Annotated in this window: 110 protein-coding genes, 1 pseudogene, 1 riboswitch and 1 other annotated feature (1 of these 113 only partly in view); of the genes and pseudogenes, 87 read left to right on the top strand and 24 right to left on the bottom strand. The window is 40.5% G+C overall.

Translation table 11 applies throughout. The features are described from left to right. Positions 1 to 4: 4 nt before the first annotated feature. From AUF14_RS12835 to AUF14_RS12790, 10 genes are all read left to right on the top strand, one after another. On the top strand, positions 5 to 652 hold the full coding sequence (locus AUF14_RS12835) for a GntR family transcriptional regulator (RefSeq protein ID WP_016179349.1): 648 nt from the start codon (positions 5 to 7) through the stop codon (positions 650 to 652). Between the two features lie 193 nt (positions 653 to 845). Then, positions 846 to 2,186: an FAD-binding oxidoreductase gene (locus AUF14_RS12830; RefSeq protein WP_049219013.1), complete on the top strand. Its 1,341-nt coding sequence runs from the start codon at positions 846 to 848 to the stop codon at positions 2,184 to 2,186. Between the two features lie 179 nt (positions 2,187 to 2,365). Next, entirely contained in the window at positions 2,366 to 3,565 is a 1,200-nt protein-coding gene (locus AUF14_RS12825; protein WP_016179351.1) for a quaternary amine ABC transporter ATP-binding protein, read from the top strand. Continuing rightward, positions 3,558 to 5,282 (top strand): ABC transporter permease/substrate binding protein, encoded by a 1,725-nt coding sequence (locus tag AUF14_RS12820; protein WP_049219011.1) that lies wholly within the window; start codon positions 3,558 to 3,560, stop codon positions 5,280 to 5,282. The genes AUF14_RS12825 and AUF14_RS12820 overlap by 8 nt, the downstream gene beginning before the upstream one ends. Before the next feature lie 568 nt (positions 5,283 to 5,850). Further along, positions 5,851 to 7,794, top strand: a complete 1,944-nt coding sequence (locus AUF14_RS12815; RefSeq protein ID WP_049219009.1) for a BglG family transcription antiterminator — start codon at positions 5,851 to 5,853, stop codon at positions 7,792 to 7,794. Beyond that, positions 7,795 to 8,268, top strand: coding sequence for a PTS sugar transporter subunit IIA (locus AUF14_RS12810; protein ID WP_016179354.1), 474 nt, complete (start codon positions 7,795 to 7,797; stop codon positions 8,266 to 8,268). Between the two features lie 13 nt (positions 8,269 to 8,281). Continuing rightward, positions 8,282 to 8,566: a PTS sugar transporter subunit IIB gene (locus AUF14_RS12805; RefSeq protein ID WP_016179355.1), complete on the top strand. Its 285-nt coding sequence runs from the start codon at positions 8,282 to 8,284 to the stop codon at positions 8,564 to 8,566. Between the two features lie 38 nt (positions 8,567 to 8,604). Continuing rightward, entirely contained in the window at positions 8,605 to 9,975 is a 1,371-nt protein-coding gene (locus tag AUF14_RS12800) for a PTS galactitol transporter subunit IIC (RefSeq protein ID WP_016179356.1), read from the top strand. A 29-nt stretch (positions 9,976 to 10,004) separates the two neighbouring features. Continuing rightward, positions 10,005 to 10,517, top strand: a complete 513-nt coding sequence (locus AUF14_RS12795; protein WP_016179357.1) for a hypothetical protein — start codon at positions 10,005 to 10,007, stop codon at positions 10,515 to 10,517. After that, positions 10,511 to 11,158 carry a class II aldolase/adducin family protein gene (locus tag AUF14_RS12790; protein ID WP_049220427.1) on the top strand — a complete coding sequence of 216 codons (648 nt, stop codon included), beginning with the start codon at positions 10,511 to 10,513 and terminating at the stop codon, positions 11,156 to 11,158. The genes AUF14_RS12795 and AUF14_RS12790 overlap by 7 nt, the downstream gene beginning before the upstream one ends. Before the next feature lie 158 nt (positions 11,159 to 11,316). On the opposite strand, the gene AUF14_RS12785 is transcribed toward AUF14_RS12790, so the two are convergent. Then, complete coding sequence (locus tag AUF14_RS12785; RefSeq protein ID WP_049220425.1) at positions 11,317 to 12,348, bottom strand: zinc-binding dehydrogenase; 1,032 nt, start codon at positions 12,346 to 12,348, stop codon at positions 11,317 to 11,319. 188 nt (positions 12,349 to 12,536) lie between these two features. Here AUF14_RS12785 and AUF14_RS12780 point away from each other — a divergent pair, with 188 nt between their 5' ends. The 11 genes from AUF14_RS12780 (at position 12,537) to lpdA (ending at position 24,218) form a co-directional block, all read left to right on the top strand. Continuing rightward, positions 12,537 to 14,678, top strand: coding sequence for a BglG family transcription antiterminator (locus AUF14_RS12780; protein ID WP_102866074.1), 2,142 nt, complete (start codon positions 12,537 to 12,539; stop codon positions 14,676 to 14,678). Next, the gene (locus tag AUF14_RS12775) at positions 14,671 to 15,135 is read left to right on the top strand and encodes a PTS sugar transporter subunit IIA (protein WP_016179361.1); all 465 of its coding nucleotides are present in this window, start codon (positions 14,671 to 14,673) and stop codon (positions 15,133 to 15,135) included. The genes AUF14_RS12780 and AUF14_RS12775 overlap by 8 nt, the downstream gene beginning before the upstream one ends. A gap of 21 nt (positions 15,136 to 15,156) precedes the next feature. Further along, positions 15,157 to 16,569, top strand: a complete 1,413-nt coding sequence (locus AUF14_RS12770; protein ID WP_049220422.1) for a PTS galactitol transporter subunit IIC — start codon at positions 15,157 to 15,159, stop codon at positions 16,567 to 16,569. Next, entirely contained in the window at positions 16,562 to 16,840 is a 279-nt protein-coding gene (locus AUF14_RS12765; RefSeq protein WP_016179363.1) for a PTS sugar transporter subunit IIB, read from the top strand. Before AUF14_RS12770 ends, AUF14_RS12765 begins: the two co-directional genes overlap by 8 nt. A gap of 97 nt (positions 16,841 to 16,937) precedes the next feature. Beyond that, positions 16,938 to 17,675: an SDR family NAD(P)-dependent oxidoreductase gene (locus AUF14_RS12760; RefSeq protein ID WP_049220420.1), complete on the top strand. Its 738-nt coding sequence runs from the start codon at positions 16,938 to 16,940 to the stop codon at positions 17,673 to 17,675. Positions 17,676 to 17,684: 9 nt separating this feature from the next. Further along, positions 17,685 to 17,957 carry a PTS sugar transporter subunit IIB gene (locus tag AUF14_RS12755; protein ID WP_016179365.1) on the top strand — a complete coding sequence of 91 codons (273 nt, stop codon included), beginning with the start codon at positions 17,685 to 17,687 and terminating at the stop codon, positions 17,955 to 17,957. A gap of 547 nt (positions 17,958 to 18,504) precedes the next feature. Beyond that, a complete protein-coding gene (locus AUF14_RS12750; RefSeq protein WP_016179366.1) occupies positions 18,505 to 19,461 on the top strand; it encodes a sugar-binding transcriptional regulator in 957 nt (318 codons plus the stop codon). Positions 19,462 to 19,476: 15 nt separating this feature from the next. Next, positions 19,477 to 20,481 carry a thiamine pyrophosphate-dependent dehydrogenase E1 component subunit alpha gene (locus AUF14_RS12745; RefSeq protein WP_016179367.1) on the top strand — a complete coding sequence of 335 codons (1,005 nt, stop codon included), beginning with the start codon at positions 19,477 to 19,479 and terminating at the stop codon, positions 20,479 to 20,481. Between the two features lie 126 nt (positions 20,482 to 20,607). Further along, positions 20,608 to 21,585: an alpha-ketoacid dehydrogenase subunit beta gene (locus AUF14_RS12740; RefSeq protein ID WP_016179368.1), complete on the top strand. Its 978-nt coding sequence runs from the start codon at positions 20,608 to 20,610 to the stop codon at positions 21,583 to 21,585. A gap of 11 nt (positions 21,586 to 21,596) precedes the next feature. After that, on the top strand, positions 21,597 to 22,814 hold the full coding sequence (locus tag AUF14_RS12735) for a dihydrolipoamide acetyltransferase family protein (RefSeq protein ID WP_102866073.1): 1,218 nt from the start codon (positions 21,597 to 21,599) through the stop codon (positions 22,812 to 22,814). A 12-nt stretch (positions 22,815 to 22,826) separates the two neighbouring features. Beyond that, on the top strand, positions 22,827 to 24,218 hold the full coding sequence (gene lpdA / locus AUF14_RS12730; protein ID WP_049221921.1) for a dihydrolipoyl dehydrogenase: 1,392 nt from the start codon (positions 22,827 to 22,829) through the stop codon (positions 24,216 to 24,218). Between the two features lie 87 nt (positions 24,219 to 24,305). Here the strand turns inward: lpdA and proC are convergent, their stop codons facing one another. Then, the gene (gene proC, locus AUF14_RS12725) at positions 24,306 to 25,118 is read right to left on the bottom strand and encodes a pyrroline-5-carboxylate reductase (RefSeq protein WP_102866072.1); all 813 of its coding nucleotides are present in this window, start codon (positions 25,116 to 25,118) and stop codon (positions 24,306 to 24,308) included. 166 nt (positions 25,119 to 25,284) lie between these two features. On the opposite strand from proC, the gene AUF14_RS12720 reads away from it, so the two are divergent. The 12 genes from AUF14_RS12720 (at position 25,285) to AUF14_RS12670 (ending at position 34,235) form a co-directional block, all read left to right on the top strand. Then, positions 25,285 to 26,238, top strand: a complete 954-nt coding sequence (locus AUF14_RS12720; RefSeq protein WP_016179372.1) for a helix-turn-helix transcriptional regulator — start codon at positions 25,285 to 25,287, stop codon at positions 26,236 to 26,238. Then, entirely contained in the window at positions 26,238 to 26,546 is a 309-nt protein-coding gene (locus tag AUF14_RS12715; protein WP_049221924.1) for a hypothetical protein, read from the top strand. The genes AUF14_RS12720 and AUF14_RS12715 overlap by 1 nt, the downstream gene beginning before the upstream one ends. Positions 26,547 to 26,608: 62 nt before the next feature. Then, on the top strand, positions 26,609 to 26,959 hold the full coding sequence (locus tag AUF14_RS12710; protein WP_048720041.1) for an iron chaperone: 351 nt from the start codon (positions 26,609 to 26,611) through the stop codon (positions 26,957 to 26,959). Further along, entirely contained in the window at positions 26,952 to 27,317 is a 366-nt protein-coding gene (locus AUF14_RS12705; protein ID WP_049221926.1) for a VOC family protein, read from the top strand. Before AUF14_RS12710 ends, AUF14_RS12705 begins: the two co-directional genes overlap by 8 nt. Before the next feature lie 209 nt (positions 27,318 to 27,526). Then, positions 27,527 to 28,417 carry a sulfite exporter TauE/SafE family protein gene (locus AUF14_RS12700; protein WP_049221929.1) on the top strand — a complete coding sequence of 297 codons (891 nt, stop codon included), beginning with the start codon at positions 27,527 to 27,529 and terminating at the stop codon, positions 28,415 to 28,417. Positions 28,418 to 28,518: 101 nt separating this feature from the next. Next, complete coding sequence (locus tag AUF14_RS12695; RefSeq protein ID WP_049221930.1) at positions 28,519 to 30,075, top strand: sialidase family protein; 1,557 nt, start codon at positions 28,519 to 28,521, stop codon at positions 30,073 to 30,075. A gap of 65 nt (positions 30,076 to 30,140) precedes the next feature. Next, positions 30,141 to 30,551, top strand: a complete 411-nt coding sequence (gene arr, locus AUF14_RS12690) for an NAD(+)--rifampin ADP-ribosyltransferase (RefSeq protein ID WP_049221932.1) — start codon at positions 30,141 to 30,143, stop codon at positions 30,549 to 30,551. A gap of 11 nt (positions 30,552 to 30,562) precedes the next feature. Continuing rightward, positions 30,563 to 30,712: a hypothetical protein gene (locus AUF14_RS22525; RefSeq protein ID WP_167584840.1), complete on the top strand. Its 150-nt coding sequence runs from the start codon at positions 30,563 to 30,565 to the stop codon at positions 30,710 to 30,712. A 117-nt stretch (positions 30,713 to 30,829) separates the two neighbouring features. Further along, a complete protein-coding gene (locus tag AUF14_RS12685) occupies positions 30,830 to 32,740 on the top strand; it encodes a heavy metal translocating P-type ATPase (protein WP_049221934.1) in 1,911 nt (636 codons plus the stop codon). Positions 32,741 to 32,772: 32 nt separating this feature from the next. Then, the gene (locus AUF14_RS12680) at positions 32,773 to 33,003 is read left to right on the top strand and encodes a heavy-metal-associated domain-containing protein (RefSeq protein ID WP_048720065.1); all 231 of its coding nucleotides are present in this window, start codon (positions 32,773 to 32,775) and stop codon (positions 33,001 to 33,003) included. A 1-nt stretch (position 33,004) separates the two neighbouring features. After that, positions 33,005 to 33,541: a ferritin family protein gene (locus tag AUF14_RS12675; RefSeq protein ID WP_049221936.1), complete on the top strand. Its 537-nt coding sequence runs from the start codon at positions 33,005 to 33,007 to the stop codon at positions 33,539 to 33,541. A gap of 34 nt (positions 33,542 to 33,575) precedes the next feature. Further along, complete coding sequence (locus AUF14_RS12670) at positions 33,576 to 34,235, top strand: Crp/Fnr family transcriptional regulator (RefSeq protein WP_049221938.1); 660 nt, start codon at positions 33,576 to 33,578, stop codon at positions 34,233 to 34,235. Positions 34,236 to 34,283: 48 nt separating this feature from the next. On the opposite strand, the gene AUF14_RS12665 is transcribed toward AUF14_RS12670, so the two are convergent. From AUF14_RS12665 to AUF14_RS12640, 6 genes are all read right to left on the bottom strand, one after another. Next, positions 34,284 to 35,249, bottom strand: a complete 966-nt coding sequence (locus AUF14_RS12665) for a siderophore ABC transporter substrate-binding protein (RefSeq protein ID WP_049221941.1) — start codon at positions 35,247 to 35,249, stop codon at positions 34,284 to 34,286. Between the two features lie 61 nt (positions 35,250 to 35,310). After that, positions 35,311 to 36,069: an iron ABC transporter ATP-binding protein gene (locus tag AUF14_RS12660; RefSeq protein ID WP_016179385.1), complete on the bottom strand. Its 759-nt coding sequence runs from the start codon at positions 36,067 to 36,069 to the stop codon at positions 35,311 to 35,313. Further along, positions 36,066 to 37,034, bottom strand: a complete 969-nt coding sequence (locus AUF14_RS12655) for an iron chelate uptake ABC transporter family permease subunit (protein WP_016179386.1) — start codon at positions 37,032 to 37,034, stop codon at positions 36,066 to 36,068. The genes AUF14_RS12660 and AUF14_RS12655 overlap by 4 nt, the downstream gene beginning before the upstream one ends. Further along, entirely contained in the window at positions 37,031 to 37,978 is a 948-nt protein-coding gene (locus AUF14_RS12650; protein ID WP_016179387.1) for an ABC transporter permease, read from the bottom strand. The genes AUF14_RS12655 and AUF14_RS12650 overlap by 4 nt, the downstream gene beginning before the upstream one ends. Positions 37,979 to 38,207: 229 nt before the next feature. After that, a complete protein-coding gene (locus tag AUF14_RS12645) occupies positions 38,208 to 38,408 on the bottom strand; it encodes a DUF4177 domain-containing protein (RefSeq protein ID WP_048721549.1) in 201 nt (66 codons plus the stop codon). A gap of 139 nt (positions 38,409 to 38,547) precedes the next feature. Beyond that, positions 38,548 to 38,910, bottom strand: coding sequence for a MerR family transcriptional regulator (locus tag AUF14_RS12640; RefSeq protein ID WP_065422893.1), 363 nt, complete (start codon positions 38,908 to 38,910; stop codon positions 38,548 to 38,550). 141 nt (positions 38,911 to 39,051) lie between these two features. Here AUF14_RS12640 and AUF14_RS12635 point away from each other — a divergent pair, with 141 nt between their 5' ends. The 3 genes from AUF14_RS12635 (at position 39,052) to AUF14_RS12625 (ending at position 41,499) form a co-directional block, all read left to right on the top strand. Next, positions 39,052 to 39,393 (top strand): carboxymuconolactone decarboxylase family protein, encoded by a 342-nt coding sequence (locus AUF14_RS12635; protein ID WP_227656355.1) that lies wholly within the window; start codon positions 39,052 to 39,054, stop codon positions 39,391 to 39,393. Positions 39,394 to 39,495: 102 nt separating this feature from the next. Next, positions 39,496 to 40,263 (top strand): SDR family NAD(P)-dependent oxidoreductase, encoded by a 768-nt coding sequence (locus AUF14_RS12630; protein WP_049221943.1) that lies wholly within the window; start codon positions 39,496 to 39,498, stop codon positions 40,261 to 40,263. Positions 40,264 to 40,422: 159 nt separating this feature from the next. After that, complete coding sequence (locus tag AUF14_RS12625; protein WP_049221945.1) at positions 40,423 to 41,499, top strand: zinc ribbon domain-containing protein; 1,077 nt, start codon at positions 40,423 to 40,425, stop codon at positions 41,497 to 41,499. Between the two features lie 87 nt (positions 41,500 to 41,586). Here AUF14_RS12625 and AUF14_RS12620 read toward each other — a convergent pair whose 3' ends face one another. Beyond that, positions 41,587 to 42,570, bottom strand: a complete 984-nt coding sequence (locus tag AUF14_RS12620; RefSeq protein ID WP_049221946.1) for a thermonuclease family protein — start codon at positions 42,568 to 42,570, stop codon at positions 41,587 to 41,589. A gap of 444 nt (positions 42,571 to 43,014) precedes the next feature. On the opposite strand from AUF14_RS12620, the gene AUF14_RS12615 reads away from it, so the two are divergent. The 6 genes from AUF14_RS12615 to AUF14_RS12590 all read left to right on the top strand — a co-directional run bounded on the left by AUF14_RS12615 (position 43,015) and on the right by AUF14_RS12590 (position 48,629). Further along, on the top strand, positions 43,015 to 44,079 hold the full coding sequence (locus tag AUF14_RS12615; protein ID WP_049221948.1) for a hypothetical protein: 1,065 nt from the start codon (positions 43,015 to 43,017) through the stop codon (positions 44,077 to 44,079). 731 nt (positions 44,080 to 44,810) lie between these two features. Beyond that, the gene (locus AUF14_RS12610) at positions 44,811 to 45,512 is read left to right on the top strand and encodes a response regulator transcription factor (protein WP_049221950.1); all 702 of its coding nucleotides are present in this window, start codon (positions 44,811 to 44,813) and stop codon (positions 45,510 to 45,512) included. Continuing rightward, positions 45,513 to 46,421: a sensor histidine kinase gene (locus AUF14_RS12605; protein WP_049221952.1), complete on the top strand. Its 909-nt coding sequence runs from the start codon at positions 45,513 to 45,515 to the stop codon at positions 46,419 to 46,421. Between the two features lie 78 nt (positions 46,422 to 46,499). Continuing rightward, positions 46,500 to 47,420, top strand: a complete 921-nt coding sequence (locus tag AUF14_RS12600) for an ABC transporter ATP-binding protein (protein ID WP_049221953.1) — start codon at positions 46,500 to 46,502, stop codon at positions 47,418 to 47,420. Position 47,421: 1 nt separating this feature from the next. Beyond that, positions 47,422 to 48,138, top strand: a complete 717-nt coding sequence (locus tag AUF14_RS12595; protein ID WP_225844368.1) for an ABC transporter permease — start codon at positions 47,422 to 47,424, stop codon at positions 48,136 to 48,138. Positions 48,139 to 48,245: 107 nt separating this feature from the next. Beyond that, on the top strand, positions 48,246 to 48,629 hold the full coding sequence (locus AUF14_RS12590; protein ID WP_167494422.1) for an MmcQ/YjbR family DNA-binding protein: 384 nt from the start codon (positions 48,246 to 48,248) through the stop codon (positions 48,627 to 48,629). Positions 48,630 to 48,645: 16 nt separating this feature from the next. Here the strand turns inward: AUF14_RS12590 and AUF14_RS12585 are convergent, their stop codons facing one another. Beyond that, the gene (locus tag AUF14_RS12585) at positions 48,646 to 48,939 is read right to left on the bottom strand and encodes a hypothetical protein (protein WP_049218795.1); all 294 of its coding nucleotides are present in this window, start codon (positions 48,937 to 48,939) and stop codon (positions 48,646 to 48,648) included. A gap of 183 nt (positions 48,940 to 49,122) precedes the next feature. On the opposite strand from AUF14_RS12585, the gene AUF14_RS12580 reads away from it, so the two are divergent. Both AUF14_RS12580 and AUF14_RS12575 read left to right on the top strand, forming a co-directional pair. Then, positions 49,123 to 49,962, top strand: coding sequence for an aldo/keto reductase (locus AUF14_RS12580; RefSeq protein WP_049218797.1), 840 nt, complete (start codon positions 49,123 to 49,125; stop codon positions 49,960 to 49,962). Between the two features lie 163 nt (positions 49,963 to 50,125). Further along, positions 50,126 to 50,437, top strand: coding sequence for a hypothetical protein (locus tag AUF14_RS12575; protein WP_016179407.1), 312 nt, complete (start codon positions 50,126 to 50,128; stop codon positions 50,435 to 50,437). 61 nt (positions 50,438 to 50,498) lie between these two features. Here the strand turns inward: AUF14_RS12575 and AUF14_RS12570 are convergent, their stop codons facing one another. The 3 genes from AUF14_RS12570 to AUF14_RS12560 are packed head-to-tail and all read right to left on the bottom strand — an operon-like array spanning position 50,499 to position 52,343. Beyond that, positions 50,499 to 51,143: an ABC-2 transporter permease gene (locus AUF14_RS12570; protein WP_049218800.1), complete on the bottom strand. Its 645-nt coding sequence runs from the start codon at positions 51,141 to 51,143 to the stop codon at positions 50,499 to 50,501. Further along, the gene (locus AUF14_RS12565) at positions 51,133 to 51,882 is read right to left on the bottom strand and encodes an ABC transporter ATP-binding protein (RefSeq protein ID WP_204371484.1); all 750 of its coding nucleotides are present in this window, start codon (positions 51,880 to 51,882) and stop codon (positions 51,133 to 51,135) included. The genes AUF14_RS12570 and AUF14_RS12565 overlap by 11 nt, the downstream gene beginning before the upstream one ends. Further along, entirely contained in the window at positions 51,879 to 52,343 is a 465-nt protein-coding gene (locus AUF14_RS12560; protein WP_016179410.1) for a helix-turn-helix domain-containing protein, read from the bottom strand. The genes AUF14_RS12565 and AUF14_RS12560 overlap by 4 nt, the downstream gene beginning before the upstream one ends. A gap of 474 nt (positions 52,344 to 52,817) precedes the next feature. Here AUF14_RS12560 and AUF14_RS12555 point away from each other — a divergent pair. Beyond that, positions 52,818 to 54,022, top strand: a pseudogene (locus tag AUF14_RS12555) (C39 family peptidase). A 47-nt stretch (positions 54,023 to 54,069) separates the two neighbouring features. Here AUF14_RS12555 and AUF14_RS12550 read toward each other — a convergent pair. Continuing rightward, a complete protein-coding gene (locus AUF14_RS12550) occupies positions 54,070 to 54,285 on the bottom strand; it encodes a zinc ribbon domain-containing protein (RefSeq protein ID WP_016179412.1) in 216 nt (71 codons plus the stop codon). 258 nt (positions 54,286 to 54,543) lie between these two features. Here AUF14_RS12550 and AUF14_RS12545 point away from each other — a divergent pair, with 258 nt between their 5' ends. Both AUF14_RS12545 and AUF14_RS12540 read left to right on the top strand, forming a co-directional pair. Continuing rightward, positions 54,544 to 55,839 carry a putative DNA modification/repair radical SAM protein gene (locus AUF14_RS12545; RefSeq protein WP_016179413.1) on the top strand — a complete coding sequence of 432 codons (1,296 nt, stop codon included), beginning with the start codon at positions 54,544 to 54,546 and terminating at the stop codon, positions 55,837 to 55,839. A 5-nt stretch (positions 55,840 to 55,844) separates the two neighbouring features. Beyond that, positions 55,845 to 56,591 carry a TIGR03915 family putative DNA repair protein gene (locus AUF14_RS12540; RefSeq protein ID WP_102866071.1) on the top strand — a complete coding sequence of 249 codons (747 nt, stop codon included), beginning with the start codon at positions 55,845 to 55,847 and terminating at the stop codon, positions 56,589 to 56,591. Here AUF14_RS12540 and AUF14_RS12535 read toward each other — a convergent pair. Beyond that, complete coding sequence (locus tag AUF14_RS12535) at positions 56,581 to 56,952, bottom strand: TIGR02328 family protein (RefSeq protein ID WP_016179415.1); 372 nt, start codon at positions 56,950 to 56,952, stop codon at positions 56,581 to 56,583. The two genes, AUF14_RS12540 and AUF14_RS12535, sit on opposite strands and share 11 nt — an antisense overlap. Before the next feature lie 138 nt (positions 56,953 to 57,090). Between AUF14_RS12535 and AUF14_RS12530 the strand changes: the two genes are divergently transcribed. The 14 genes from AUF14_RS12530 to AUF14_RS12460 all read left to right on the top strand — a co-directional run bounded on the left by AUF14_RS12530 (position 57,091) and on the right by AUF14_RS12460 (position 72,003). Then, positions 57,091 to 58,047: a cation diffusion facilitator family transporter gene (locus tag AUF14_RS12530; protein WP_049218809.1), complete on the top strand. Its 957-nt coding sequence runs from the start codon at positions 57,091 to 57,093 to the stop codon at positions 58,045 to 58,047. A 604-nt stretch (positions 58,048 to 58,651) separates the two neighbouring features. Then, the gene (locus AUF14_RS12520; protein ID WP_049220157.1) at positions 58,652 to 60,451 is read left to right on the top strand and encodes a glycerophosphoryl diester phosphodiesterase membrane domain-containing protein; all 1,800 of its coding nucleotides are present in this window, start codon (positions 58,652 to 58,654) and stop codon (positions 60,449 to 60,451) included. Between the two features lie 109 nt (positions 60,452 to 60,560). Further along, positions 60,561 to 61,067, top strand: a complete 507-nt coding sequence (locus tag AUF14_RS12515; protein WP_049220159.1) for a dCTP deaminase/dUTPase family protein — start codon at positions 60,561 to 60,563, stop codon at positions 61,065 to 61,067. 28 nt (positions 61,068 to 61,095) lie between these two features. Further along, positions 61,096 to 62,469 (top strand): DNA repair protein RadA, encoded by a 1,374-nt coding sequence (gene radA / locus AUF14_RS12510; RefSeq protein WP_048722477.1) that lies wholly within the window; start codon positions 61,096 to 61,098, stop codon positions 62,467 to 62,469. Between the two features lie 90 nt (positions 62,470 to 62,559). Then, entirely contained in the window at positions 62,560 to 63,714 is a 1,155-nt protein-coding gene (locus tag AUF14_RS12505; protein ID WP_048722474.1) for a PIN/TRAM domain-containing protein, read from the top strand. Positions 63,715 to 63,818: 104 nt separating this feature from the next. Continuing rightward, a complete protein-coding gene (gltX, locus tag AUF14_RS12500) occupies positions 63,819 to 65,276 on the top strand; it encodes a glutamate--tRNA ligase (RefSeq protein ID WP_049220166.1) in 1,458 nt (485 codons plus the stop codon). Further along, positions 65,273 to 65,470, top strand: a binding site (T-box leader). Its footprint overlaps the gene before it by 4 nt. Positions 65,471 to 65,724: 254 nt before the next feature. Beyond that, the gene (gene epsC / locus AUF14_RS12495) at positions 65,725 to 66,258 is read left to right on the top strand and encodes a serine O-acetyltransferase EpsC (protein ID WP_016179422.1); all 534 of its coding nucleotides are present in this window, start codon (positions 65,725 to 65,727) and stop codon (positions 66,256 to 66,258) included. Further along, positions 66,251 to 67,660 (top strand): cysteine--tRNA ligase, encoded by a 1,410-nt coding sequence (gene cysS, locus AUF14_RS12490; protein ID WP_048722468.1) that lies wholly within the window; start codon positions 66,251 to 66,253, stop codon positions 67,658 to 67,660. Before epsC ends, cysS begins: the two co-directional genes overlap by 8 nt. After that, on the top strand, positions 67,660 to 68,058 hold the full coding sequence (locus tag AUF14_RS12485) for a Mini-ribonuclease 3 (RefSeq protein WP_049220168.1): 399 nt from the start codon (positions 67,660 to 67,662) through the stop codon (positions 68,056 to 68,058). The genes cysS and AUF14_RS12485 overlap by 1 nt, the downstream gene beginning before the upstream one ends. Beyond that, the gene (rlmB, locus tag AUF14_RS12480; protein ID WP_049220170.1) at positions 68,048 to 68,878 is read left to right on the top strand and encodes a 23S rRNA (guanosine(2251)-2'-O)-methyltransferase RlmB; all 831 of its coding nucleotides are present in this window, start codon (positions 68,048 to 68,050) and stop codon (positions 68,876 to 68,878) included. Before AUF14_RS12485 ends, rlmB begins: the two co-directional genes overlap by 11 nt. Continuing rightward, the gene (locus AUF14_RS12475; protein ID WP_016179426.1) at positions 68,878 to 69,405 is read left to right on the top strand and encodes an NYN domain-containing protein; all 528 of its coding nucleotides are present in this window, start codon (positions 68,878 to 68,880) and stop codon (positions 69,403 to 69,405) included. Before rlmB ends, AUF14_RS12475 begins: the two co-directional genes overlap by 1 nt. Positions 69,406 to 69,733: 328 nt before the next feature. Further along, entirely contained in the window at positions 69,734 to 70,921 is a 1,188-nt protein-coding gene (locus AUF14_RS12470; RefSeq protein WP_002297293.1) for an IS110 family RNA-guided transposase, read from the top strand. A gap of 173 nt (positions 70,922 to 71,094) precedes the next feature. After that, a complete protein-coding gene (locus tag AUF14_RS12465; protein WP_016179427.1) occupies positions 71,095 to 71,652 on the top strand; it encodes a sigma-70 family RNA polymerase sigma factor in 558 nt (185 codons plus the stop codon). 105 nt (positions 71,653 to 71,757) lie between these two features. Next, entirely contained in the window at positions 71,758 to 72,003 is a 246-nt protein-coding gene (locus tag AUF14_RS12460) for a Veg family protein (protein WP_010782106.1), read from the top strand. 28 nt (positions 72,004 to 72,031) lie between these two features. Here the strand turns inward: AUF14_RS12460 and mscL are convergent, their stop codons facing one another. Beyond that, positions 72,032 to 72,478 (bottom strand): large conductance mechanosensitive channel protein MscL, encoded by a 447-nt coding sequence (mscL, locus tag AUF14_RS12455; RefSeq protein WP_016179428.1) that lies wholly within the window; start codon positions 72,476 to 72,478, stop codon positions 72,032 to 72,034. 409 nt (positions 72,479 to 72,887) lie between these two features. On the opposite strand from mscL, the gene yfmF reads away from it, so the two are divergent. From yfmF to rny, 8 genes are all read left to right on the top strand, one after another. Then, complete coding sequence (yfmF, locus tag AUF14_RS12450) at positions 72,888 to 74,150, top strand: EF-P 5-aminopentanol modification-associated protein YfmF (protein ID WP_049220172.1); 1,263 nt, start codon at positions 72,888 to 72,890, stop codon at positions 74,148 to 74,150. Next, positions 74,143 to 75,441 carry an EF-P 5-aminopentanol modification-associated protein YfmH gene (gene yfmH / locus AUF14_RS12445; protein ID WP_049220174.1) on the top strand — a complete coding sequence of 433 codons (1,299 nt, stop codon included), beginning with the start codon at positions 74,143 to 74,145 and terminating at the stop codon, positions 75,439 to 75,441. The genes yfmF and yfmH overlap by 8 nt, the downstream gene beginning before the upstream one ends. Before the next feature lie 28 nt (positions 75,442 to 75,469). Next, on the top strand, positions 75,470 to 76,195 hold the full coding sequence (gene ymfI / locus AUF14_RS12440; RefSeq protein WP_016179431.1) for an elongation factor P 5-aminopentanone reductase: 726 nt from the start codon (positions 75,470 to 75,472) through the stop codon (positions 76,193 to 76,195). A 126-nt stretch (positions 76,196 to 76,321) separates the two neighbouring features. Continuing rightward, a complete protein-coding gene (locus AUF14_RS12435) occupies positions 76,322 to 77,185 on the top strand; it encodes a RodZ domain-containing protein (protein ID WP_049220176.1) in 864 nt (287 codons plus the stop codon). 34 nt (positions 77,186 to 77,219) lie between these two features. Beyond that, a complete protein-coding gene (gene pgsA, locus AUF14_RS12430) occupies positions 77,220 to 77,801 on the top strand; it encodes a CDP-diacylglycerol--glycerol-3-phosphate 3-phosphatidyltransferase (protein ID WP_049220178.1) in 582 nt (193 codons plus the stop codon). A gap of 123 nt (positions 77,802 to 77,924) precedes the next feature. Next, the gene (locus AUF14_RS12425) at positions 77,925 to 79,172 is read left to right on the top strand and encodes a competence/damage-inducible protein A (RefSeq protein WP_048719424.1); all 1,248 of its coding nucleotides are present in this window, start codon (positions 77,925 to 77,927) and stop codon (positions 79,170 to 79,172) included. A 124-nt stretch (positions 79,173 to 79,296) separates the two neighbouring features. Next, positions 79,297 to 80,346, top strand: coding sequence for a recombinase RecA (gene recA, locus AUF14_RS12420; protein WP_016179435.1), 1,050 nt, complete (start codon positions 79,297 to 79,299; stop codon positions 80,344 to 80,346). A gap of 253 nt (positions 80,347 to 80,599) precedes the next feature. Then, on the top strand, positions 80,600 to 82,156 hold the full coding sequence (rny, locus tag AUF14_RS12415) for a ribonuclease Y (RefSeq protein ID WP_016179436.1): 1,557 nt from the start codon (positions 80,600 to 80,602) through the stop codon (positions 82,154 to 82,156). Between the two features lie 129 nt (positions 82,157 to 82,285). Here the strand turns inward: rny and AUF14_RS12410 are convergent, their stop codons facing one another. Further along, a complete protein-coding gene (locus AUF14_RS12410) occupies positions 82,286 to 82,585 on the bottom strand; it encodes a bacteriocin immunity protein (RefSeq protein ID WP_049219220.1) in 300 nt (99 codons plus the stop codon). Positions 82,586 to 82,976: 391 nt separating this feature from the next. Between AUF14_RS12410 and mprF the strand changes: the two genes are divergently transcribed. Next, positions 82,977 to 85,538, top strand: a complete 2,562-nt coding sequence (mprF, locus tag AUF14_RS12405) for a bifunctional lysylphosphatidylglycerol flippase/synthetase MprF (protein WP_049219221.1) — start codon at positions 82,977 to 82,979, stop codon at positions 85,536 to 85,538. Between the two features lie 44 nt (positions 85,539 to 85,582). On the opposite strand, the gene AUF14_RS12400 is transcribed toward mprF, so the two are convergent. Beyond that, positions 85,583 to 85,987, bottom strand: coding sequence for an Hsp20/alpha crystallin family protein (locus AUF14_RS12400; RefSeq protein ID WP_016179439.1), 405 nt, complete (start codon positions 85,985 to 85,987; stop codon positions 85,583 to 85,585). A gap of 177 nt (positions 85,988 to 86,164) precedes the next feature. On the opposite strand from AUF14_RS12400, the gene ispE reads away from it, so the two are divergent. From ispE to AUF14_RS12365, 7 genes are all read left to right on the top strand, one after another. Then, positions 86,165 to 87,016 carry a 4-(cytidine 5'-diphospho)-2-C-methyl-D-erythritol kinase gene (gene ispE / locus AUF14_RS12395; RefSeq protein ID WP_049219223.1) on the top strand — a complete coding sequence of 284 codons (852 nt, stop codon included), beginning with the start codon at positions 86,165 to 86,167 and terminating at the stop codon, positions 87,014 to 87,016. Positions 87,017 to 87,348: 332 nt separating this feature from the next. Then, positions 87,349 to 88,314, top strand: a complete 966-nt coding sequence (locus tag AUF14_RS12390) for a metal ABC transporter substrate-binding protein (RefSeq protein ID WP_102866069.1) — start codon at positions 87,349 to 87,351, stop codon at positions 88,312 to 88,314. A gap of 17 nt (positions 88,315 to 88,331) precedes the next feature. Continuing rightward, the gene (locus AUF14_RS12385; protein ID WP_048720259.1) at positions 88,332 to 89,012 is read left to right on the top strand and encodes a metal ABC transporter ATP-binding protein; all 681 of its coding nucleotides are present in this window, start codon (positions 88,332 to 88,334) and stop codon (positions 89,010 to 89,012) included. After that, positions 88,985 to 89,815 (top strand): metal ABC transporter permease, encoded by an 831-nt coding sequence (locus AUF14_RS12380; protein WP_016179443.1) that lies wholly within the window; start codon positions 88,985 to 88,987, stop codon positions 89,813 to 89,815. The genes AUF14_RS12385 and AUF14_RS12380 overlap by 28 nt, the downstream gene beginning before the upstream one ends. 336 nt (positions 89,816 to 90,151) lie before the next feature. Next, positions 90,152 to 90,970, top strand: coding sequence for a pur operon repressor (purR, locus tag AUF14_RS12375; protein WP_016179444.1), 819 nt, complete (start codon positions 90,152 to 90,154; stop codon positions 90,968 to 90,970). 159 nt (positions 90,971 to 91,129) lie between these two features. Continuing rightward, complete coding sequence (glmU, locus tag AUF14_RS12370) at positions 91,130 to 92,497, top strand: bifunctional UDP-N-acetylglucosamine diphosphorylase/glucosamine-1-phosphate N-acetyltransferase GlmU (protein ID WP_049219225.1); 1,368 nt, start codon at positions 91,130 to 91,132, stop codon at positions 92,495 to 92,497. 97 nt (positions 92,498 to 92,594) lie between these two features. Further along, a complete protein-coding gene (locus AUF14_RS12365) occupies positions 92,595 to 93,566 on the top strand; it encodes a ribose-phosphate diphosphokinase (RefSeq protein ID WP_016179446.1) in 972 nt (323 codons plus the stop codon). A gap of 63 nt (positions 93,567 to 93,629) precedes the next feature. Here the strand turns inward: AUF14_RS12365 and AUF14_RS12360 are convergent, their stop codons facing one another. Further along, positions 93,630 to 94,970, bottom strand: a complete 1,341-nt coding sequence (locus tag AUF14_RS12360) for an ISL3 family transposase (protein ID WP_102866054.1) — start codon at positions 94,968 to 94,970, stop codon at positions 93,630 to 93,632. Positions 94,971 to 95,262: 292 nt separating this feature from the next. Between AUF14_RS12360 and AUF14_RS12355 the strand changes: the two genes are divergently transcribed. Beyond that, positions 95,263 to 97,689, top strand: a complete 2,427-nt coding sequence (locus AUF14_RS12355) for a hypothetical protein (protein WP_049219227.1) — start codon at positions 95,263 to 95,265, stop codon at positions 97,687 to 97,689. 4 nt (positions 97,690 to 97,693) lie between these two features. After that, positions 97,694 to 98,413, top strand: a complete 720-nt coding sequence (locus AUF14_RS12350; RefSeq protein ID WP_016179448.1) for an ABC transporter ATP-binding protein — start codon at positions 97,694 to 97,696, stop codon at positions 98,411 to 98,413. Between the two features lie 1,335 nt (positions 98,414 to 99,748). On the opposite strand, the gene AUF14_RS12345 is transcribed toward AUF14_RS12350, so the two are convergent. After that, complete coding sequence (locus AUF14_RS12345; protein WP_016179449.1) at positions 99,749 to 101,251, bottom strand: helix-turn-helix domain-containing protein; 1,503 nt, start codon at positions 101,249 to 101,251, stop codon at positions 99,749 to 99,751. Positions 101,252 to 101,421: 170 nt separating this feature from the next. On the opposite strand from AUF14_RS12345, the gene AUF14_RS12340 reads away from it, so the two are divergent. Beyond that, the gene (locus AUF14_RS12340; RefSeq protein WP_048717867.1) at positions 101,422 to 102,027 is read left to right on the top strand and encodes a TMEM175 family protein; all 606 of its coding nucleotides are present in this window, start codon (positions 101,422 to 101,424) and stop codon (positions 102,025 to 102,027) included. 17 nt (positions 102,028 to 102,044) lie between these two features. Here AUF14_RS12340 and AUF14_RS12335 read toward each other — a convergent pair whose 3' ends face one another. Together AUF14_RS12335 and AUF14_RS12330 are read right to left on the bottom strand one after the other, a co-directional pair. Next, entirely contained in the window at positions 102,045 to 102,788 is a 744-nt protein-coding gene (locus AUF14_RS12335) for an amino acid ABC transporter ATP-binding protein (RefSeq protein ID WP_016179451.1), read from the bottom strand. Between the two features lie 27 nt (positions 102,789 to 102,815). After that, entirely contained in the window at positions 102,816 to 104,414 is a 1,599-nt protein-coding gene (locus tag AUF14_RS12330; RefSeq protein ID WP_048717818.1) for an ABC transporter permease subunit, read from the bottom strand. Between the two features lie 124 nt (positions 104,415 to 104,538). Next, positions 104,539 to 104,712: riboswitch (Lysine riboswitch) on the bottom strand. Positions 104,713 to 105,068: 356 nt separating this feature from the next. On the opposite strand from AUF14_RS12330, the gene AUF14_RS12320 reads away from it, so the two are divergent. From AUF14_RS12320 to AUF14_RS12310, 3 genes are read left to right on the top strand one after another with little or no spacing between them, the layout of a single operon-like run. Continuing rightward, positions 105,069 to 105,767 carry an NAD-dependent protein deacylase gene (locus AUF14_RS12320; RefSeq protein WP_048717820.1) on the top strand — a complete coding sequence of 233 codons (699 nt, stop codon included), beginning with the start codon at positions 105,069 to 105,071 and terminating at the stop codon, positions 105,765 to 105,767. Between the two features lie 54 nt (positions 105,768 to 105,821). Further along, positions 105,822 to 106,655: a chorismate mutase gene (locus tag AUF14_RS12315; protein ID WP_082158472.1), complete on the top strand. Its 834-nt coding sequence runs from the start codon at positions 105,822 to 105,824 to the stop codon at positions 106,653 to 106,655. A 1-nt stretch (position 106,656) separates the two neighbouring features. Further along, on the top strand, positions 106,657 to 107,184 hold the full coding sequence (locus tag AUF14_RS12310; RefSeq protein WP_016179455.1) for a transcription repressor NadR: 528 nt from the start codon (positions 106,657 to 106,659) through the stop codon (positions 107,182 to 107,184). A gap of 169 nt (positions 107,185 to 107,353) precedes the next feature. Here AUF14_RS12310 and def read toward each other — a convergent pair whose 3' ends face one another. Next, the gene (gene def / locus AUF14_RS12305) at positions 107,354 to 107,917 is read right to left on the bottom strand and encodes a peptide deformylase (protein ID WP_016179456.1); all 564 of its coding nucleotides are present in this window, start codon (positions 107,915 to 107,917) and stop codon (positions 107,354 to 107,356) included. A 268-nt stretch (positions 107,918 to 108,185) separates the two neighbouring features. On the opposite strand from def, the gene rpsO reads away from it, so the two are divergent. The 4 genes from rpsO (at position 108,186) to AUF14_RS12285 (ending at position 114,072) form a co-directional block, all read left to right on the top strand. Next, on the top strand, positions 108,186 to 108,455 hold the full coding sequence (rpsO, locus tag AUF14_RS12300) for a 30S ribosomal protein S15 (RefSeq protein WP_010742732.1): 270 nt from the start codon (positions 108,186 to 108,188) through the stop codon (positions 108,453 to 108,455). A gap of 394 nt (positions 108,456 to 108,849) precedes the next feature. Continuing rightward, positions 108,850 to 110,973: a polyribonucleotide nucleotidyltransferase gene (gene pnp / locus AUF14_RS12295; protein ID WP_016179457.1), complete on the top strand. Its 2,124-nt coding sequence runs from the start codon at positions 108,850 to 108,852 to the stop codon at positions 110,971 to 110,973. A gap of 385 nt (positions 110,974 to 111,358) precedes the next feature. Beyond that, on the top strand, positions 111,359 to 113,362 hold the full coding sequence (locus AUF14_RS12290; protein WP_048717822.1) for a KUP/HAK/KT family potassium transporter: 2,004 nt from the start codon (positions 111,359 to 111,361) through the stop codon (positions 113,360 to 113,362). 176 nt (positions 113,363 to 113,538) lie between these two features. After that, positions 113,539 to 114,072 (top strand): hypothetical protein, encoded by a 534-nt coding sequence (locus AUF14_RS12285; RefSeq protein WP_048717824.1) that lies wholly within the window; start codon positions 113,539 to 113,541, stop codon positions 114,070 to 114,072. 3 nt (positions 114,073 to 114,075) lie between these two features. On the opposite strand, the gene AUF14_RS12280 is transcribed toward AUF14_RS12285, so the two are convergent. Further along, a protein-coding gene (locus tag AUF14_RS12280; RefSeq protein ID WP_016179460.1) for an MATE family efflux transporter crosses the window boundary here: on the bottom strand, positions 114,076 to 115,343 show its 3' portion. Its footprint extends 121 nt past the window's final position; the window shows 1,268 of its 1,389 coding nt (coding positions 122-1,389); its start codon lies beyond the right edge, outside the window — the gene reads right to left on this strand; it ends in the stop codon at positions 114,076 to 114,078.

Here is a 115,343-nt window from a genome sequence, read left to right as displayed (position 1 = left end):
GTAGATGGACGGGGAAAACAAGAAGCGAATCTTGCTGCCACGCTATCAGCAAGTAGCAGTAGAGATTGCTGAACGGATTGCAGACCAGCGGTATCAGGTAGGAGAAAAGATTCACGCACGTTCAACGTTAGCCAGTAATTTTAATGTTTCTCCTGAGACAGCTCGCAAGGCGATCAATGTGCTGGTTGATCTCGGGATTATGGAAGTACGTCACGGCAGCGGCGCATATGTGTTGTCACGGGAAAAAGCCAAAGTTTATTTTGAGAAATATCAGGATGTACAATCAGTCCAAGAAATCAAAAATGAGCTTCAAGAAAGTGTTGAAAAACAGAAAAGAGAATTGGAGCATGTGAGTCAATTGTTGAATCAATTATTAGCTCAAACTAAACGTGTTCATAACGTTGCTCCTTTCGTTCCTTATGAGCTTACCTTGACCAATGAGGCGGTTCATTTGAATAGTACAGTTAACGAGCTAAATATTTGGCATGAGACGGGAGCTACGATCATTGCCATTCAGCAAAAGGATGAGCTGCTATTGTCTCCTGGTCCATATGCTAAAATTTGTGCTGGCGATACTTTGTTTTTCGTTGGAGACGAACTGGTATTGCAACGAATGCAGCACTTGTTTTACCCAGAAAATGGGTCTAAATAAATCGCACATAAAAGAGCCAATACGTTGGTTCTTTTATGTGCGATTTTTTACTATGTTAGCAGCTTTATAGCGACAAAATATTAAGAAATGATAACGCTTACTATATTGTAGAAGCTATCTTTTTACTATTTATTCGTGACATGAGAGACTTGACTAAGTCTACTAATAATTTTAGCGAAATGGAGGATTTACTATGCAGAAAGAATTACCGCAGTCTCTGAAGGACGTTGCAGTGTTTCCAGAAGACCCACGTTATGACAAAGTTCGCTCAAATGATTTTAAAGTAGGACAGCCCAAAATTGTTATTTTAGCCGAGACAGAAGAACAAGTCATAGAAACGATTAACTATACAGCAAGAATCAGGCAGGATCAGAACGAGAAATTTCCATTATCAGTCAGATGCGGCGGGCATGGCTTGGCTGCTACCTCAGTAAATGATCAAGGAGTGATTCTGGATCTTTCGCAAATGAATCAGATAAGTGTTGTTGATAAAGAGAAAGGGCTTGTCAACGTTCAAGCGGGTGCTCTTTGGAATGATGTCGCAGTAAAGCTGCATTCTGATCAATTAGTTATTTCCAGTGGTGACCACGGAGACACTGGTGTGGGTGGATTAGCAGTATCTGGCGGTATGGGAACCATTTTACGCTCCTTTGGACTAACCATTGATAAAGTTATCGAAGCAACGATTATAACGGCAGATGGTAAAAAACACATTGTGGATAAAGAGAACGAACCTGACCTTTTTTGGGGGATTCGTGGGGGCGGTGGGCAGTTTGGTGTAGTGACCGAATTTCTTTTCCAAGCAGATAAGGCAACTGCAGTGAATTCGAAAATTGCCAATCCAATGATTGTACAAACGATTAACTACTCGATAACGGATCTTTTTGAATTTATTCAAGGATGGCACAATTGGTTTAAAACTGCTTCAAATAAATTAACAAGTACGTTATTTTTAAATAAGGGACCCGATCAAACGATTACTGTACAAACACGAAATTTTTGGTATGGAGAAGAAACAAGTGAATCGAAGAATGTATTGGAACAAGCGCTTCGACTAGGTACTGTTTCGGCAACTACTGAAATTTTGATGAACTACTCTGATTTCTTTCCGGATGAGCATGCTCGTATTGAAGGAAAAAATCCGGTATTCGCGAAAAATACATTAGTGACACATATCCCGCAAGAAATCGCGGTAGAAATAGAAAAACTGTTGGAGCTGTCATTTGTTTATGGTGTAGAATTACGAGCGCTTGGCGGCGCAGTCAATGAAAAAACTGCTGATTTTAATGCGTGGCCCTTTAGAGAGGCTGAAATTATGATTGCTTATTTTTTTAATAAGGAATATACCGATCAAGCAATTCAATTATTTCAACCAATCCAAGAATTTGGGCAAGGTGTGTACGGCGCTTATTCAAGTGACACGAGTCAGGAAGAAAATGCGCGAGTTTGGCCAGGTGCAACAGGAAAGAAAATAAAAGAAGTAAAGGAAAAATATGATCCGACGAATCTGTTTGATCAAAATCGTCAATTATAGGTGAATATCTGCTCCTTAGCATTAAGAGGGATCTCAAAGGAATCGTTGAGATTCTTTTTTTTGCAGTGAATTTTGTTGAAATTAATGCTGATTTACTGAAAATTTTCTGCATCTCCTTTGACAAAGTGACCACATGGTGTTAGTGTTGTATGGTCACTTTTTTAAAAGGAGGATATTTTTTGAGTAAAGTTAAGGTAGAACATCTGACTAAAATATTTGGTAAGAAGCAACAACAAGCACTTGCAATGATTCAAGAAAACCGCGATAAGAATGAAATCGTGGCGCAAACAGGTGCAACTGTTGGTGTATATGACGCAAGTTTTGAAGTCGAAGAAGGAGAAATTTTTGTCATTATGGGACTTTCCGGCAGCGGAAAATCTACAATGATTCGTTTATTAAATCGTTTGATTGATCCAACATCTGGTGAAATCTATATCGACGGGAAAAATATTGCCCAAATGGATAAAGAGGCACTGCGGGAAGTGCGTCGCCATAAAATCAATATGGTCTTTCAAAATTTTGGCTTGTTTCCTCATCGAACGATTTTAGAAAATACAGAATACGGCTTGGAAGTGCGAGGTGTTCCCAAAGTCGAACGTCAGGCATTGGCTGAACAAGCATTAGAGAACTCAGGATTATTGACCTTCAAGGATCAATATCCAAATCAATTATCCGGTGGGATGCAGCAGCGGGTCGGCTTAGCGCGGGCTTTAGCTAATGATCCAGAAATTTTATTGATGGACGAAGCCTTTTCAGCATTAGACCCATTGATTCGTCGGGAAATGCAGGATGAATTATTGGATTTGCAATCGAATGTGCAGAAAACGATTATTTTCATTACTCACGATTTGAATGAAGCCTTGCGAATCGGTGATCGGATCGCTTTGATGAAGGATGGACAAATCATGCAGATCGGTACTGGTGAAGAAATTCTGACTCATCCAGCGAACCAATACGTGCGTGACTTCGTGGAAGATGTCGATCGTTCAAAAGTACTAACAGCACAAAACATCATGGTTCCAGCATTAACGACCAATATCGAAGTTGATGGGCCGAATGTCGCGTTGAACCGGATGCGTAAGGAAGAAGTCAGCATGCTTCTAGCGGTTGATCGCAAGCGCAAGCTGAAAGGAAGTTTGACAGCGGAAAAGGCGCGGGAAGCTCGTAAAAATAACCTAACATTGAAGGACGTCATCGATAAAAATGTCCGACGCATACCAAAAGATATGCTGGTTACTGATATTTTCAATCTGATTTTTGATTCGCCAGCACCGTTGGCTGTCGTTGAAGGCGACCGTTTAGTTGGGGTCGTTATCCGCGGGAGTGTCTTAGAAGCGTTGGCAGATACAGAGACTGAAGAGGTGATTGCTCATGTTTAATTTTTTACAACAAGCCTTGCCCGTTGCAGATTGGGTTGAAGGATTTACTGATTGGCTAACAGGCACCTTTGCAGGACTGTTTTCAGCCTTGCAGCATGCTGGTCAATTTTTGATGGATGGGATGACCAATCTATTAACGATGATTCCACCATTATTATTGATTCTTGTTTTGACCATTGCAGCCTTTTTCATCTCCAATAAAAAATGGGGATTGACGAGTTTTACGCTGATTGGTTTGCTCTTTATCTACAATCAAGGACTGTGGATCGATTTAATGAGTACAGTCACGCTAGTTCTTTTATCTAGTGTACTTTCTATCGTCATTGGGGTTCCCTTAGGAATCTTGATGGCAAAAAATGAGACAGCGAAAAAGATCATTACGCCAATTCTGGACTTTATGCAGACGATGCCTGGATTTGTGTATTTGATTCCAGCCGTTGCTTTCTTTGGAATCGGAATGGTTCCCGGCGTATTTGCTTCCGTGATTTTTGCTTTGCCGCCAACCGTCCGTTTTACCAATTTAGGGATTCGTCAAATTCCGAAAGAATTGGTGGAAGCATCCGATTCATTTGGCGGAACCGGCAAACAAAAATTATTTAAATTAGAATTGCCGTTAGCCAAAAGCACGATCTTAGCAGGAATCAATCAAACGACGATGTTGGCTTTATCAATGGTTGTTATTGCTTCAATGATCGGAGCTCCCGGTCTAGGTCGTGGCGTATTGTCCGCACTGCAACGAGCACAGGTCGGAAATGGTTTTGTGAATGGTTTGGCGTTAGTAATTCTGGCGATCATCATTGACCGCTTCACTCAAAACATCAACAAACCAAAACAACAGGCGGCGGAAAAAATGCCCAAAACTAAAAAACGTAAAATCGGGATTGCAGCAGGTGTCGTAGCAGCGATCGTACTGCTTGCTTCTTTTGGCTTTGGCGGATCATCTAATGAAAACAAAGGCACGATCAATCTAACTTATGTGGAATGGGATACCGAAGTTGCTTCTACCCATGTCGTAGGAGAAGTCTTAAAAGAAATGGGCTACAATGTCAAGATGACGCCATTAGATAATGCAATTATGTGGGAATCTGTCGCAAAAGGAGAATCGGACGCGATGGTGGCTGCTTGGCTGCCAAATACTCATAAATCACAATTTGCTCAATATAAGGATCAAGTCGATGATTTAGGCGTCAATTTGAAGGGTGCCAAAGTCGGGATTGTTGTTCCTGATTATATGGATGTTAATTCAATTGAAGATTTGAGCGATCAAGCCAATAAAACGATTACTGGAATCGAACCTGGTGCCGGTGTAGTGAACGCGGCGGAAAATACGTTGAAGGCTTATCCAAACTTAGCGGATTGGAAGGTTGCTACGTCTTCTTCAGGTGCGATGACTGTGGCACTTGGCCAATCAATCAAGAAGAAACAATCAATCATAATCACTGGCTGGTCACCACATTGGATGTTTGCTAAATATGGTTTGAAATATTTAGAAGACCCTAAAGGAGCTATGGGTACGGAAGAAGCGATCCATACTATGGCTCGTAAAGGCTTGAAAGAGGATCATCCTGAGGCTTACAAAGTATTGGACAACTTCCATTGGACCCAAAAAGACATGGAAAGTGTCATGCTGGCAATCAACGAAGGGAAGGACCCTTCACAGGCAGCCAAAGATTGGATTAAGGACCATCAAAAAGAAGTTGATGGGTGGCAAAAATAATCATAATTATAAAATTGCTGGTCGCATTGATCAGCAATTTTTTTGTTAGAATTAAAGTACGGAACCGTTAATAAAAGGATGTAAGAGTAGTTACTCAACCAATTTAAGTAGAGAATCTGTCATGAGAATAAGGTCTTAAGATAACATAATTGTTTTAATGTTGCTTATAAAGATAGTGATTAGAGAAGTCACTGTACAAATAAAAGGTGCAGGATACAAAGTGTGAAATTTCCGAGGTGTAAACAGTTATAATGGAAAATCAGGAGAGCTGTTTCAAATAAATGCTAAGCAGCCTTTTCAGAAATATTTCTTGTTCATTAGTGTTTTCATGATTAATGATGAAAAAAGGATGCCTTTAAAGGATATAGAAAATTGATTAAGATGAATATAAGAAATAGTAAAGAGGTCGGTTCAAGGTTGCTAGTGATGCTTTTCTCAGTGATTTCGACAGGTTTAGCTATTCTTGAAGTTATTCTTTGTATTGAACAAGCAGTTTAGTAGAAGGATAGGACTTCTCAAAAAAGCTGAGAAAAATAAGCTGTCACCAAACAGACAAGGAGGTGAGAAAATGGATAAGAGTATGCGGCGCCGAAATCAATTACTATCTTTACTGCTTTCTGAAAGCGATTACAAAACGACGGATTATTTTAGTGAGAAATTGGAAGTCTCAACTCGGACAATTTTGAATGACGTAAATTTTTTAAATCAGGAGTTAGTCAAAAAAGAGATTGAGATCGTTAAAGTGCCACGGCATGGCATCAAGCTAGTGGGTACCAAGGGAACTGTCAATCAAATTGGAGAGCTGGCAATTGAAAATGACGGGGATGTTTATGATGTATTGGGAAGAAGAGAAGCCATTTTTCGAAAGTTATTTATGCATTCAAAAGGACAGTTGTTAGAAGATCTAGAGAGCACGTTTTTTATTTCGGATTCTACGCTAAAAAAAGACCTAGACTATCTCCAGCGATATCTCCGCCACTTTGAGGTGAAGATTTCTCAGAACCGACGAAAAGTAGCGCTTGCTGGTGCAGAGGCCGACATCCAACAAGCCTATCAGAATTTTTTGATGACTAAGTTTCCTGATGCGCTACTTGTAAATAATGAAGAGCTGCTGCTTCAATTAGAGAATTATTTTTCTCAGACAAAGATTCAGTTAGTCAAAGAAACTTTAGAGAAGTTTTCAGACATGTTTTCCAGCGATATTTCAAATAAATATTTTCCAGCAATTTTTCTTACATTTTTATGTTTACTGACACGAGCAGAACAAGGCTGTCATATGACTATCGAAGAAAAGCAAAAGAGCGAGTTGGAAGATTTGGCACTTTATACGCAAACTTATGAAATTTGTGCCTTTATTTCCGCCAATAGTGCGATCGAATTATGGTACCCAGACATTTATCATTTATCCGAAACGTTGTATGCCATGAACTTGAAGCCATATTATAAATCGACTAAACGTTACAGCGACTGTTATCAAGAAGCAGTTGAAGAACTCATAGCAGATTTAGGGAATTTATTAAATATTGATTTTTCTGGTGATCAAGAGCTGCACGAATCCTTAATGAGTCACATTATCCCAATGATTTATCGTTTGCGACGCAACATTTTGATCAAAAATCCTTTTATGGAGGAAATCAAAAACCGCTATCTACTATTGTATTCCATGATGTGTTATGCCACCAGCAGCTTAGCTCAGCGCTTTTCGATTGAGATTACTGGTGATGAAATTTCTTTTTTGGTCATTTATTTCCAAGTGTCATTAGAACGTAAGTATGGCGTTAGTTTTCGAAATATTTATGTTGTTTTGTCTCGTGGATTGATTACCAGTGATTTGATTTATACAAAAATTCGGCGAATCATTCCCCACACAGATAAAGTAATTCAATTAACTACGAAGGAATTTGAGCAGGTGACGTTGAATTCAAATGACGTTGTTGTGACTACGGATGCCACTGTAAAGGCGAGAAATGTCGTGTACATTTCCCCAATGATTAAAGATGAGGAAATTAGTCGAATCGTTCATACCTATTATAAACGCTACCATGCAACCACAAAGGAGAAATCACAGGTCCGACACCAGTGGATCAATCCTGAACTTGTTTTTCTCCGAGAACAGGTAGAGAACAAAGAGGAATGTTTGAACTTCATGATCGAAAAATATCAGGCATTGGGAATCGCGAAGGAAAAATTTGGTGAATCAGTTTGGGTCAGAGAAAAATTAGGCGATACCAGTTTTTCAGTCAGTGTGGCAATTCCCCACGCCGACCCTAGTGAGGTCAATCAAACATCCATTGGAATTATGACCTTGGATAAAAAAATCAATTGGGGCATCAACAATGTAAATGTCATTCTGTTTTTTGCAATTTCAGATACAGATATCGACGTGGCAAAGAGTAAAATCACAGGTTTGCTTGAATTCATCGAAAAGGAGGAGAACGTGGAGCAGTTAATTCAAGTAACGGATAAAGAGACATTATTGGAATTAGTGATGGGGGAAGGGAGTGCAATCTAAGTGGCTGACTTTTGGGATGAAATGTACTTAGACGAACATTTGGTAGATTTAGAAATAGAGGCATCAGATAATTTTTCAGCGTTGGCAGCATTAGCAGGCTGTCTTGAAAAAAATCAATGTGTGAATGGCGAATTTAGTCGAGCGATTCAAGAAAGGGAAAAAGAATTTTCAACTGGCCTGCCGCTTGAACATGTGGGGGTTGCGATTCCTCATACGGATTCTGAATATGTCTATAAGCAATCGATGGCAATCGGTATTTTAAAGGAACCCGTAATGTTTGAAATGATGGGGTCGCCTGAAGTCTTGGTACCAGTCAAGATCATGTTCATGCTGGCGATTAAGGAGCCGAAGAAACAGTTGGAATTTCTCCAAGCATTGATCGATATGTTCCAAAAAGACGAACAAGTCTTAGCAATTGTTCAAGCAAAAACGGCAGCGGAAGCCGTAAAAAGAATGAAACAGAATCTAAATTAAGGACGTGGGAAAAATGAAAAATATCTTATTGGCATGTGGTTCAGGAATCGCGACATCAACAGCGGTGAACGGAAAAATCTCAAAAATTTTGGATGAAAATGGTTATAAAGGGCAATACAAAATTACCCAATGTAAGATTTCGGAAGCACCAAACAAAGCTTCCAACTATGATTTTTTGATCTCCACAACGGTGATACCAAAGGATTTGGACTGTGAATCTGTTTCAGGTGTGTGCTTTTTGACAGGTGTGAATACGAAACCGACGATTGATCGAATTTTAGCGTTGATGGAAAAGTAAGCGGCAGTAACTATTAGGAGTAATAAGGGGGAAGAATCATGGATGCTATTATTAATGTGTTTCAATTTATTCAGGGCTTAGGAGTATCCGTTGTAATGCCAATTGTGATCTTTATTATTGGCTGTGCATTCAGAACAGGTGTTGGGAAAAGTCTTCGAGCAGGTTTGACGGTAGGTGTTGGTTTTATTGGATTGAATTTAGTCATCAATTCGTTGTTAGGAACAAGTCTGTCGCCAGCTGTTCAAGCGATGGTTGACCGTTTTGGACTCAGCCTTTCAACGATTGATGTTGGGTGGCCAGCAGCGGCGGCGATTGCCATGGGGTCAACAGTAGGGCTGATTATTATCCCACTAGGGTTAGTTGTGAATATTGTAATGCTCTTTACAAATACGACTCAGACAGTTGACGTGGATATTTGGGATTACTGGCATTTTGCCTTTACTGGTGCTTTAGTTGCGATTATTACAGATACGTTGTGGTTAGGGATTCTGGCGGCTGTTGTAAACATGGTGATCATTATGGTTCTAGGCGATGTTACTGCTCCAGAGGTAGAAAAATCATTGGATCTGCCAGGGGTTTCACTACCTCATGGATTCACGACAGCCTATGCGCCAATCGCAATGGTTATCAACAAAATCATTGATATGATTCCCGGTGTACGCGATATCAATATTAATATGGACACTGTCCAACGTCGCTTTGGTGTTTTTGGGGAACCTATCTTAGTTGGAACAGTGATGGGGATCGTTATCGGGGCCATCGCCGGTTACGACATAACAAATGTTTTAACCTTAGGGGTTTCACTAGGTGCCGTATTAGTCTTGATTCCGAAAATGGCCGCTTTATTGATGGAAGGTTTGATTCCGATTAGTGATGCTGCCAGTGATTTTATTCAAGAAAGATTCCAAAATCGCGGGAAAATTTATATCGGATTGGATTCAGCAATTGGTGTCGGACACCCAGTGACATTGGCGATTTCCTTTATCTTAGTACCGTTATTGATTTTCTTGGCCGTTGTTTTACCTGGGAACACAGTATTGCCATTTGCCGATTTGGCTGTTATCCCATGGATGTTCGTTTTGATTACACCAATTGTAAAAGAAAATGGATTTAGAGGTTTGATTGTCGGGCTGGTCGTATTAGTATTCGGGCTATGGATCGCAACTGATTTGGCACCGATGATTACGACGGCAGCTAAAAATGTGAATTTCGAAATGCCAGAAGGGGCATCACAAATTTCTTCTATCTGTGATGGGGCTAACCCATTGACTTGGGTGCTGGTTCGATTGAACGGTCTGGGCTATATCGGGACTGGAATTGGCGCTGTCGTAGCATTAGCGATGGCTGTCTGGAATCGTAACCGGATCAAAAAAGAAGCTGCACAATTACATGACGGAGGAGCTGCCTAAGTATTTCCTATGAAAAGGAGGAGGAACGAATGAAGCGATTTGAATACGATAAAACATTGTATTTTATAGATGTTCTTCTTACAGGAGTAGTCTCATTGATCGTTTTCCTTATTGCGATCGCCTTAATTGTCACGAATCGAATGCCTGCCTTGATGTTTTTAGTAGGGATTGTCGCTTTTTATAGCTTTTGGAATGCGCTGGTGGCCAGAGTAACGCCAAAAGAAGTGGATGTAACTGGCGATACGCTAATGCTTCGTTCTTTCAATCGGACGGATGACTATCATTTGTCGCAGCTTAAAAGCTTTAAAATCCGCGAATTTCCAACTGCAGGAAAAATGTACTTGCGAATGGATGGAGGCGGGCTGCTGAAGGGTCGCTATTGGTTGAATACGAAAAATTATAACGACGGACAGGAGCTATTTCGATTACTGCTAGATATGGAGTATGAAAAACATCCTGAATCGTTGAAGGCGCGTGCTAGAAGGGTCAATACTGAATACAATACTAAAGTCAAAAAGAAAAAAGAGGCAAGCGGATGTTAGAAAAAGAAAAAGCAGAAATTATTGCTGCAGGCGTAAAATTGGATCGCTATGGTCTGATCTCTTTATCCGGCGGAAATGTCAGTATGCGAATCGATGAAGAAACGCTACTGGTGACTCCTAGCGGGATGATGTATGAAGAGATGGTCCCAGAAGATGTCTTGGTGATGGCACTTGATGGAACGATCATCGAAGGTACACGTCGTCCAAGTGTTGATACAATCGCGATCCGCTACATTTTCCAAAAGATGCCTGCGGTTAATGCGGTGATCCATACGCATCAGCCCTATGCGACTGGGATCGGTTTAGTAGTGGATCGCATCGATTGCGATGTTACAACACTTGCCAATACAGCAAAGGGGCATGTCAATGTGGCACCATATAGCTCAGCTGCCAGTATTGATATGGGTTATGCGGTAGTGGATCATATTGGTGATCAATTAGCTGTCGTGTTGAAAAATCATGGTGTGGTAACCATCGGCCAGAGCTTAAAAGAGGCGTTGTATGCGGCCGTCTACTTAGAAGAAGCCGCGAAAACATTGTATGTCGCTCATTCCTATGGCGGGAAAGTCGCCAAACTGAATGAGGAACAGATCCAAACGGCAGTTGAAGTCTTTAAAGATTATGGACAGGTGAAGGGCTAAAGAATCAGCTGTTATCATGAGAATTTGGATTTTATGTTGAAGGGACGATTGGAAGACATTTTATTGTGAACTGTCTGCCGAAACTCGGCAGGCAGTTTTTGTGTCTTCTTCTTTTCATTTAACCAACTTGTCGATTAATCAGGAAAAACTTATTGGGCTCACTCAGGTTTCAGCAGAACCTTTAGTTCTTCTCCGTTCATCGCCAACTCAAAGGCTCTCTCCCACTGACTCAATGGCAGAATTTTGGTGATCATTGGCGTGAGATCGACATTTGAGGTCTCTAGCCATTCAAGCGACTTGTACCAAGAGCTTGGTTTTTGAGTTCGTGATCCGATTAATTGAATCTCTTTGTTCAATAGTAAACCCATATCGATGGGAACAGGATTTTTTGCGAAGAGCCCTTCTTGGATAACTGTTCCCTTTTTCTTAACAAGCTCCAATGCCTGTTGAAGTGCTTGCGGACTGCCAGAGCATTCAAACACTTGATCAAAGCCTAAATCGTTAGTCGCTTCTTTAATGAGCGTTTTTAGTTCTGTTGTTTGACTATCAATAACGTGCTCAATACCGAGTTCTTGAGCTTTTGCCAAACGACTGACATCTTTCGTAATTCCGATCAAAGTGACTTCCGAACCTAAAGATTTTACGACTAAGGCGAGTAAAACTCCGATGGGACCAGGGCCAAAGACCGCGATCTTTTCACCTGCTTTAATGGTGGTTTTTTCCATTGCGGCATGGATGCAGCAAGCTAGTGGCTCCAATAGTGCAGTGACTTCATTCGGCAGTGAGTCCGGCAGGTGATGACAGCGGTTGGCTTTTGCTGAAACAAACGTTGCGAAGCTTCCATCGACTTGTGTCCCCAGCCCTTTTCGGTGACTGCAGAGATTGAATTCTTTCTTCAAACAGTAGGGGCAAATTTCACAAACTTCATAGGTTGTCTCACTAACTATCCGATCACCAATAGAAAAATTTGTTACTTTATCTCCTTTTTTATAGACTATACCACTAAACTCATGTCCGAGAGTTAATGGTATTTTTTTGTTATATTCTCCCTTTAATGCATGGATGTCTGAGCCGCAGATACCACTATAAATTACTTTGATTATAATTTCATCATCTTTAATTGAGGGTGCTTCTACATCGCATAATTCTACATTCCCAAAGCCAGCTGATAATTTCCTCAATGCCTTCAATTTAATATCCTCCTTGATTGTTTATTAGTTAGAAGTTGTTATTAAAAAAGTTTTTGTTCTCTGTATGCCAAGCCTATCATAGATGTTTAGTAGCCATCTATCACAATTCTTTTGAGAAACGAACAAAAAGGATTGGTCTTGTGAAATAATAGGAGGCAGATACAATTAAAAGTGTAGAGGTGATAGTAATGAACAGAAGGATCAATAAAATTTTATTGGATATTTTGCACGAAAAGGAAGATTCATTGGTGAACTATGCCAAATTGTTTGATGTCTCTGAGCAGACGATTCGCAACGATATTAAAGAGATCAACTTTCAACTGGAAAGTAATAATGGAAACAAAGCAATCTATTTGGAGGATGGTTTTTTACAAATACCGAAGGAGGTTAATCTAAAGGAATTATTCAAAACCTACGCGTCTTTCCAACACTATCATTTAACCCTCGATGAAAGACGAACGATTCTCGCGTTGCTTCTGGTCACAAGTCATGATTATGTGACAACTTACTATCTTTCTGAATACCTCTTAGTTAGTCGTAATACACTTGTTAGTGATATAGAAGCATTGAAAAAATGGTTTGTTAAGAATAATTTGGTTTTGCTTTCCCATATCGGAAAGGGCTATAAAGTGGTGGGTGATGAGCTTGATATTCGCTCGGCAATGACCAAGCTAGTGATTTTTAATGGACTATTCGATTATGGCTATGATTACGCTATGGGATGGGAAAATAATATTTTCCAAAACCTTCTGTTAGAAATCATTGATCCTGATACGCGTTATCAGGACGTCAGTCAACTGTTAATGGAAGCAGAAAAAGAAGAGCAGCTCCAATTATCTGATTTTTCTTATCAAGAAGTGATTTGCTATTTAATTATCATGATCGAGCGCATTAAATTTGAGCGATTTATTGAGGCATCTGACATGCTGGAGGAAATTCGGGAGAGCTCAAAATCCAGTTTTGCTCAAACGATTCTGAAAAAAATTGAAGAACGCTTTGCTATCACAACAACGACTGGAGAACTGGATTACTTGATTTCGGTGCTGCGCAGAAAAAGCTACATTAAAAACAATGGACGTAAGATTGATTCGATTGAGATTCAAATTTTGATCAATGAGTTTATTTTCAACTTGGCCAGAGAAATGGATATCAAATATTACTTGAATAGTGATCTATTTGATCTATTGGAAAATCATTTGAAGCTTCTGATCAACCGTCTTTCATTAAATGATAGCGTTACCAATGTTTTGTTTGATGAAATCTATCAATCATATCCCGAGATGTTTGAAATCGTTAAACGTAATTTGCATAAGATCGAGGAGTATTTAGAGGTTGAGATTCAGCAAAATGAACTCTCTTTTATCGTTATGTATGTGATGGCAATTGTAGAAAACAGCAACCATACGCAATCAAAAGGACAGATTCGGCTACGCATTGTATGCAACTCTGGCAGCGGCACCGCTCAATTGATCAAAGTGAAATTATTATCAGCGTTTCCCCAGATTGACGTTATTTCAGTCGATTCGTCTCATGTACTGCAAAAGATTCAACCTGAAGATCAGGATTTGATCGTAACTACTGTTCCGCTGCAATTTGATCAATCACCGGTTGTCCTCGTAAATCCAATTCTGACAGAGCAGGATATCATTCGCATTCAAAAAGTTTTATACAAAATCAAACCGCGTCATTTTATTGATCAAGAATATTTACTTACCAAGGAAGAAGCAATGATCGAAGACTTCTTGCCGATCATTCAGAAATATCTTGATGCCGGAGAATATCAAAGTTTTCTAGGTGATCTTGAGTCCTTTAATCAACTAAATGAACGCCTGTCAACGGAAACGCAAGAAATCAATCGATTAACCGCGATTTTAACAATTGATCGGATCGCACTGGATCAGCAGTGCGACTCCTGGCAGGCAGCAGTAGAAAAGGCAGGCAATCTGCTCCTGCAGGATAAGCTGATCACCCAAGAATACATTGATGCGATGATCCAAATGGTCGTAGAGTTCGATTCTTATATTGTCATTTCACCGGGAGTGGCGATTCCTCATGCCGAATTTTCCCATGGGGCCAAAAAAATCGGCGCTAGTTTTATTCGGTTAGCAGAACCTGTTTCCTTCAATCATCAGAAAAATGATCCGGTAAAATATGTGATTGCTTTTTCTTTACCGGAGGGTGTCTCAATCGGAACGTGTTTGTATTATTTTACGGAAATATTAGCAACGGAAGATTTCATATCCGTGATGGATCAGTGTCAATCGGAAGAAGCGATCATGAACCAGTTAAGAAAATTAGAAGATAAAGTGATGGGATTTCCTTATGAATAAACTACTGAGAAAAGAAAACCAAAAGTTTTTATATTATTCATTCGATGAGGATGATAAAGAGACGCTGCTCGCTAAAATGAGTGAGGTGTTGATTGATGCGGAGTTCGTTCATCCAAGCTATCAACAAGCCGTTATTGAACGGGAACGTATCTTTCCCACCGGTCTACCGACAAAGGGAATCAATGTCGCAATCCCTCATACAGATTCGATTCATGTTAAAAAAGAGGGCTTTTTAGTGGGAGTATTAGAAAAGCCGGTGACCTTTGAAATGATGGCCAGTAAGGATGTTTTTTTAGAGGTGGAGCTTATTTTTATGCTGGCAATTAAACAGCCGGAAGACCAATTAGTCATGCTGCAAAAGTTGATGCTGTTATGTCAGGACGAGCAAAATCTACAGTTACTTAAGGCAAAAGAGAAGGTTGTTGAGGTGGAGCAATTATTGAAGACCATTCAGTGATAAGTACAAGGAGGAGAAAAAATGTTAGATATGCTTAAAGCAGGAGTGAATTATATCTTAGACCTTGGGGCGGCAGCGATGTTGCCGATCATCCTGACTATTTTTGGTGTGATCTTAGGGCAAAAGCTAAGCAAGTCGTTTCGAGCAGGTTTAACGGTTGGGATTGGTTTTACCGGATTAAATCTAGTGATTGGCTTACTATCAGATTCCATCGGAAAATCCTCTCAGGCGATGATTGAACGTTTAGGATTGCAATTAGATATTTTAGATGTTGGCTGGCCGATCGGTGCGGCAATCACCTTCGCGACACCGATTGCAGTCATTTTAATTCCTGTTATCTTTATTTTTAATATTATATTGCTGCGTTTTAACCAGACTAAAACAATGGATGTGGATTTATGGAATTATTGGCATTTGATTTTTCCAGGGGCGATGATTTATTACGCGACAGATTCGATTTGGATTGCCATTGTTTGTTCTTTAGTAAATACCTTCATTATTTTCAAACTAGCCGATTGGACAGCACCAGCGGTAGAACATTTCTTTGGATTACCGGGAATTTCGCTACCCCATGGAGAGACGGTCAACTTTGCGCCGCTGACTTATGCGTTGAACCGACTATGGGATAAAATTCCAGGCATCAACAAAATCGATATCAATGCAAAAAATCTAAAAGAACGTTTGGGTATTTTTGGCGAACCGATGATGATCGGGTTGGTCCTAGGTGTTGGTATGGGTTTACTGGCAGGATATGATTCACAGGCGATTATCCAGTTAGGCGTGCAAACATCTGCGGTAATGATCTTGATGCCGAGAATGGTTGCTCTATTAATGGAGGGTCTAGCACCGATTGCTGAAGGTGCGAAAACCTTTATTCAAAAGCGTTTCCCAGGAAAAGAGGTTTATATCGGGTTAGATGCGGCGGTTGTAACAGCGCATCCAGCGATTATTACCGTAGCACTGTTAATGGTACCGATCACGATTTTATTGGCGGCGGTATTGCCATTTAACCGACTGTTGCCATTTGCTGATTTGGCGGTGTTGCCGTTTACTGTGATTTGGTCTGTGGCGGCTTCAAAGGGAAATATTTTCAGAGGATTGCTGAATTCGATCGCTTCGATTTGTATCGTTTTATTCATCGCGACGAATTTAGGTGCATTGACTACAACAATGGCCCATGCGGTAGGCTTTGCCTTTCCTGAAGGTGCAACGATGATCTCAGGGATCGATATGAGCTCCCACATTACTTTATGGATCATGCTGAAATTGATCGATCCATCGAATCTGCCGGCCTTTATGGCAGGAGCTATCGCCTTAGTAATGTATGGCGCATTATGGTTCTGGACCCGCAATGATATCAAAAAGCAATATGGAATCCCAACAGGAAAAGATGATCCTGAAAATACAGTTAAAGGAGCCGAGATGAATGAATAAAAAACATATCCTAATCGCTTGTGGAACGGGTGTTGCCACATCAACGGTCGTATGTATGCGAGTAAAAGAGGAATTGGAAAAAAATAATATACCCGCAACTGTTGAACAATGCAAAGTAGCTGAATTGCCGTCAAAAATTCATGGGGCTGACTTAGTTGTTACTACTACAGCTTATGAAAGTGATGATATTCCTGTGATTCGCGCATTATCCTTTTTAACAGGTGTAGGAATCGAAGCAGATGTGCAAAAAATCGTGGATATTTTAAGCTAGGAAGTCAATGATTTTTGTACAGAAGCGTGTCTAGCTTAACGATCAGCTGGATAGTTTTGTACGGAAAAAATTTTAAAAACGAAAAAGGAGCAGACCTATGAAAGGGAAAGTTGCGGTAGTCACGGGGGCTGCGAAAGGAATCGGAAAAGCCATTGCAAAAAAATTTGCAGAGGCTGGAGCATTTACAGTGATTTTGGACTTCGACCAAACGAGCGGGGAACAAACCGCGGCGGAATTCTCGCAAGCCTTCGCTGAATCGCTCTTCATTAAGACAGATGTCTCAGATCCCGATTCATTGAAGGCTGCCAGTGAGCAGGTGGTGGCGTATTTTCACCGTCTTGATATTTTAGTGATTAACGCTGGGATCAGTTATCTGCATTCGATAAAAGAAATTACGATCGCGGAGTGGCAGCGTGTACTACGAATTAATTTGGATGGCTCCTTCTATACACTGAAGGCATTCTATGAGCATTTTTCCGACAATGAAGGGAAGATCATCTTCATTACCTCCGGTTCAGCCATCACAGGAACTGGCGGTGGGATGCATTATGCCTCCTCAAAAGCCGGACAGCATGGATTAATGCGAGCAGCTTCGAAAGAGTTTGGACCGAGAGGAATTAATGTCAATGCCATTGCTCCACGAGTGATTCAGACGGATATTTTAGATACACTTTATCCTGATGAGACAAGCCGACAAGAGTTGTTGAAAAAGATTCCGATTCAACGTATCGGACAACCAGAAGATATTGCCAATCTGGCATTGTTTTTGGCAAGCCCGGAAAGTTCCTATATTCATGGACAGATTATTTTAGCAGACGGTGGACGAACCTATTAAGGAGAACATATGAAAAATATTTTAGTTGTTACAGGTACCTCAGAGAATAAACGCAATTTTGCAGTCAATTACATTGAGTCTTTTATGAAAGACAAAGGGCTGACTGTTAGCGTGGAAGGAAAAAGTATTTACGATGTAACGGAAGTAGCAGACGGAATCTCAGCGATCGTAGCAATCGGTCAGCCGCAATTTACGACGGATGTTCCAATTATCGATGGCACAGCCTTTATCACAAAATTTAATATGGATACCTGTTGTCAGCAACTGCTGGAGAAAATTTAAGCGGTGCAATTTTTGATTTCACAACAAAAAAGCAGCTATGATTCTTTCATCCTTTCATGATTAATGATGAAAAAAGGTTGTCTTTAATCAGGAACAGGCATCCATTATGATAAGGATGAGAAGGAGAACTAGGACTTACTGAAGAAGTAAGGGCGTTATGCTTGGTGGGATTAACTGCCTAAAGTTTAAATGCTAATACCTAGATGTCATTAGGTTCTTATCGTGTATTAGAAATAAGTCATAGTGAAAATCCTCCTTATTGGTCTGGTTTCATCCAATAATTTATGGTTTTCACTATGAATTTTTTTATCTGCTCTTAGATAAATGCCGAAATAAAGAAGTTTGTGAAGGTACGTGACATTTGTTACGGAAATCGCGTCGTTGGAACATTTTGTAAAGATGAGCTTGTGAATAAAAACATTTGTTGAAAGCGTTGACTCTCGGAGTAAAGCCTCTTATGATGGCATTGTAACATATGTTAGATATAGGAACATATGGTAATAGTTGGACGTAATTAAGAAAGATTCGCCTTAGGAGGGAATAAAAGATGAGTTATTCCGACGACGCACGATTACTGACGGAGATTGCTTCAATGTATTACGAAGAAGGAGCCAAACAATCGGAGGTTGCAAAAAAGTTCAATATTAGCCGGTCGCTGGTCTCTAAGTATTTAGCAAAGGCGCGTTCCCTAGGATTGGTAGAAATAATTATTCATGATGATCTGGTCCACCCCTATCGCTTGCTAGAGGAGAAGCTGGTAGAAAAATTTGGTTTGACTGAGGTGATTTGTATTGCGCCGGCAGCGGCTGAAATGCTGAATAAACGGATCGGCATCGCGGCTGGAAAATACTTGTCGCGAATCTTAAAAGGTGATGAAACTATCGGCGTTTCTGCCGGGATGGTCGTTCATGAGGCGGCTCAAAATTTCCTGCCGAAAAATCAAATGGAAAACATTCGTTTTATTCCATTGGTTGGCGGGTTAGGTCAGGAGCATACAGCGTTACAGGCCAATGTGGTTTGTGAGATATTTGCCCGCAAAAGTGGCGGAGCGGTGCTAGAGCTCCATGCACCAATTACGGTAGATTCAGCTGAAGCGAAAAAGGTATTCATGGCACAATCCTTTATCAAAAACGTGTTTGATAAAGGCAAAAAAGCAGATATCGCATTAGTCGGAATCGGCGGGTTACCAGCCTATTCCACTATGACCAAAGCATATTTGCCGAATGAAGAGGTGCCATTAAGAAAGGAATTATCTGCTGGGAATGTCTCGGGAGATATTTGCTACAACTTTATTGATGAGGAGGGAAAACTTGCGGATTGTACGTGGAATGATCGAGTGTTAGCGATCAGTTTGGCGGAATTGAAGAAGATTCCAAAACGTATCGGTGTGTCTGGCGGCAAAGAAAAGGTTAGCGGAATTCGTGCAGCGTTAAAAGGCAATTTAGTCAATGTGTTGATCACCGATGAAGAGACAGCGAAAACGTTACTAGACGAAGATAAATAAAATGGAGGCGCATAAATGATGACAGCAACGAAAAACATCTCGATTCCAAATCGAGCAGGTTTGACGGATGAAAACTTAGTAGAGCTTTATCGCACAATGTGGGAAATCCGTTTCTTTGATGAGAAAGTCGATCAGCTCTTTGCAAAAGGCTTGATCCATGGGACGACTCACTTAGCGGTGGGTCAAGAAGCAACAGCAGCAGGTAGCGGAGCGGTTTTGAGAAAAACGGACTGGATCACCGCCACTCACCGCGGACATGGTCAAACGATCGCAAAAGGAACGAATATCAATGAAATGATGGCAGAACTATTCGGCCGTACCACTGGAACCAACAATGGGAAAGGCGGTTCGATGCACATCGCTGATTTGGATACTGGAAATCTAGGCGCAAACGGAATCGTTGGCGGCGGCTTTCCAATCGCGACCGGTGCCGCATTAACGTCAAAACTGAAAAAGAATGACACGGTTGCTTTGGCGTATGCTGGCGACGGTTCAACCAATGAAGGAAGCTTCCATGAATCATTGAACTTAGCTTCGATTTGGTCATTACCAGTAGTCTTCTTCATTGAGAATAATCAATACGGAATGAGCGGACCATTTAAAACTATGATGAATGTTGATCGTTTGTCAGAACGGGCGAAAGCCTATGGCATTGAGGGCATTACGATAGAAGGAAATGATGTCATTGAAGTCATCAATACTACCTATGACGCGGTTGAAAAAGCCCGTCGCGGAGAGGGACCGACCTTGATAGAGGCCATGACCTATCGCTGGAAGGGCCATTCGAAATCTGACGCGAAGAAATACCGTACGAAGGAAGAGGAAGAGGATTGGCGCAAAAATCGCGATCCAATTAAACTGGCTCGTGAAAAATTTGTAGCGGCGGGAATCTTTACTGAAGAAGAAGCGGAAGAAATTCGTCTAGCTGCAAAGCAAGCGATTGAAGATGCAGTGACTTTTGCAGAAGAAAGCCCAATGCCGGCGATCGAAAGCATGTACGAAGACGTTTATTCAGACTAGAGGAAATAGGATGCCAGTTTTACTTATTGCTTTAGCAAGTTAGTAAAATGGTATGCGTGGTGAGAATCAAACTTATTTTTCTTTTAGAAAAATAAATACGTTAATACGAAATAGGAGGAGCAGAAGATGAGAGAAATCACTTACGCGGAGGCTGTCAGAGAAGCAATGTCTGAGGCGATGCGGGAAGATCAAGATATTTTCATGTTAGGCGAAGACATAGGCGTTTATGGTGGCGCTTTCGGTGTGAGCCGCGGAATGGTGGAAGAATTTGGTGAAGAACGAGTACGCTCAACTCCGATCTCTGAGTCAGTGATCGCTGGAGCAGCAGTTGGTTCGGCTATGACTGGAATGCGTCCGATTTTTGAGATACAATTTTCAGATTTTATTACGATTGCCTTGGATCAGATTGTCAATCAGGCGGCAAAAATTCGTTATATGTACGGTGGGAAAGCGAAGATTCCATTGGTAATGCGGACGCCTGGCGGTTCAGGAACAGGAGCAGCGGCGCAGCACTCGCAAAGTTTGGAAAACTGGACAGCTCATGTTCCTGGGCTAAAAGTCATTCAGCCAGCGACTGCATATGACGCGAAAGGTCTCCTACATGCGGCGATTGAAGACAATAATCCTGTGATGTTTTATGAACATAAGCTTTGCTACCGAACGAGTTCTGATGTACCGGAAGGCAAATACACGATTCCTATCGGTGTAGCGGATATCAAACGCGAAGGTTCTGATATTTCCGTTGTAGCAACTGGAATCATGGTGCATAAAGCGTTGGAAGCTGCAGATATTTTAGCAGAGGAAGGGATTCAAATTGAAGTCGTTGATCCACGGACCTTGGTGCCGTTAGATAAGCAAACGATTATTGACTCAGTGGTTAAAACCGGGAAAGCGGTCGTTGTGACGGAAGCCGTGAAGCGCAGCGGGTTTAGTGCGGAATTAGCCAGTGTGATCGCTGAAGAAGAGTGCTTTGATTTCTTAGACGCGCCCATCATTCGTTTAGCCGGAAAAGAAATTCCAATGCCGTATCATCCAGAGCTTGAGAAAAAAGCTGTACCGCAAGTAGAAGACATTGTTGAAGCTTGTCGCGGATTGATGGCATAGGGGGGATAAAAATGGCGAATGAAGTATTGATGCCGAAGTTAAGTTCCACGATGGATGTTGGAACGATCACGACGTGGCTGAAAAATGAAGGCGATTCTGTGGAGATCGGGGAAGCAATTTTTGAAGTGATGACCGATAAAATCGCGATCGAAGTGGAAGCCTATGATGAAGGAATTTTACTCAAAAAATATATTGGCGATGGGGAGAGCGCTCCAGTAAATTCTGTAATCGCCTACATCGGTGAAGCTGGGGAAGACGTTCCTGCGGAAATGCCGAGTGGTGAAGCTGAGGCGGCAGTTGAAGAAGAGCTTGAAAAGGCTGCCGAAGCGGTAGCGGAGCCAACGCAGGAAACAGCCGCTGCAACGACTAAAGTTCGGGCAACACCAGCAGCGCGGCGGATTGCCAGAGAAAAGGGAATCGATTTGAAAAAGGTTCAGGGGTCTGGCCCGAAAGGTCGAATCCAAGCAATGGACGTGAAGGAATATCAAGAACCAGCCACAGCTGCTGCATCAAAAGCGGCAGCGACAGAAGGCGAGCTGATTCCTTGGAGCGGCATGCGTAAAGCTATTGCAGACAAGATGTCAGAGAGCAAACAGACGATTCCGCATGTCACCATGAATGCTGAAGTTGATTTAACTAAAGTAATCGAACTGCGGAAGCAATTATTGCCAATGGTAGAGGAACGTACCGATCAACGATTATCCTTCCTAGAGATCATCGCAAAAGCAGCAATGGTGGCATTAAAGGCATATCCTGAATTTAACGCACATGCGTATAAAGAAGGAATTAAGCAATTTGATCAGGTCAATCTTGGTGTTGCGGTGGCCGTGGACGCAGGATTAGTGGTGCCAGTCGTAGAGCAAGCCAGTCAAATGGGCTTAAGCGATCTGACAGCAGCGGTCAAGGCTATGACAAAGAAAGCTCGTGAGGGTCAATTGATGCCAGCGGAAATGAGCGGCGGCACCTTCACTATCAGCTCGTTAGGCCGCAGCAAGGTGCAAACCTTTAACCCAATCATCAACTTGCCAGAAGTGGCGATTTTAGGTGTTGGTGGAAGCTATGAGAAGCTTGTCGTTGAAGATACGCCAGAAGGACCACAAGTAGCGACAATTACCGCGTTGAATCTTTGCCTGTCCTTTGACCATCGAGTGGCTGATGGCGCACCAGCCGCAGCGTTCTTAAGTATGATCGTTGACCTGCTGGAAAATCCAATGAGTTTGTTGCTGTAGAGGAGGCTGACCATGACGAAAAAGACAGATACAGTCGTAATTGGCGCCGGACCTGGCGGTTATGTCGCAGCCATTCGCGCAGCGCAATTAGGACAAAAGGTAACTGTAGTAGAAGCAGAGCATATTGGCGGTGTGTGCTTGAATGTCGGATGTATTCCTTCGAAGGCCTTAATCACTGCAGGTCATCGCTATCAAGAAGCACAGCATTCTGACTTTCTAGGCTTGAGTGTCAAGGAAGCACAGCTGGACTTTACGAAGACGCAGCAGTGGAAGGATCAGCAGGTCGTAAAAACACTGACTTCCGGCGTTGGTATGCTCTTAAAGAAAAACGGTGCAGAAGTTATTATGGGGCGGGCCACATTTACAGGTCCGCAGAGCATGACGATCACAACGAAAAATGGTGAAGAAAAATTAGAATTCAAACACGCAATCGTGGCAACCGGCAGCCGCCCGATCGAAATTCCCGGCTTTGCGTTTGCCGGTCGGGTGCTGGATTCCACTGGCGGATTGAACCTAAAAGAGATTCCGAAGAAGCTGATCATTATCGGCGGCGGGATCGTCGGATCGGAGCTCGGCGGTGCCTATCGTAATCTAGGATCGGAAGTCACGATCATTGAAGGCAGTCCGAATATTGTACCGAATTTTGAAAGTGATATTTCTGAGTTAGTGGCGAAACGTTTCAAGCAAAATGGCGTAGAAGTCTTTACGAATGCGAAAGCCAAAAAAGCTGTTGAAACGACAAATGGTGTGGCAGTAGAGTTTGAAGTTAAAGGTAAAACGCAAATGATCGAAGCAGACTACGTGATGGTAACAGTCGGGCGAAGACCGAATACCGAGAACTTGGGCTTGGAAAAGGCTGGAGTCAAACTGACGGAGAGAAATCTAGTCAAGGTAGATGAACAATACCGAACGTCTCAAAAAAATATTTTTGCTATTGGTGATATTGTTGAGGGCTTAGCACTTGCTCATAAAGCAAGCTATGAAGCGAAGGTCGCGGCAGAAGTCATCGGCGGGAAAAATGTCGCTAAAGATTATCGCGCAATCCCAGCAATCTGTTTTACCGATCCAGAAGTAGCAACAGTCGGTTATACGTTGGCAGAAGCCAAAGCGGAAGGGATCAAAGCTAAGACGGCGAATTTTCCGATGCAAGCAAATGGCCGCGCGTTATCCTTAAATGCGACTGAAGGATTTGTCCGCTTAGTGTTTGAAGCGGAGACGGAGCTAATTTTAGGTGCCCAAATCGTCGGTGTCAACGCCAGTGATCTAGTGGCTGAGATCACTCTGGCGATCGAATCTTATCTGACGTTAGAAGATATTTCGCTGACGATCCATGGGCATCCTACATTATCCGAGATGGTGATGGATGCTTGTGAAGTTGGGTTAGGCTTGCCGATTCATATGTAAAAAAGGTTATGCCGGAAAAAGTTGCTTCTTAGGGAATATATAAAACAGGTGTCTTTCTCAGTTTTGAGAGAGACACCTGTTTTTAGTCTATTTCTTTCCTAATTCTTCATCTTTACGAATCGTAGCATCGATTCCCTTAATCACTGTTGAGATAAAGGCGTTGTCTTCTAGTTCAACGATTCCAGCGACGGTTGTTCCGCCGGGTGAGCTTACGCGGTCGATTAGCTCCCATGGATTTTCTTTACTGTAGGCTAAGGTCTCGGCACTGCCTAGAACTGCTTGGGTTGCCATTTCTAGCGCGATATTTTTTGGCAAGCCATTTTTCACCGCTGCACGAGCAATCGAATCAATAAATAGGAAGGTGTAAGCAGGTGAACTGCCAGCGATCGCTGTGAAGATGGAGAAATATTTTTCTTCTAGCGGCCAGGCTTTGCCGACTGCATTAAATAGATCAATGATCGTTGCGACGTCTTCTTTTGTGGCACTTGGATTTCCGCAAACAGCCGCTGCACCTTCACCGACCATCGCATTCATATTCGGCATGACACGTACAATTCGAATCGGTTGATCCGTTTCAAATACCTCATAAATAGCCTCGGTGCTTGTTCCAGCAGCAATAGAGACGATCAATGGATCATTTTGCAGGATTGCGTCTTTTGCCTCTAATAAGACTCCCTTAATAACATTTGGTTTGACCGCTAAAATTAAGGTGTCGACTGTTTTAATAACTTCTTGCGGATCACTAAGTGCATGAGCACCGATTTTTTCGGCGAATGCTTGGACTTTCTTTGTTGCGATATCATATAAGTAAATGTTTTCTGGTTTGCTAAAGCCTTTTTGAACCATTCCTTCAACAATTGCAGATGCCATATTGCCGGCACCAATAAAACCAATTTTCATTGTACATCCTCCTTGTTTTTAATCCGTTTAACTGCGGAAAGTGTTTGAATCAAATGTTTAAAATGCCTAAATATGGTACAATCAATAAAGAAATTATATGCTTATTGAGCCTTATTTAAAATAGTGTAGACAAAGAAGAAAGTGTTTGATTCTAAGGTGGGATAAAATGGAGGTAACAAAAGCGCAGTACACCAGCTTCTATCAATTTCTAAAAACATTGGATTGCTACTTAGTTGGGGATGGTCAGATGAGTGATGAGGTTCAACGCTTTGCTGATAATCCGCAGCGGGAAATCGCGGCTTTTGTAACAAAGGAGACAAGGGATCGGATCGAGGTTCCTACTGGTTTCATACGTATATTGTACGTGATGAAAGGAGCTGTGTCTGTCAGGATTGATGGTTCAGAAAAGGCGTTGAGGACTGGAGGATTGATCATTGCTAATGAGGGCACGATTCTTTCCTATCAGGGCAACTTAGAAACGGAAATCATTGCTTTTTATTTTAAAGCAGGCTACTTTACGGAATCGCTTTTAGGACAGTTTTTTGAAGAGCCGCTGCTTTATCGTTTTTTTGTTGAAGCTTTGAGTGTTGAATTGAGCGATGTTCCACGTTTTTTGATTTATGACTTTGCGGAGGTAACGGATGTGCATTTTTACGCGCTGTTACTGCTGAAGCAAGTGGTTAAGATGGAATACTTTAACAATAAAGTGACCAAATCTGCATTTGTTCTTTTGATCGTGGAAATTAGTCAAGCAGCACCCGAACGGCTGATCGCAAAGGACAACTTTGTATCGAATGGACAATTAACAGAGGAGATTTTAACCTATGTCGATGCTCGGTTAGAACAAGTGACCTTAGAGGAGGTTGCTCAAAAATTTCATTTTCATCCGAATTATTTGTCAAGTCTGTTAAAGGAAAAGACGGGGCACACATTTACTGAGCTTGTTTTGTTTAGAAGAATCGAACGCTGTAAAAGCTATTTGGAGCAAACAGATCTAACCATTCAAACAATCATAGAGCGCTTGGGGTACAAGGATAAAGCCTTTTTTTATAAACGCTTTAAGCAGCTTGTAGGAGTTACACCGCGCCAATACCGAAAAATGCGAGAGGAAGAAAACTAATGTATGAAGACCTTTTTGACGACGTTCATTTGACTGTTGTTGAGCAGCCGATTGACTGGGTAGGGGAATTGCCGCTTTATCGTGGGCACATTAAGGAGTTGCCGTTTATCACAGGAGAAGGACCTTCGAAAAAAGCGATGTATCGCCAGTTAGCGGAGCAATACCAGGAATATGCAGCCTTGAATCAGGTGGAGGATAAAGAGGAAGATATGACCTCTTCATTATTAACACCGGAGCAGTTACTGAAATATTATGATGGTGAGACCTTCGACGGTTTTTCTTTAGGTGATTTATTAAAGGACGAGTAAAGCAAGTTTGTATACCTTTTCAATGATTTCCGCTAGACTAAAAAGAAAAAGGGCGTGAAGTGATGTCACCGATTGAAGAATACATCAATGATGCTGAAAAGGACCAACAACCAATGCTTAAGGAAATCTATCAACTTATTAAAGAAATGCTCCCAGTCGAAACCACTGAAAAACTCTCTTATGGTATGCCAACCTTCTATTTAACGGAAAATTTGGTTCACTTTGGCGCGATGAAAAAACACCTAGGTTTCTATCCGACACCAAGTGCGATGTCGGCATTTGAGAAACAACTGAAGGATTATAAAACATCAAAAGGCGCTTTACAAATTCCATATACGAAAGAGTTGCCGAGAGAATTGATTACAAAGATGGTCCGTTTTCGTCTAAAGGAAGTGGTGGAGAAAAATGCTTAAGGGAATAGAGATTATGCTATATGTCGATGATGTCGCGGGAGCCGCAGCTTTTTGGCAGGAAGGATTAGACGGGAAAATTGCTTCGCAGCAAACCATGCCGGATGACTCTTTACAGGTGACGGTAGAATTATTTGAAGCGGTTCAGCTGGTTCTATTTGATCGCCGCTTTATTGAAGAGGTGTCACCGGAGGTAGTTGATAACTTTCCTTCGTTGCTATTAAAGGTAACTGATTTAGACAACTATCATGAGCGACTAAAAAAACTTAGTCCGAATGTAAATCCTATGATGGAGCAAGGCGGAAAGCGTCTATTCAATTTCGCCGATCCTGAAAATAATTATTTTGTGTTGAGTGAATGACCTTCAAGTAATTGAGGGTTATTTTTTTTGAAAGCATAATGCAGCTATGAAATAGCAATCCGTTATTAAAACTCATTGAAACCTAGCTGCTTTATTTGACGAATATCATCAAACTATTACTTGATTTAAGTCAAAATTCTTGTGAATTGTTGTATTATCTTAAGAGGAAAAAGAGCTTTCATTGATTATTTTATTTAAAGGAGAGTATTATGGTACAAATTTTGTTGGGACTGTTAGGCGTCCTATTGGTTTATTATCTTTTTTATTTTGTTCGCGATTTGATTGCTGAACGTGGAAACTGGGGCGGGGGGAACTTCTTGGTTTCTGGTGTGATTGGTTTTATTACTGACGCGATGGATACGCTGGGAATCGGAAGCTTCGCGCCAACGACGATGCTGCTGGAAACGACGAAGCAATTAGACAATGACCGTCAATTGCCGGGAACATTGAACGTTTCTCACACAGTTCCAGTTATTATTGAAGCATTTATTTTTATTACAGTTGTCAAAGTAGCACCGCTAACCTTATTTTCATTAGTTCTCGCAGCAATCGTAGGTTCATATGTTGGTTCAAAAACCGTCAGCAAGCTGCCTGAGAAAAAAGTGCAGTTTTATATGGGGATCGCGTTGATTATCACTGCGGCCTTGATGGCGTTGAAGCAGTTAGGCCTACTTGATTTATTAGGAACAGGCAATCATTTGACCAGCTTGACGGGGATAAAATTGATTGTCGGTATTGTCGGAAACTTTATTTTAGGCGCATTAATGACGATCGGTGTGGGTCTATACGCACCATGTATGGCAATGGTATACATGCTAGGCTTGAGTCCATTAGTCGCTTTTCCTATCATGATGGCTTCTTGTGCCGGATTGATGCCGGTTGCAGGAACAAACTTTATTAAATCAGGTGATTATTCTCGTAAGGTCAGCCTTGGAATTACGATCGGCGGAATCATTGGAGTGATCATCGCGACGCGTTTTGTCACTGGTTTAAATATGAACGTATTGACTTGGGTTGTGATTGCGGTAGTTCTTTATTCAGGTTTTACTTACATCCGTAAGGGAATGCAGGTGGTTACAGGGAGTTTGAAGAAGTCTTAGAGAGAAATCTCTAGGGCTTTTTTTAAATTCAGTGAAAGAAGCTATTCATGCATTGATTTTTGACGGATAATAAATGAAAGAAATTACTGATAGGAGACATTATGGATCAGGAGTTATTGATTATTGAATTGCTTTCTGCGGCGGAGCCGATATACAAGCGAGCAAGAAAGAATCGCCAAAAAAATCTGGTGTCTGCCTTTTTATTTTTAATAATCGCAAGTGTGCTCTTTTTTGGAATCGGCAGTTTTGTCTATCAGCAGTTAGAAATGCGTGTACGCTCGATCGACAGCGGCTATTGGTTACGGGGATTTTATCATTTTTCTCTCGTGCTGGGACTGCTTAGTGTGCTCGCAGTGGTGCTCTTTTTCATTGTAAACGTGATTCAAGGAATCGAGCTGCGCCGTTCGTTCCAACGATTTTTGGAACGACAGGTGAAAAAAGCTGCGAAATACCCGGTCGTCTATCAAGATCAGGAGGCCTATTATTTAGCGGAAGAAAAGCGAAAGCCCGTGATTCGTCTATTAAAAATAGAATGTATTGAATTAACGACGACCTTCGACGGCGCGACGATCTATTTAGGCAATTATCAAGAGTTTTGGGGCTTTTCTACCGTTCAATTATTTGTGGTCAATGAAGACCCCGAGCGATTACCAATGACCTTTCCAAAAGCACAGGAAGTAAATCAGAAATGGGTGCTTCTGATGATCAGCCTGCTTTTTCTAGGAGCAGCCGGGGTATTTACGTATGATGGACTGAATCGTCATCAAAATCTTTATGGTGGTCATTCAGAACCAGCGAAGTCCATAGCATCAAGCGAAGCTGCACCACTTTCGAGCGATGATTTGATAGTCCAGCAGGGAACGGCACCAGAAAAACGGACGAATCAGGCCAATCAATTGGATTTGAATAATGAAACCCATGAGCTATATATGACGACCGATAGCGGAAGTACTTGGTCATTTGTACCATTGAAACCAGAATGGATGCGCTCTGGCAGCTATTTGTTAACTAGCGGCGAGATTCCGCTGGGCTATTGGATGGATAAAACCTATAATATTGCGCCAGATTTTTCTTGGTTTATTTATTCGGATAACGAAAAAGAGTTGTCTTTCTTATTTTCCCACGATCAAGGGAAGACATGGCAAAAATCCCTCGTCTCAGAGAATGCTCAGAGGATTCGTTATCGCAAGGCGCAGTTTTTCGCTGATGGCAGCGGTGTACTGGTTTATTCTAATGCTTCACCAGAGGTATCTTCGGAAGGATTAGAAATCTTCCAAACGAATGATTTTGGTAAAACGTGGTCTAGAAGCAATGGGACAACCATTAATCAGCCGGTTCAAAATGTTAGCTTTGTCAATCCGACGCTGGGCTTCGTTTCTACTCGGGAGAACCTATACTACACTAATAATAGCGGCAGTTCCTTCAAAGAAGCGGTCGTGACAATTCCCGCGGATTATCAGACCGGTGGATTGGATCTTTTCCAAACGCCCAACGAGGTGACACAGGTCAGTACCAATCAACTAGAAACGAAATTCTATTTATTGAAAATGGCGGGGATTGATCAGGGGAAAATGTTTGCTTGCCTGTATCGTTCTTCTGATAATGGCGAGACGTGGCAATTTGCCGAACAGCTATCGGAAGTAAAGCCGACTGAATAAGTTTACACTCTAGCCTTTTCTTGCTATACTGCTCGGTTACAGAAAAAAGATGATGGAGTGATTCGATGGAAGCTAGATTGGATAAAGGCCCATTTTATCATGGAACAAAAGCTGATTTACAAGTTGGAGACTTACTAGAGGCTGGAAAAAATTCAAACTATGGCAAACAAGCTAAAGCGAATTTTGTTTATTTTTCGGCGACGATGGATGCGGCAATCTGGGGTGCTGAACTGGCGTTAGGAGATTCCCCACAACGGATTTATCAAGTGGAACCGACGGGAGTTTTTGAGGACGATCCTAATGTTACGAATAAAAAATTTCCCGGAAATCCCACTCGCTCGTATCGCACGCGTCAGCCTATAAAGGTTGTTGGTGAGGTAAGAGAATGGACCGGACACTCTGATGAGCAGCTGCAAACAATGTTGGCTCATGTCGAAAAAATGAAGCGGCAGGGTATCGAAGCCATTAATGAATAATCGACTTGCCATTGTCAGTGTTTTTATCTGACAATACGCAGCCAGAGCGCAGCTTCCAACTGGATAAATTGTACTTTAAAACAACCGTTATCCCAAATATCGATGAAACGACAACCCAAGCTTTGGAAGAAATGGTTCCGTTGTATATTAGCTTAATTTAATTTTACAGGATCGATCGTAGGTTATTGCGGTCGATTTTTTTGTTTTCTTGATAGTTGTCAATTATTTCTCCTTAGGATCTTTGTAAACTAATAGTGAAAAGAAGAGGAGTGAGAAAAATGATGTATCAGAAGGAAATAATCGCACACAAAAAAGCCATCACCTTCGTCAGCGGCTGCTTTATTGTCGTAGCGATTGCCGCCAAAGTCCTATTCCATCAAATGACAGTCTACGATAGTGGGATGGCACTGGCATCGATTTTTGGTGCGGCACCAATTGCGATTCAAGCATATCAAGCAGCGAAGGTGAAGGTCATCAGTATTGATTTGTTAGTCACCATTGCGGTGGTTGGTGCGTTCATTATTGGCGAATACAATGAATCAGCGATCGTGACCTTCCTGTTTTTACTAGGCCATTTACTTGAGCAAAAAACATTGGAGCGTACCCGCTCAGCAATACAAAAACTAGTAAAGCTGGCACCTGCAACGGCTTGGAGACTGATAGGAAATGCCGCAGAAGAAATCGATATTGATGAAGTCGCAATGGGTGATCGTTTATTAGTTAAAACAGGAGCACAGGTTCCTGTGGACGGGTATGTGATCAAAGGGACCGGCTATCTCAATGAAGCAAATGTTACCGGCGAATCAAATCCGGTATTTAAGGAAAAGAACGATCAGGTATTTGCTGGAACGTTCTTGGAAAATGGCACGCTAAAAATCGAAGCGCAACGAGTTGGTGAAGAAACAACTTTTGGAAAAATTATCGAGTTAGTGGAAGAGGCGCAAGACAGCAAGTCATTGGCAGAACGCTTTATTGATCGCTTTGCCAAGTATTACACTCCGCTTATTTTAGTTTTAGCCGCGCTTGTTGGGATAATGACACGAGATGTTCGCTTAGCAATCACGATTCTGGTACTTGGATGTCCGGGGGCGCTGATTATCGGGGTGCCTGTGTCGAATGTTGCGGGAATCGGAAATGGTGCGAAGAACGGCATCTTGATTAAGGGTAGCGAAGTAATGAATACCTTTAGCCGTGTGAATACGATGGTTTTTGATAAGACGGGGACGTTGACTAACGGAAAACCTAGTGTAGCGTTCGCAAAAGCTTATGGAAATCAAGCGCGTGACTATTTACGTTTAGCAGCAGCCATCGAAAGTGAATCTGATCATCCGCTAGGTCGGGCGATTGTTGATTATGTAGAGGACAAGGCAAAAACAGCAGAGATCAAAGTGACGGATACAGTGGTTGAAAAGGGCAAGGGAATGGTCGCAACAGCTGACGGTGTTCAATTAGCGATCGGAAACAAAGCATTGATGCAGGAGCAGAGTATTTCACTTCCGGTTGTCGTGAAGACTGATGTCGAGCAATTACAGTTGCAAGGTCATTCAATCGTCTTCGTAGCAGCAGAAAATCAAGTGGTGCAGGTGATCGGAATCAAAGATCAACTTCGTCCAGAAGCAGCGGAGACGCTCGATAAGCTAAAGAAAAATGGCATTAAGCGCTTGATCATGTTATCCGGTGATAATCAAACAACAGCTGAAATCATTGGGAAAGAATTAGGCTTATCTGAAATTTATGGTGAACTGCTGCCTGAAGAAAAGTCAGCCTTTATCCATCAATTACAGGAGGCTGGTGAGGTTGTTGCCTTTGTTGGAGATGGGATCAATGACAGTCCTTCGATTGCATTAGCTGATATCGGCATTGCCATGGGCGGCGGAACAGACGTGGCGGTGGAAACCTCAGATATTGTATTGATTCAGTCAAAACTAGAAAAGCTGGTCCATGCGTATCGTCTAACAAAAAAAACAGTATTGAACATGAAGGAGAACATCGCGATTGCGATTGGAACTGTTCTATTTTTACTGATTGGTTTGATTTTTGGTTATGTCTATATGGCTAGTGGAATGTTCTTCCATGAATTAAGTATCCTAGTGGTGGTCATTAATGGGATGCGTTTGCTTTCTTATCACATAAAAAATTCAAAACTTGATAGAAATCAATTTGTTATGGAACAGGACTCAGTAGAATAGGAGTATCAAGAGAAATGGGGGGGAAAATAACCATGAAAAGAGTCATTATTCAATTAGGCACCTTAACGTGTCCATCATGTATGCAAAAAATCGAGAACGCGGTGGGTCAGCAAAAGGGTGTTGATAAGGTAAAAATTCTATTTAACGCTAGTAAAGTCAAAGCGGATCTTCGTTCGGATGAAACGAGCCCGGATGCTTTAAAAAAGGTTATTGAAGATTTAGGATACGAAGTAGAAGCAATGAAAGTAAAGGAGTTGGCATAAAATGAACGCAGAGGAAACGTATCAAGCAGAACGAATAAAAAGCGAAGCGGATCATCACACACCGACAGCTGCTGCGATGATCAGCCATATTTTAGCCAATTTATTTATCCATCGTGTGAAATTACGCCAAGCGGAGTATTATTTAAAAGGCAGCGTGCGAGGTTTTGCTGAGCCTAGATTAAGAACGATGATTGTCGAAGAGGATCAGTTGTTTGACGAATTGAGTCGCTTGGTATTAGATGAAGGGGAGCTCATTCCTACAACACTAGAGGAATTTACGAGCTATGCGATGATCAAAGAAAGCGGTCAGCTGAAATATGAAGCAGCTGATTATATTCTTAATGAGCTCGTCACTGATCTATCTACTCAGAATTTATTTATCACTCGTGGAATTGCATTAGCAGAAAAGGAAGAAAAGTTCGGCTTAGCTGAATACCTGAAAAAGCTTTATACATGGATCAAACACCAAGTATTGCTTTGGCAGCGCTATTTAGGAAATGATGTGCACGAGGAATTTGAAGAGGATGATGACGAATAGCTGAGGATCATCATACAAACTAAGGAGGGTCTCCATGCATCAAGAATATCTATGTGTTTCTTTAGTTCCATTATTTAACCATCTTGAGCTTGCGGATCAAAAAAAGATTCACGTGTTAATCAAGCATCGGATTGTTGATAAAGGGGAACAGGTCTTTACACCAGACGGAGAAGAACAGCTGGTCATTGTGGCTCGTGGAAATATAAAAGTGTATCAGCTTTCGTCAAATGGCAAGGAGCAACTTCTGCGTGTGGTAGCGCCTGGTGGTTACGAAGGTGAAAATCAATTGTTTGGTGTGCGGAATGAGGTATTGTTTGGTGAAGCATTGGAGCCTACGGAAGTTTGTATTCTGAAGAAACAAGATTTTTCTAAATTGTTACTAGACTATCCGCAATTAAGTCTGAAGCTATTGGAGATTAATGCGGCAAAAATGGTCAAGACTGAGCAGCAGACGCAGTTTTTGATGATGGAAAAAGTAGAAGAACGTTTAGCGACTTATCTGCTGGATTTGGCAAAGGTTGCTGAAGCGAATACCTTCGTTTTACCAATGAAAATGAAGGAGTTGGCTTTGTTCTTAGGAACGACACCAGAAACACTGTCTAGAAAATTTAAACGATTAGAAAAGCTGAAGCTGATTAGCCGGGAGAGGCGGCAAATTGTTTTATTAGATAAGGATGGATTGGAGGATCTATAAAGAGGAGGGTGTGACAAGTACTTTTGCCACACCCTCCTCTTTTCCTGATTATTCAAATGCTTGGTTGACGTCTTCAAGCATCATTTTAACGGATTCCAATCCGCCACCGCTTAGGTACCAAACATCCGGCTGTAATGAAATGACTTTTTTGTCTTTGCCGGCAGTTGTTTGAGCGACTAATTCATTGTCAGCGACATTATTATTACTGTCATCGCCACCGATTGCTTTCGTCCGATCAACGACAAACAATACATCTGGATTTTTATCTAGGACATATTCATATGAAACGCTTTGACCATGTGTAGAGGCTTTGATGGCATCATCTGCTTCTGCAAAGCCGAAGGTATCGTAAACAATTCCAAAGCGTGAATCTTTCCCATAGGTAGACAATTGACCTTCGTTAACAAGCACAGTCAATGCTTTGTCTTTACTTTCAACAGCTTTTTCTTTGGTTTCTTTGATGCTGGTTTCAAGCGCTGCTAATTGTTTTTTGGCAGCTTTTTCCTTGCCAAAGATTTTTCCTAAGGTTTCAACATTTTGTTTGATAGAATTCCAGGTATCGGAAGTGTCCACCGCTAGATACATGGTTGGAGCGATTTCTTTTAATTGCTCTAAAAAGTCACTTTGCCGACCAGAGATAATGATCAAATCGGGTTTCATTTGATTGATTTTTTCTAAATCTGGTTCCTTAATCCCGCCAGCTGAATCGACCTTCTTATAGTCATCTAAGTAAGCAGGCAAATTATCCGTTGCCGCACCCACGACTTTATCACCTACTCCTAGTGCATCCAAGGTATCTAAAGACCCGTTATCGAAAACGACCACCTTTTTAGGATTCTTTGGTACAGTTACTTTTCCGTTGGAGTCATTCACTTCAAGCGTCTCTTCTTTGGCTGTGCTGCTTGTCGCGGCTTTCCCCGTCGAATCGCTGCTTCCTTCATTATTTGTCGAACCGCAGCCGACCAATCCTAAACTAAGCAACACCATCGATAAGCCAACAATATATTTTTTCATTTCTGTTTCCTCCTAATTTATTATTAAATTCCTCACTGTTAAATGAGGCTAAATACCATGTTTAATTGAAATACATACAAAAGCGTTTGCCGTCTAGTTCACAGATTTTTATATCCATTTCGTATAATGCGTTCAATATTTGCGGTTGGATTATTTCTTCCATTGATCCATGAGCAAAAATTCCGCCATTCTTCATGGCAACGATCTCATCAGCATAAGTCGCCGCGAAGTTAATATCGTGAATGACTAGCAAGATTGTTTTGTGTTCTTCTTCTACCAAGCGTCGCAGCGTCTTCATTAGCTGGACGGAGTGGTTCATGTCGAGATTATTCAAAGGTTCGTCCAGAAGAATATATTCGGTATCCTGTGCTAAGATCATGGCAATATAGGCACGTTGCAGTTGACCTCCAGATAACGTATCAATTCTATCTTCTGCCATTTCGACTAATCCGAGTTTTTCTAAGGCATAGTCAATCAATTCTTTATCTTCGCTAGTTAGTCGGCCTTTTGAATAGGGGAAGCGGCCAAAGCTAACGAGTTCACGAACAGTGATGCGCAGATTCACACCGTTGCTTTGTTTTAGGATTGATAATTTTTTCGACAATTCATTGGAGCGCCAAGCCTTGACCTCATTGTGATCGAGATAAATTTGTCCGGCATCGATAGAGATCAACCGACTGATCATCGACAGTAAGGTACTCTTACCAGCGCCGTTTGGGCCGATAAAGGCCGTCAGTTTTTCTTCTTCGATTGGCAAGCATACCTCGGTGACCACCTTTTTTTCACCGTAATTCTTTGACACTTCTTTAAGATCAATCATCGTTGTCGTCTCCTCTCATAAATGATTTTGCCTATAAAGTACAAACCGCCGACGAATTGTGTGACGACACTGACAGTTGTTTTTAATTGGAAAACTTGTTCGACTAAAAATTGACTGCCGACTAAAAAGATGATTCCTAGTAAAACCGCGGTAGGAAACAAATAACTATGACGGTAAGTCGGCATCAGCTGATAACTAATATTCGCGACAATAAATCCTAAAAAAGTGATTGGTCCGACTAAAGCAGTCGCTGTTCCAGTTAAGAGACTGACTAGAAATAAAATCAAAATCTGAAACTTTTTTAGTGGAATCCCGAGATTCGTTGCTTGATCGTCTCCTAAATGCAGGACATCTAAATAGCGATTAGCAGCCAATAAAACCAAAGAGCCCAACAGGATAATTCCGGCGGCCAACCCTAAATGAGTCGTATTGATATTGCTGAAGCTGGCAAATAGTCGTCCCTGCAACAAATCATATTCATTTGGGTCCATGATGACCTGCAGAAAATTACTCGTGCTGCTGAATAAGGTACCGAGGATCATTCCTAACATCAATAGGATAAATAGATTATTTTGCTGCTGTTTTAGCAGGACGTTAGCTAAGAGCAAACTCAATAAGGCCATCAAAAAAATGCTGATTAAGAAAGTAGAGGTTTGTTCTTGTGAGAGCATGTTGACACCACCCACGAAAAAGAACAATAGTGTCTGGATCAATACATATAAGGAATCCAAACCTAGAATATTCGGCGTCAAAAACTGGTTTTGAGTCAGTGTTTGAAAACTGACAGTTGCTATTCCAGTCGCTAATGCAACAAGTAAAAAGGCCGCCACCTTTTTTCCTCGCAGCATCCAAGCAAATTGAAAATTGCCATAGGTATTATAGGTTAAGTAAAGTCCGCATAAGAGTAGGGCAAGGACAGTGAGTCCAGCTAAAAGCAATTCTTTTTTTGGCAGAGAAAATTTCATGCACGTTTCCTCCCAACCAATAAGTAAATAAAGATTAAGCTGCCTAAAATACCGACCGTCAAGCTGACTGGTATCTCATATGGTGCGATGACGATGCGGGAGAGAATGTCACAGACCATTAAAAATAGACTGCCGCTCACTGCGGTAATCCATAGATTCTGCTTTACATGATCTCCATAAATAAGCGAAACGATATTCGGCACGATCACACCTAAAAAAGGAACGGTCCCCACCATGATTAAAACCAGTCCGCTGGCTGCTGCAACGAGACCAATCCCAAGCGTTTGGATCAAGCGATAATTCACGCCTAAATTAATGGCAACATCTTCGCCTAAGCCAACAATTGTGAAATAATAGGCAAATAAGTAGATAACCAAAAACAGTGGAATCGTTAGATAAAGCAATTCATAGCTGCCTTTAGCCACTAGTGAAAAATTCCCCTGCAACCACGAAGACATGTTTTGAATCAGCTGAAACTGATAAGCAAAAAAGGTAGCGACTGATCCGACAATATTACCGAACATTACCCCTAATAAGGGTAAAAAAATCGGCTCCTTTGTTGGGAGCAACCGACTTAACCCCAGAAAAACCATCGTACCAAGAAAGGCAAAAATAAATGCGGCCAAAGTCCGAACAGTCGTAGAAGCATTAGGCAAAAAGAGCATGACCAATAAAATTCCTAAACGGGCACTATCCATCGTGCCAGCAGTTGTTGGTGAAACGAATTTATTTTGTGTGAGCTGCTGCATAATCAGACCGCAGATACTCATCGTTGCGCCTGCTAAAATCAAGCTGACGGTACGCGGTACACGTGTAGTAGCAAGAATCAGCCACTGTTGTGAATCTCCTTGAAATAAAGCCTGCAGCACCAAATCTTTTACTCCGATAAAAATAGAGAGAGCGCTTAACAAAAATAAAACCAAAAGAATCCCTATTTTTCTCAATAACTCATCTCCTTATATAGTTGATAATGATTCTCATTCTCTCTGGTTATAAAGTTTAGGTGAAAAACCAAACAAATGCAAGTGATTTTTAATGATATTTTTTTAAGTGAGTTGTTATGAATATAGGAGGTATTTTGAAGAGAACAAAGGGGAGGGGGAGACTCTAGCTGAAATGAGGCTTCCAAACAAAAAAGACTGAGGAATGATTCTCAGCCTTTAGATAAAAGTATTATTTCTCTTTTCTGAATGTGACCAATATCGCACTTCTAGTGGCGATAACATTTGGCATGTATGAGTGGGTCACGAACTCCCAACCTTCGTTAGCCCGACTATTAATCAAATCGTCTAACCGCTCTAAATCTTCTATATTGGCGCTATCTTTAAACCATTTCACTGACGTTTCTAACACTTCACTTCTGTATGTCCACATATTTCATTCCTCCTACTATCATTATATATGGAGAAAAGCAAGAAGGCTCTAAACAGAAATGATTGTTTCGAAAAGTCCGTAAAGTACGAGGATATTGATAGTAAGCTGGTTATTTAGAAACTATAGTTTCCAGCTTTTTTTAGTCTCTGTCAGTCAGCATTTGTTTATATATGGCTTGTTTATTTTCCAAAAAGGCTAGGTGTTCGTCGATTTTTCGTCTGTCAGACAATAGACGATTTCTTTGAGTTGCTAAAAGCTTCATGCGCTTTTCAATCGTTTGGTCTCCTTGACTACGTAGCTCTGAGTATTTTTGGATCGATTCCAGAGGCATACCGGTTTGCTTTAATCGGTGAATGAAACGTAACCATTCAATATCGGCTTCGCTATATTCACGATAACCGTTTTTATTCTTTGCAGGAGCACTGATTCCTAGCTCTTCATAATATCGTAGGGTAGGGATACTAAAACCAGTTATTTTGGCGACCTCACTAATTTTGTACATCAAAATTCTCCTTTTTCATAGTGATTAAAAAAATCCTTGCTGTAAAGCCTACTTGATAGTTTATAGTACTTTACCATAAAGGAGGCAGGAACTGCTATGACTGATAAAAGATTGGAACAAGGAATTAAAAATTTGTAGGAGATTGATGGGGAAGCCGGAGAACGAGTGATTGAGAGTCTCGAAACGATCGCGCCGGATGTCGGGCGCTATATTTTAGAATTTGCTTTTGGAGATATTTATAATAAGGATACCTTGTCCTTCCGCGAACGGGAGATTGTTACAATCACCAGCTTATTGACCCAAGGAGATACGAAAAACCAATTAATGGTTCATATTAATGGGTCATTGAATGTTGGTATTACAGAAGAAGAGATTATCGAGATTTTTACTCATTGCATCCCTTATGTGGGGTTTCCGCGAGTATTGAATGCAATCACAAGCGCCAAAGAAGTTTTTGCGTCTAGAAACAGCACTTTAGCATGATTGTGACCATCATTTTTTCACAAGCTATTGACATTCCCCTATCAACTTAGGTACCGTTAGAATAGTACGAATGAATGCGTTATCAAAAAGGAGGAATAAGTTATGTTTGATTTGAGTGGAAAAGTAGCTGTGGTAACTGGTGCCAGCAGCGGATTAGGTCGTGATGCGGCGATTGCGTATGCCGAAGCTGGAGCAGATGTGGTTTTATTAGCTAGACGTTTGGAACGTTTAGAGGCATTGGCAGAAGAGATCAAGAAGATGGGCCGCGATGTTTTGGCGATCAAAATGGATGTGACAGATGAAGAAAATGTCAAAGCGGGTATCCAGCAGGCATACGATCATTTTGGTCATTTAGATATTCTGCTAAATAATGCGGGAATCGCAGTGCGAGGCGGGGTAGACTCTTTGACTGTCGAAGATTTCGATAAATCAATGGATGTAAATGTTAAAGGAATCTTCTTAGTTAGTAAATATGTTGTCCAACACATGATCGAAAATAAGTATGGCAAGATTGTCAACGTAGCCTCAATCAATGCGGTAATGGCGGACAAAGCCGAGGTTTTTATTCGCCACTCATACAATGCTAGTAAAGCAGCAGTCGTTGGTTTAACCAAAGGAATGGCTGCCAGCTACGGAAAACATAACATTACCACCAATGCAGTTGGCCCAGGGCTGTTCGAATCAGAAATGACAGAAGATACTTTATTCAAATCAGATGATTTCTTGACCATGTACAATACGATGAACCCGATGAGTCGTCCGGGAAGACGTGGAGAATTGAATGGGACAATTCTGTATTTCTCAAGTGAAGCATCCAGCTATACCAACGGTCAATTTATTATTATTGATGGCGGAACGTCCATCGTTTAAGTCAATTAATGGGGCACTTTCTCAAAACGGGAAAGTGCTTTTTTAATGTTCGATCCAGAGTTTTAACCAGATTGAGCCTCTTTCGTCACTATTTTTGCTACAATTAACAGGTACATCCATAATTGAGTGGTTGATTAGGAAGAAATAGGGAGGATATCCATGAAAAATTGCCCCAATTGCGATCATGAAAATCTGGACGATGCACGCTTTTGCGAAGAATGCGGACAACCTTTTACGATAGATATAGCTGAAAATAACTACCAAGACCTTCACTTTTGTTCCAATTGTGGGGAAGCAATCCAAGCGAAGGAAGTCTTTTGTTCCAATTGCGGCCAGCAGCTAAAATTAACCGACAGCCCAACGGCTAGGGTGAAAAAGGAACTGTCGAGGAGACAAAAATTGGGTCTGCTTAGCCTACTTGCGGTAGTGCTGTTACTTATAAGCGGCTTCTTATTTGGTCGCTATTATTATAGCTACCCGCAGCAATTGAATCGCTTAGCCCAAACCTTCAAAACACAAGACCCAAAGAAAATCTCGGAGGTCGTTATTTCAGAAGATCCTAATTATAAAGTCTCCGCAACGGAGTTGAAAAAATTTATTAGTTATTATCAGGAGGACAATCATAAAGCCGATTTTGCTGAATTTCTACTCGATTTGAAAAATGATCCGGGCCAATTAGCGGATTTTTCGCTTCATCAAAGGGGACGGTACTTCGGGATATTCCCACGCTATCAATTAGTGATTCAACCTGTTTATTTGACGGTTACAGCAGATCAGGCGAAGATCCAGCTATCACTCGACGATAAGAAATTGGCGACATCAAAAAGCAGTAACTTTCAGACAACTTGGGGTCCCCTTACACCGGGCAGCTATCAAGTTGCAGGAAAATCAGGCGATGTGCAGTCCGCATCCACCCAAAGACTGATCCGCTATCGTAATCCTGATTTTGAGACCGATAGCCATGTTACCGTCAGCCTTCATAAGATTTCCTTCAAAGTTGCCTCAAATAGGGAGGATGCAAAAGTTCTGTTAAATGATCAAGCCGTCGCGACGATCAAAAATGGACAGGCGGAGATAAAGGATGTGGTCTGGCATCAGGGAATGACGGTTCAGTTAAGCTTTAAGGACAACAAGGATGATTTGAAAAGCGAGACCTATCAAATTGCTGCCGGAAAATATTTAGCGACAGAATATGATGCGAATCGACCTGCATCAGAAATCCAGCTAGATTTTTAATCAGACGCGATGAAGCAGTTTGGTAGTAGTGTAGATGGATAATACAGTAAAGAGGAGAGCCAAACACTGGGCTCTCCTCTTCTTGAATCAATAGCATTTGGCGCAGGCTGTTAACCCGCGGGCTTGGGCTTCTTCTAAGGTAGCAGGTGAGTAGGTACCATTGCCGCATTTATGCGTATGGTATTTACTGCCGGTGGGTGTAACGTAAACCGTTTGTCCTTGAGCAGGTTCCGCTGCCTGCTGAGCACGAGCAGCCTCCTCGGCTTGAGCTTGCGCTGCTGCTTCTTGAGCGATGCGCTGTTCCTCAGCTTTTTTCGCAGCCGCAGCTTCCTCAGCGATTCGTTTTTCTTCGGCTTTTCTAGCAGCCTCTGCTTGTTCAGCAGCTCGTTTTTCCTCTGCTTCTTTGGCTGCTTGTTCTTTTTGCAGCCGTTCTTCTTCCGCTGCTTGGGCTGCTACCTCTTCTTCAAGTGCTTTTAAATGAGCTGTAACAGCGGCTTGATTGTATCCTTTATCCGCTTGTGCGTAGTTTTCGATACTCCAAATATTCTGTTTTCGGTCTTTGGCCTGTTGCTCGGCTTTTTTTATCTTCTCTTGATATTTTGTGTTTTTACTTTTAGTACTGCGTACCATTCCCAAGCCTTCGCCGGCAAGGGTTTCTTGTACGAGTTTGCCATCCGCCCAAACATAAACTAGCTCTCTTTTTTTATTATCCCGCTCCTTGCCTTTGTCGTATTCGATCTGGATTTTTTTCGCATTTTTAAGTAATTCTTTCGTCCGAGTTATCGCTTCTTTTGCGTAAGGGCTTTCCTTTTTTAGGTCGGGGGTGTCAATCAGTAAATATTTAGCTGTAACGTTTTTACCATTTTTTAATTTGAAACGTGTTGTATCACCGTCAATATATTTTTTGACTTTGACCGTGACTTTCTTGTTGGCAACACGTTTAATCTTTGCCTTCTCCTCAGTCTTTGCTTTCGCAGCCTCTACTTGATACTGTAGTGTCGGCGTAGAAAACAGAAAACTAAATAATAGTGCAAATGTAACTCCCAGTTTAACCCCAATCTGCTTTTTCATTTATGATCCCCCTTTGTTAAATGTTTGAAAATAATTATTTAACGATATGTGTGTATTTAAATGATACTATATTTATTTATAAAATTGATATAAAGATGGAAAATAAACTTTATCATTGATTTTCAATCGGACGGAAAATCGATAAATACAGATTTTCAAAAAGGTAGATAACTTAAATAATTATTTTCTCGGGGTGAATCTTTCAAGCTTTAATAGTCCAAGAGCAACAAAAAAATGATTTAAAAAATAACTCGAAATTTTGAGGTATTTTTTTTGCGAGCGAAAAAACCTTGGTATTACTGAGAAGCCTTCTTTGCTCTTCATTTTTGTTATTAATAATTAAAAAGTAGGGTTGTGTAAGGAAGTAATTAAACTGTTATTGCGGTATTATTTAAGAATAAGGATTACTAAATAATACATATTTTTGTTAGGGAGGAAAAACGGATGTCAACACAACCATGGGCACTATCTCAGCTACAACTTTTTGTAACGAAACGGGAAAGATTAGAAAAAGCGATAATGAAAGCGTACACGGACTCACATGATGCGGATACGGTTATTCAATACGTCGTCGCCGTACTTGTACGTAATTCTCTATGCATTTCTGATTTTTCACTGATTTGTAAAGATCTAATCAGGGAAATTCTTTTATTTGCTGAGCCATCGGATGTGTTACGGAACTTTGCCCCGTTATTCCATGATTTCTTTGATAGTGAAAAAGAATGGGAGCAAGTGATCAGACGTTTGTATAAGAAGACAAAAGAATATCACCGCTACAATAATCGTGTGAGCGGTTGCAAAAAATATTTATTTGCCAAAACAACATCGATCGAAGAATTAGAGGGTCAGCAGTATAAAGTCTACTCAACCTTTCAAGATGCTGTTGGTAAGATTCATGCTTGGAGTTTGCGCGATGCAGACAAGAATGCTTCAGCGATGAAAATCGATGCTGTGTTAGAATTGCTGAGCTCCTTAACAATTTTCGAAAAGGATGGCGTTCGCCGTTTTGTGAAGCTGGAAAACTCTGAGATTGTAAATTGTACACGCCACATCAAAATTCGAAAAGGTGAGATTGTGGAGGAGTCTGCCCCAGTTTCAGCAAGTCAGACTGAATCAGTGAAACCTGCTTTTGATTTCAGTACGATGAGTGAAGAAGAAAGGCTACAATTAGTAGAAATGTTACTACCTGAAGGCATTGTATTAGCTGATACACGTAGTGAAGGGCAGAAAGAAAATCCTGACAATGAAGAGATAAGTCTGCCCGAAAAGTCCATTGCTACGTCGCAAGAACCGGAGTCCACTAGCGGGGCAGTAACTTCTATAGTTGAGGAAACACCTGAGCCCGTTAAGGAAAACAAGAATCCAAAGAATCCGCAATCAATCTATAAAAAGCCCAAAAGCGAGAAGCAAATAGCGATAGAAGAAAAAACTGATTTAATGAAAAGGAAAAATAAAGGCCAAAGTAATCCAAAAAAATCAAAAGATCGTAAGCGTAGACGAAGAAAATAAGGTGGTAAATTTTTTTGGCTTAATCAAAAAAAAAGTGTGCTGTTTTGCACCTTTATTTGTTATGGGCAAATATCTTTAGAGTTAATTTGAATAACTTCACATTGCTGGCCATCTGTCGATCGTTGAAGATCGGAAATTCCTGTAGTTACGACAGCAGCGGAAAAGTGTTGAGATGACAAGGTTTTTGAGTGAAATGATTGTTATGATTGCTTAGTAATGAGTGTCTAAAGTAGGGATCGACAGAAATAGGTTACTAAGGCCTAGTGGTAACAGGTATAATTTAAGATGGGTAAATCTAAAATAGTGGAATGTAAATAAAGGTAAAAATATCGGTAACAGCCAGGTCCTCCCTATCTAAATCTAAAATAGTGGAATGTAAATAAAGGTAAAAATATCGGTAACAGCCAAGTCCTCCCGTTCAAATCTAAAATAATGGAGTATAAATACTGTAGTATAGATTCCTGTTTACTGGCAAACATCAATCCAAATCCAAAAAGGATTAAAAGACCAGTTGATGACACTTACTATTTGAAAACCAAACAAATTAAAGAATCAAACCCTTGTCCGCCGCCCTTCCCCCGAAATTTTCCCAAAACACTTTCCAACATCGGAAGGTGTTTTTCTTTTCCCGTTCTTCTTTTATTCCTAAACTCTGCAACTTTCGTCCGAAAGGTTCAAGTTATTTGCTAGAATTAATAATAGAATAATTATTTTTCATGAGGAGAAGACTTATGCAGGAGAAAACTAAGGTATTGGTCATTGATGATGATCAGGAGCTTTGTTCGATTATAGATCGCTATTTAAAAAATGCTGGTTACGAGACGCAACTTGTTCATACGGGGGCTGGTGGTCTGCAATTGGCACTGTCGGGGGATTATCATTTGATTGTCTTGGATATCATGCTGCCGCAAATTGATGGTATGAGTATTTTAGCGGAGATCCGCAGGCAAAGTGTGGTACCGATCTTGATGTTGACAGCTAAAAATGAAGAGGCGGATAAGATTCGGGGACTGCAATTGGGGGCGGATGATTATTTGACGAAGCCTTTTAGCATGGCGGAACTGATGGCGCGGGTTGAGTCATTGGTTCGACGCTATACGAAATTTAGTCGAGTAGCTGTTAATGAAACGGCGTTAGTGTTGAAGCATTTAACCCTTGATAGACAAACACGGATTGTTTTATTGGAGGGGAAATCGTTGGAGCTGACAGGAAAAGAGTTTGAGCTGTTATATTTTCTGGCATCTCACAAGGGGCAGATTTTTACGAAGCGACAAATATATCAACAAGTCTGGGGCGCGGAGTATGCCTTTGATGATAACAACATTATGTCCTTCATCAGCAAGCTGCGGAAGAAGATCGAGCCAGATGTAGCGCAGCCGTTTTTTATTCAAACCGTTCGAGGTGTGGGCTATCGGTTTAATCAGGAGGGATAAATGATGTTGGTGTTGAGTATAATTTGCTTATTGCTGGCGGTAGTATGTTTGTTGCTGATTGTGAGGCTGCGGCAAAATAGACGTCAGATTGCACAAGCAATGGTTGTATTAGAGGATATCGGAGAAGGCAATCTCGATCGAAAAATAGTTGTGGATGAAAACTCTGATATAGCGGCACTTTGTTTTCGGTTAAATGAGATTGTTTCAGAAATCAAACAACAGCTTAGCCGCTTACGGGTTTCGGAGAATGAATATCGCAAGCTGATCACTAGCTTATCCCATGATGTTCGAACACCATTGGCTTCATTGATTGGTTATTTAGAGGCGATTACTGACGGTTTGGTTACAGAAGCGGAGCAGCAGGAATATTTGCGGGCAGCTCAGGCGAAAGCTTTTGAATTAGAAACCTATATCGACACACTTTTTGAATGGGTCAAGCTCGAATCTGGTGAACGGCATTATCACTTTGAAGCAACCGATATCAGTGAGCTGTTAAGAGAGATTGTCAGTGAGTGGATTCCTCGAATGGAAATGCGGTTTAGCTATGACATCCAGATTCCTGAAAAGGAACTTCGTTGTACGATTGATGCAGCCGCATTTCGCCGAATCATTGATAATTTATTGGAAAATTGCTTGAAGCACAGTCGGGGAAACAGAGTGACGATTAGATTATTTGAGCAGGATCAGCAAGTACGACTGGAAATTTCCGACAATGGACGAGGAATCTCAGAACAACATTTACCAAGGATTTTTGACCGTTTATATAAAGGCGATGAAGCGCGCCGCTCAAAGGGAAATGGCTTGGGTTTGGCGATCATCCAGGAATTAGTCACAGCCCATCATGGAGAAATCAACGTTTGCAGTAAATTAGGTGAGGGAACAAAATTTTACGTGACGTTACCTAAATAAACCAGAGAAAAATAAGGATTCGGCAAGGTTAGGACAAGGTAGCGTTGCTAAGCTAAAGGTATAGAAAGGATGGTCGCTATGGAAAAATTTATTGTAAAGACCGCCGCGCTGTCGAAGCGCTACAGCGATCAGATCGTTGTCAAAGATGTATCTATGTCAATTCCTAAAGGGAAAATCTATGGACTTTTAGGTCGGAATGGTGCAGGGAAAACGACGATCATGAAAATACTGTTAGGTTTAGCAAGTGCAAGCTCTGGGGAGGTACGATTGTTTAACCAATCGCCAAAGAAGCATCCTGAAGTGTATTCACGGATCGGAAACATGATTGAAACGCCAAGTTTTTACCCTTATTTATCAGGTCCAGAAAATTTAAATGTTTTTTCTAAGCTGAAAGGTCAGATTCAAAAAAGCAGTGTAGAAAAGGCACTGAAGTTGGTAGATTTATCTCGAGCAGGTCACAAACGCTTTGCCAATTATTCATTAGGTATGAAGCAGCGTCTGGGGATCGCCAATGCCTTGATGAATGATCCGGAATTGTTGATTTTGGATGAACCAACAAATGGTTTGGACCCGATCGGAATCGCTGAAATTCGTAAACTATTGAAAGAATTAGTGGAGGTTCACGGGAAAACGATTTTAATCTCTAGCCATCAATTGTCGGAGATTGAGCAAATCGCTGATGTTATTGGTATTTTACATGATGGTGCGTTGTTAGAAGAATGTGACATGAGCCAGATTGCGCAGCATAATCAACGCTTCATCCATATTACCGTATCAGATGTACATCAAGCGACTCGTTTATTAGAAGAGGAAATGCAGCTAACTAATTATTCGGTCGCTGAAAACAATACGATCAAAATTTTCGAATTCACTTACGAGCCGCAAGAGATCAATCACTTATTTGGGAAAAATGGAATTAAGGTTTCAAGTTTATTTATCGGTTCGGGAAATTTGGAAGAGCATTTCCGGGAGATTACGGGAGGTGTTGGCATTGCTTAATGTGATTTCTGCTGAATGGCTGAAGCTTAGGAGCAACAGAATCTTTACCGTATGTTCTCTGCTCACATTACTCACCTCAGCCTTCATGGTATTTAGGGATTTGGTCATTGTTGATAATCCACCTGAAAGTTACCAAATGTGGCTGCCTAGTATCTATATAGTTGTAGGGATGGTTTTATCCATTATGAGCGGCTTCATTATTACCTTCTTGATGCAGCGCGAGTATGAAGATCGAACCATCAACAATGTATTGACCGCACCAACCTCTAGAGGGCGATATCTTTTTGGAAAATTGGTGATTTGGTTTATCTGGTATCTTGGGACGTTGATCGGTGTGGTTACCATTTATACGATTGGCGGCTGGCTGATCTATCCGGATACTTTTGGTTTAACTGGAACAAAAATACTGGTTTCGACCTTGCTAAAATACTGTTTGCTTGGATTTGTTGCGGCTATCCCTTTGTTAACGATTAGCGTTGTGCAACGGAAATTATTTTATCCAACGATCATGGTTGCGCTTGTTTTTACCGGAATCCAGACGTTTGCGTTGAATATACCCTTCAAATTTGCGCGAATCATTCCATGGTCAGCGGTGGTTGTTCAAAGCTTGATGGAACTGACTTTAAAAGATGATCTATTAACGTTGGGGAGTATTTTTCTGACAGGTATCGTGGGTTTATTGGCGGCTTATTGGTTATTTAAGAAACAGGATTTGTAAAAAAAGGTTTCTTTTGTAGGCAGCGCACACCTGAAAACGCTATACTAGGTGTATCAGAAGAATGAATAAGATAGTGAATCATTCTAACGTACGATCAAGGAGGAACTATGGAGAATAAGGTGTTGCAGCAGCGGATTGAAACCTTTAAAGTGTTCGGTGAGACGTTAAAGGGTGCGAAAGTCTATTTTCGCGAAGATTGGGGAGTACTTTATTTTGATTTGCAGGGGAAGATGTTTGGCATGATGAGCAACCAAGCAAGTGAGGATGCCATCATAACGCTGAAAAATCTACCTGAAAAAAATGAAGAGCTGCGAGAAATTTATGTTGGTATAGTGATTCCAGGGTATTACACGAATAAGAATCACTGGAATTCGATCAAATTGACGAGTGAAGAATTAACGGATGATGTCATCAAGCAATTGATCGAGGTTTCTTATCAACTGGTTTATCAGAAGCTGACAAAGAAACAAAAGGCGGAAATTGAAGGATAAAAAATGGCGCTGCGAATTATGCAGCGTCATTTTCATTTGTTTTTTCTGACCAATGTAAAGCCAAGTAGTAGCCGGTAATCCCCATCCCAATTAAAAAGCAGGCAGCGTCGAAGCTATTGACATCTGGCTTGAAGAGCGCATAAAGGATCACGACGACCAGCCAATTTGCAATTCCCCACAATACATTTGTAGAAGCGGAAGCAGGCTTTTTCCATGGAACATCCCATTTTTCTGCAGTGATCCCCTTAACAAAATGAGGAACGCCATTGGCAAACAACATGCCTAGAACTATACAAATAATCGAATCCATCGCAATGATCTCCTTCTAACGTGTTCATCCTGTAGTATACCTCTTTCACTCTAATTTTTCTCCCTATTCTTAAAAAAACTTATAGGCGGCTGAGCAGAGAATTTAACAGCAGAGAGAAATTGATGTTATGGTGGAAATGGTTAGAAAGAATTAAATTTAAAAAATATAAGGAGGAATTCACTGATGAAAGCACCATTGATTACTATGAATGATGGACACCAAATACCGGCAGTTGGCTTGGGTACGTATCAGATTCGCGGAGGGGAAGGTTTGGATCAAATCTTGACGGCGATTCAGGATGGCTATCGTCTGTTAGACACCTCCACCAATTACGATAGCGAAGGAATCGTTGGTGAGGCAATTCGCCGCTCAGGAATTCCACGTTCTGAATTTTTTGTGACGACAAAATTGCCAGGTAAATATCATCACTATGAGGATGCATTGACGATGATTCAGGAATCATTATTCCGAATGGGCTTGGATTATTTTGATTTGTATCTGATCCACTGGCCACTCCCAAAACGTGGCTTGTACGTGGAAGCATGGAAGGCTATGGTGACGGCGCAGAAACTAGGCTTGATCCGTTCTATCGGAGTATCGAACTTTGAACCAGAGCATTTAGATAAAATTATTGATGAGACGGGTGTGACTCCAGCAATCAACCAAATTGAGATCCATCCTTATTGGGTTCAAGAACGAATGGTAAAGGCCAATCAGGAACGTGGAATTCTAACTGAAGCTTGGAGTCCTCTAGGGCGCGGCAGCGATGCACTGAAGGAAGCAGTGATTACGGAATTGGCTGAAAAATATGGGAAAACTACCGCACAAGTCATTTTACGCTGGCATGCGCAACGGGGAATTATTCCCATTCCTAAATCACGGAATTTACAGCACCAACGAGAGAATCTGGCTATTTTTGATTTTGAATTGACGCAAACAGAAATTGAACGCATCAATCTATTGGAAAAAGCCGACGGACGAATCGAAGGACAAGATCCAAATGAATACGAAGAGTTTGACTAAGCGACATCGCTACTTTTTTGTATTATCTTTAATAAGAAGTTAACGCCAATGCTGCCTATTCTTATCTGGACAAAGTTTATTCTACGAACAATTAATTTTTCATTCAAAAACGTTTTCAATTGTGGCATACTGAAAAGTAAGAGGAAGCTGCAAGGAGGACACAATGAAAAAAGTAGTGGCATTGATGGGTGTGTTGGCGGCGATATTACTATTTTTTTGGTTCAATCAAAAAGGTGAAGTGAAGGAGCAAACGACAGCGGATTTTTCGCAACCGGAACAAGTCGAACCGAGCGAAGACTTTTTTACCAATCGTGATTTGAATGAGTTGGAAATGGTGACCTATTCACGCCATCAAGAGATGATGGATGATTTGACTGGAGAGGGAAAGTTAGTCAGAAAGTCGACGCATAAGGAATTTGTTGGAGCAAAAGCGAACGGCGAGGGCCTTTCTTGGACAGCCTATTTCGAAAAATAAAAAACGTTTTGATCAATTTTTTGATCAAAACGTTTTTTTGTTCTGCAAGAATTAGGTGAAGCTACAAATTCACCTGAGTAAATCGCTGAACAGAAATTTTATAGGCTGCCCACATCGCAACGATATAAATCAGGATTCCTGCGGCTAAGATTGGAAGTTGCTGCATTTGCCCATTAAAAGTGACTGAATCCAACCATTTAAAAGCAGGAAAGTGGACGATTACTTCCAAGATTATTGCTAATAAGGTCGCTGGAAATAATCCCTTTAGAAAAGAAGCGCCTACCTTATAACCAGTTTTAAAGTAAGTCGTTAGAAAAATCAAATTGAAGCAGGCGAAGATCATCAACCCAAACCCATAGAAGGCAGTATTTGCTTCAATCCCCACTGGATTAGGTTGTGAAAACAGCTGCAGGCGTAGAAAGGCAAACGGAATTGAAATCAAGATTGTCAGCAGCTGCGAAACAAGTAATACCAGCCATTTTCCCAAGACGACTTCCGCCTTTTTCAACGGCAGCAGGGTGGAATAATAGATATCATTGGTTTCACGGGTGTACATCAAATTTACAAAGTTCCCAATCAGACTAAAGAGAAAGACCATCGTATAGGGATAACCGGGAATTAACACCAGCGGTCCCATTAAGGTGAAGACAAATAAATTTGGGTGAGCCGCTAAGCGAATCTCCTTATATAGTAAGTTAGAAATCATAATGTTTTCCCTCCATTCGTACCATGATGTCTTCTAGACTCAGTGCTTCCATTTCATCAGGCTGCTTCAAATACTGAAAATAATCGATAAATTCTTTTTTAGGCGCATCCTTGATCAGCTCACCTTTTTTGATATAAATGATTGCATCTGCACATTTCTCTAAATCCGATGTAATATGCGTAGAGAAAAGAATGCTTTTATCCCCATTTTTAACGATCTGTTGAAAAATTTCGAGCAGTTCATCTCGCGAAACCGGATCAAGACCACTAGTGGGCTCATCAAAAATAAATAGTTGTGCTTGATGCGAAAGAGCCAAGGCAATCAAATATTTGACTTTCATCCCAGCAGAAAGTTCTTTGACTTTTTTGTTCGGTTCCAAAGAGAAGAGCTTCAAATATTTTTGATAAGCGGTTTCATCCCAATCTGTGTAAAATCGTTTCGTAACTTTAGTAATATCTTTGATTTTCTTCTCCTTATAAAAATCGATGCCGCCTAAAACAACGCCGGTTTTTTGTTTGCAGGAAAGCTCATTCTCTAAAAAAAGCGTTTCAAACATCCTGACATGTCCATGATCTAAAGGAATCAAGTTTAACAGTGCTTTTAAGATAGTCGTTTTACCTGCGCCATTGACTCCGATCAGACCGACAATTTTGCCTTTTGGTATTTGAAAGCTGACATTTTTCAATGAAAACATCGGATAATTTTTAGTAAGTTCTGTTACTTCAAGTAAATGCATCATGATTCCTCCTTTTGATCAAAAATATTCTCCATCATGTTTCCGGTCATCCGCATAAAGGCCTCACTATCAATCAAGGCAATTCCTGTAGAGGCAGGGTTCGTGTCCCCAAGAACAATCAATGTATCTCCTGTTTCGATATTGAGAAGGTCGCGGGCCTTTTTAGGCAGGACAATCTGTCCACGAGCTCCTACTGGAACGATTCCAAAGATGTGTTTGCCAGCCGGGCCAATCGGGATGCCTTCAGTTTCTTCATTATGACGAATCAAATCGGTTAATGTAACATCGTACAGACTAGCTAACGCATCGCACTTCATTACGTCAGGTAAAGAATCCCCATTCTCCCATTTAGCAACGGCCTGCCGAGATACCTCTAGACGTTCTGCCACATATTCCAAAGACCAATTATTTCGATTTCTTAATGATCGCAAGTTGTTTGCGATCGGATTATTCTGATTATTCATACTTTTCATCCTCCTTGATTACACTTTATCGTACTTAAATAGAAAAAAGAACCAACTGTTTATAACGAATTTGGTTATGCTTGGTTGCATTGATATCAAAGCTTTGAATAGGCAAGGTTCAGATAGGAGTGAGAAGGCGTAGTTATCATAAATTCAACTCCCTTGTGAAAAAAATACCTAGTCTTCTTGAAAGAGTCTATGCAAACTTCAAAATAAGACTACTTTAAAAAAAGAGCGCTGAAAAATGCGGCAGCTGACAACTCGGATAAGATTTTAAGAAGCGAGCAGTAGAGTGTTTTGAATTAATAGATGTATTCGATAGGTTCTGCTTACATATAAATGAACAAGCTGATTAAAAGACGAAATAATAGGGAAAACGTAAAATATAACAGTAATAAGAAAAAGAGTGTTAATTATTAATTCATTATCTTTGGTAACTTATTGTTTTCGTCAAATTAAGGAAGGAAAGTCTAAATGAAAAAGAACGTTTTATTAATCAGCTTAACGATACTCTCTGTGTTCAGTGCCTCTACTGCTATCAAAGCAGAAGAAGCAACCCAAGAACAAAGCCCCATCGAATCTGGAGATAGTTCAACTTCAGCTAGTGAAAATAACAATACTATTTTTTCATCAAATTCAAGTGAACCTAATGGTCAAAATATAGAAAACTCTATTGAAAAACAAACGGCAGTGGTGAATGGTGAAGTGGTAGAATTGGAGCCTCCGGTTAAAGAAGGTCAGGCCGAAGCCAATGCGACCGAAGCGCCCAAAGAAGATTTAGTCCAAGGAAACGCGCGATCATTTAGGGCTGCTGCCTCATCCATTCCGATGTATCGTTTATATAATCCTAATAGCGGGGAACATTTTTACACGAAGACGGTGATCACCACTATACGTTACTTGCGAGCGAGCGCGATCATCTGAAGAAGGTCGGTTGGCGCGATGAAGGGATCTCTTGGTACTCGCCAAATTCAGGGATACCCCTATATCGCTTATATAATCCAAATGCCAAAGCAGGGTCCCATCACTACACACCGATTACTTCTGAACGAGATAATTTAAAAAAGGCTGGCTGGCGTTATGAAGGGATTGCCTGGTATGCGGTTGGCAATGGAGAACAGAGTCATGAGGATTATCGTTTGTTAGGTGTGCGAAATTATAATCAGTATGCATTAGGCGCACCAAGTGGCTGTGAAGGCGCATCACTACTACAAGCATTACAATACAAAGGCAAATTAAGCGGCTGGAGTTTGCGCTCGTTTTTAAATACCATTCCGAAGTCATCAAATGGAAATCCCAATAATGGGTTTGTTGGTTCACCATTTGTTGAAAATGCGTATACTTATTCTGCTATCTATCCAGCACCGCTTACAACTTGGGGCCAAAAATATGGGAATGTTCAAAATATATCTGGTAGTTCAATGAATACCTTGATAAATGAAGTAAAAAATGGGAATCCTGTTGTGGCGTGGGTGACAATTAATTTTCAGCCAATTCGTTGGGGAAATTGGAGTTTTGGGGTTGCTGCAAATAATAACCATGCAGTCACTTTAGATGGGTTTAATAAGGCAGGAAATCAAGTACATGTGTCTGATCCGATCAGTGGCTCTTATTGGTTGAGTCGTACGACTTTTGAAGCGATTTATAATGCAAGAAAATTTGCGGTAGTTGTGAGATAGACTTATCCCTCAAGCTAAACAAAAAAACGGCCTACGCCGTTTTTTGTTTAGCTTCCACCCATTAGGAAGTCTAGAATGTTCCAGCCATCAGAAGTCTCACTGCGGTAAAGTTCGGTATAGCCGCATTGTTTACAACTGATAGTGGTAAATTTTTTGTTTTGAACATCGAAAATTTTGGCGAAGTTTCCGCCAGTTGCTTGGAACTGGTCAGAAGTATAATGTTGACACCCACATTTATCACAAACAAATTGTTTCCTTTCCATCTCTTTTCCACTCCTTTTTCATTTTCAATCCGTATACAATCTAGCTATGTGTTTCAATCATTGATAGTCACACGTTTGCTATCTGCAATTTTATAAACTGCGACAATCTAGGCTTGTATCCTCTTTGATAGTTAAAATTATAACAAATTTAGCGCTTTGTTCCTCCGTCTTTAGGAGTATCTATTGAAATCTTTTTTGACAAATCATCGTTTGTTTGGTTAAATAAGAACATACGTTCGGTTAAGGAGTTGGTTTTAGATGGAGCTGGAAAGAAAAATAGAAATTTTAGCGGAATCTGCAAAATATGATGTTTCTTGTTCTAGCAGTGGTGTGGAGAATAATACACGACAAGGAACGGTAGGCAGCACCGCAGTTTCAGGAATCTGTCATTCCTTCACGCCGGATGGTCGCTGTGTCTCGCTATTGAAACTATTATTTACCAATGCTTGTATTTTTGATTGTCACTATTGTATTAATCGAAAATCAAACGCGATTCCACGAGCGACCTTTACACCGCAAGAGGTAGCGGACTTAACAATGGATTTCTACATGCGTAATTATATCGAGGGGCTGTTCCTGAGTTCTGCGATTATCAAAAATCCGGACTATACATGCGAGCTTTTGATTAAGACCTTGAAAATTTTGCGTGAAGAAAAAGGTTTTCGCGGGTATATTCACGTCAAGGCGATTCCCGGCGCGGATGAAAAGTTAATTGAGGAGTTAGGCTTTTTAGCGGACCGCATGAGCGTCAATGTCGAACTGCCTTCCCGCGAAAGTTTGAAATTACTGGCTCCGGATAAAGATCCGTTTGACCTATATAAACCCATGAAGCAGATCACGACGGTAAAAAAGGAACAGGAATTTTTACCAGCGGTTCGGCGCGGTCCTAGTTTTGTACCAGCGGGGCAGTCCACCCAGATGATTATCGGAGCCAGTCCGGAGAGTGATCGTTCTATTGTCAAGATTTCAGAGAATTTGTATCAAAAATACCAGTTGAAGCGTGTTTATTATTCAGCCTATATTCCGGTTAATCAGGATAATTTATTGCCGGCAGTCACGACCGAACCGCCATTATTGCGGGAGCATCGCTTGTATCAAGCAGATTGGCTGTTACGCTTTTATAAATTCACGGCTGATGAGATATTGTCTGAGGATAGACCCAATTTCAATCTTTATCTTGATCCCAAAGCCAATTGGGCAGTTCAGAATTATCAACGCTTCCCCGTTGACGTGCAGACTGCGTCTTATGACCAGTTGCTGCGAGTTCCTGGTATTGGACCTAAAAGTGCACAAAATATCGTAAAGGCACGAAAATACTACCGACTGCATTTAACAGATTTAAAGAAACTAGGGATCGTGATTAAGCGGGCGCAATATTTTATTGCCTGTAATCATGAAACGCCAGCAGGTTTGATTAAGGACCCTGAATGGATCATCACGTCATTAATTTCTTCGAAGCAATACGAGGTGTTGAAAAAACACAATACCCAATCGACCAGCGAACAATTGACGCTCTTTGATGTAGAACGGTTTGAACATGCAAAAAGTAGGTGAGAGCATTGCGAGAATCAACAGAGTATTGGGAATATGATGGGAGTTTTCTAGGTTTTATGACGGTTGTTGATCGTAGTTTTCGTGAAAAGCAATTTCCAGTCATGATTTTAACCCCAGAGACAGCCGTAGAAAGTCTGTTTTTTGCAGAATGGATTGAAACAAATCCCGAACGTGGGGAAAAAATCTATCGTCGTTTACGTCAACGACTAAGGCCGGAAAATTTTCTTTTTATTCAAAATGGGTTTTATGCCACTCTTGAAGGAAAAGAACGCTATTTATTGGATGCCATCGAGATCGCTTTGCAGACGAAAGATTTATTAGAAAATCATTTAGGATATCCTTCCATCTTAGCTTTACGGAAAAGCATTCGAACGATGTTAGGAGAGAACCATCTACTGACAGGATTCGTTCGTTTTGAATACGTTGGTGACGTGCTATTCAGTAAAATTAACCCGAAACACTATGTGATGCCCTATCTTTGCCCGCATTTTGCGGAGCGTTATCCGCAGGAAAAAATCATGATTTATGACGAGACTCATGAGTTGTTAGGCATCATTGATCGCGGTGATATCCATTTGATGGAACATACCAGCTGTCCTGAATTTGCTGAAGCGAGTAATGAACAGGCAATTCGTCAGCAGTGGAAAACCTTTTTGCGTTCAGTCACGATTAATGAACGGGCCAACTATGTGGCGCAGCGAAATCATTTGCCTTTGCGTTTTCGCAACAACATGACAGAGTTTAAGTCCTAGGAAGAAGAATGCCTTTTTGTTCTAGATTAAGTAAACATTCTGCTAAATAGGAGTCGTTATGTTCAGGATAGATAGGGTGCGTAAGTGGTACTGGAGCAACAGTATCTGTCCTAGGCAGATTTTTCCCGCGGTATAATGGGTCATACCACAAAGGATCAGGCGTATAGCTGCGTTTTTCCATTTCAGCTAGAACCAAAAGATGAAATTGAAACAATTTGTAGTAAGAGTGGGTAAAGACATAATCTACTGTAGCGTGTTTCTTACCCCAGCCTTTTCCTCGCAAGGCAGCCACTTCTCGATGTTGGCCAAGTAGCTGCTGTCTAGGAAGCAGCGGAATTAACGTTTCATGCCAAAGCCGCATTTTTTCTCCTCCGTTCTTAGTTAACTGAATTTTTTCATATATTGTTGGGATTTACGAATGATTTGCTCTAGGTGCTTTGCTTTTATGATTTATCCATTCTGCTTTATAATAGGAAACATTAGGAAGCGAGTGAATCACATGGAAGAGAAAAAAATGCATGGATCAATGGCGGTCTTAGCAGCATTACTGGCGAATGTGCTGGTAGCTGTCAGTAAGTTTGTCGGCTACATGCTTAGCGGCAGTGCCGCAATGATGAATGAAAGTATTCACAGTGTGGTGGATTGCAGTAACCAAATCTTACTGTTATTCGGCGATCGGCGAGCCGCTCGTGGTCAGAGTGAGCTTCATCAATTTGGCGAAGGACGAGCGAAGTATTTTTTTAGTACGATTGTAGCGACGATGCTGTTTTTCGGAGGTGGCGCCCTGGGTATTTGGGAGGCGGTGGAAAAATTATTCCATCCCAGTCATGAAGTTACGAATCCATTGATCGTATTAGGCATCTTGGTTTTCGGTATTTTAGTTGAGGGCAGTTCTTTAAAAATAGCAATCAAAGAAATTCATGAATTAAATACAGAGAAGCTGCCGCTGTTCAAATTTTTACACGAAAGTCGCCATAGTGAGATATTGATTATTTTTACAGAAGATTTTTGTGCAGTGATCGGCTTAGTTTTGGCGATCATTGGCACGTTATTGACAATGCTTACTGGAAATCCAACGTTTGACGCTTTAAGCGGGTTATTGATCGGGATGATGCTGATGTTTGCCTCGATCTTTTTAGCTCGGGAATTTTACAGCTTGATTATTGGAGAAAGCGTGTCTAAAAATGATTTAGTAAAAATTCAAAATGCTTTCAAACGTGATGAAGTCAAAAAGTTGATCGATATCAAAACGGTCCATTTAGGTCCCACAGAAGTGATGATTGCTGCGAAGATTGACATCGCAGATTCTTATGAAGGGATCAGCTATGATGTGGTAAACCAGATCGAGCGAGTAATTCGCAAGGCTTTGCCAGATAAAAAAGCATATATCTATATCGAGACCGATGAGTTTGATCCAGACTATGATCGGAAACGCCAAACCCAATCGGACACATAACCCCTGTGTCCGATTTTTGCCAGTTATGCTTTTCGCAGGTTATTATGTTTGGCTTACAATTTTACAGTTACAACAAAATTGTAGGCAAGCAGTTTAGCATAATGGTATGCGAAACGAAAAACGGCCTCATTTTTCACGTTTTTGGAAAAATGAAAACCTTAAAAAGAGATAGCTGCCAGTTATGCTTTTCGCAGGTTATTATGTTTGGCTTACAATTTCACAGTCACAACAAAATTGTAGGCAAGCAGTTTAGCATAATGGTATGCGAAACGAAAATCGGCCTCATTTTTCACGTTTTTGGAAAAATGAAAACCTTAAAAAGAGATAGCTGCCAGTTATGCTTTTCGCAGGTTATTATGTTTGACTTACAATTTCACAGTCATAACAAAATTGTAGGCAAGCAGTTTAGCATAATGGTATGCGAAACGAAAAACGGCCTCATTTTTCATGTTTTTTGAAAAATGAAAACCTTAGAACGAGTAGCTGTTAGTTATGTATTTCGCTGTCTACGATGTTCGAAATCCATTTTTTCGTAAGAGCATCAACATAATGAGCCATTTATAAACAATTGACACAAATTGTTGGATAAAAGGAGGGAGATTAAATGTCTTCGTTGCGCTTCTTTTTTACTTATTCACGAGAGTTTCTTCGTCATTGGGGAAGCTATATTCTTCTGATTGTTGGAACAAATATTGCGTTAGAAATGCTAGTCATTCCATTAGTTCAATTTTTGATTGCTTTCATTTTGAAGCAAGGAAATATTCCTTATGTTTCAAATACGAATCTATTAACGATATTAACAAGACATCCCGCGGTGTTGGGAGCATTGTTGCTGCTTTTAGCATTTGTTCTAGCGTTGGTTTTTCTCCAGTTCACTTTTCAGCTATTCGGTATCAAGAGTATTCAAACAAAAGAGAATCAGTCTCTTTGGGATTTGTTTAAAAAGTCGCTTTATCACATGCGACACTTGCGACCAGAGACATTCTTTTTCTTTCTTTTCTATTTTTTACTGATTCTGCCCTTCGCAAATGCTATTTTTCGAACACCATTACTAAGCAAAGTGACGATTCCGGTTTTTATTTTAGAAGCCTTGAGTGAAAATTTTTTGTTTCTCTTATTGCTGATAGTTGCTTCGATTGTTGTCTCTTATATTGGAATTCGTTTGCTGTTTGTATTGCCGCTAATGATTTTTTCGGATGCAGCACCGAAAGCTGCCATTGAAAAAAGTTTAAAGCTGACTCATCATCGGTACTGGCATTATGCATGGCGAATCTTCTTTTTAACAGGTATTTTGACCTTGGTTTCTTATGTTGGATATGGGATAAGCTATGGGCTTCAGGTAGGCTTTGATTTACTTCCGAAGCCCTTTCCAGCAATTGGTGCTATGCTTACCTTATCGAGTATCCAATTGTTTAGTCAATTAATGCTGGCATGGGCAACGGTTTTGTATTTTAGTGTGTTGGTTCAAAAATTCTATCCATTAGTAATTAGTGGCGAACGTCCTTTGCGATTAGTTCGGCCAAGTTTGTGGACACGGATCGCCGCAGTGATACTATTCATTTTTTTAGGCGGAACGACCTTACTCAGCAATGTTCTTTATCTAACCGGACTTGAGGATTCGATTCCCTTAACCATCTCACATCGAGGAGTCGATAATGGAAACGGCGTACAAAATACAATTCCAGCAATGGCGGCTACTATCAAAGAAAAACCTGATTATATTGAGATGGATATCCAAGAAACGAAGGATCGTCAGTTTGTCGTGTTCCACGATAAAAATTTAAAAAGATTGACAGGACGAGACAAGACTACTCATGAACTGACATTAAGTGAAATTCAAGAGCTGCAAGCAGTTGAGAATGGGCACGTGGCACCTATCGCGAGTTTTGATGACTACTTAGCTTTTGCTAATGAGCACCATCAAAAATTACTGATTGAGATCAAAACAACTGCTGATGATTCTAAAGAGATGATGGATAGATTCATCGAAAAGTATCAAGCAACGATTCTTTCTAATCACCATCGGATTCATTCCTTGGATTATCATGTGGTAGCTGAGTTAAAGGAGAAGGCACCAAAGTTGTATGTCAGTTATGTCTTGCCTTATAATTTAGTATTCCCGCAAACGCCTGCGAATGCATATACTATGGAGGAAACAACATTAACCAGCGATTTTGTTCGTCGTGCCCATGAAGAAGACAAAGATGTCTATGCTTGGACCGTTAATGATGCCGATTCGATGGATCGAATGGTCTCCTTGAATGTTAACGGAATCGTAACGGACGACCTTCAAACATTGCAAGAACAGATTAAAACATATGAAGAAAATCCATCTTATGCCAAGCGAATTGAGATGTATATCAATCGTTTGCCAGCGTTGGATGAGCGGATCAGCGAGAATTAGAGTAAAGAGAAAAAAATTCATTAAATTTCCATAGAGTTTTCGTAAAAGATTTTCGAACAGCCGCCTGCTCTATGGTAGAATAGCTATATATTTCACAAAGGAGTTCAACATGAAAAAAAGAGGTTTTGAAGTTACGACAGCTTATCAAGATAAAAACATCAATTTGCCGAAACGAGCAACGAAAAATGCGGCAGGATATGATTTTGAAGCTGCAGAGGATATCGTGATTCCAGCGGTTTGGAAACAGATCATCCATCATTTTACTAAAAAATCTGAGGTATCTGAAAAGATTGTCAAACCAGTTTTAGTACCTACAGGGATCAAGGCGTACATGGAGCATGATGAATATTTACAATTAGCGAATCGTTCAAGCAATCCACTGAAACGTTTCTTAACGTTAAGTAACGGTGTTGGTGTGATCGATAGTGATTATTATAATAACCCGGACAATGAAGGGCATATTATGTTCCAATTTTCAAATTTTGGTTTAACCGATGTTCATATAAAAAAAGGCGAACGGATCGGGCAAGGAATTTTCTTGCCATTTCTTAAAGCTGATAATGATAAAGAAGGTGCTGAAAGAACTGGTGGATTTGGTTCTTCAGACAAACAATAAATTTTAAACAACGAGTGAGGCGAAGGGTTTGGCGAAAAAATCCAAGACACAATTTATCTGCCAAGAATGCGGCTATGTTTCGCCGAAGTATCTAGGTCGTTGTCCTAACTGCGGAAACTGGAACACGATGGTAGAAGAAATTGAGCAAAATCACCCTGAAGATCGCCGCAATCGGGTGAGTCTGACAGGGGAACGCGCACAACCGACGAAGCTAAAAGATGTTGTCTTTAAAAAGGAAACGCGCATTCAAACGGAATTAGCAGAATTGAATCGGGTTTTAGGCGGCGGTGTAGTTCCAGGTTCATTGGTTTTAATTGGTGGAGACCCCGGCATCGGGAAGTCTACATTACTTTTACAGGTTTCGCACCAATTAGCAGCAACTGGCGGAAATGTATTATATGTTTCTGGGGAAGAAAGTGCTCAGCAGATAAAATTGCGAGCAGAGCGGCTAGGTTCGAGTGAGACAGACTTTTATCTGTATGCTGAAACAGATATGGGCGAGATTAGTCGGACGATTGAAAATCTGAAACCAGATTATGTCATCATTGATTCGATCCAGACTATGACGCAGCCTGACATTACCAGTGTAGCTGGGTCAGTCAGTCAGGTTCGTGAAACGACGGCAGAATTATTGAAGCTGGCGAAAACCAACGGTATCGCGATCTTCATCGTCGGGCATGTGACAAAAGAAGGAAACATCGCAGGGCCTCGAATGTTGGAGCATATGGTGGATACTGTGCTGTACTTTGAAGGCGAAAAACATCACAGTTTTCGGATTTTAAGGGCCGTAAAAAATCGTTTTGGTTCTACTAATGAGATTGGAATTTTTGAGATGCGAGAAAGCGGCTTAGTGGAAGTGGCTAATCCTTCTCAGGTCTTTTTAGAAGAACGTTTAGAAGGTGCGACCGGTTCAGCGATTGTGGTGGCAATGGAGGGTAGCCGACCGATTTTAGTTGAGGTCCAGGCGTTAGTAACACCAACAGTCTTCGGAAATGCGAAACGTACGACAACTGGATTAGACTTTAATCGCGTATCCTTGATCATGGCGGTCTTAGAAAAACGCGCCGGCTTGCTTTTACAGAATCAAGACGCCTACTTAAAGGCTGCGGGCGGTGTGAAATTAAATGAGCCCGCAATTGATTTGGCGGTAGCCGTGGCGATCGCTTCTAGCTACAAAGAAAATGGCACGGAAGCAACTGAATGTTTTATCGGTGAGATTGGTTTGACTGGTGAGATTCGTCGGGTCAGCAGTATCGAGCAGCGCGTCAAAGAAGCCAGTAAGTTAGGTTTCAAAAGAATCTATCTCCCTAAGAACAACATGGGAGATTGGACGCCGCCAAAGGGGATCGAATTGATTCCGGTGGCGACACTAGGTGAAACATTAAGAAAAGTATTCCGTTAATGAGCGGTTGTGCCAGAAATACTTTGGCACAACTGTTATTCTAAGATTTTTGCATAAAAAAATAGATTAATAGAACTTAGGAGGGATGGCATGCAGAAACGTGTGTTAACAGTAATTATCCTGATTGTTGGGATTAGTTTAGGAGTCACTTTCCTACCAACAGCCTGGACAGCAATTGGCAATGCAGACAACATGTGGTTGAATAATTCACTTACGAATGGCCTGATTGGTGCAATTATTTTTTATATTATTTCTTTGGCTATCGTAGAACCAATCACAATTGGGGTAAAAAGAATTGAGAAACAATTAAATGAGCTTAGCTTGACTTATATTTTATTTGGAGTGATCGGTGCGATCTTAGGATTGACCTTGGGATTGATCGGAACGACCCCGTTGTACCAGATTCCGATTCCCTTCATTAATAGCGCATTGCCGATTTTGATTATGCTGCTATTGGGTTATTTAGGCTTCCGAATGGGAACGACTAGAATTGATGAATTGAAAAAATTCTTTAGCGGCCGCAATAAAAAGGCTGAGACAAATGAAGGTGAAGTCCTTGAGCGCAAAGCGGATGATCATTTTCATAAGTATAAAATCTTAGATACTAGCGTTATTATTGATGGACGTATTTATGATATTGCGAAAACAGGCTTTTTGGAAGGCGTCCTAATGATTCCGAACTTTGTCTTGTATGAATTGCAATATATCGCTGATTCTGGCGATAGTTTGAAACGTGTCCGAGGACGTCGCGGCTTGGATATCCTGAATGCTTTGCAAAAAGAAGAAGGTATCGCCGTTGAAATGTACGATGGCGATTTTGAAGATATCAGCGAAGTCGATAGTAAATTGATTAAGCTGGCTAAATTATTAGATGGTGTGATTGTGACAAATGACTATAACTTGAATAAGGTTTCAGAGTTCCAAAATGTCGCTGTTTTGAACATCAATGCTTTAGCGAATGCGGTGAAACCAGTTGTAATCCCAGGCGAAAACATGAACGTCCTAGTTGTAAAAGCCGGAACAGAGCGACAACAAGGAGTCGCTTATTTGGATGATGGCACAATGGTAGTGGTGGAAGATGGACAACATTATATGAATGAACACATCGAAGTTGTCGTAACAAGTGCCCTGCAAACGGCTGCCGGACGAATGATTTTTGCTAAACCGGCTCATTCTAGCCGCAACATTAAAGATGATTCACCTGAAAAGAAGTTAGACTACACAAATGAGAAAGCAGCAAAATAACAGTGTAGCTTTACTAAACAATGGATTGATTGTACAATTTGTGTTGAGTAGCAAATTGTACAATCAATCCATTTGCTAAATAAGCGGGAAAGAGGAACTATTATATGTCGAAAATTCGTGTGCGCTACGCACCAAGTCCAACAGGACACTTACACATCGGAAATGCCCGAACAGCCTTGTTCAATTATCTATTTGCTCGCCATAATGATGGAGAATTCATCATTCGGATCGAGGACACTGACTTAAAAAGAAATATCGAAGGCGGCGAAAAAAGCCAATTAGAAAACTTGGCTTGGTTAGGGATTGATTGGGATGAATCCCCTGAAAATCCTGGGAAATATGGTCCTTACCGTCAATCAGAACGACGCGACGTTTATCAGCCGTTAATTGATCAATTATTGATGAGCAATTTGGCATACAAATGCTACTGTACTTCTGAAGAGCTGGAGGCTGAGCGTGAAGCGCAACGTGCACGCGGCGAAATGCCTCATTATTCAGGCAAGTGTGCCAATCTAACACCTGAGGAACAAGCAGAAAAAGAAGCACAAGGCCTAGAACCAGTTATTCGCTTCCGTGTCCCTCGCAATACCAGCTTTACGTTTGATGATATGGTTAAAGGCGAGATCAGCTTTGAATCGGATAATGTCGGCGGCGACTTTATCATCCAAAAGCGTGATGGTATGCCAACATATAACTTTGCAGTAGCAGTAGATGATCATTTAATGAAAATCACGCATGTACTGCGTGGTGATGATCATATTGCCAATACACCAAAACAATTAATGATCTACGATGCCTTTGGTTGGCCGCGTCCAACATTTGGTCATATGACCTTGATTATCAATACTGAAACCGGCAAAAAACTAAGTAAACGTGATGAAAGCATTTTGCAATTTATCGAACAATATCGCGAATTAGGCTATTTGCCAGAAGCAATGTTCAACTTCATTGCTTTACTTGGCTGGTCGCCAGTTGGTGAAGACGAGATCTTCCCGCAAGATGAATTGATCAAGATTTTTGATACTGATCGTTTAAGTAAATCACCAGCAGCATTTGATCAGAAAAAATTAGAATGGGTCAATAACCATTACATCAAAGCGATGGATTTGGATAAATTAACTGAATTATGCTTGCCATATTTAATCAAGGCTGGTAAAGTCGAAGAAAATCCAACGCCTGAACGTAAGGATTGGGTGAAACGTGTAGTCAGCTTATATCAACCACAAATGAGCTACGCTGCGGAAATCACTGAAGTATCAAGTTTGTTCTTCCAAGATCATCTTGAACTAGACGATGCCGCAAAAGAAGTGTTAGCTGGCGAAGGCGTCCCAACTGTCTTAGCTGCCTTCAAAGCTCAGCTAGAAAGCTTAGAAACAGTTGACGCTGCTAACGTTTTGGCTTCAATTAAGGCTGTTCAAAAAGAAACAGGAATAAAAGGGAAAAACCTTTGGATGCCGATTCGTGTAGCTGTCAGTGGTGTGACACACGGACCAGAATTGCCAGAAACAGTTGAAATCTTAGGCAGAGAAAAAGCCCTAGCACATTTAGATCAAGTAATGTAAACACAAAGAAGAGAAGAAGTAGTAGGTGACGATTTTTCAGAGAGACTGCGGGTGGTGGAAGCAGTCAAATCAGCACTTATGAAATGCACCTCCGAGTGGTCTTAGCGATATGTAGCTAAGGACGTTTCACAGACGTTACCTGTTTGAGGCAGATACTGCAAACAAAAGTGGGACCACGTTAAAGCGTCTTTTGAGGAAACTCAAAAGACGCTTTTTTGCGAGTTACGCTTTTTGCAGTTTTGTGTTGTGCAAGGGTCAAATAAGGATTTTTAACTAAACTAACAGATGCGTAGTTTAGCGGAATCGTATGCGAAACGACTATAAGATCATTTTTCTGATTTTTGGAAAAATGAGTTCTTTAATTGGAGATAGCCTAATAGCAGGGAATTGGAAATGTGTTGAATGTTTTATGGATAAAAGTCTAAAAATAAAAAAGGAGTTGAGGTAAATGGGATGGTGGCAAGAAGCGATTGCAGCAGCGAAGAAAAATGATCCGGCAGTTAGGACTGGCTTAGAGGTTGTGCTTACATATCCAGGTGTTCACGCGTTGTTTTTTCATAAGTTTTCACATTTTCTCTATCGGCATCAGTGGTTTTTGTTGGCTCGAATCCATTCGCAATTTTGGCGTTTTTTAACGGGGATTGAGATTCATCCTGGTGCTAAGATCGCTCCTGGTGTTTTTATTGATCACGGAATGGGTGTGGTGATTGGTGAAACGGCAGAGGTTGAGCGAGATGTTGTGTTGTTTCATGGCGTAACATTAGGCGGGACAGGAAAAGATACTGGCAAGCGGCATCCCACTGTACGTCAAGGTGCTTTTATTTCGGCGAATGCTCAAATCTTAGGACCAATCGAAATCGGGGCAGGAAGTAAAATCGGTGCGGGGGCTGTTGTCTTAGAAGATATACCAGCGGATGCGACTGCAGTAGGTGTACCAGCAAAAGTAGCAAGATTACATGGAAAGAAGGTACAACATGATTAAAATACACAATACGTTGACACGTGAAAAGGAAATTTTTAAACCAATCGAGGAAAATAAAGTCCGAATGTATGTCTGCGGACCAACTGTTTATAACTATATTCATATCGGGAATGCCCGTAGTACGATTGCATTTGATGTCATTCGTCGTTACTTTGAATATCGCGGCTATGAGGTGAATTTTGTATCGAACTTTACCGACGTTGATGACAAAATTATCAAAGCTGCGAAGGAGTTATCGATTACTGCACCAGAAGTAGCCGATCGTTTTATTGCAGCCTTTGAAGAGGATACTGCAGCGCTGAATGTAAAGCCAGCGACATTGCATCCGCGTGTAATCAATCATATTCCTGATATTTTAGCATTTATCGAGACCCTGATTGAAAAGGGCTACGCTTACGAAGCACACGGGGACGTCTATTACCGTACTCGGAAATTCGAACATTATGGCGAATTGAGTGATCAATCGATTGATGAATTAGAGGTTGGCGCGAGCCAACGGACTGGTGCGGAGCAAGCAATTAAAGAGGATCCATTGGATTTTGCCTTATGGAAAAGTGCGAAGCCGGATGAAATTTCTTGGGAGTCTCCTTGGGGTGAAGGACGACCAGGCTGGCACATCGAATGTTCAGTGATGGCGACAAAACACTTGGGAGACACGATTGATATTCATGGCGGTGGACAAGACTTGGAATTTCCTCATCATGAGAACGAAATTGCCCAAAGTGAAGCCAAAACAGGGCAACGTTTTGCGAACTATTGGATGCACAATGGCTATGTAACCATTGGAGAAGACGATGCGAAAATGAGCAAGTCGCTAGGAAACTTTGTAACTGTTCACGACTTAGTCAAAGAAATCGATCCTCAGGTTTTACGCTTCTTTATGGCAACGACACAATATCGTCGCCCGATTCGCTATAGTGAAGCAACCATGAAGGATGCTCAGGCCAATCTGCAAAAATTACGTACTGCCTTTGAAAATGCGGCCTTCCGTCAAGATACAGCGGAAGCAGCGTTGGCTGATGACCAAGAAAAAACGAGTGAGCTACAAGTGCTGAAGGATCGGTTTGTTGAAGAGATGGACGATGACTTCAATGCGGCCAATGGGATCACGGTTGTATATGAATTAGCAAAATGGCTGAACAATTACAGCGACCAAGAAAAAGTTTCAGCGGCGATTTTAACTGCGGCATTAGAAGAATTTACAAACATGCTGAATGTTTTTGGGATCGAATTCCAAACAGCTGGCTTATTAGATGAAGAGATTGATCAATTGATTGAAGAACGTAATCAAGCCCGTAAAGATAAAAACTTTGCTCGCAGTGATGAAATCCGCGATCAATTAAAAGAACAAGGAATTATTTTAGAAGACACCCCTCAAGGCGTCCGTTGGAGACGAGCATAATGACAGACTATAAACAATTAAACGCACTGGCACTAGCGTATGTTGGTGACGCCATTTATGAAACTTACGTGCGGGATTTTCTAGTCCGAGAAGGCCAGACACGCCCAAATAAGCTGCATCATATGGCGACTCATTTTGTTTCCGCTAAAGCTCAAGCAACGTTGATTCAAAAAATGCTCGATGATGGTATGCTGACAGAAGAAGAGCAAGGCATTTATCGGCGTGGTCGAAATGCCAAAAGTTACACATCAGCAAAAAATACCGACATCATGACCTATCGTATGTCTACGGGTTTTGAAGCATTAATGGGTTATCTACACTTATTGGAACGAAAAGAGCGATTAGAAGAATTGATCGTATGGTGTTTAGAGAAAGCGGGCGAAACAAATGAAGGATAAGAAGCAGCGTCGAGGAAATGATCGACGGAATCAGCGGAAAAATGATCGGTCTAAAGATCGCCGCAAAGAGACGGAAACAGTTGAAACAGAAGAGAATAATTTTGTTTTTGGTCATCACGCCAGTGTGGAGGCACTTCAAGCTGGTCGAGGCAATAAATTATTTATGCAAGAGGATGCGCGTGGAGACAAGATTGAACAGCTGAAAGCTTTAGCGAAGGAACAAGCGGTTCCGGTGAAGTGGGTACCTAAACAAAAACTGGATACATTAAGCGACGGCGGTGTTCATCAGGGAATCGTTTTAGGAATTACTCCTTATGAATATTTGTCCTTGGAGGACTTGTTAGCAAAAAATACTTCAGAAGCGGCGCCCTTCCTGTTGATTTTGGATAGTTTGGAAGACCCACATAATTTTGGCTCGATTTTGCGGACGGCCGATGCCAGTGGCGTGTCAGGCGTAATTATTCCAAAACATCGCTCAGTAGGTATTACGCCAGTTGTGACGAAGGCTTCGACCGGTGCAGTAGAATACGTGCCGATTGCTCGAGTAACGAATTTGGCCCAAAGTATTAAGCAGTTAAAAGATGCAGGATATTGGATTTTCGGAACAGACATGGAAGGAACGGACTATCGTCAATGGAAGGTGGAAGGACCGATCGCTTTAATCATCGGTAATGAGGGCAAAGGGATGAGTGCTGGACTGAAAAAGGAAGTTGATGAGATGTTAACGATCCCTATGACAGGACATGTGCAGAGCTTAAACGCAGGAGTTGCTGCGGGTCTATTGATGTATGAAGTTTTCCGAAAGCGAAGTGAATTGTAATGAAAAGGCAATTGTTGATCGTTGACGGGTACAATATGATTGGTGCATGGCCTGAGTTGACCGCATTAAAAAACCAAGAGCGTTTAGAAGAAGCACGCGAAGCATTGCTATTTCGTTTGTCTAACTATGCTAAGTACCAAGGATTGGAAACAATTGTTGTTTTCGATGCGCAATTTGTTCCAGGAATTACCCAAAGCTACCAAAAGTATCAGCTGACTGTTGTTTTCACAAAAGAGGATGAGACCGCCGATAGTTATATTGAACGAATTGCTGGGGAATTGAATGATCGCTTGACTCAAGTAACGGTAGCAACGAGTGATCTTGCTGAACAATGGACCATTTTCTCGCAGGGGGCATTGCGAACTTCTGCGCGTGAGTTGTACAAGTCTGTCCAGCAAACCGAGGCTGTGATTACCGGGGATACAAAAGATACGCATTTTAAAAATTTTCGACGTAATTCCCCGTGGAATAATGAACAATTGCAAAAATTGTCACAAAAACTGGACGAATTAAGCAAAAAAAAATAAATTGATTGTCGACACCCCTTGTATATTAGAGTTAGGGTTTTAACCTTCCGGTTTTGATTGGATAACCCTATGAACCATCGTTATTTTAATTTGGTATTAACTCATTTCTTTTGAGATAATATATTTATTGGATTGAGAGGCTAAGCCGTTCCCCCCTTGGGTCATTGAACCCGCACTCGAGAGACTGGCTCCTCTCTCTGATAAGTGGATTGCGTATGAGTTAGATGTTGAAAGTCCTTACTTTACTCCGTATCTCGTACAAGGTAGTGACGCTTTTCAGTTGAGTGGATTTCAATCCAAAATTCTTTTTTTGAAAGGTCAGATATACATGTACTTTTTAGGCATTGATATCGGTAAACGCACTCACGTTGCTTCTATCATGAACGAGGAAGGAAAGGTATTACTAAAAGGTTTTTCATTTCCTAACACCACTGAAGGAGCAGAGTCATTAATTGAGCGAATGGTCGACTATTCCGGAGCACCCAGTGACTTTGTTATAGGGATGGAAGCCACGGGGCACTATTGGCTGTCCATCTTTTCATACCTTCACGAATCAGATTATTTGATTCACGTTGTGAATCCCCTTCAAACAGACGGATGGCGTAAAGGTACAGAAATACGGAAACGAAAAAACGATATTATTGATTCTGTTTTGATTGCTGACTTAATGCGCTATGGCTCATTTGTCGAAACGGTCTTATCCGATGAAAATGTTTTTTCTTTGAAACAACTTTCTCGTTACCGAACTTATTTAGTAGGTACAGCGAGCGACTTCAAAAGAAAAATTATAGCCGTATTGGATCAAGTCTTTCCAGAATACGCGACGATTTTTACCAAGCAGGGCGTTTTCGGAAAAGCTTCTAAAGAGTTATTGCTGGCGTTTAGTGCCCCGATCGACTTAGAAAACATTTCCTCAGAAACTTTGGCCCAATACTTAGCTGAGTTAAGCAGGAACCGAATCAAGGCAGAAAAAGCGGACCAATTGAAGCAAGCAGCTTCTAACTCCTTTGGAGTAAAATTTGCTCAAGAAGCGTTCACCTTCCAACTACGTTCAATGATTGAACAATTAAAATTCATTGAAAGCCAAATAAAGGAAACGGAAAGAGAAATCAAGCACATAATGGACACTTTAAATTCTGTTATTCTCACAATTCCTGGAATTGGTCCTATAAACGGTGCGACTATTCTTGGTGAGATCGGAGATATTCAAAAATTTTCTAACCCGAAAAAACTCGTTGCTTACGCTGGGATAGACGCTTCCGTGACACAATCAGGGCAATATGAGGCAACGCATAATGTTATGAGTAAACGAGGGTCTCCATATTTGCGAAAAGCCTTGTTTTCGGCGGCTTTAGTAGCTTCTCAATGTGATCCTGTTTTTAGTGCGTTTTACCAGAAAAAAGTTTCCGAAGGAAAACATCATCTAACTGCCTTAGGTGCGGTTTCTCGTAAGCTTTGTTACGTGATTCATGCTATTTTGACTAAAAACGAGCCTTATATAATTGTTTCTGATTAGCTATTGAACATTCAAAAAAACTAATGGTAAGAAGCTTATTTGTTGTACCCTTTTTTCGGAATTATCTGTTATAAAATATTTTTTGATTTGGCTAATTTTTACTTGACTCTATATAGTTAGTCTCTCTGACTTATAAAGCGTGTATGCTTTTATTTGTTGAGAGGGGTGTAAAAATGAAAGAATCAACGCGTTATGAAAAAATTGATGGTGCCGCTTTTGAAGAAATGTTTAGTCAATATTTACCGATTGTCTATAGTATGCAATCCCGTTATTCGATTCGTGATTTTGATTTTGATGACTGGCTGCAGGAGGGACGAATCGCACTGAATGATGCCCTGCAGAGCTACTGTAAGGGTCGTGGAACAACGTTTGGCTTATACTACAAGATGATATTTGAAAATCGAATTCGTTCTCTCTTGCGTCGTCAGCAAGCTCAAAAACGATTTGCCCAACAACAGGCTGTATCAATGGATAAAGCTGATATGGAGGCTTTTGATGAACACTTTCAATATCATGAGTACATGGAAGAAAATCTATTTATTAGTGAGATGTTACTAGCTGGAGAAGTTCCACTGTCTTCATTAGAAAATCGGTCCTTGTATTACTATCTCAAGGGTGAGGAGCCCTCGACGATCGCTCAGCTTCTAAATGAATCAGAAAAGGCGATCCGTAACGCGTTGAATCGGGCAAAGAACAAATTAAAGAAAAAACTATATGATTTAGATGAATAAGGGCTGCATTCAGCTTAATAAGGTATAAAGTTGCATATTTTTTTATCTTATGATAACATTGAAAAGTTTTAGATTTGTGCTATAATGTATTTTGAGGTGAACTGTATGCCAACAACTTTAGCGTCTATCAAGAAAAACTTGGAAGACCGTATTGGTGCTCCGATTATGCTTGTTGCTCAGACGGGACGCAAGCGTCAAACGCAACGCAAGGGAATCTTAACTGAGACATATCCTTCCGTATTTGTGGTTGATTTGGACCCAGAAGAAAATTCTTTCGAACGTGTTTCATACAGCTATTCCGATGTATTGACTCGCACAGTAGAGATCGAATTTTTAACAGAAGCAATTTAAAAACCATGGAGCGTATGCTCCATGGTTTTTATTTGTCTTCGACGTTCTTTTGTGTTTCTTTAGCTGCTTTATTTTGTTCAACTAAAAGATCACGAATATCTGCTAAATATTCTTCAGCTGTCGGTACTGGTACCTCTTCTTCTTTTTCTTCTTTAGAAATACTACTTTTTGCTTTGTTTGCAGCTTTAACAATCAGGAATAAAACAAAACCAGTAATAATAAAGGTGATCAATGCACTAATTACATCACCAAACGCAAAGGTCACGCCTTTAACTGGTTTCCAATCCAAAACGGACATCGCCTCGTTCAAATCTTTTCCTTTCGTAAACAATGACACGATCAGCCCAACCAACGGTGTAATTAATCCATTAACAATATTTGTCACAATTGCAGTAAATGCAGTACCGATTACAACACCAACAGCAAGATCAATGACATTGCCTCTCATCAAGAAATCTTTAAATTCTTTAATCATAGGGTCTTCCTCCTTATTTGCAAATTGTATACCATCCAACGTTTTACTATCTTCTTATCAGATAAGCTTTTCCAAATATACTTTCCTTTTTACGATAGACATCACTTCGTATAATCAAAAAACAGAAATGGAGCCAGCGAAGTTGGATGAGAATTTTTCCTTAATTTTTAGTATAGCGAAAGAAGAAAAAAATTTGAAATAAAACAGACTATCGGTCAGCGCAGATTTCGAATCTTGGAGCTCGCCTGTGCTATAATTAGCTTTAGTGATAAAGACAAAGGAAGACCCTTTTTTCGTTTTTTTAGAAGTATTGGGGAGGGTTCCTTTTAGCGGAGAATATCTAGCTTGAAAATCAAGCCTATTTTTCTTTGAAAAAAATAATTGATTAGCATAAAAAAGGAGCTTTGTAATGATCGAACTTAAGAAGGGCGTGCGGCTGCACGTTATTGCGACAAAGAAATACAAAACAATTCAAATCTACGGGCGCTTTACCACCCGTTTAACCAAAGAAATCATGACTAAGCGAGCCCTTTTGGCGAACTTGTTGGAGACCAATTCTTTGCGCTATCCAGATCAAACCAAATTGAGCGGACAATTAGCCGAGCTTTACGGTGCCAGTTTCGGGTTGAATGTTGGACGCAAAGGGAATCTGCATTGGTTAGACATTGGTTTAGGCATTGTCAATGGAAAATACGTTGATGATCCAAAGCTATTACCAGCCGCAATGGATTTTTTGAAGGAAATTTTGTTTTACCCTAATATCCAGGATGGAAAATTCGATGAGCAAACCTTTCAGTTAGAAAAAGAAAATTTGCAAAGCTATATCGAGACATTGCAGGAAGACAAGCAGACAATGGCTTCCTTAAAGATCAAAGAGACCTATTTTACGGATGAGGCGCAAAAATTACCAAGCTTTGGTACAGTAGATGATTTAGAGAGTGAGACAAACGAAGGTCTTGCGGCATATTATCAGGAGATGATTACACAAGATCAAGTAGATTTATTTGTGATTGGTGATGTAGAGGAAGCGGAAATGGCCGAGCTTTTCAAAGAGCTGCCTTTTGCCCAGCGAAAAGAAAGCTTCCCGGCTATTTATTATTATCAAGCCAGTGATAATGTGATTCGCGAACAGCAAGTTCAAGAAACGGTGACACAAGGGAAATTGAATCTGGCGTATTCAACCGATGTTTATTACGAAGATACTGACCGTTTTGCACTGCTGGTCTTTAATGGCTTGTTCGGCGGGTTTCCTCATTCAAAATTGTTTATGAATGTCAGAGAAAAGGCAAGCTTAGCTTATTATGCCTCAAGCTCTTTTGATACATTTCGTGGTTATTTGCAGGTGCAAACGGGAATCAATAGCGACAACCGTCAGAAAGTTTTACGTTTGATTGAGGAACAGCTACTCGAATTACAAGCTGGTAATTTCACTGATTTGGCTTTCCAGCAAACGAAAGCGATGTTGAAAAATCATTACTTACTAGGCTTAGATAGTATGCAAAATGCGATCGAGACGACTTACTTGGCGCAGTGGCTGCCGCAAAGTAAATTAACAGACGAAGAATGGCTGAGACGTTTAGCTGCTGTGACACCAAAAGATGTACAGAAAGTCGCGAAAAAAATTCGTCTGCAGGCGATCTTCTTTTTAGATGGAGGACAACAGAATGGATAAAGTAGCCTATCAAAAAATCAATGAAATCTTATACAAGGAAATTTTGCCAAATGGCTTAACGGTCTATTTGTTGCCAAAGGCTGGATATCACAAGACGTACGGCCTATTTAGCACCAATTACGGTTCGATCGACAATGAGTTTATCCCACGTGGCGGAACAGAGTACATCAAAGTTCCTGATGGGATCGCTCACTTTTTAGAACACAAGATGTTTGAAAAGGAAGATGGCGATGTGTTTCAAAAGTTTGGTGAGCAAGGGGCATCGGCAAACGCCTTTACCAGCTTTACTCGCACAAGCTATCTATTTTCGACGACTGATCAATTGGAATTGAATTTAGGAACTTTGCTAGATTTTGTGCAAGCTCCGTATTTTACGGAAGAGTCTGTGCAAAAAGAGCAAGGAATCATTGGGCAAGAAATTCAAATGTATCAAGATGATCCGGGGTGGCAGCAGTTTTTCGCTATTTTAAAAAATATGTATCCGAAGCATCCTCTGCATATTGATATTGCAGGAACGATTGATTCGATTGCAGAAATTACAGCCGAAGATCTATACACGTGCTACAATACGTTTTATCATCCCAGCAATATGACGCTATTTGTCGTGGGAAATCTGGAGCCGGAAGCCTTAATGGCCTTCATTCGGGAAAACCAAGCAAAGAAAACTTTTGAAGCGCCAGAACCGATCCAACGCCGGTTTCCACAGGAATCACCTGATGAAATCATTAAACGCAGTGAAGAAAAGATGCCAATTACAATACCGAAAGCAATTGTCGGGATCAAAGGTTTGGCAGAATTACCAAAAGACAATAAGGAACGTCTGATCTTCAAAATTTCGATGGACCTTTTATTCCAAATGCTATTAGGGACGACTTCACAGAACTATTTACGCTTATATAATGAGGGGTTACTAGACGACAGCTTTGGCTACGAATTTTCATTAGACCGCAGCTTCCATTTTGCGGATTTTGGCGGCGATAGTGAAAATCCGCAAATGCTAGCAGATCGCTTGACGGAGATTTTACTGCATTTTGACAGCGATCCAGAAGTTAATGAGAAAAATCTGACGCTTTTGAAGAAAAAAATGTTAGGAAAATATTTCCAATCTTTGAACTCATTAGAGTATGTTGCCAATCAATTTACCCAGTCATTGTATGGTGAATGGACGCTGTTTGATATGCCCGAAATCATTCAAGAAATAGAATTGACAGATGTTTTGGCTGCGGGTGAATTATTCATCAAAGAAGAAGCCTTCACGCGATTTTATATGGAGAAGAATATTCCTAGTTAAAAAAGTATTAGTATAAAGGAGGGATAGAATGCCTTATGCGTTAGTAATGGGGGCGAGCGGGGATATCGGTCAAGCTGTTTGCGAAAAACTAGCGGGGCAAGGCTGGTCCCTCTATTGCCACTATAATCAACAAAAAGAAAAAGTTTTAAATTTCGTTTCAGACTTACAGAAACGTTATCCTCAGCAAGATTTTTTTATGGTATCCTTAGACATGTTGAAGGAAACAGAAGTTCCGAGCTTTCTTGAACACTTATTTCAAGTGGATGGGATTGTTTTTGCCTCAGGCTTTACTTTTTACGAGTTGCTGCCAGAGACAAAAGCAGATCAAATGGATGCGTTATGGCAAGTTCATTTGAAAACACCGCTACTTTTGTTACAGAGTTTGCAGGAGAAATTGGCAAAAAATGGAAACGGCCGTGTCGTATTTATCGGATCAGTTTATGGACATCGTGGAAGCAGCATGGAGACTGTCTATAGTGCTGTAAAGGGCGCGCAAGAAGCGTTTGTAAAAGCTTACGCCAAAGAGGTCGCAACTTTAGGAATCACTGTTAATGTCGTGGCACCTGGTGCTGTCCAAACGAAAATGAATGATAATTGGGAGCCGCAAGAGCTGACAGAGTTGATTTCGGAAATTCCTTTAGGACGATTGGCTGACCCCAAAGAAATCGCCGCAGCCTGCAATTACTTATTTTCAAAAGAAGCTAGCTATACCACAGGCATTGTATTGCCTGTTACGGGCGGCTGGTTGGAATAGGAACGAAGATATCAATTCTTTGCCTAACTTTAAATAGGAAAAAAAGTATGATAGACGTGATGAAAAACTAAGATTATTTTCTTAATAAGATAATCTCACTAATATGAATTAGGAGTAGAGAACCAAGTGGCTAGTATTAATATTGGAGAAACACTACGTAAAGCCCGGATCGATAAAAAAATCAGTTTAGATGAGCTGCAGCAACGCACAAAAATCCAAAAACGTTATTTGCTGGCAATAGAAGAAAATGACTTCCATGAATTGCCTAGTGATTATTATTTGCGGACATTTATTCGTCAATATGCAGATGAGGTCAAACTTGACGGTAATTATTTGATTGATGTTCTGGATGGTAAGGATCGTCCGATGCCGACTTATCCTGAATTAGAAACCGTTGATGGACTGAGAAAAAATAAGCATGTTGAAAGTCCGACGCGGGCTCGTTTTAAAGCGACCTTGCCGATGATTCTGTTGGGATTGGTGGCACTAGCGATTATTTCGGTGGTCGGTTATATGACTTGGCTGGATCATCAAGAAACCGCAATTATTCCAGAAAATAGTTCCGTTCAAGTTGAACGCTCAGATGTCTCATTATCCGTGGCAGAAAAAGTTTCATCTTCACAACCGAAACCAGTGGAATCCTCAAAAGAGCCAGAAAAACCAAAAATGGCCTTCACGATGGAAAATAATACGACGAACGCGGCGACGATGAAAGTGGAGCATGCGGAAAAACCGTTAAAAATTAGTTTCACTGGAACAGAACGCGTATGGGTCGGTGTCCAAGTCAATGGCGCGTTGACGTATCAGAAGACCTTGGAGAAAGGTGAATCTGAAACAACTGAGCTTCCTGCTGATACGGCTCAAGCAGTGATCACTGTTGGCATGGCAAAATACGCAGAAGTAAAAATCAACGATCAAGCCCTTGATTTCCAACCTGGGAACTCGTTGTTGCAAAAGAATATTACGTTGAATATTGCCTACGCATCTTAGGGCTGTGTTTAAATTGAATTAGGAGGAATTCATAATGAATTTACCAAATAAACTGACTGTCATTCGGATTTTCATGATTCCAATCTTTATGATCGTCGTCTTAGCTCCGTGGGATTGGGGCACATTGCAGGTTGGTAATACTGATTTAGCAGTGACTCAACTGGTGGGTGCGATTATTTTCGCGATAGCCAGCTATACCGACCATCTTGATGGGAAAATTGCTCGTCGCGATGGCTTGGTCACCAACTTCGGAAAATTCGCAGATCCTTTGGCAGATAAGATGCTGGTGATGACGGCGTTTATTATTTTAGTCGAACAAGGAAAAGCCCCTTCTTGGGTAATTGCTATTATTGTTTGTCGCGAGTTGGCGGTAACGGGGTTACGTTTATTGATTGTTGAACAAGGCGGCGGTGTTATGGCAGCTGCAATGCCAGGGAAAATTAAGACTGCGACACAAATGGTCGGAATCGTATTGCTTTATTTAAACAATGTGCCATTTAACTTTATTGGCATCTCAATGGATCAAATTATGTTGTATATCTGCTTATTCTTTACCGTTTATTCAGGTTATGACTACTTTGCTAAAAACACAGCGATATTTAAAGGTTCAATGTAAAAAATCAAAATTACGGTCAGTAGGATAGGAAAATCTATCTTACTGGTCGTTTTTTCTGTTTTTTCTGTTGTACTTTCTGTTATAGTGGAGAAAAATTGCGTATCTTAGAAAGAAGAGGAATAAATGAAAGCAGAAATTATTGCCGTGGGCACAGAGCTCTTATTAGGACAAGTCGTGAATACCAATGCAACATTCTTGTCAGAAAAGCTAGCGGATATGGGAATTGAGGTTTATTATCACACCGTTGTAGGGGATAATCCGCAGCGTTTAGAAGAGTTACTGCAATTAGCAGATACACGTAGTGAATTGATTATCTTGTGCGGCGGCTTAGGACCAACGGATGACGATTTAACGAAAAATGTTTTGGCCGAGCACGTCGGAGTGCCATTAGTACAAAATCAAGCAGGATTAGAAGCCCTTAACAGCTTCTTTATCCAACGACAAAGTACGATGACGCCGAATAATTTACGTCAGATCGAAACATTGCAAGATGGGATTCCGTTACCGAACCGTACTGGCTTAGCCATTGGTTGTTTATATAAAGGCAAGAAAAACAATTATATCTTATTGCCAGGACCACCAAGCGAATTAAAGCCAATGTTCTTGGAACAAGCCCGACCATTGTTAGAAAAAGAATTTCCAACAACGGAAAAGCTTACTTCTCGGGTACTGCGTTTCTTCGGAATCGGAGAATCGAAATTAGTGACCGACTTAGCGGAGATGATTACACACCAGTCTAATCCCACAATCGCACCTTACGCAAAGCCAAATGAGGTGACTTTGCGGATCACAGCGAAAACAGAGGATGAGATCTCAGCAAATGCTTTATTAAATCAAACAGAAGCCGAGATCATGGCAAAAGTCGGCGAGTTCTTTTATGGTTATGGAGAAGAGAACAGCTTAGTCGAAGTTGTGGTGAACTTACTGAAAGAAAAACAGCTGAGTATCACAGCAGCAGAAAGCTTAACTGCTGGTGAATTTCAAGCGACGTTAGGTACGATTCCTGGCGTCTCTGAGGTCTTTCCAGGGGGATTTGTCACATATTCCGAGACAACTAAAGCAAGCTTTCTAGGTATCAATCCGATGCTACTAGAAAGTGTCGGCGTGGTGAGTGAAGAATGTGCGAAGGAAATGGCAGAAGCAGCTTTGCGTTTAGCAGAAACAGATTTTGCTCTGTCCTTTACCGGAGTGGCGGGTCCTGACGAGCTGGAAGGAAAACCTAAGGGAACGGTTTATATTGCGTTGGCTCAAAAAGATGGTGAGACGTTGATTAGTGAAAATCATTTTACTCGGGATCGTTCGTATGTCCGCCATAGCTCCGTCATGAAGGGCTTAGACATGGTACGGCGAGCAATTCTAAACAAAAGTTAAAAAAGCGAATGTTTGTTCGTTTTTTGCTTGCTTTTTTGATTTCAAACCGATAAACTAGGGATATTGAAAAAGCAATAATGATGTGTAAAGCATATTGATTATAAGAAATAGGGAGGATCAGCTATTGGCAAATGATCGCAAGGCAGCCTTAGATGCTGCAATGAAGAAGATTGAAAAGAATTATGGTAAAGGTTCGATCATGAAATTAGGAGAAAAGGTCGATCAGCAAATCTCAACAATTCCAAGCGGTTCTTTGGCATTGGACGTTGCGTTAGGTGTTGGTGGATACCCTCGTGGACGAATCATCGAAGTATATGGTCCAGAAAGTTCTGGTAAAACAACGGTTGCACTGCATGCGATTGCAGAAGTTCAAAAACATGGCGGGACGGCAGCTTTTATTGATGCCGAGCACGCATTGGATCCTCAATACGCACAACGTCTAGGTGTAAACATTGATGAATTGCTGCTATCACAACCAGATACTGGGGAACAAGGCTTAGAAATTGCAGATGCTTTAGTTTCAAGTGGCGCAGTCGATATTATCGTTATTGACTCGGTGGCCGCGCTAGTCCCCCGTGCTGAAATCGATGGCGAGATGGGTGATGCGCACGTTGGTCTGCAGGCTCGTTTGATGTCACAAGCATTGCGCAAGCTGTCAGGCTCTATCAACAAAACAAAGACTATTGCCGTCTTCATTAACCAAATTCGTGAAAAAGTCGGTGTTATGTTTGGTAATCCTGAAACAACGCCTGGTGGACGTGCATTGAAGTTCTACGCAACCGTTCGCTTAGAAGTACGTCGTGCGGAGCAATTGAAAAATGGAACGGATATCGTTGGTAATCGTACCAAGATCAAAGTCGTTAAGAATAAAGTAGCGCCACCATTCAAGGTAGCTGAAGTTGATATTATGTATGGCTTCGGAATCTCGCAAGAAGGCGAATTGTTAGATATGGCTGTGGAACAAGACATCGTCGACAAGAGCGGTGCTTGGTATGGCTATAAAGAAGATCGGATTGGACAAGGACGCGAAAACGCTAAGAAGTATTTGGCGGATCATCCAGAAATGATGGCAGAAGTTGCGACACGTGTACGTGCAGCTTATGGTATCGGTGAAGAAGGCGATGTGACGGAAGCTGAAGAAGCGGGTCAGGAAGAATTGCCTTTAGATGAATAAAAAACAAATCAACACTAATGATGAGGCATATTTGTCCGGTCATTAGTGTTTTTTTGCGGACTATTTTACAGCGGATCAAAGCGCTTTATTGTTGAATCTGGCAAAAGAGAAATAAAGTTGACACGCTATCAGACAAACATTAGAATAAAGTTGTGTGACTCTCACACATATGCAAGTAGGCATATTGATAATTTGACATTCGTTTATCAAAAAACTACAGATAGGTAAATAAGATAGTACGGAGGTGGATTTAATGTTAGTTCCTATTCTCCTCGCTATCATCGGTTTAATTGTCGGTCTTGGTTTGGGTTTCATGGTCGCAAAAGCACGCCATGAAAAAGAAATTGATGGGGCACAAAACACAGCTAGAGGGATCATTACGCATGCAAATAAAGAAGCGGAAACCTTGAAGAAAGAAGCTTTGTTGGAAGCCAAGGAAGAAAACCAGCAGTATCGCGCACAAGTTGAAAGTGAGTTGAAAGAAAGCAGACAAGAATTAAAATCACAAGAAAATCGCTTGCTTCAAAGAGAACAGACTTTAGATCGTAAAGATGATTCTCTAGAGAAGCGTGAGCACTCACTGGAAGAAAAAGAAACAAAGATCAGTGCTAGACAGCAATTAATTGACGAGCGAGAAAAAGATGTAGAACAACTGATTAATGAACAACAAACAAAATTGGAACAGGTTGCTTCTTTAACGAAGGATGAAGCGAAAGAAGTAATTATGAAGAGAACCGAAGAGGAATTGAACCATGAGTTAACCGTTATGGTCAAGGAATCTGAGCAACGTGCCAAGGAAGAAGCTGATCGCAAGGCGAAGAATCTTTTAGCGATGGCGATTCAACGCTGTGGTGCTGATGCTGTTTCTGAAACGACTGTTTCGGTGGTTACATTGCCAAATGATGAGATGAAAGGTCGCATCATTGGACGTGAAGGCCGTAATATTCGAACATTAGAAACATTGACGGGGATCGATTTAATTATTGATGATACACCAGAAGCGGTTGTTTTATCCGGCTTTGATCCAATCAGACGGGAAATTGCTCGGATGACGTTAGAGAAATTGATTCAAGATGGCCGGATTCATCCGGCACGGATCGAAGAAATGGTTGAAAAATCTCGCAAAGAAATGGATGAACGTATTCGCGAATACGGGGAACAAGCGGCCTTTGAAGTTGGTGCGCATACCCTGCATCCAGATTTGATCAAGATTTTAGGTCGTTTGCATTTCCGTACCAGCTATGGTCAAAACGTGTTGAATCACTCAATTGAAGTAGCGAAATTAACCGGTGTGTTAGCTGCAGAACTTGGTGAAAATGTTCAATTAGCGCAACGCGCAGGATTGCTTCATGATATTGGTAAAGCACTAGACCACGAGATTGAAGGGTCTCACGTTGAAATTGGCGCTGAATTAGCCGCGAAATATCGTGAAAATCCGGTCGTGATTAATGCAATTGCCTCTCACCATGGAGATACAGAAGCAACTTCAGTGATATCTGTTTTAGTAGCCGCTGCCGATGCAGTGTCAGCTGCTCGACCAGGTGCGCGGAGTGAATCTTTAGAAAACTATATCCGTCGTTTAGAAAACTTAGAAAACATTTCAAATAGTTTTGATGGAGTTGATTCTAGCTTCGCAGTTCAAGCCGGACGTGAAGTACGTGTTATGGTCAAACCAGAAGAAATTTCTGATTTGGATTCTGTTCGTTTGGTTCGCGATATCCGTCGCAGAATTGAAGACGAATTGGATTACCCCGGACATATTAAAGTAGTGGTTATTCGTGAGACACGAGCAACCGACTATGCAAAATAGTCAACAGACTTAGTAACCAAATAAGAGTTCAATCGCCTATGGGAAAGATTGAGCTCTTATTTCTTTTTCGTTCTAGACGTTTCAGCTTGGATAACTCAGCGACTGATAACCAAGCAAAAAAAATCTCTATTAATAGCCATAACGAATGTATGATAAGGTAAGTAGCTGCTTTAATTTCTTTGCTTGCGTAGTGGATAAGGAAATAGCCTTTTTGTTTAAGATGTTGGAAATCTCTACATTCATTTGACTCAGCATAAATGGAATAGGGCGTTCTTCTTTTCTTAATTCATTTTGATAGTTAGCTAATACTTTTTGTAGTGCTTGACTATTTTGATCTGTGTCTAATTCTCTTAGGATTTCTGTAATGAGTGCGAGAACTTGATCGCTGCGTTCTTTTCCACCTGAGAACCAGTTTAGTTTTGACATCATGTTTCACTCCTTAATTATTTACTCAAGGAGGAGACTGTAGATTACTCTTTGGTCTGCTGGCTTTGCCTAAATTCTTGAGTAAGGATATAATCACAAGATACGCTAACTCCTCATTATTTGCCACTGTTAGCCTATTCAATATTTTAGGAGAAAGCTTCAACTCAAATATCTTGAACGTCAGAAAATTATTCTAAAATAAAAAGTACTGTCATTATGCTAATAAATAACCGCTGTATTAGTGTGATGTTGCTTATAGCAGCAAAGAAACATGGGCTTTTAGAAAAAATAGACACTGCTATTTAAAAAACGCTTCATTTATTTAAAAGGATAGCTTCAAAGCAAGAATTCATTTAAAATAGAGTACAAGAAAAGAAAGAATGGGAGTAAAAGGATGACGACAATCAGTCGCTGGTTCAAACGGCATGCTACATTATTAAAAATCATCTTCTTTGGGATTGTTTTATTTTTCGTGGCGAATCAAGTGAAAAATATCGCTCATGGAATGAGTTGGCAAACCGTTTGGCAAACGATCAAGCAACAGGATCAAGTAGCATTATTAAGTATGTTTGGGATCGGCCTTTGTGGTGTTCTGCCCATGCTTTTATATGATCACGTGGCAATCACGACACTCGAAGCGACGGGACGTCCGCGAATGAACTTTAAAGAATGGCTAGTTTCTGCCTGGACCACTAATACAATCAATAATTTGGCCGGATTCGGCGGTGTGGTCGGAGTGAGTCTGCGCTCTAGTTTTTACGGTAAGGGGATGGAGAAGAAAAAAGTACTGGCTGTGATCTCCAAGATTGCTATTTTCATGCTAGCGGGGCTTTCCATCATGGCCTTCATTACGTCTTTAGATTTGATTATTTTTCGAACACAAAATCCCTTTGTGCGTTATCGTTTTTGGTTATTAGCAGGTGGTGCTTTTGCGCCGCTTTTATTCATTTTTGTTTATAGTCGACGCCGTACGATTTTTAAAGAGTTTCGGCTGAAACAAATTTTTGAATTGTATCTAGCATCATTGGGCCAATGGTTAGGTGCGCTGATAGTCTTCTTATCGGTTGGCTATTTGATGGGTGTGAAATTGAATATCGGTGATATTTATCCAATGTTTGTGATTGCGACTGGTCTAGGGATGCTGACGATGGTGCCAGGTGGCGCAGGAACATTTGATGTGATGATGATTTTGGGTTTGGGGCATCTCGGGTTGAATCAAAGTACAGCGGTCGTTTGGATCTTGTTTTATCGAATATTTTATTACCTAGTTCCTTTTATAACGGGTATCGTCATTTTTTTGACTAATACCAGTGTCAAAATGAATCGTTATTTTGATAATCTGCCGCGTGTGCTTTCACAAAAGTTTGCTCATGTCATTATGGTCAGTGCTGTCTATTTTGCCGGGATTATGATGATTCTATTATCTACATTAACAAACTTATCTAATATCAGCCGCCTATTTCAAGTACTACTGCCGTTCTCCTTTGATTTTCTGGATCAGACATTGAACTTATTGATTGGTTTCTTGCTTCTGGGATTTGCTAGAGGAATCTCGCAAAAAGTAAAGCGGGCATTTTGGCCAACAATCTTATTATTGATTTTTGGGATTATTAATACGGTAGCGCGGACAGCATCGGTTCGTTTGATTGTTGTTTATGTGGTGATTTTATTGATCGTCTGGATGTCACGAAGGGAATTTTACCGAGAACGGTTTGTGTATTCTTGGGGGGCGTTGGTTTTTGATGGGATTCTATTCGGATTATTGTTTATCTTTTATGCGGTAGCAGGCTATCACAGTGGTCAGATCTGGAGTACGGAACGGTTATCGGCGAAATATTTCGCCTTCCCGTCAGAAGAAATTTGGTTCTCCGGTTTAGTCGGATTGATTTTATCAATTTTATGTTTAGCGATCCTCTATCAATATTTAACGCAAAGTGAGACAAAACTGGGAGCTGCTTGGGATGAGAAACGCTTCAACTATTTAATCAATCGCTATGGCGGCACGCCTGCTAGTCATTATTTACGTGTATCGGGCTATCAGTATTTTTATTATCAAGAAAACGGCAACGATCAAATCGTTTTTGGTTTTCAGACGCGAGCAAATAAGTGTTTTGTTCTGGGCGATCCTGTGGGCAATCCTGAAAAATGGCAGGCGGCTACTTTTGCCTTTATGGAACATGCAGATAAGTTGGGCTATCAGCTGGCCTTTTATAAAATATCAGAAGAGTATGTTCTACTCCTACATGATTTAGGCTTTCATTTTGATAAGATCGGTGAGACGGGGGTTACGGATTTCACTCGTCATAAACATGATGTTTTTTCTGATCGCTTTGAATTTAAACGCTTGACAAACGAGGGGTATCAATTTATTTATTTTGAAAATCTGCCAGAGGAAGTTTTTGAGGAGCTAGAGGAAATTTCAGATGAATGGTTGAATGGTGAAAAGGAAAAATGTTTCTCAGTAGGCCGCTTCGATCGTGGGTACATTGAAACAAGTAATGTCGGAATTGCACGTGATCCGCAAAATCGGATTGTCGGATTTATCACTGAACAGCCAATCAATAAGGAGAAGGCGTCCTTTGATCTTTTACGTTTCCGAAACGATGTACCGAATGAGCTGCCGACTTTTCTAAAGCTGCATTTGATGGATGAGTTGAAACGACAAGGATATTGTGAAGTATATCAAGGCATGGCGCCTTTAGCCAAAGTTGGCGAGACTTCTTTTGCTTTTTTAGGAGAGCGGATCATGAATTTGATCTATAAATATGGTCATTCGATTTATGCTTTTCAACAAGTTACAGAGGAAAAAACGGTTTATGTGGATCGATGGCGACCAAGATATTTCGCTTATATGAAGGATAGCAGCTTTTTATTCTCAGCCTTACAATTACTTTATTTAATTGGTCGAGGAAAGAACAAAGGTGTCACGATTTCAGAAGAAATGATCGAAGTATAAAAAGACGAGCCCGTTACGGCTCGTCTTTTTCATTCATGCGTACTTCAATCAATCGTGATAGATGTACCTTTCTTTTCTTCGTAATCCGTTCGGGGGAGTATCAACGTGAGCACACCATTTTCAAATTTTGCGCTAATTTTTTCTTCATCAATGCTTTTCACTACAAATTGACGGTGGTATGCACTGCTGGAGCGTTCTCGGCGGACAAAACGACCATCATCTTTAACTTCATTTTCGCTCGTGTGTTCGGCATCAATCGAAAGTATCTCATTCGTATAGTTCACGGAAATTTCTGATTTTTCAAATCCTGGCAGATCCGCTTTGACTTCATAGTGATCATCCATATCGCGAATATCGACACTCATTTTTCGGTCATCCCAAAACGTGTTCATCAGCTTGCCTACTAATTCTTCTCCATCTAACCAATTATTTTTCGGCAGTAGATTCATCTGGTATTCCTCCTATTTTATATTATCCCGGCGTGCAACATTGTTCTTTCTTTCATGGTAAAGCCTCAGGTGGAATTATTCAACTAATTTAGGGCGCCTATGCTAGAATGAATTATCTATACATTTATTATGGGCTATGATAGAATCGTCTAGTGAAAAATTTGAACGGGTGAGAAAATGGAAATTATGGAGAAAGCCCCAGCGAAAATCAATTTGGGCCTCGATATTTTAGGCAAACGACCAGATGGCTTGCATGAATTGGCGATGGTCATGGCCAGCATCGACCTAGCAGATCGTTTGTATTTGGAAGAAATTCCGGAAAACAAAATCATCATTGAGACCAATAAGGCTTTTTTACCCACCGATAAAAAGAATCATGTTTATGAAGCGCTAGAACTGGTTAAGGAGCGCTTTGAGATAAAACAGGGCTTACGGGTCAAAATTCATAAAGAAATTCCTGTAGCGGCCGGTTTAGGCGGCGGCTCAACGGATTCAGCGGCGGCTTTACGAGCGGTAAATCGTTTATGGAATTTGGGATTATCAGTTAAGGAATTGGCTAGCTTAGGTGCTGAGGTTGGTTCAGATGTTCCCTATTGTGTATATGGACAAACCTCGTTAGTCGAGGGCTTTGGTGAGAAAGTGACCCCGATTGCTCCAATGCCGCAGTGTTGGGTAGTGGTGGTTAAGCCGCGGATGAGTGTATCGACACGCACGATTTTTGCTAAGATTGTAATGGAGGATTTATATCATCCGGATATTCAAGCGCTGGTCTCAGCTATTGAAGAAAATGATTACCAGAAGATGAACCAAAACTTAGGGAATTCGATGGAAGTCGTAACAATTAAAAAGCATCCGATCATCCAGCAGCTAAAAGATCGTATGCTGAAATATGGCGCAGATGCTGCGATGATGAGCGGCAGTGGTCCTACGGTGTATGCGCTGTGTCATAAGTATTCCCGCGCGAAGCATGTGTTCAATGCGCTGAAAGGTTTTTGTGATGAAGTATATCTAGTGCGGACATTAAAGTAAAAAATCTGCGACTAAAGCATTTTTCCAACTTTTGGAAAGGTGCTTTTTCATTTTAACAGTTTTGAAACAAAGTGGCTTTTAAACAAAAAAAGTAGACGGCTATCTTCTATGATGTGTTAGATAAAGTTTCATTTAATGGATAAAATAACGTTCGGAGAAAAGAAAAACGAATACAGGTTTGATCCTTCATATGAATGAAATATCATTTATATTACGGTTTATCAGCCTTATTCGTATTCAAATCGTAATTTTTACGTTTTGTGTTGACGGATAGAAAAACATCTGTTAAATTAATCTTTGTCTTAAAACGAGAAGAGAAGGTGTTTAGATAGATGAAGATGCAAAAAGGCCTACTTTTACTAGGAACTGTGGTACTATCTGTTTTGCTGACTGCTTGCGGTGGACAAGAGAAAAAAGAGGCCTCATCCAATGAAAAAATTCAGGTGATGACGACGTTTTACCCAATGTACGAATTCACCAAACAGGTGGTAGGAGATAAAGGCGATATAGAATTGCTGATTCCTGCAGGTACCGAACCCCATGATTTTGAACCATCAGCCAAAGATTTGGCAAAAATTTCAGATTCTGATGTCTTTGTCTATAATAGTCCAGAGCTAGAAACGTGGACAGATAATTTGACGGATACGATTGATACGAAACAAACGGAAATCATTCAAGCTTCTAAAGATATCAAATTGATGGAAGGCACAGAGCATGAACACGAAGAAGCACATGATCATGACACTCAGGAACATGAAGAACACGGACATTCACATGAATTAGATCCCCATGTTTGGTTGGATCCTGCTTTGGCAATCAAGGAAGTCGAAACAATCCGTGATCAGCTAAGTAAAAAATATCCAGATGACAAAGCAGCATTTGAAAAAAATGCGGCAAGCTATATTGATGAATTAAAGAAATTAGATGAAGAGTTTCAAACAGCATTTAAGGACGCGAAGAATAAAACCTTTGTGACGCAGCATGCGGCATTTGGCTATTTAGCTAACCAGTATGGGTTAACCCAAGAAGCGATTGCCGGCATTTCCCCCGATCAAGAACCGTCACCAAGTCGTCTGAGCGAGTTGAAACATTATGTGGATGACAACCAAGTGAAGGTCATTTATTTTGAAGAGAATGCTTCTTCAAAAGTTGCCGAGACTTTGTCTAAAGAAACTGGCGTGAAATTGGAAGTCTTGAATCCATTAGAGAGTTTGACAGATAAGCAAATCAAAGATGGTGAAGACTATCTTTCTGTTATGCGAGAGAATTTGGCCGCATTGAAGGAAAGTGTTCATTAGTAAAAGGAGCGAAAAGAATGTCGTATATCGAGGTAGAAGACCTCTCATTCTATTATGACAACGAACCTGTATTAGAAAATGTGTCCTATCATGTGGACCCTGGCGAATTTGTCATTTTAACGGGAGAAAATGGTGCCGCAAAATCGACATTGATCAAAGCGACATTAGGGCTATTAAAGCCGAGTAGCGGAAAAGTTATGATTGCAAAGAAGAATGCCGAAGGGAAAAAATTGAGTATCGGCTATATTCCACAACAAGTAGCATCGTTCAATGCCGGTTTTCCTAGTACCGTTTTAGAATTGGTGGAATCTGGCCGCTATCCACAAGGAAAATGGTTCAAAAAGTTATCTGAACGCGACCATGAACATGTACAAAAGGCGTTGGAGTCAGTAGATATGTGGAATATGCGTCACAAGAAGGTAGGAGAATTATCTGGTGGACAAAAACAGCGAATCAGTTTGGCACGGTTATTTGCTAAAGATCCGGATTTATTTATTCTAGATGAGCCGACAACGGGAATGGATGAAAAATCCCGCAATGATTTTTATAATTTACTGCGCCACAGTGCTCATGTGCACGGTAAAAGTATCTTAATGATTACCCACGATCATGAGGACACCAAAAAATATATTGATCGCCACATTCGATTGGTGCGAAAGGAGAATTCAAAATGGCGTTGCTTTCATATGAATTCATGAGACGTGCCTTCCTGGCAGCGATTTTTATCGCCGGAATCGCTCCAATGCTGGGAGTCTTTCTAGTGATTCGACGACAGTCGTTAATGGCGGATACTCTATCCCACGTTTCGCTGGCAGGAGTAGCATTAGGCTTCTTCTTGAATTTGAATCCGACGGGAACAACGTTGTTAGTAGTGGTTGTTGCCGCAATCATCATGGAATATTTACAGAATATGTATAGCTCTTATTCGGAAATTTCCATTGCGATCTTAATGGCAGCCGGCCTAGCCATCGCATTGGTATTAATGAGTCTGGCTCCGGGAAGCTCGGCAGTCAGCATCCAATCGTATCTATTTGGTTCGATCGTGACGATTACTTGGCAACAGGTTATCTTTTTAGGAATTCTCTTTGTTTTAGTCGGTATTTTATTCCTGCTATTCAAGCGACCTATGTATGTATTGACCTTTGATGAAGACATCGCGGCTGTTGATGGTCTGCCTGTTCGTATGATGTCGATGATTTTCAATGTTGTGACGGGAGTAGCTATTGCAATTATGATTCCAATCGCAGGAGCCTTGTTAATCTCAGCTATCATGGTATTGCCAGCAGCAATCGGTATGCGAGTAGGAAAAAGTTTTAACATTGTGATCTTCGTCAGCGTGCTTGTTGGCTTTATTGGAATGATTGGTGGTCTGACTGGTTCATATTATTTAGATACACCGCCGGGTGCGACGATCACACTTGGTTTTATCTTATTGTTTTTAGTAATCAATGGAATCCGTCAGTTGCGGATCTTGGTTCAGCGAAAACAGATGCAAAATTAGAGGAAAGCGAAAGCTTTTCCTCTTTTTTTGCAAAATAATTAATAAATTCCGAACTTTTAAACTTTAAAACAAGAAAATGCTCGAATTTTATCAGCTAAACCCTTATAATGGGAAACGATAAATCAGAATAGGCGATCATCTGCTTTTTCTTTATAAGAGTTAAGCGATGATAGGCATTGAGCATCAACCTTTTTTCATCAAGAAAAAATACACTAATACGAAATAGGATGCCAGTTCCACTTTGAACTTTAGTTCATTAGTGGAATGGTATTCGTTTTGAGCATCAACCTTTTTCACCAAGAAAAAATACATTAATACGAAATAGGAGTGAATTACGTGAAAGTGCGTCGAAGTGAACGATTAATCGACATGACACAATATTTGTTGGATCATCCACATGACTTGATCCCATTGACTTTTTTTGCGGCTCGATACGGTTCAGCCAAATCTTCTATCAGTGAAGACTTAGCAATTGTAAAGAAAACCTTCAAGGAACGAGGAACAGGCTTTCTAGAAACGATTCCTGGTGCTGCCGGCGGTGTTGTCTTTACACCAAGTATTACGGATGCAGAAGCACAGGAATATATCGAATCTTTGGCTGAGCGTTTGTCTGAAGAGGATCGTTTATTGCCAGGCGGATATGTATATCTATCTGATATGTTGGGTCAGCCTGACTTATTACGTAAAGTTGGACGAATCATTGCGGCGCAATATTTAGATAAAAAAGTTGATGCAGTCATGACGGTTGCTACTAAAGGCGTACCAATCGCGCAAGCAGTCTCTTATTATTTGAATGCCCCATTCGTAATCGTTCGTCGCGACTCGAAAATTACAGAAGGTTCGACAGTTAGTGTGAACTATGTTTCTGGCTCATCAGAACGGATCGAAAAAATGGAGCTGTCAAAGCGCAGCTTAAAACGTGGTTCAAAGGTTTTGATTGTGGATGATTTCATGAAGGGCGGAGGTACCGTCAATGGAATGAAGAGCCTGATTGAAGAATTTGAAGCAGAACTTGTAGGAATTACTGTCTTTGCTGAGTCTAAGTTTAAAGGCGAGCGGGCTATTGACGACTATAATTCGTTGCTATTTGTTCAAGACGTTGATACTAGTACGAAAACTATCAGTGTTGTACCTGGTAATTGCTTCAATAAATAGACAATAAGAATGCTAGGTTTTTAAGACTCTCTCTAGTTTTTTTCTTTGAGAGAGTCTAATGAGCTAGCCTTTTTTGCGTGTGGCTAGTAAAATGGACTACGGATTTCAAATATCAATCGTAAATTTAAAATGAATAGAATGAAATAGGAGTGACTTCTTTTGGAAAACCGTTATGCGATTATTTTAGCAGCGGGTAAGGGAACCCGCATGAAATCAAAATTATACAAAGTCTTGCATCCAGTTGCAGGAAAGCCAATGGTGGAACACATTATTGAACGGGTGGTTGAGACACAGCCAACAGACATCGTAACGATTGTTGGTCACGGCGCGGAAATGGTTAAGGAACAATTGGGTGATCGCAGCCGATATGCGTTACAGGCAGAACAACTTGGAACAGGCCATGCGGTGATGCAAGCGGCAGAATTTTTAAAGGGCAAACAAGGGACAACTTTAGTCATTAGCGGAGATACACCATTACTTACCACGCAAACATTGAATAATCTATTTGATTATCATCAAGGCAAAAAGGCTAGTGCGACGATTCTGACTGCTCATGCAGAAGATCCAACAGGCTACGGACGCATTTTACGCGACCATGTCGGCATCGTGGAAAAAATTGTTGAACAAAAAGATGCGACTCCAGAAGAAGCGCGAACTCAAGAAATCAATACAGGAACCTATTGCTTTGATAATGAACAGTTATTTGCGGCATTAGAAAAAATAGGCACCAATAATGCACAAGGTGAATACTACTTAACCGATATTGTTGAAATTTTAAAAAATGACGGTCAAACGGTTGCAGCTTATAAAACGGATGATTTTGAAGAATCGCTGGGTGTCAACGATCGAATCGCTTTAGCGAATGCGAATGAATTGATGCGTCGCCGTATTAATAAGCAGCACATGGTTAATGGCGTGACATTCATTGATCCTGCGACGACATATATTGATGCTGGTATCAATATCGGTTCTGATACCATTATCGAGCCAGGAGTGCAAATCCAAGGAAATACAGTGATTGGCTCTGACTGTATTATTGGTGCTCACTCGAAAATTGTTGATAGCACAATTGAAGACAAGGTGGAAATCAAATCTTCTGTCATCGAAGAAGCAATTGTGAGAAAAAATGCGGACGTTGGTCCACACGCACACTTGCGTCCAAAAGCAGATATTGGTGAAAATGCTCATATCGGGAATTACGTAGAGATCAAAAAAGCCACGATTGGTGAAAATACCAAAGTAGGCCATTTAACTTATGTTGGGGATGCAACTCTTGGAAAAGATATCAATGTCGGCTGCGGTGTTGTTTTTGTTAATTACGATGGAAAGAACAAACATCACACCAACGTAGGAGATCACGTCTTTATTGGTTCGGGAACCAATATTATTGCGCCAGTTACTATTGCTGAGAATAGTGTGACAGCAGCAGGTTCAACGATTACTGACGATATTGCTGAAGGCGACATGGCAATTGCTCGTGCTCGCCAAGTAAACAAAGAAGGTTATGCGAGTCGATTGCCATTTTAAGGGAATTCTCTTGATTTCTTAAAAGGAAATGACTAGTATTTTATTTGAAATGGTATATAATCGGTAGCGTATGCTTAAAAAGAAAGTGGAGGTCCCCATGTCGAAACATTATTTTGATCCAAGATTGAAAATTTTTGCTTTGAATTCAAATCGTCCCTTAGCTGAGAAAATTGCTGAAGAAGTTGGTGTTGAACTAGGAAAAAGTTCTGTTACCCAATTTAGCGATGGTGAAATTCAAGTAAACATTGAAGAAAGTATTCGTGGCTGTCATGTTTATGTTGTTCAGTCTACAAGTAGTCCGGTAAATGATAATCTGATGGAACTTTTGATTATGATTGATGCCTTGAAACGTGCGAGTGCCAAAACAATCAACGTCGTAATGCCTTATTATGGTTATGCCCGTCAGGATCGTAAAGCACGTGCGCGGGAACCAATTACTGCTAAGCTTGTTGCAAACATGATCGAAAAAGCTGGTGCGACACGTTTATTGACTTTAGATCTCCATGCTTCGCAAATCCAAGGGTTCTTTGATATCCCTGTGGATCATTTAATGGGTGCACCATTGATTGCGGATTACTTCTTAGAAAAAGGTATTTGCGGCGACGATGTCGTGGTTGTTTCACCTGACCATGGCGGGGTTACACGTGCACGCAAATTAGCAGAATTCTTAAAAGCACCAATTGCCATCATCGACAAACGCCGTCCGAAAGCGAACGTTGCGGAAGTGATGAACATTATTGGTAAAGTAGACGGCAAAACCTGTGTCATTATCGATGACATGATTGATACTGCAGGAACGATTACTCTTGCTGCCAATGCGTTGAAAGAAGCTGGCGCAAAACAGGTCTACGCTTCATGTACTCATCCGGTGTTATCAGGTCCAGCAATGCAAAGAATCCAAGATTCTGCGATCGAGCATTTAGTCGTAACAGATTCAATCTACTTATCTGACGAACGTAAAATCGATAAGATCGATGAAATCAGTGTGGGTGAATTAATGGGAGATGCAATCAAACGTATCCACGAGAACAAACCAGTTAGCCCACTATTTGAAACACATAAAAAATAAATGGCTCTTCGTCAATGAGTGTTGGTGAAGAAATTCAATAGAATAATCGAGATACTCACACGGCTAGACAGCTATCTTGTCTAGCCGTGTTGTTGTTCTGGCTTTAGTCAGTTGGGTAGTATTCTTAGTTTTCTTAAAATATTTTCCTCGATATAAAAAGATTCGTTCTCGGTAGTTTTGAAAGTTTCTAAAGCCATAGGCAATTCGTTTTAGTACTTTGATATGGTTATTCAAACATTCTATAGGGCCGTTGGAATAGGGAACGCGCAACGCTCGTTTGATTTCTGTTTGGTATTTCTTGAAGGTCGTGAACACTGGTTGGTAGTGCTCTGGCAACTCCTTGTAGTCTTCTTTTAGGAGCGCGACGAATTCAGGAACATCTTGTCTTCTGATAACGGAAAGAAAATCCTGGTAGACTTCATAGCCTCGCTTTAAGGAATCATCATAAGATAATAGCCGATCGACTATCTCTGCTTCTGTCAGATGATCTCGAAATGACGGACGCCAGTAGCGATGCTGACCTTTCAATTCCCACGCATTCTTTTGAAGTAGTCTCCAGTATTTCTTTAAGTGCTTCGACCGACGATCCCCTTTTTTAAAGGTCTTCATTACTTGAATTCGGTGGTTGGTAAAAGCCCGACCAATGTGTTGGCTAATATGAAAGCGATCGGCGACGATTCGGGCATTCGGAAAACACTCTTTCACCAATGTGCGATAGGGTGTATAGAAATCTGAAACCACTAGACGCACTTGTTCACGGACTTTTATAGGGTAGCGCAAGAAATAGTCGCGTAAAGGATCAAGTTGCCGATTTTCCACAATATCAATCAGTTGATGGGTTTTGCCGTCCATCATGACAAAGCTCATGGCTCCCGAGACGTTTTTCACCGATTTGAATTCATCGAAACACACCACTTCTGGTAACGGCTGGTTCAAAGAAACGGTTTTAGGCCGAAGGCTGCGAAGTATTCGAATGACAGTGGTCGGAGAAATGTGCTTCATACGTGCAATCAAAGACATAGAAATAGGCTCACTTAATAGCTCAAGAATGGCTTGTTTGACTCTGCGGGCAATGGAGCAGCGACGATCACTAACTGAATCTTCTGCTAAAAAAGTCTTTCCACAGTGTTTACATTTGAAGCGCTGTTTGTTAATCCGCACAATGGTCTTGTAGTTACTGACATCATTCAATAAGATGGATACTTTTTTCCAGCCCCATTTAATGATCGTTTGCTTATTTTGATAGTGGCAATGGAAGCATTCCTCTGGTTGATAGGTCAATGTGCCATCAAAAACAAAACATGTTTCGTCATTAATGCGCTCTTTGCGAAAGGCATCTTCATGAAAGGTAAGATTTAGGTCTAGAATATCTAGTAACTCTTTGGTAAACTCTGAATAGGACATCTTGAAACACTCCTTTGAATGGTTTTCGTCGACTTTATTCTAAAGGATTTCAAGGTGTCTGTTTGCGTTTATTAGAAAAAAGAAAAAGTATTGGCAACAGAAGGCGTCACCAACACTAGATATTATAGAGCCAAATAAATCTATTGTATGAGGTACTCCAGCTGGGGTGCCTCTTTTTGTGTCTAAACTATTTTTGAAAATTTTGTTGATCAAAGAAATTTGATTAAACGCTTTCTCACTTGATTTCTTCTGATATGATAATAAGTAGAAGAAGGAAACTGGGGAGGACAACATGCAAAAAAGAATGGATCGGATTTCTATGGCTGCGGGCTATGGAATGCTAATAATCGCTGTATTTCTTAAAATAATCGGTGGTGTGAATCAGCGATTTAGCTTGGTTGAGGTCTGGATTCGCAGCTTGATTAGCGGAAATTTTCTGCATTTTTGGCAAACGGAGTTTTCTTCAGGCATCGGTGTATTAGTTGGCACGGGTGCGTTTCTGTTATTACTGCTAGTCTACGTCTTTGACAGCTTATTGATAACCTGCCATCGAAAAATCGTCCTCTTGCAATCTGCTAAAGTTGCCTGGCTCTATTTCACAATGTTCTTCTATTTTATTTTCATTCAATTCTATTCAAGCAGCATTTGGTTGGTTCTGCTTCTTATAATCGGAGCGTTAGAATTTCTTTTAAATCGCTATTTGGATGATAAAATCGAGCGAGATCGAAAATATGCTGAGTCGCAGAAAATCGAAAAACAGCGCAACGAAGATCGTAAGCGACGTTTGGCTTTTCCAGGAAAATATCCACCAGCATTCCATCAGATTATTCGAAAAAATTTCCGTTTCTATCGTAAAAACTATTTTTTACTGATTTTTGCGAATACCTTAGTTTTCTTTGCATTAGTAATTCTTTTTTTCGCCTATCAGAAATTTAGCGGCAGTCACACCCAAGATACAGTTTTCAATAAAACGGGACTCCTACGTATTTTAATCGAATCCGGCGGTGTTCTTCTAATCTTGTTATTATTGTTCTTATCATTTATGGACGGCTTATATATTGATTTTAAGGCAAAGCACATGGAATTATTCATTCAGCTGGGAATCCGCAAAAAAACGTTTCTAATTATGCTGATTGAAGAATTTAGTCTTTGTGCTTTAGCGGGAGTGTTGATTGGAGGAAGTCTTGGCTTACTGATTACTAGAGAATTTACTAGTATCGGTTGGGCCTTATTGTTATACACAGGGTTAATTATCTTGGCGATGGCCTTCCATCAGGAAAAAATCTTGCGTTTGATTCAATTTAGGCCGCGGGAGCAAACAAAACCAGACCGGCCGAATTACCGTTGGACACCACTATTTCTGTTAATTGGCCTGCTGGCACTAATCATTACTTTCTGGTGGTTCCATCGACGGAAATCTGCTGAAACCTTGTTAGTTATTAGTACGCTAATCATTGCTTTGTGGGGGCTTTTTCTTGGTATTGGCGGTTTTTATGTAAAACGTAGACGGGAAAAAATCACCCTCATGCTTTCTCGCAATGATTTATTCTATCGTTTTCACAAAAGTATCAATGTTCTCATGTTAGTGTCCCTTTTACAAGTTTTGATAACGGGGATCTTTCTGCCTCGCGTGGTCACTTTTCAACAAACTGCTGTCGACAATTTATTTCCATATGATGTGGTAGCGAAAGTCAAATCAACAGAATTTCAACAAGTTGAAACATCGTTGAATCAGGAAAAGGCCCTGTGGAAAAGCTATCCTTTCTTTCCAGTAACGTCTGTGGACGGTGATCCGGAATGGGAAGTTTTTGGTACGGTGCGGCCGGTGATGTTTATTCAAGGACAGCATATTGGAGTGTCTGAAACAACTTATCAACAACTACGACAGGCAAATGATTTGGAGAAACAACCTTTACATTTAAAAAAAGGGCAGTGGCATGTCGTTTATCAACAGGCAATTAGTATCCGTGGACAACCGATCGATTGGGACCCGCAAAGCGTTCGACCGCGGTTACGAATTGGGACACCATTAGAGAGCTACAACACAGCCAATGTCGATGTGATTTTCCCGATGCGTACAATCAAAAGCCAAGAACGCTTGATACTAACTGGAATGTTTCAACGTGGATTACAGGAAAATATTCTAGTTGTTGCAGATGAAGAATTTGCGACTTTATCTAAAAAAGATCAACCAAATCAGTTGTTTTTGATTCACGGAGATAAAAAAATTGCTCATGCATTAAATTTTTTAAATCAAAAATATGTAGACGACAAGCGTTGGGATGATACGATCGAACCTGTATATGAAAAGACGCAACGGAAAAGTAATGTTGTCTCTGAAAATTATCTACAAGTCTTGCTTTTAATCTTTACTATAGTCATCTGCATCTTCATGAGTGTGGGATTGATAGTAGCCAAATTTGAAAGCGAAGAAACTCGTTTGATCGAACGCAGACGACTGTTGGATCAATTAGGTATGAGACAGAAAGAACAGCGAAGTGTTTTGAAACGTCAGGTTGGATTTTTCACAGTCTTGCCATTAGCTGTTGGTTTTCTGCTCAGTCTGGGTTTTATCGGAATCATGGGAAGACTGCGCTTCTTCTCGATGTCAGAATGGCTGCAGTTCGGAGGTATCTTTTTATTGGATTTTGGGATTTACTTATTCGTATGGGGAACTATCGCAAGTTTGATCTACCGCAGAATTGAAAAGTGGAGGTAAGCAAATGACGCCAATTATCAAAGCCGCAAATATTACTAAAAATTATGGACAGCAAGAAGTCTTAAAGGGAATCGATTTGCTGATCGCCCCTGGCGATTTTACTTGTATCATGGGGCGTTCTGGTTGTGGGAAAACCACATTATTGAAAATATTGGGGCTGATGCATCCACCAACCACTGGAGATGTCTTTTTTGAGGAAAGACTAACTCATGAACTTTTTCCAGATGAAATTTCTGACATTCGCAGAAGAAAGATTGGCTTCGTTTTTCAGGATTTCAATTTGATGGAAAGTATCACTGTGCGGGAAAATATTCTTTTACCCGCAATTTTGGATAAGCAAGACGTTACAAAATCGGAAGAACGAATGCAGCCATTCTTTCAAGTGCTGCGAATTGAACATCTATTGGGAAAACTTCCTCACGAGTTGTCAGTAGGAGAAAAACAACGAGCTGCGATTTGCCGAGCATTGATAAATCAGCCGCAAATTATTTTAGCGGATGAGCCAACTGGGAATTTAGACAGCAATGCGGGAGCCGAAGTAATCAACATTTTTCAGCGTATTAATCAAGAATTAGGCATCACCATTGTCATGATCACTCATGACAGCAAAGTTGCTCAAGCGGCTAGAGAGGTCATCTTTTTAAAGGACGGTCAAATCTATGATCGACTAATCAATACTGCTGGAAGCGAAGCTCAAATCGCAGAGAAAATGTTGGAAGTTTAATTGAAAGATAAAAACAAGAGAGTGCCCTGAATATCAGGCGCTCTCTTGTTTTTATTACTACTACTGGCAACCTGTCAAAAAGACAAAAAAAGGGCTCATCGGTGGGTGGCCGATGAGCAAAGGAGTTAAAAAATGAAAAAGTGTTAGGGTTGTTTGTTGGTATGTTTATATAATAGCAACGATATGTGAATTATTTATGAATGAAGCTTGGCAGAAGATTAAAAAAAATAGGTCGAAATAAAGTTCAGCAGACATTGAGCAGTAAACAGTGAAATAAATGAGGTTTCTCCGTAGTATACGTGGATCGTTTAGTTAGCCTTGTTGATCATTTGAAGGAGCAAACAAAAAAAGGGCTCATCGGTGGGTGGCCGATGAGCAAAGGAGTTAAAAAAATGAAAAAGTGTTAGGGTTGTTTGTTGGTATGCTTATATAATAGCAACGATATGTGAATTATTTATGAACGAAGCTTGGTAGAAGATTTAAAAAAATAGGTCGAAATAAAGTTGAGTTATTCATTAATAGTTAGATCAAAAAAAATAATTAAATCCCCTTATATAGTTATTTCATTCATATGTTGAAGCTTTATTTCATTGTGCAGCTAAACTTCTAAAGGAATCATAGAACAAATCTAAACAAAAAAAGAGCTCATCGGTGGGTGGCCGATGAGCAAAGGAGTTAAAAAATGAAAAAGTGTTAGGGTTGTTTGTTGGTATACTTATATAATAGCAACGATATGTGAAAAAAGTGTGAACGATGATTGTTTGAAAATTAAAAATTTTATAAAAAAATTGAATATTAATTAACTCGACAAAAATATTATAATTTATTTTCAAAAAAAGAGCTCATCGGTGGGTAGCCGACGAGCAAAGGAGTTAAAAAATGAAAAAGTGTTAGGGTTGTTTGTTGGTATGCTTATATAATAGCAACTACTTATGAATAAAATATGATGAAAGACTAGCGAAACCATTAATTTATAAAAAATAAAATACAGAAAAACTTATAGGGTTTCACACCATTATTTTAGAATTTTATAAATTATCCAATTATATTAACTAAAAGGAGTTGTTATAATTCTTTATCCCAATAATTTTATGAAATGAAAAATAAAAGGTAAAGAGGTTGTGACTGAAGTGGTCAGCTTCAAAAAGGAGTTTCCAAAAATACAATGACGTAGGAAGGGATGTTGAATGGTACCTACTCGTTGCTTTTCGAGTTTATGTGAGATTTTGGCTTATTTTTCTAAATAGCTACTTCTGGAACATCAAGAACATCGTTTATTCAGAAAAAAGAGCTATGACAAGACTTTTGTCATGGCTCTCTCGTTTTTAATAGCAATTATTCATAAACACGGTTTTTCTTGTCGTAAATATTACGCAATTCTAAATATAATGGAACAAGCTCGTTTTTTGTATAAGGAAAATCCAGTTGGAATAACGGAATATTTGGTTTTTCCTTTCTTAATAGTGAGGAAGAGCTGATAATCAAATCATAATCATCCTTCAGTGATACATCGTATGGCTCAGCATCAATGAAGCGCAGATCCTCAAGGAAACGATACAAATCACGAACGAAAATCGCATTATGTTCTAATGCAATACCAACTTTTAGATTATGTGCGTAAGGAAATTGATTAAAGTAAGGCAATAACAAACGCTTAAAGGCTCGAGTAATCATCGGATGAACCGAACTGATAAAGCTGTAGGATGGATTTTCCTTCGTCATTTGCATGAAATTTTGAATGTTCTGGAATAAAATATATTCACCGCGAGTTTGTTTAGCATTTGGGTCTAAGACTAATTCAATCATGCTTGGGAATGGCTGGCGGAAAATAAAGTAACCAAAGGTGATATTCAACATATTTGAAACAACCAATGGATCATCCATGATGTCGGGCCGATCCGGGAATAAGACTTTCTTAGCAAAGTTCCGAAATTCCGTTACAAAATCATTTACTGGATTTGGACGTGAATCAAAATCATGGAGTGCTTGTTTCATACTTTGATCGTCACGAATCGTATAGAAAGGTGAATAATGAGCTAAGAAATAAATAAAACTGGTTTCACCCTTTAATTGACGTGTTGTCATTGGCATGTCAATTAGATCGCGTAATGATGTGAAATCATAATATGGATTATCCTTCATCAAAAAATTGTAGCGAGGATCATATTTTGTGAATTTCTTTTTCTGTACTCGCACCATATTAATGCTAGTAAATAATTTGATTTCTTGAGTACCAAAGTAAGTTTGTGATAACGGAAAATAGTCTTTATAGGTATCAATTATTTTAGTTAATTGATGTTTGTCAACATTTATTGGACATTCAATTCCACGAGTTCCCAGCCATAAAAGATCAAATAAAGCTAAACGAATCAAACGTTCATCGCCGGACATACCGGCCTCTGTATATGTAAAGCGAATATTGAATCGTTTCAAGTGTTTTTTCAATTTATCGATTTTCCGAGAAACTGTGGAACGACTCACAAAATACTTTTCACAAAATTGTTCGATTGTTGGATTCGCATCATTTAAGAAGTATAGGATGAACTGGAATGGCACTGCTTGCTGCAGTAAGTGATAACGATATTCATCAACCGTGGCATTGAGGTTTTCTAGATTCAGTTTGCCGGCACGCATCATAATTGTTTCGTGATCCGGTCGTATTTCTGCTAATTCCTGATCTACTTCATTCAGTTCAATGACGCTTTGCTGGTAATTTAAATCTAAATCTTCTGACAATTGACTAATCGCTAAAATCTTTTTGGTAGATTGGTTTAAGTATTTAAAAATATTAAAACGCAAGAGGAGCGACGCATCAAACATAAGTTCCTCATATAACATCTGTTTTCCTCCTTTATTAAATTCGGTCATTAATCTGAATTTTTTTAAGCATATTTCTTCTTTATTGTACTTTATTTACCAAAACCTGTCAGTTATTAACCGATAAAAAGTGAGTAATATTATATAGGGAAAAACAATTTTCATGCTATTCTAAGAAAGAAGGTGAAAAAATGACAAAGTCGCGTTTAGAAGCATTTACCGATGGTGTCGTTGCGATCGTTTTGACCGTCCTGGTTTTAAATATTCAAATACCAGATGCACCATCACTAGCTTCCTTATTAAGCATAACCAATACACTGTTCGCCTACATTGTTAGTTTTATTTTTGTTGCTGTCATCTGGGTGAACCACCATCGCATGATGCAAATGACTGAAAAAATAAATTATCGTGTTATTTGGGCAAATATTTTTTGGTTATTTTGGCTGACTTTATGCCCAGCAGTAACCAGTTGGGTGGGTCGTAATCCAAACCATTTTTGGCCGGAATTTTCTTATGTAGTGGTCTTCACGATGTGGAGCTTTTCATACGGTATATTATCAAAGCAATTGATTAAAGCAAATAGCCCTACTAGCCACGTGGCGACTATTTTAAAACGAGATCAACGAAGCAAATTATCCATGCTGATTAACTTAGCTGTTTTGGCAGGTGTTTTTATTTTTCCGCCAATTGGAATCTTTGGTCGCTTTTTGGTTTCTGGCATTTGGGTGGTTTCTTATCGTAAAGCAGATGAATACTATCAAAAGGTATTGGGGCAAAAAAATCACGGCAGAAGCTGAGAACTTCTGCCGTTTTTTTAAGCTTGTGGATGTAATACACGGTGTAAAAATTCTTTAGTCCGTGCTTCTTTAGGATTGCCGAAAATGTCTTCAGGCGCTCCTTGTTCAGCGATCACACCTTGATCCATGAAGATGACACGATCAGAAACCTCTTTAGCAAAGGCCATTTCATGAGTAACGATTACCATCGTCAAACCGCTTTCTGCTAATTTTTTCATAATCTGTAACACATCACCAACCATTTCTGGATCAAGGGCAGATGTCGGTTCATCAAATAGCATAACTTCTGGGTTCATGGATAAAGCGCGGGCAATTGCAACTCGTTGTTTTTGACCACCAGATAGTTGCGCGGGTTTTGCATCGACAAATCGATCCATGCCTACTTTTTCCAAATTATCTAATGCGACCTTTTTCGCTTCAGCTTCTTTGCGACCTAGAACCGTTACCTGGCCACTCATACAGTTTTGCAAAACGTTCATATTGTTGAAGAGATTGAACGACTGGAACACCATTCCTAGATGGGTCCGATATTTTGGTAAATTGTATCCTGGAGCTAAAACATTCTCTCCTTGATACATGATCTTACCATCTGTAGGAGTTTCTAATAAATTGATACAGCGTAGGAAAGTGGATTTCCCCGAACCAGACGCACCGATAATGGTTACAACTTCTCCTTTGTTGACGTTCATACTGATATCTTTTAAGACGAGGTTATCGCCGAAGCTTTTTTTCAAATGTTCGATTTCAATGATACTACTCATAACTGTTCCTCCTTAATGATTTACTGATTATTTATCTTCCCCAACAGCTACATCAACATCGTCTAAACGCACATAAGCTGATGGACCATCCATTTTTTTCTCAACTGCTCGTAAGATTCGAGTCGCTGTGAAGGTCAATACAAAATAGATCACACAAATGATGAAGTAGGTCTGGAAGAACATATAGTTTGTTCCAGCTGCTGATTTTCCTTGGAAGAACAATTCGGAAACAGAAATGATACTTAAAACAGAGGTATCTTTGATATTGATTACTAATTCATTTCCAGTCGCTGGCAAAATGTTTCGTAATACTTGCGGTAGGACAACCTTACGCATTGTTTGGCCATGGGTCATACCAATGGCGTGTGCAGCTTCAAATTGACCTTGATCGACAGCGAAGATTCCGCCACGAACGATTTCAGACATGTAAGCACCAGTATTGATTGAAACGATAAATAAGGCAGCAGCGGTTCGGTTTAAATCAATTCCAAAGGCCATCGCAATTCCGTAATAAATTACGGCAGATTGAACGATCATGGGTGTTCCACGGAAAATCTCGATATAGGCATTTAGTAACCAGCCAAAGACTTTTTGCAGCCCGCGTTTTGCGCTGTTGTCTGATTCTGGAATGGTTCTAAAGACGCCGACAAGTAAACCAATCAATGTACCAACAGTCGTCCCAACGATTGCAAGTAACAGGGTCATACCCGTACCACGCAAGAACATCGAACCGTTCTGTTTCAAAATACGAACAAATACATTCTCTTTTTTACCTGAAGCGCTTTGCGTTTCATCGGTAGCTGGTTGATCTTTAATGGCTTGGTCCATAACTTCGACACGCTCGTCTTGTGAGATGTCCGCCAGGATCTGGTTAACTTGGGCCATATCAGGATCTCCTTTTCGCATCCCGACAGAAACTTGCACATCCTCTGGGTTAGTTTGGAATCCATTGGCTTTGTCGAATTCGACCATTTTTAAATCAGGGTTAACACTTTCCGCAGTCACGCCTTCAGGTCGTTCACTGACGTACCCATCGATTGTGCCTGACTCCAAAGCGACCCGCATTGCTGGGAAGTTATCCATGGCTTCCTGTTTGTTGACATCAGGGATTTGAGGGATAACATCATAATGAAACGTACTCAATTGCGCGGTGACCTTTGCACCAGCAAAATCTTTGATCGAAGTTGCTTTGGCATATTTAGTATCTTTGCGGGTGACAATAACTAATTGTGATTCATAATATGGATCAGAAAAGTCAACTTCTTTACGCCGTTCGGCTGTGGGAGACATCCCAGCAATAATCGCGTCGATCTTCCCAGATTGAAGTGCTGGTAACAGACCATCCCATTCGGTTTTTACCACGACTAGTTTACGATTCATTTTATCAGCGATTTTTTTCGCCATTTGTACGTCATAGCCGCCAGCGTAGGCTTTATCGCCTTGAATCTGCACGGCGCCATTCCGATCATCCTTTTGTGTCCAGTTGAAAGGAGCGTATCCAGCCTCCATACCGACCCGCAATTCTCCTTCAGGTGTTTTTTCATCTGCCCGAGTGACTAATGGGGCTCCTAGAAATGAAATAAATAATGCGATGAGTGCGATAACTGAAAATTTTCTTCTATTCATAATTTCTCCCTTTCTTGAAATTACGAGATTGGGTAGGGCTGTCTTTGAAAATCTGCAACAAAAAAAGCCGCCGATTCGTGTATAAGGCCGCTTGCAGATAATAAGAAGATGATGTTCCCTCTCACAAAAACATAGCGCAACTTAGCATCACTGCTAAGACAGTCCGCAAGTTATTCGCTTGCGTCCCAACATACAAAATAAAGAGAATTTTGTACATTTCGGCGAAACTTCCTAGTCCTATTTCAACGTGTCTCTACACTCCATAGGGTTAATAAGGTTCGCGACCTCTACCTCATTGTTCTGAGGCATCTCGTATTCAGTTATTATGTTTCACAGTCTAAAGGCTGAGAATGAAAAAGTCAATGGAAATCATTTGGAATAAACAAAAAAGGTGGTTGAATTTTTTAAATTATTCCATTCGAATTGTTCAGAAAGACAAAGAAATACGTTAAAGAAGCTTTTTAAGAATAAAAAGATAACTTTTATCATTTTGACAGCCCTTCTCCATTTAACCGACTAATCGAGAGCGGTTTTCTAAAAAAATATTGATTAAGGGATAAAATCGTAAATCGCTAACAAAGGATTCGTTTATTCAGATAAGGACTTTTTATTTTCCTCTAAATTTATACTATACTGATTCTTGAGGTGACGAAAATGGAGATCACAGTTGATCAAGCAGTAAAAATAATTCAAGAAAACAGAAAAATCACATTTTTAACAGGCGCAGGCGTGTCTACCCCTTCAGGTGTGCCGGATTATCGTTCGTTACAAGGCGTTTATCATGGTCTTGAAGCACCGGAATACCTATTAAGTAATGAGTGTTTAGTTCGTGAACCAGAAAAATTTTATCAATTCGTCAAACATTTGTATCATAAAGAAGCACGACCAAATAGTATTCATCGTGAGATGGCACAAATGGAGAAGACGAAGGATGTCTGGGTAGTCTCGCAAAATATCGATGGCCTGCACGCGGCTGCTGGAAGTCAACACTTGGTGAATTTCCATGGTTCGCTTTACGAGTGCTATTGTCGCAAGTGTCAGCGGTCAGTAGCGTGGCAGGATTATCTGCAAAGCGATCGTCACAAAGACTGTGATGGTCAAATTCGTCCGAAAATTGTTTTGTACGGTGAAGGATTTGAAGAGTCAGTCATCCAGCAGGCAATCGGAGCTGTAAAAAATGCCGAGCTTATAGTGATTGCAGGAACAAGCTTTCAAGTTCATCCATTTTGTGATTTAATTTATGAAAAAAGCAAAGATGCGAAAGTAGTTGTAATCAACCAAACCCCGATTCAATTAGCTGGCGAATACTATTTTGTCCAGACGGATGGAACAGCGGTTTTTGAAAAAGTATAGAGATTTTGTCGCTGCGGGATAACAACGATTTATGATCAATTGGGAGGGAACTGTGTGGAGTTAACGGAGAAGGAAAAAATGATTGCTGGTAAATTGTATTTTGCAGGCGATCCTGAATTAGTGGCCGATCGAAGAGATGCTCGTTTAAGATTACGTGCGATTAATCAAGAATCAGATAGAGAAAAGCGTGAAGAATTCGTAAAACAGGCGTTTGGCGGGACAAAGAACCATGTCTATGTAGAACCAACGATTTCTTTTGATTATGGCTACAATATTTTTGTAGGTGAGAATTTTTATTGTAATTTCCACAACGTCTTTTTAGACATTTGTCCGATTACAATCGGTGATAATTGTATGTTTGGACCAAATGTTCAATTGTATACGGCAAGTCATCCGTTAGAACCTGGAAAACGTAATAGCGGTCAGGAGTTTGGCAAGCCGATCACCATCGGCAATAATGTTTGGATTGGTGGCTCAGCCATAGTGACTCCAGGAGTAACAGTAGGGGATAATGTAGTTATAGCCGCGGGCGCTGTTGTAACTAAATCTTTCCCAGATAATGTAGTGGTTGGTGGAAATCCGGCGCGAATCATCAAAACGATCGAAGAGGAAAACAAAGACGATGTACTGACTAATGCACGAAAAAAAATTGATCGGATTGATCAAGAAATCGTGACGCTTTTAGAAAAACGGATGTCAGCTGTCAGCGAAGTCACTGCGTATAAAGCTGAAACAAAGAAAGCTGTTTTAGATACTAGTCGTGAAGAGGCGGTTTTACAAAAGGTTTCGGATTTAGTGAAAGATGAGAATTATCGTGAGACAATTGTTGAAACCTTCAAAGACATTATGAAACAGTCAAGAAACTATCAAGAAGGGCGGTTGAGATAATATGATCGACGGCGATAGACGTAAAGCCGAGATTTTAAAGGCGCTGCAACAAGCTGAAAAACCGATCAGCGCTACAAGCTTTGCAAAAGAATTTGGTGTGAGCCGTCAGATCGTAGTCGGCGATGTGGCCTTATTACGAGCCGCAGGGGAGAATATCATCGCTACTGCTCGAGGGTATTTGTTAGAACGCGAATCAGCGAAATTAATCAGTAAAATTGCCGTTCAGCATTCTCCTGAACAGACGGCAGAAGAATTACACACAATCGTTGCACACGGTGGTGAAGTTATTGATGTAGTAGTTGAGCATCCGTTGTATGGAGAGCTGGTTGGAGGCTTGCATTTGACTACTCAACAAGATGTGGAGGCCTTTGTTGCAGAAGCAAAAAGACTCGAAGTGACTCTTTTGTCTGAGTTGACCGCAGGGATTCATCTACATACCATCGCATATGAAGCAATAGAGAATTTAACCGAAATTAAACAAGCACTTTCAGAAAAGGGTATTTTATATGAAGAAAACCGTCACGTGTAAACGTGACGGTTTTTGACAGTCGAACTTTTTTACAGCAATCTCTTAGGTGAGACTAATTTAACGGTTTAAGTCCCTTAAAAGAAACAAGTGGTTTAGTTCGATGATATGCGTAGTGAGAAAAGTATTCAAATTTCATCGGAAAATGTACACCTTAAAAACGAATTAGCGGTTACTCGATAACTAAGACGCCATCTTTTAAGTGCAACGGATTTTTTTCATTGATATGGTCATAGAACATGATGCCATTGATATGATCAATCTCGTGTTGGACCACGATCGCATTATAGTTTTTTAGACGAATTTTATGTTTCTCGCCTTTTTCGTCAAAATAAGAAACAGTGATACGCGCGGCACGAACGACATATCCAGGCACTTCACGATCGACTGATAAGCAGCCTTCGCCTTCTCCCAAGCAAGCTTCTTGAACTGAGTGGCTCAAGATTTTTGGATTATACATCACCGTACTAATGCCGTTTTCCGGTTTTTCAGGATCAACGCTAGGAACATGAACTGCGATAATCCGTTTTGAGATATCTAATTGGGGAGCTGCTAAACCCACACCTCCGCGTAGATTCAATTCTTCTGCCTTTACAGGATCTTGGCTATTTTTTAGAAATTGCAGCATTTCCTTTCCAAGCTCCACATCTTCAGCAGTTGGAGGAATCGGGACTTCATTGGCAACTGCCCGTAAAGTCGGATGGCCTTCCCGAATAATATCATCCATTGTGATCATTAAAAAATCTCCTCTCAAGACATGATTTCATCACGTTAGTTTAACACAAAAAGTAAGTAAGGTAAAAAAACTGTTTTCATGAATACGGTTCTTTAAAAAAATTGTAATGATTCTAGAAATAAGCGTTAAATTGGTATACAGCTTGATTTTTTAATACAAATCGAGTAAAGTGTTAGAGTGTGCATAGCGCACCACCTATCACTTGGTTGGGCGATTCACCAACGCTCTACTCAGTCGTAGGAAGAAAAAAAGGAAGAGGTGAAAAAACATGGCATTATCAAAAGAACGTAAAAACGAAATCATCAATGACTTTGCTCGCCATGAAGGAGATACTGGTTCTCCAGAAGTACAAATCGCTGTATTAACGGAAGAAATCAATCAACTAAATGAGCATGCACGTGTCCACAAAAAAGACCACCATTCATATCGCGGTCTAATGAAAAAAGTTGGTCATCGTCGTAACTTGTTGGCTTACCTACGTAAGAACGAAGTTCAACGTTACCGTGAATTAATCCAACGTCTAGGACTACGTCGTTAATTCGTACTACTATTAAAGTGAGGTTCCTAGGAATCTCACTTTTTTTGACAGTTAGGCTTTTCGCAGTAGCGAAAGTGTGAGTTCTTTCAATAGTTTTATGCACTGTATTGAACAGGTAGTTTAGCCTAATGTTATGCGTACGAAAACCAACTGAATTTTTACGTTAGAAAAATTCATACAGTAGTAATGAGCTAGCTGCTAATTAAACTTTCCCCAGTTCGCAAGGTTTGATTATAGTAAATTTAGCAGAGACAATCCTGAGCTTGACTCAGAAAAAATAAAAAACCTTTGATTGGCGTGTTGTCACTCTACTAACCAAATGCAAGAAGCGAAGTTTTTCGCTGTTTCCATTTGTTTAGTAGCGTCGCACTGGTCAAAGGGAAAAGGAGAAGTTATGTCAGAAAAACAAGTTTTCAAAACCACTTGGGGCGGACGCCCTCTGCAAGTTGAAATCGGTCAACTTGCTAAACAAGCCAATGGCGCAGTTTTAGTTCGCTATGGCGACACAGTCGTATTGAGTGCAGCTGTTGCCTCAAAAGAAGCAAAAGATACCGACTTTTTCCCATTAACCATTAACTATGAAGAAAAAATGTATGCAGTGGGTAAAATTCCTGGCGGCTTCATCAAACGTGAAGGTCGTCCAAGTACAGACGCAACCTTGACTGCCCGTTTAATTGACCGTCCGATTCGTCCGATGTTTGCAGATGGATTCCGTAATGAAGTCCAAGTAACGAACTTTGTGATGAGTGTAGAACAGGATTGCTCTCCAGCAATGGCAGCGATGTTTGGTTCTTCGTTGGCTCTAGCCATTTCAGATATTCCGTTTGACGGACCAATCGCTGGTGTCGATGTGGGTCGCGTGAATGGTGAATATGTATTGAATCCGACTGTCGAACAACATGCTGAATCAGATATCGATTTAACAGTTGCTGGGACCAAACAAGCCATTAACATGGTAGAATCTGGCGCCAAAGAAGTTTCTGAAGAAGACATGCTTGGCGCATTACTATTCGGATTTGATGCAATCAAAGAAATGGTGGCTTTCCAAGCTGAGATCGTAGCTGCAGTCGGCAAAGAGAAAATGGAAGTTTCTTTATTACAAGTTGATCCTGAACTGAAAAAAGAAATTTTTGACGGCTACTATCAAACAATGAAAACAGCTGTAATGACAATGGATAAATTGGCACGTGAAGACGAAATCGAAAAAGTCAAAGAAACGGTCAAAGAAGTTTACGCTGAAAAATTTGCGGATCATGAAGATGAAGCGCAATTAACAAAAGAAGTAAAACAAATCGCGGAAGATCTTGAAAAAGATGTGGTTCGTGAATTGATTACAATCGATAAAATTCGCCCAGACGGACGTAAATTAGATGAAATTCGTCCGTTGGCTGCTGAAACAGGTATTTTACCACGTGTTCATGGTTCAGGCTTATTTACACGGGGACAAACGCAAGCATTATCTGCTTGTACTTTGGCACCCTTAGGTGAACATCAAATCATTGATGGTTTAGGAACAGTTGAAAGTAAACGATTCATCCATCATTACAACTTCCCGCAATTCTCTGTTGGTTCTACTGGACGTGCTGGTTCACCAGGTCGTCGTGAAATTGGCCATGGAGCATTGGGTGAACGTGCATTAGCCCAAATTATTCCAAGCGAAGAAGATTTCCCTTACACCATCCGTTTAGTAGCGGAAGTATTGGAATCAAACGGTTCTTCTTCTCAAGCAAGTATCTGTGCTGGTACATTGGCGTTAATGGATGCTGGTGTGCCAATCAAAGCACCAGTTGCTGGTATCGCAATGGGCTTGGTTTCCGATGGTGAAAACTATACGATCTTGACAGATATCCAAGGATTGGAAGACCATCTTGGCGATATGGACTTTAAAGTTGCTGGTACAAAAGATGGAATCACAGCTTTGCAAATGGATATCAAAATCCAAGGAATTACTGAACAAATTCTTTCTGAAGCATTAACGCAAGCAAAACAAGCGCGGATGGAAATCTTAGAAGTCCTAACTGAAACGATTGCTGAGCCACGTAAAGAATTAAGCCCATACGCACCGAAGATCGAAATGATCCAAATCGATCCAGATAAGATCAAAACAGTCATCGGTAAAGGCGGAGACACAATCAATGGTATCATCGAAGAAACTGGTGTAAAAATTGATATTGATCAAGAGGGTAACGTTAGCATTGCTTCTTCTGATGCAGATATGATCAAAAAAGCGATTAAGATCATTGAAGAGTTAACTAAGGAAGTCAAAGTCGGCGAAGTGTACTTAGGAAAAGTTGTTCGTATCGAGAAATTTGGAGCCTTTGTAAACTTGATTAAAGGCAAAGATGCATTGGTTCACATTTCACAACTTGCAAATGAGCGCGTGAATAAAGTGGAAGATGTCGTAAAATTAGGCGATGAAGTATTAGTAAAAGTGACAGAAATCGATCGTCAAGGTCGTGTAAATGCTTCTCGTAAAGCCTTATTGAAGGAAGAAGAAAGCAAAAAAGCAGAAAAATAATATGTCATTGAGGTTATTCTTTGACAATTCTCGCTGTAAACTGGATAATACTGATAAGTTTTAGGGGAGTAGCGACATAGAGTAAGCTCTATGCTTTTAGATCAACAACTAGTGCGCAGCGCTGGTCTAAGAGATAATTTGCCAGACCTAAACAATAGTGAAAACTGTTGTTTAGGTCTTTTTTTTGTCAGTCGTGCTTTTTGCAGTGTAATTAAGTGATATCAGCTAAAAAATATTTAATAGTTTTCAGTTGAGGTTTAGTACGAGGATAAGAAACTATTGTCTAAGTATAAGAAGAACTTGTCTATTTTGGTGAAGAAACCTGAAACTTTTTTAATAGAGAATCAATACCGATTCAATGAGTTGCTTAACAGGAGTGTGCGGAATGGAAAAAAAGAAAGATCATGATCATATCAAAAAGCTTTCAGCGGCGGGATTGCTGATTGCGATGGGAGTCGTGTACGGCGATATTGGGACGAGTCCGTTATATGTGATGAAAGCTATTTTAGAGGAAAATGGTGGACTGAGCACCGTAACTAAAGATTTTGTACTAGGTGCAGTCTCATTAGTTTTTTGGACCGTCATGCTGTTAACTACGGTCAAATACGTGTTGATTGCCTTGAGAGCGGATAACCATGGTGAAGGAGGAATCTTCTCTTTATATACATTAGTACGTAAAGGTGGAAAATATTTAATTGTTCCAGCTATGATTGGTGGTGCCGCGCTGTTGGCTGATGGCGTATTAACACCTGCGGTAACGGTAACGACAGCAATTGAAGGACTGCGGGGGATTCCTGATTTTTATCAGGAGTTTGGGAACAATCAAAATATCATAGTAATCATCACGTTAGTTATTTTACTTTTTCTATTTTTAATTCAACGTTTTGGTACGGATTTTGTTGGGAAAGCTTTTGGACCGATCATGTTTTTATGGTTCACCTTTTTAGGGCTGATGGGTATTTTAAATATCCCATATGATTTTAGCGTGATCAAAGCGTTGAATCCTTATTATGCGATCCACCTATTATTCAATCCTGACAATAAGATGGGAATCTTTATTTTAGGAAGTATCTTCCTAGCAACGACAGGTGCCGAAGCCTTATATTCTGACATGGGACACGTCGGAAAGAAAAATATCCATTTTAGCTGGCCGTACGTTTTGCTTTGCTTAATGTTAAATTATGCAGGACAAGCAGCTTGGATTTTGCACTCAAAGGGCAATGCCTCGATTGAAGGGATCGAAAATTTAAATCCATTTTTCCAAATTTTACCTGACGGGTGGATGATCTTTGGTGTCATCTTTGCGACGATTGCTGCTATCATTGCCTCTCAGGCTTTGATTTCTGGGTCATTCACACTAGTGTCTGAGGCGATCAAGCTGAAACTGTTGCCTAGAATGCGAATTATTTATCCAGGAAAAAGTATTGGTCAGATGTATATTCCGGCGATCAATATGATCTTGTGGGCTGCATGTTCATTGATTGTTTTGACTTTCCGCACATCAAGTCATATGGAAGCGGCTTATGGTCTATCAATTACGGTAACGATGTTAATGACGACTTTCTTGTTGTATCATTATCTATTACAAAGTGGAACCTCGCGCATTTTAGCTGGTTTAATGCTACTCTTTTTTGGTATATTGGAAGGCTTCTTCTTTATATCCAGTGTCACCAAGTTCTTCCATGGAGGTTTTGTGGCGGTGGCAATGGCATTGCTGATATTAAGTGTGATGTATATTTGGCATCGCAGTAATCAAGTTCAAGAAGATGCGAGCCAAGATGTTTATTTCAAAGACTATCTGCCGCAATTACAAGAGCTTCATGACGATGACAGAATTCCCTATTATCAAACCAACGTCGTTTTTTTAGTCCCACGTTTAGAAGGCGATGCAATCCCGCAGCAATTTATTTATTCGATTTTGGATAAACGATTAAAACGGGCAAAAGTATACTGGTTTGTAAATGTAGAAGTAACAGATGAACCATATACAGAAGAATATAGTATTGATATGATGGGAACTGATTTTATTGTAAAGGTTAAATTGTATCTAGGTTTTCGAATCGCTCAGGATGTAAACGTCTATTTGCGTCAAATTATTCATGATTTGATGAAACAAGGCCGTTTGCCTAAACAACCGCAGCATTACTCGTTAACTCCTGGACGTCAGGTAGGGGATTTTCGTTTTGTCATGATTCAGGAAGAATTATCCAATACGACTAGAATCGACAAATGGGATCGTCAAGTTATGCAAGCGCGTTTAGCAATCAAACGTCATACAGTTACGCCTGAACGCTGGTTCGGTATTGAGTATAGTGAGGTTACTTATGAAACAGTGCCGTTAATTGTCGGCGAAACGAAAAAAACATGGCTGAAAGAACGAAAAGAATAGTGAGTCCCTAGTCTAATGTATAATTTGCTCATTCGAATCATCTATTTAGAAGATTTGTTCAAAAAGTTTATTCAAATAAAGAGTTTTTGGCTGAAATACAAGTCAAAAACTCTTTTCTTTTTATTTGAAATAAGTTAAGTTAAGATTAAAATAGAATGAATAAAGGAGGCTGAGAGATGGAAATGACAATTTCGGGGTTACGAGAAAGGCTGCAAGAAGCCGATGAAAAACAATTAAGTGAATTAATCTGTCAGATATACAAACATTCAGAAGTTGCTCAACAAATCGTGGATTCAACTCTTTTGGATGATGATTATGGAATGCGATTCGCTGAAACCACTAAGAAAAAACTAGAACGGGCTTTTTTTCCACACGGTAAAATTGATCGTTCTTTGACGCAAGCTAAAGAGTTGTTGCGTCAATTTCGTAAGAGTTGCCAAAATCAGCGAGCATTGATCGAGATTGAATTGTTTTTTGTCGAATGCGGACTAGATTTCCTCGGCATCTTTGGAGAATCAGATAGAGAGATGAAAGAATTGCTGATTACGAACTACGCTTCAGCGGTAGCGCGGATTTTAGAAGATGGTTCGGAACTTTTTTTCCACCACTATTTTGCCAAATGTAACCAAATTATTGATGTTGCAAGAGGTTTCACCTCAGGATTTTCACAGGATATGCTGGATGTGTATCAACAGTTAGTAAAAAGGTGAGGCCTAGGCCTCACCTTCCATTTCTAGTTCTAGTTGCATTGCTCGTTCTTGTGCCTGTTCTTGGTCTAACTTTCTCAAGTGGCGCATTGCTTTAAAGTAGGAAGTCAACAACACAGCAGTTGATCCCATCCAAGCCAATGGTGACGCAAAGGCTGCTCCAGCAAAACCAAAAGAGTGTGTCAGAATAATGGCAGCGAAGGAACGCATAACAAGTTCCATGATCCCGGCAATAGTCGGGATTTTTGCTTGCCCTAATCCTTGCAGAGTATAGCGGAGGATGAACAATATTGCTAAGACCCAATACAAGGAACCATTAATAATAAAATAGGTTTGTGTCAGTTGAAATACGTGTACTTCGCTAGGATTAACGAAAAGAGCGACGAAATAATGTCCGCAGGTGATCACTAAAACACCAACGAAAATACTAAATATACCGCTCATTACCAAACATTGCTTAACACCAAGTAAAATTCGTCCATATTCTTTTGCCCCATAGTTTTGAGCAGTAAAAGTTGCCATAGTAATTCCGAATGACATCATTGGTAAGATTGCAAGCTGATCAATTCGACTTGCAGTAGTTTGCGCAGCAACGACGTCTGTTCCTAACGTATTCAATGCAGATTGCAAAATGACAGCACCAATTGCAATAATTGATGATTGGAATCCTATAGGCAAAGCTGAGTTCAAGTGTATGCGAAAGTCCTCTTTGTTAAGAGAAAAATGTTTACGATTGATTTGTAATATAGGGATTTTTCTTCGGATAAACCACACACACATCAAACTTGCTGCAACTTGAGCGATGACCGTCGCATAACCCGCACCAGCAACTCCCATATGGAAATAAATAATGAAGATTAGATCTAAGACAACGTTGATTACTACCGCAAAGGCCAAGAAGAATAGCGGTGTACGACTATCTCCTAAGGCACGTACCATATTTGACAAAAGATTAAATGCCATTGATGCGAAGATCCCGCCTAAAAGAATAGAGATAAAATCTTGCGCTTGATCTAGCAATTCTGGCGGTGTCTGCATGAGCAATAATAAGGGACGTAAGAACAGCAGGCTTAACGTAGTCAAAACAACTGTTACACCAAGACTAATCAAAATCGAAGTAGCAAAGCTTTTTCGCACGCCCTGAGCATCTTTAGCACCGAAACGCTGAGCCGTAATAATAGAGAGACCAGAAGTTAAACCTTGTGCAAAACCAATAATTAAAAAACTGACACTGCTAGTTGCTCCAACTGCGGCTAAAGCATCTTTGCCTAACG

The sequence above is a fragment of the Enterococcus avium genome (assembly GCF_002891025.1).
Classification (GTDB): domain Bacteria; phylum Bacillota; class Bacilli; order Lactobacillales; family Enterococcaceae; genus Enterococcus_A; species Enterococcus_A avium.
Note: the sequence above shows the minus strand (reverse complement) of the source record. Positions and strands in the feature narration are given on the sequence as shown.

What these genes read in the sequence shown, in the direction of transcription:
- AUF14_RS12575 (WP_016179407.1), top strand. Translation starts at nt 50,126, where the DNA reads ATGAAAAAAGTAGTGGCATTGATGGGTGTGTTGGCGGCGATATTACTA.
- arr (WP_049221932.1), top strand. Translation starts at nt 30,141, where the DNA reads ATGGAAGCTAGATTGGATAAAGGCCCATTTTATCATGGAACAAAAGCT.
- AUF14_RS12340 (WP_048717867.1), top strand. Translation starts at nt 101,422, where the DNA reads ATGACAAAGTCGCGTTTAGAAGCATTTACCGATGGTGTCGTTGCGATC.
- gltX (WP_049220166.1), top strand. Translation starts at nt 63,819, where the DNA reads ATGTCGAAAATTCGTGTGCGCTACGCACCAAGTCCAACAGGACACTTA.
- AUF14_RS12585 (WP_049218795.1), bottom strand. Translation starts at nt 48,939, where the DNA reads ATGGATTCGATTATTTGTATAGTTCTAGGCATGTTGTTTGCCAATGGC.
- AUF14_RS12705 (WP_049221926.1), top strand. Translation starts at nt 26,952, where the DNA reads ATGCTTAAGGGAATAGAGATTATGCTATATGTCGATGATGTCGCGGGA.
- AUF14_RS12560 (WP_016179410.1), bottom strand. Translation starts at nt 52,343, where the DNA reads ATGAATAATCAGAATAATCCGATCGCAAACAACTTGCGATCATTAAGA.
- AUF14_RS12535 (WP_016179415.1), bottom strand. Translation starts at nt 56,952, where the DNA reads ATGCGGCTTTGGCATGAAACGTTAATTCCGCTGCTTCCTAGACAGCAG.
- AUF14_RS12515 (WP_049220159.1), top strand. Translation starts at nt 60,561, where the DNA reads ATGAAAAAAAGAGGTTTTGAAGTTACGACAGCTTATCAAGATAAAAAC.
- rpsO (WP_010742732.1), top strand. Translation starts at nt 108,186, where the DNA reads ATGGCATTATCAAAAGAACGTAAAAACGAAATCATCAATGACTTTGCT.
- AUF14_RS12590 (WP_167494422.1), top strand. Translation starts at nt 48,246, where the DNA reads ATGGAGAATAAGGTGTTGCAGCAGCGGATTGAAACCTTTAAAGTGTTC.
- AUF14_RS12645 (WP_048721549.1), bottom strand. Translation starts at nt 38,408, where the DNA reads ATGTGGACATACAGAAGTGAAGTGTTAGAAACGTCAGTGAAATGGTTT.
- AUF14_RS12830 (WP_049219013.1), top strand. Translation starts at nt 846, where the DNA reads ATGCAGAAAGAATTACCGCAGTCTCTGAAGGACGTTGCAGTGTTTCCA.
- AUF14_RS12655 (WP_016179386.1), bottom strand. Translation starts at nt 37,034, where the DNA reads ATGAAATTTTCTCTGCCAAAAAAAGAATTGCTTTTAGCTGGACTCACT.
- AUF14_RS12350 (WP_016179448.1), top strand. Translation starts at nt 97,694, where the DNA reads ATGACGCCAATTATCAAAGCCGCAAATATTACTAAAAATTATGGACAG.
- AUF14_RS12720 (WP_016179372.1), top strand. Translation starts at nt 25,285, where the DNA reads ATGGAGGTAACAAAAGCGCAGTACACCAGCTTCTATCAATTTCTAAAA.
- def (WP_016179456.1), bottom strand. Translation starts at nt 107,917, where the DNA reads ATGATCACAATGGATGATATTATTCGGGAAGGCCATCCGACTTTACGG.
- AUF14_RS12680 (WP_048720065.1), top strand. Translation starts at nt 32,773, where the DNA reads ATGAAAAGAGTCATTATTCAATTAGGCACCTTAACGTGTCCATCATGT.
- AUF14_RS12815 (WP_049219009.1), top strand. Translation starts at nt 5,851, where the DNA reads ATGGATAAGAGTATGCGGCGCCGAAATCAATTACTATCTTTACTGCTT.
- AUF14_RS12770 (WP_049220422.1), top strand. Translation starts at nt 15,157, where the DNA reads ATGTTAGATATGCTTAAAGCAGGAGTGAATTATATCTTAGACCTTGGG.
- AUF14_RS12740 (WP_016179368.1), top strand. Translation starts at nt 20,608, where the DNA reads ATGAGAGAAATCACTTACGCGGAGGCTGTCAGAGAAGCAATGTCTGAG.
- AUF14_RS12330 (WP_048717818.1), bottom strand. Translation starts at nt 104,414, where the DNA reads ATGAATAGAAGAAAATTTTCAGTTATCGCACTCATCGCATTATTTATT.
- AUF14_RS12660 (WP_016179385.1), bottom strand. Translation starts at nt 36,069, where the DNA reads ATGATTGATCTTAAAGAAGTGTCAAAGAATTACGGTGAAAAAAAGGTG.
- AUF14_RS12620 (WP_049221946.1), bottom strand. Translation starts at nt 42,570, where the DNA reads ATGAAAAAGCAGATTGGGGTTAAACTGGGAGTTACATTTGCACTATTA.
- AUF14_RS12605 (WP_049221952.1), top strand. Translation starts at nt 45,513, where the DNA reads ATGATGTTGGTGTTGAGTATAATTTGCTTATTGCTGGCGGTAGTATGT.
- AUF14_RS12745 (WP_016179367.1), top strand. Translation starts at nt 19,477, where the DNA reads ATGATGACAGCAACGAAAAACATCTCGATTCCAAATCGAGCAGGTTTG.
- AUF14_RS12335 (WP_016179451.1), bottom strand. Translation starts at nt 102,788, where the DNA reads ATGAGTAGTATCATTGAAATCGAACATTTGAAAAAAAGCTTCGGCGAT.
- AUF14_RS12675 (WP_049221936.1), top strand. Translation starts at nt 33,005, where the DNA reads ATGAACGCAGAGGAAACGTATCAAGCAGAACGAATAAAAAGCGAAGCG.
- AUF14_RS12580 (WP_049218797.1), top strand. Translation starts at nt 49,123, where the DNA reads ATGAAAGCACCATTGATTACTATGAATGATGGACACCAAATACCGGCA.
- AUF14_RS12530 (WP_049218809.1), top strand. Translation starts at nt 57,091, where the DNA reads ATGGAAGAGAAAAAAATGCATGGATCAATGGCGGTCTTAGCAGCATTA.
- AUF14_RS12700 (WP_049221929.1), top strand. Translation starts at nt 27,527, where the DNA reads ATGGTACAAATTTTGTTGGGACTGTTAGGCGTCCTATTGGTTTATTAT.
- epsC (WP_016179422.1), top strand. Translation starts at nt 65,725, where the DNA reads ATGGGATGGTGGCAAGAAGCGATTGCAGCAGCGAAGAAAAATGATCCG.
- AUF14_RS12625 (WP_049221945.1), top strand. Translation starts at nt 40,423, where the DNA reads ATGAAAAATTGCCCCAATTGCGATCATGAAAATCTGGACGATGCACGC.
- AUF14_RS12285 (WP_048717824.1), top strand. Translation starts at nt 113,539, where the DNA reads ATGGAAATGACAATTTCGGGGTTACGAGAAAGGCTGCAAGAAGCCGAT.
- mprF (WP_049219221.1), top strand. Translation starts at nt 82,977, where the DNA reads ATGACGACAATCAGTCGCTGGTTCAAACGGCATGCTACATTATTAAAA.
- AUF14_RS12640 (WP_065422893.1), bottom strand. Translation starts at nt 38,910, where the DNA reads ATGTACAAAATTAGTGAGGTCGCCAAAATAACTGGTTTTAGTATCCCT.
- AUF14_RS12670 (WP_049221938.1), top strand. Translation starts at nt 33,576, where the DNA reads ATGCATCAAGAATATCTATGTGTTTCTTTAGTTCCATTATTTAACCAT.
- AUF14_RS12290 (WP_048717822.1), top strand. Translation starts at nt 111,359, where the DNA reads ATGGAAAAAAAGAAAGATCATGATCATATCAAAAAGCTTTCAGCGGCG.
- AUF14_RS12310 (WP_016179455.1), top strand. Translation starts at nt 106,657, where the DNA reads ATGATCGACGGCGATAGACGTAAAGCCGAGATTTTAAAGGCGCTGCAA.
- AUF14_RS12355 (WP_049219227.1), top strand. Translation starts at nt 95,263, where the DNA reads ATGCAAAAAAGAATGGATCGGATTTCTATGGCTGCGGGCTATGGAATG.
- ymfI (WP_016179431.1), top strand. Translation starts at nt 75,470, where the DNA reads ATGCCTTATGCGTTAGTAATGGGGGCGAGCGGGGATATCGGTCAAGCT.
- AUF14_RS12805 (WP_016179355.1), top strand. Translation starts at nt 8,282, where the DNA reads ATGAAAAATATCTTATTGGCATGTGGTTCAGGAATCGCGACATCAACA.
- AUF14_RS12715 (WP_049221924.1), top strand. Translation starts at nt 26,238, where the DNA reads ATGTATGAAGACCTTTTTGACGACGTTCATTTGACTGTTGTTGAGCAG.
- pgsA (WP_049220178.1), top strand. Translation starts at nt 77,220, where the DNA reads ATGAATTTACCAAATAAACTGACTGTCATTCGGATTTTCATGATTCCA.
- AUF14_RS12800 (WP_016179356.1), top strand. Translation starts at nt 8,605, where the DNA reads ATGGATGCTATTATTAATGTGTTTCAATTTATTCAGGGCTTAGGAGTA.
- AUF14_RS12685 (WP_049221934.1), top strand. Translation starts at nt 30,830, where the DNA reads ATGATGTATCAGAAGGAAATAATCGCACACAAAAAAGCCATCACCTTC.
- AUF14_RS12750 (WP_016179366.1), top strand. Translation starts at nt 18,505, where the DNA reads ATGAGTTATTCCGACGACGCACGATTACTGACGGAGATTGCTTCAATG.
- AUF14_RS12465 (WP_016179427.1), top strand. Translation starts at nt 71,095, where the DNA reads ATGAAAGAATCAACGCGTTATGAAAAAATTGATGGTGCCGCTTTTGAA.
- AUF14_RS12365 (WP_016179446.1), top strand. Translation starts at nt 92,595, where the DNA reads ATGTCGAAACATTATTTTGATCCAAGATTGAAAATTTTTGCTTTGAAT.
- AUF14_RS12550 (WP_016179412.1), bottom strand. Translation starts at nt 54,285, where the DNA reads ATGGAAAGGAAACAATTTGTTTGTGATAAATGTGGGTGTCAACATTAT.
- AUF14_RS12570 (WP_049218800.1), bottom strand. Translation starts at nt 51,143, where the DNA reads ATGATTTCTAACTTACTATATAAGGAGATTCGCTTAGCGGCTCACCCA.
- AUF14_RS12760 (WP_049220420.1), top strand. Translation starts at nt 16,938, where the DNA reads ATGAAAGGGAAAGTTGCGGTAGTCACGGGGGCTGCGAAAGGAATCGGA.
- AUF14_RS12615 (WP_049221948.1), top strand. Translation starts at nt 43,015, where the DNA reads ATGTCAACACAACCATGGGCACTATCTCAGCTACAACTTTTTGTAACG.
- AUF14_RS12545 (WP_016179413.1), top strand. Translation starts at nt 54,544, where the DNA reads ATGGAGCTGGAAAGAAAAATAGAAATTTTAGCGGAATCTGCAAAATAT.
- AUF14_RS12755 (WP_016179365.1), top strand. Translation starts at nt 17,685, where the DNA reads ATGAAAAATATTTTAGTTGTTACAGGTACCTCAGAGAATAAACGCAAT.
- lpdA (WP_049221921.1), top strand. Translation starts at nt 22,827, where the DNA reads ATGACGAAAAAGACAGATACAGTCGTAATTGGCGCCGGACCTGGCGGT.
- AUF14_RS12400 (WP_016179439.1), bottom strand. Translation starts at nt 85,987, where the DNA reads ATGAATCTACTGCCGAAAAATAATTGGTTAGATGGAGAAGAATTAGTA.
- mscL (WP_016179428.1), bottom strand. Translation starts at nt 72,478, where the DNA reads ATGATTAAAGAATTTAAAGATTTCTTGATGAGAGGCAATGTCATTGAT.
- AUF14_RS12775 (WP_016179361.1), top strand. Translation starts at nt 14,671, where the DNA reads ATGAATAAACTACTGAGAAAAGAAAACCAAAAGTTTTTATATTATTCA.
- AUF14_RS12600 (WP_049221953.1), top strand. Translation starts at nt 46,500, where the DNA reads ATGGAAAAATTTATTGTAAAGACCGCCGCGCTGTCGAAGCGCTACAGC.
- cysS (WP_048722468.1), top strand. Translation starts at nt 66,251, where the DNA reads ATGATTAAAATACACAATACGTTGACACGTGAAAAGGAAATTTTTAAA.
- AUF14_RS12475 (WP_016179426.1), top strand. Translation starts at nt 68,878, where the DNA reads ATGAAAAGGCAATTGTTGATCGTTGACGGGTACAATATGATTGGTGCA.
- AUF14_RS12820 (WP_049219011.1), top strand. Translation starts at nt 3,558, where the DNA reads ATGTTTAATTTTTTACAACAAGCCTTGCCCGTTGCAGATTGGGTTGAA.
- pnp (WP_016179457.1), top strand. Translation starts at nt 108,850, where the DNA reads ATGTCAGAAAAACAAGTTTTCAAAACCACTTGGGGCGGACGCCCTCTG.
- AUF14_RS12630 (WP_049221943.1), top strand. Translation starts at nt 39,496, where the DNA reads ATGTTTGATTTGAGTGGAAAAGTAGCTGTGGTAACTGGTGCCAGCAGC.
- rny (WP_016179436.1), top strand. Translation starts at nt 80,600, where the DNA reads ATGTTAGTTCCTATTCTCCTCGCTATCATCGGTTTAATTGTCGGTCTT.
- AUF14_RS12485 (WP_049220168.1), top strand. Translation starts at nt 67,660, where the DNA reads ATGACAGACTATAAACAATTAAACGCACTGGCACTAGCGTATGTTGGT.
- rlmB (WP_049220170.1), top strand. Translation starts at nt 68,048, where the DNA reads ATGAAGGATAAGAAGCAGCGTCGAGGAAATGATCGACGGAATCAGCGG.
- AUF14_RS12790 (WP_049220427.1), top strand. Translation starts at nt 10,511, where the DNA reads ATGTTAGAAAAAGAAAAAGCAGAAATTATTGCTGCAGGCGTAAAATTG.
- AUF14_RS12380 (WP_016179443.1), top strand. Translation starts at nt 88,985, where the DNA reads ATGGCGTTGCTTTCATATGAATTCATGAGACGTGCCTTCCTGGCAGCG.
- AUF14_RS12505 (WP_048722474.1), top strand. Translation starts at nt 62,560, where the DNA reads ATGCAGAAACGTGTGTTAACAGTAATTATCCTGATTGTTGGGATTAGT.
- AUF14_RS12710 (WP_048720041.1), top strand. Translation starts at nt 26,609, where the DNA reads ATGTCACCGATTGAAGAATACATCAATGATGCTGAAAAGGACCAACAA.
- AUF14_RS12425 (WP_048719424.1), top strand. Translation starts at nt 77,925, where the DNA reads ATGAAAGCAGAAATTATTGCCGTGGGCACAGAGCTCTTATTAGGACAA.
- AUF14_RS12390 (WP_102866069.1), top strand. Translation starts at nt 87,349, where the DNA reads ATGAAGATGCAAAAAGGCCTACTTTTACTAGGAACTGTGGTACTATCT.
- AUF14_RS12385 (WP_048720259.1), top strand. Translation starts at nt 88,332, where the DNA reads ATGTCGTATATCGAGGTAGAAGACCTCTCATTCTATTATGACAACGAA.
- AUF14_RS12610 (WP_049221950.1), top strand. Translation starts at nt 44,811, where the DNA reads ATGCAGGAGAAAACTAAGGTATTGGTCATTGATGATGATCAGGAGCTT.
- AUF14_RS12565 (WP_204371484.1), bottom strand. Translation starts at nt 51,882, where the DNA reads ATGATGCATTTACTTGAAGTAACAGAACTTACTAAAAATTATCCGATG.
- AUF14_RS12695 (WP_049221930.1), top strand. Translation starts at nt 28,519, where the DNA reads ATGGATCAGGAGTTATTGATTATTGAATTGCTTTCTGCGGCGGAGCCG.
- AUF14_RS12320 (WP_048717820.1), top strand. Translation starts at nt 105,069, where the DNA reads ATGGAGATCACAGTTGATCAAGCAGTAAAAATAATTCAAGAAAACAGA.
- AUF14_RS12665 (WP_049221941.1), bottom strand. Translation starts at nt 35,249, where the DNA reads ATGAAAAAATATATTGTTGGCTTATCGATGGTGTTGCTTAGTTTAGGA.
- AUF14_RS12520 (WP_049220157.1), top strand. Translation starts at nt 58,652, where the DNA reads ATGTCTTCGTTGCGCTTCTTTTTTACTTATTCACGAGAGTTTCTTCGT.
- AUF14_RS12795 (WP_016179357.1), top strand. Translation starts at nt 10,005, where the DNA reads ATGAAGCGATTTGAATACGATAAAACATTGTATTTTATAGATGTTCTT.
- proC (WP_102866072.1), bottom strand. Translation starts at nt 25,118, where the DNA reads ATGAAAATTGGTTTTATTGGTGCCGGCAATATGGCATCTGCAATTGTT.
- AUF14_RS12735 (WP_102866073.1), top strand. Translation starts at nt 21,597, where the DNA reads ATGGCGAATGAAGTATTGATGCCGAAGTTAAGTTCCACGATGGATGTT.
- AUF14_RS12835 (WP_016179349.1), top strand. Translation starts at nt 5, where the DNA reads ATGGACGGGGAAAACAAGAAGCGAATCTTGCTGCCACGCTATCAGCAA.
- AUF14_RS12460 (WP_010782106.1), top strand. Translation starts at nt 71,758, where the DNA reads ATGCCAACAACTTTAGCGTCTATCAAGAAAAACTTGGAAGACCGTATT.
- ispE (WP_049219223.1), top strand. Translation starts at nt 86,165, where the DNA reads ATGGAAATTATGGAGAAAGCCCCAGCGAAAATCAATTTGGGCCTCGAT.
- AUF14_RS12410 (WP_049219220.1), bottom strand. Translation starts at nt 82,585, where the DNA reads ATGATGTCAAAACTAAACTGGTTCTCAGGTGGAAAAGAACGCAGCGAT.
- AUF14_RS12470 (WP_002297293.1), top strand. Translation starts at nt 69,734, where the DNA reads ATGTACTTTTTAGGCATTGATATCGGTAAACGCACTCACGTTGCTTCT.
- AUF14_RS12780 (WP_102866074.1), top strand. Translation starts at nt 12,537, where the DNA reads ATGAACAGAAGGATCAATAAAATTTTATTGGATATTTTGCACGAAAAG.
- AUF14_RS12765 (WP_016179363.1), top strand. Translation starts at nt 16,562, where the DNA reads ATGAATAAAAAACATATCCTAATCGCTTGTGGAACGGGTGTTGCCACA.
- yfmH (WP_049220174.1), top strand. Translation starts at nt 74,143, where the DNA reads ATGGATAAAGTAGCCTATCAAAAAATCAATGAAATCTTATACAAGGAA.
- yfmF (WP_049220172.1), top strand. Translation starts at nt 72,888, where the DNA reads ATGATCGAACTTAAGAAGGGCGTGCGGCTGCACGTTATTGCGACAAAG.
- AUF14_RS12345 (WP_016179449.1), bottom strand. Translation starts at nt 101,251, where the DNA reads ATGTTATATGAGGAACTTATGTTTGATGCGTCGCTCCTCTTGCGTTTT.
- AUF14_RS12360 (WP_102866054.1), bottom strand. Translation starts at nt 94,970, where the DNA reads ATGTCCTATTCAGAGTTTACCAAAGAGTTACTAGATATTCTAGACCTA.